General features: G+C 61.8%; 103 protein-coding genes and 1 pseudogene (1 of these 104 cut by a window edge). 44 read left to right on the forward strand and 60 right to left on the reverse strand.

Features of this window, described 5'->3' with window-relative positions:
- From tssI to tssB, 11 genes are all read right to left on the reverse strand, one after another.
- Positions 1–1,020: type VI secretion system tip protein TssI/VgrG (gene tssI, locus ACIPW4_RS18055; protein WP_400660184.1), on the reverse strand; the 1,020-nt coding region annotated here is incomplete at its 3' end.
- 74 nt (positions 1,021–1,094) lie between these two features.
- Positions 1,095–1,610: an Hcp family type VI secretion system effector gene (locus ACIPW4_RS18060; RefSeq protein ID WP_400660187.1), complete on the reverse strand. Its 516-nt coding sequence runs from the start codon at positions 1,608–1,610 to the stop codon at positions 1,095–1,097.
- 130 nt (positions 1,611–1,740) lie between these two features.
- Positions 1,741–2,586 (reverse strand): type IVB secretion system protein IcmH/DotU, encoded by an 846-nt coding sequence (gene icmH, locus ACIPW4_RS18065; RefSeq protein WP_400660190.1) that lies wholly within the window; start codon positions 2,584–2,586, stop codon positions 1,741–1,743.
- A gap of 1 nt (position 2,587) precedes the next feature.
- Positions 2,588–3,925: a type VI secretion system baseplate subunit TssK gene (gene tssK / locus ACIPW4_RS18070; RefSeq protein ID WP_400660193.1), complete on the reverse strand. Its 1,338-nt coding sequence runs from the start codon at positions 3,923–3,925 to the stop codon at positions 2,588–2,590.
- Positions 3,926–3,970: 45 nt separating this feature from the next.
- Positions 3,971–4,726 (reverse strand): type VI secretion system lipoprotein TssJ, encoded by a 756-nt coding sequence (gene tssJ / locus ACIPW4_RS18075; RefSeq protein ID WP_400660196.1) that lies wholly within the window; start codon positions 4,724–4,726, stop codon positions 3,971–3,973.
- A complete protein-coding gene (locus tag ACIPW4_RS18080) occupies positions 4,711–5,298 on the reverse strand; it encodes an FHA domain-containing protein (protein WP_400660199.1) in 588 nt (195 codons plus the stop codon). The genes tssJ and ACIPW4_RS18080 overlap by 16 nt, the downstream gene beginning before the upstream one ends.
- Positions 5,295–6,311 carry a type VI secretion system baseplate subunit TssG gene (tssG, locus tag ACIPW4_RS18085; protein ID WP_400660202.1) on the reverse strand — a complete coding sequence of 339 codons (1,017 nt, stop codon included), beginning with the start codon at positions 6,309–6,311 and terminating at the stop codon, positions 5,295–5,297. Before tssG ends, ACIPW4_RS18080 begins: the two co-directional genes overlap by 4 nt.
- Positions 6,275–8,041 carry a type VI secretion system baseplate subunit TssF gene (gene tssF / locus ACIPW4_RS18090; protein ID WP_400660205.1) on the reverse strand — a complete coding sequence of 589 codons (1,767 nt, stop codon included), beginning with the start codon at positions 8,039–8,041 and terminating at the stop codon, positions 6,275–6,277. Before tssF ends, tssG begins: the two co-directional genes overlap by 37 nt.
- Positions 8,042–8,043: 2 nt before the next feature.
- Positions 8,044–8,454: a type VI secretion system baseplate subunit TssE gene (tssE, locus tag ACIPW4_RS18095; protein ID WP_400660207.1), complete on the reverse strand. Its 411-nt coding sequence runs from the start codon at positions 8,452–8,454 to the stop codon at positions 8,044–8,046.
- Positions 8,451–9,941, reverse strand: a complete 1,491-nt coding sequence (gene tssC / locus ACIPW4_RS18100; RefSeq protein ID WP_400660210.1) for a type VI secretion system contractile sheath large subunit — start codon at positions 9,939–9,941, stop codon at positions 8,451–8,453. The genes tssE and tssC overlap by 4 nt, the downstream gene beginning before the upstream one ends.
- A gap of 18 nt (positions 9,942–9,959) precedes the next feature.
- Positions 9,960–10,463, reverse strand: coding sequence for a type VI secretion system contractile sheath small subunit (tssB, locus tag ACIPW4_RS18105; RefSeq protein WP_400660212.1), 504 nt, complete (start codon positions 10,461–10,463; stop codon positions 9,960–9,962).
- Positions 10,464–10,795: 332 nt separating this feature from the next.
- On the opposite strand from tssB, the gene vasI reads away from it, so the two are divergent.
- From vasI to tssM, 3 genes are read left to right on the forward strand one after another with little or no spacing between them, the layout of a single operon-like run.
- The gene (gene vasI, locus ACIPW4_RS18110) at positions 10,796–11,449 is read left to right on the forward strand and encodes a type VI secretion system-associated protein VasI (RefSeq protein WP_400660215.1); all 654 of its coding nucleotides are present in this window, start codon (positions 10,796–10,798) and stop codon (positions 11,447–11,449) included.
- Positions 11,437–12,903: a type VI secretion system protein TssA gene (tssA, locus tag ACIPW4_RS18115; protein ID WP_400660217.1), complete on the forward strand. Its 1,467-nt coding sequence runs from the start codon at positions 11,437–11,439 to the stop codon at positions 12,901–12,903. Before vasI ends, tssA begins: the two co-directional genes overlap by 13 nt.
- Positions 12,900–16,463, forward strand: a complete 3,564-nt coding sequence (tssM, locus tag ACIPW4_RS18120) for a type VI secretion system membrane subunit TssM (RefSeq protein WP_400660219.1) — start codon at positions 12,900–12,902, stop codon at positions 16,461–16,463. Before tssA ends, tssM begins: the two co-directional genes overlap by 4 nt.
- 336 nt (positions 16,464–16,799) lie before the next feature.
- Here tssM and ACIPW4_RS18125 read toward each other — a convergent pair whose 3' ends face one another.
- From ACIPW4_RS18125 to ACIPW4_RS18140, 4 genes are all read right to left on the reverse strand, one after another.
- The gene (locus ACIPW4_RS18125) at positions 16,800–18,548 is read right to left on the reverse strand and encodes a ShlB/FhaC/HecB family hemolysin secretion/activation protein (protein ID WP_400660221.1); all 1,749 of its coding nucleotides are present in this window, start codon (positions 18,546–18,548) and stop codon (positions 16,800–16,802) included.
- Between the two features lie 2 nt (positions 18,549–18,550).
- Positions 18,551–22,246: an MBG domain-containing protein gene (locus ACIPW4_RS18130; RefSeq protein WP_400660224.1), complete on the reverse strand. Its 3,696-nt coding sequence runs from the start codon at positions 22,244–22,246 to the stop codon at positions 18,551–18,553.
- 99 nt (positions 22,247–22,345) lie between these two features.
- Positions 22,346–24,016 (reverse strand): LuxR C-terminal-related transcriptional regulator, encoded by a 1,671-nt coding sequence (locus ACIPW4_RS18135; RefSeq protein WP_400660226.1) that lies wholly within the window; start codon positions 24,014–24,016, stop codon positions 22,346–22,348.
- A gap of 113 nt (positions 24,017–24,129) precedes the next feature.
- Complete coding sequence (locus tag ACIPW4_RS18140) at positions 24,130–25,956, reverse strand: DUF1302 domain-containing protein (protein WP_400660229.1); 1,827 nt, start codon at positions 25,954–25,956, stop codon at positions 24,130–24,132.
- 217 nt (positions 25,957–26,173) lie between these two features.
- On the opposite strand from ACIPW4_RS18140, the gene ACIPW4_RS18145 reads away from it, so the two are divergent.
- On the forward strand, positions 26,174–27,877 hold the full coding sequence (locus ACIPW4_RS18145) for a GMC family oxidoreductase (RefSeq protein ID WP_400660231.1): 1,704 nt from the start codon (positions 26,174–26,176) through the stop codon (positions 27,875–27,877).
- Between the two features lie 120 nt (positions 27,878–27,997).
- Positions 27,998–29,185, forward strand: a complete 1,188-nt coding sequence (locus ACIPW4_RS18150; RefSeq protein ID WP_400660234.1) for a lipid-transfer protein — start codon at positions 27,998–28,000, stop codon at positions 29,183–29,185.
- 52 nt (positions 29,186–29,237) lie between these two features.
- Here ACIPW4_RS18150 and ACIPW4_RS18155 read toward each other — a convergent pair whose 3' ends face one another.
- Both ACIPW4_RS18155 and ACIPW4_RS18160 read right to left on the reverse strand, forming a co-directional pair.
- Entirely contained in the window at positions 29,238–30,839 is a 1,602-nt protein-coding gene (locus ACIPW4_RS18155) for an arylsulfatase (RefSeq protein ID WP_400660237.1), read from the reverse strand.
- A 61-nt stretch (positions 30,840–30,900) separates the two neighbouring features.
- Entirely contained in the window at positions 30,901–32,253 is a 1,353-nt protein-coding gene (locus ACIPW4_RS18160) for a DUF1329 domain-containing protein (protein WP_400660239.1), read from the reverse strand.
- 362 nt (positions 32,254–32,615) lie between these two features.
- Here ACIPW4_RS18160 and ACIPW4_RS18165 point away from each other — a divergent pair, with 362 nt between their 5' ends.
- On the forward strand, positions 32,616–33,731 hold the full coding sequence (locus tag ACIPW4_RS18165) for a CaiB/BaiF CoA transferase family protein (protein ID WP_400660242.1): 1,116 nt from the start codon (positions 32,616–32,618) through the stop codon (positions 33,729–33,731).
- A gap of 6 nt (positions 33,732–33,737) precedes the next feature.
- Here ACIPW4_RS18165 and ACIPW4_RS18170 read toward each other — a convergent pair whose 3' ends face one another.
- Positions 33,738–36,476: a LuxR C-terminal-related transcriptional regulator gene (locus ACIPW4_RS18170; protein ID WP_400660244.1), complete on the reverse strand. Its 2,739-nt coding sequence runs from the start codon at positions 36,474–36,476 to the stop codon at positions 33,738–33,740.
- A 168-nt stretch (positions 36,477–36,644) separates the two neighbouring features.
- On the opposite strand from ACIPW4_RS18170, the gene ACIPW4_RS18175 reads away from it, so the two are divergent.
- Positions 36,645–37,433: a crotonase/enoyl-CoA hydratase family protein gene (locus ACIPW4_RS18175; RefSeq protein ID WP_400660246.1), complete on the forward strand. Its 789-nt coding sequence runs from the start codon at positions 36,645–36,647 to the stop codon at positions 37,431–37,433.
- 7 nt (positions 37,434–37,440) lie between these two features.
- On the opposite strand, the gene ACIPW4_RS18180 is transcribed toward ACIPW4_RS18175, so the two are convergent.
- On the reverse strand, positions 37,441–38,334 hold the full coding sequence (locus tag ACIPW4_RS18180) for a LysR substrate-binding domain-containing protein (RefSeq protein WP_400660249.1): 894 nt from the start codon (positions 38,332–38,334) through the stop codon (positions 37,441–37,443).
- A 166-nt stretch (positions 38,335–38,500) separates the two neighbouring features.
- Between ACIPW4_RS18180 and ACIPW4_RS18185 the strand changes: the two genes are divergently transcribed.
- Both ACIPW4_RS18185 and ACIPW4_RS18190 read left to right on the forward strand, forming a co-directional pair.
- Positions 38,501–39,664, forward strand: coding sequence for an acyl-CoA dehydrogenase family protein (locus ACIPW4_RS18185; RefSeq protein WP_400660251.1), 1,164 nt, complete (start codon positions 38,501–38,503; stop codon positions 39,662–39,664).
- A gap of 12 nt (positions 39,665–39,676) precedes the next feature.
- A complete protein-coding gene (locus ACIPW4_RS18190) occupies positions 39,677–40,690 on the forward strand; it encodes an acyl-CoA dehydrogenase family protein (RefSeq protein WP_400660253.1) in 1,014 nt (337 codons plus the stop codon).
- A gap of 50 nt (positions 40,691–40,740) precedes the next feature.
- Here the strand turns inward: ACIPW4_RS18190 and ACIPW4_RS18195 are convergent, their stop codons facing one another.
- The 7 genes from ACIPW4_RS18195 to ACIPW4_RS18225 all read right to left on the reverse strand — a co-directional run bounded on the left by ACIPW4_RS18195 (position 40,741) and on the right by ACIPW4_RS18225 (position 48,312).
- Entirely contained in the window at positions 40,741–42,231 is a 1,491-nt protein-coding gene (locus ACIPW4_RS18195) for an AMP-binding protein (RefSeq protein ID WP_400660255.1), read from the reverse strand.
- A gap of 84 nt (positions 42,232–42,315) precedes the next feature.
- Positions 42,316–44,016 carry an AMP-binding protein gene (locus ACIPW4_RS18200; RefSeq protein ID WP_400660257.1) on the reverse strand — a complete coding sequence of 567 codons (1,701 nt, stop codon included), beginning with the start codon at positions 44,014–44,016 and terminating at the stop codon, positions 42,316–42,318.
- A 117-nt stretch (positions 44,017–44,133) separates the two neighbouring features.
- Complete coding sequence (locus ACIPW4_RS18205) at positions 44,134–44,967, reverse strand: SDR family NAD(P)-dependent oxidoreductase (protein WP_400660259.1); 834 nt, start codon at positions 44,965–44,967, stop codon at positions 44,134–44,136.
- An 80-nt stretch (positions 44,968–45,047) separates the two neighbouring features.
- A complete protein-coding gene (locus ACIPW4_RS18210; protein ID WP_400660261.1) occupies positions 45,048–45,464 on the reverse strand; it encodes a MaoC family dehydratase in 417 nt (138 codons plus the stop codon).
- 9 nt (positions 45,465–45,473) lie between these two features.
- Positions 45,474–45,911: a MaoC family dehydratase N-terminal domain-containing protein gene (locus ACIPW4_RS18215; RefSeq protein WP_400660264.1), complete on the reverse strand. Its 438-nt coding sequence runs from the start codon at positions 45,909–45,911 to the stop codon at positions 45,474–45,476.
- A gap of 47 nt (positions 45,912–45,958) precedes the next feature.
- Complete coding sequence (locus ACIPW4_RS18220) at positions 45,959–47,146, reverse strand: lipid-transfer protein (RefSeq protein ID WP_400660267.1); 1,188 nt, start codon at positions 47,144–47,146, stop codon at positions 45,959–45,961.
- Positions 47,147–47,172: 26 nt separating this feature from the next.
- Positions 47,173–48,312 (reverse strand): acyl-CoA dehydrogenase family protein, encoded by a 1,140-nt coding sequence (locus ACIPW4_RS18225; protein ID WP_400660270.1) that lies wholly within the window; start codon positions 48,310–48,312, stop codon positions 47,173–47,175.
- A gap of 260 nt (positions 48,313–48,572) precedes the next feature.
- On the opposite strand from ACIPW4_RS18225, the gene ACIPW4_RS18230 reads away from it, so the two are divergent.
- From ACIPW4_RS18230 to ACIPW4_RS18250, 5 genes are all read left to right on the forward strand, one after another.
- On the forward strand, positions 48,573–49,985 hold the full coding sequence (locus ACIPW4_RS18230; protein WP_400660273.1) for a coniferyl aldehyde dehydrogenase: 1,413 nt from the start codon (positions 48,573–48,575) through the stop codon (positions 49,983–49,985).
- A gap of 45 nt (positions 49,986–50,030) precedes the next feature.
- Positions 50,031–51,221 (forward strand): acyl-CoA dehydrogenase family protein, encoded by a 1,191-nt coding sequence (locus ACIPW4_RS18235; RefSeq protein WP_400660275.1) that lies wholly within the window; start codon positions 50,031–50,033, stop codon positions 51,219–51,221.
- A 12-nt stretch (positions 51,222–51,233) separates the two neighbouring features.
- A complete protein-coding gene (locus ACIPW4_RS18240) occupies positions 51,234–52,367 on the forward strand; it encodes an acyl-CoA dehydrogenase family protein (RefSeq protein WP_400660277.1) in 1,134 nt (377 codons plus the stop codon).
- An 86-nt stretch (positions 52,368–52,453) separates the two neighbouring features.
- Positions 52,454–53,317 carry an MBL fold metallo-hydrolase gene (locus ACIPW4_RS18245; RefSeq protein ID WP_400660280.1) on the forward strand — a complete coding sequence of 288 codons (864 nt, stop codon included), beginning with the start codon at positions 52,454–52,456 and terminating at the stop codon, positions 53,315–53,317.
- Positions 53,318–53,423: 106 nt separating this feature from the next.
- Complete coding sequence (locus tag ACIPW4_RS18250; RefSeq protein ID WP_400660283.1) at positions 53,424–54,254, forward strand: SDR family NAD(P)-dependent oxidoreductase; 831 nt, start codon at positions 53,424–53,426, stop codon at positions 54,252–54,254.
- 125 nt (positions 54,255–54,379) lie between these two features.
- Here the strand turns inward: ACIPW4_RS18250 and ACIPW4_RS18255 are convergent, their stop codons facing one another.
- The 3 genes from ACIPW4_RS18255 to ACIPW4_RS18265 all read right to left on the reverse strand — a co-directional run bounded on the left by ACIPW4_RS18255 (position 54,380) and on the right by ACIPW4_RS18265 (position 55,818).
- Positions 54,380–54,628: a hypothetical protein gene (locus ACIPW4_RS18255; protein WP_400660286.1), complete on the reverse strand. Its 249-nt coding sequence runs from the start codon at positions 54,626–54,628 to the stop codon at positions 54,380–54,382.
- Positions 54,629–54,704: 76 nt separating this feature from the next.
- Positions 54,705–55,169 (reverse strand): hemerythrin domain-containing protein, encoded by a 465-nt coding sequence (locus ACIPW4_RS18260; RefSeq protein WP_400660289.1) that lies wholly within the window; start codon positions 55,167–55,169, stop codon positions 54,705–54,707.
- A 145-nt stretch (positions 55,170–55,314) separates the two neighbouring features.
- On the reverse strand, positions 55,315–55,818 hold the full coding sequence (locus ACIPW4_RS18265; RefSeq protein WP_400660291.1) for a CinA family protein: 504 nt from the start codon (positions 55,816–55,818) through the stop codon (positions 55,315–55,317).
- Between the two features lie 184 nt (positions 55,819–56,002).
- Here ACIPW4_RS18265 and ACIPW4_RS18270 point away from each other — a divergent pair, with 184 nt between their 5' ends.
- Positions 56,003–56,164 (forward strand): hypothetical protein, encoded by a 162-nt coding sequence (locus tag ACIPW4_RS18270; RefSeq protein WP_400660293.1) that lies wholly within the window; start codon positions 56,003–56,005, stop codon positions 56,162–56,164.
- 5 nt (positions 56,165–56,169) lie between these two features.
- Here ACIPW4_RS18270 and ACIPW4_RS18275 read toward each other — a convergent pair whose 3' ends face one another.
- Positions 56,170–57,027, reverse strand: coding sequence for an SDR family oxidoreductase (locus tag ACIPW4_RS18275; RefSeq protein ID WP_400660296.1), 858 nt, complete (start codon positions 57,025–57,027; stop codon positions 56,170–56,172).
- Positions 57,028–57,179: 152 nt separating this feature from the next.
- Complete coding sequence (locus ACIPW4_RS18280; RefSeq protein WP_400660299.1) at positions 57,180–57,719, reverse strand: type 1 glutamine amidotransferase domain-containing protein; 540 nt, start codon at positions 57,717–57,719, stop codon at positions 57,180–57,182.
- Between the two features lie 227 nt (positions 57,720–57,946).
- Here ACIPW4_RS18280 and ACIPW4_RS18285 point away from each other — a divergent pair, with 227 nt between their 5' ends.
- Both ACIPW4_RS18285 and ACIPW4_RS18290 read left to right on the forward strand, forming a co-directional pair.
- Entirely contained in the window at positions 57,947–58,930 is a 984-nt protein-coding gene (locus ACIPW4_RS18285) for a DNA-binding protein (RefSeq protein ID WP_400660301.1), read from the forward strand.
- 56 nt (positions 58,931–58,986) lie between these two features.
- The gene (locus ACIPW4_RS18290) at positions 58,987–59,160 is read left to right on the forward strand and encodes a DUF6021 family protein (RefSeq protein ID WP_400660303.1); all 174 of its coding nucleotides are present in this window, start codon (positions 58,987–58,989) and stop codon (positions 59,158–59,160) included.
- A 47-nt stretch (positions 59,161–59,207) separates the two neighbouring features.
- On the opposite strand, the gene ACIPW4_RS18295 is transcribed toward ACIPW4_RS18290, so the two are convergent.
- The 3 genes from ACIPW4_RS18295 to ACIPW4_RS18305 form a co-directional block, all read right to left on the reverse strand.
- Positions 59,208–59,459 carry a hypothetical protein gene (locus ACIPW4_RS18295; RefSeq protein ID WP_400660306.1) on the reverse strand — a complete coding sequence of 84 codons (252 nt, stop codon included), beginning with the start codon at positions 59,457–59,459 and terminating at the stop codon, positions 59,208–59,210.
- 24 nt (positions 59,460–59,483) lie between these two features.
- Positions 59,484–59,984, reverse strand: coding sequence for a DUF4142 domain-containing protein (locus tag ACIPW4_RS18300; RefSeq protein WP_400660308.1), 501 nt, complete (start codon positions 59,982–59,984; stop codon positions 59,484–59,486).
- Between the two features lie 141 nt (positions 59,985–60,125).
- The gene (locus ACIPW4_RS18305; protein ID WP_400660310.1) at positions 60,126–60,839 is read right to left on the reverse strand and encodes an MgtC/SapB family protein; all 714 of its coding nucleotides are present in this window, start codon (positions 60,837–60,839) and stop codon (positions 60,126–60,128) included.
- Between the two features lie 385 nt (positions 60,840–61,224).
- Between ACIPW4_RS18305 and ACIPW4_RS18310 the strand changes: the two genes are divergently transcribed.
- Positions 61,225–61,698 carry a sterol desaturase family protein gene (locus ACIPW4_RS18310; protein WP_400660312.1) on the forward strand — a complete coding sequence of 158 codons (474 nt, stop codon included), beginning with the start codon at positions 61,225–61,227 and terminating at the stop codon, positions 61,696–61,698.
- On the opposite strand, the gene ACIPW4_RS18315 is transcribed toward ACIPW4_RS18310, so the two are convergent.
- A complete protein-coding gene (locus ACIPW4_RS18315) occupies positions 61,655–62,542 on the reverse strand; it encodes a bile acid:sodium symporter family protein (RefSeq protein ID WP_400660315.1) in 888 nt (295 codons plus the stop codon). The genes ACIPW4_RS18310 and ACIPW4_RS18315 overlap by 44 nt on opposite strands.
- Before the next feature lie 192 nt (positions 62,543–62,734).
- On the opposite strand from ACIPW4_RS18315, the gene ACIPW4_RS18320 reads away from it, so the two are divergent.
- The 9 genes from ACIPW4_RS18320 to ACIPW4_RS18360 all read left to right on the forward strand — a co-directional run bounded on the left by ACIPW4_RS18320 (position 62,735) and on the right by ACIPW4_RS18360 (position 71,309).
- Positions 62,735–63,616 (forward strand): Dyp-type peroxidase, encoded by an 882-nt coding sequence (locus ACIPW4_RS18320; RefSeq protein ID WP_400660317.1) that lies wholly within the window; start codon positions 62,735–62,737, stop codon positions 63,614–63,616.
- An 89-nt stretch (positions 63,617–63,705) separates the two neighbouring features.
- On the forward strand, positions 63,706–64,614 hold the full coding sequence (locus tag ACIPW4_RS18325; RefSeq protein ID WP_400660320.1) for an aldo/keto reductase: 909 nt from the start codon (positions 63,706–63,708) through the stop codon (positions 64,612–64,614).
- 4 nt (positions 64,615–64,618) lie between these two features.
- Positions 64,619–65,914 (forward strand): NTP/NDP exchange transporter, encoded by a 1,296-nt coding sequence (locus ACIPW4_RS18330; protein WP_400660322.1) that lies wholly within the window; start codon positions 64,619–64,621, stop codon positions 65,912–65,914.
- 164 nt (positions 65,915–66,078) lie between these two features.
- Positions 66,079–66,258: a general stress protein gene (locus tag ACIPW4_RS18335; protein WP_400660324.1), complete on the forward strand. Its 180-nt coding sequence runs from the start codon at positions 66,079–66,081 to the stop codon at positions 66,256–66,258.
- Positions 66,259–66,319: 61 nt separating this feature from the next.
- Positions 66,320–67,654: an iron-containing redox enzyme family protein gene (locus ACIPW4_RS18340; protein WP_400660326.1), complete on the forward strand. Its 1,335-nt coding sequence runs from the start codon at positions 66,320–66,322 to the stop codon at positions 67,652–67,654.
- Positions 67,654–68,607: a methyltransferase gene (locus ACIPW4_RS18345; RefSeq protein WP_400660329.1), complete on the forward strand. Its 954-nt coding sequence runs from the start codon at positions 67,654–67,656 to the stop codon at positions 68,605–68,607. The genes ACIPW4_RS18340 and ACIPW4_RS18345 overlap by 1 nt, the downstream gene beginning before the upstream one ends.
- 6 nt (positions 68,608–68,613) lie before the next feature.
- Complete coding sequence (locus tag ACIPW4_RS18350) at positions 68,614–69,735, forward strand: carboxylate-amine ligase (protein ID WP_400660332.1); 1,122 nt, start codon at positions 68,614–68,616, stop codon at positions 69,733–69,735.
- 52 nt (positions 69,736–69,787) lie between these two features.
- Positions 69,788–70,378 (forward strand): nucleosidase, encoded by a 591-nt coding sequence (locus ACIPW4_RS18355; protein ID WP_400660334.1) that lies wholly within the window; start codon positions 69,788–69,790, stop codon positions 70,376–70,378.
- A 91-nt stretch (positions 70,379–70,469) separates the two neighbouring features.
- Complete coding sequence (locus tag ACIPW4_RS18360; RefSeq protein WP_400660337.1) at positions 70,470–71,309, forward strand: Ku protein; 840 nt, start codon at positions 70,470–70,472, stop codon at positions 71,307–71,309.
- Positions 71,310–71,413: 104 nt separating this feature from the next.
- Here the strand turns inward: ACIPW4_RS18360 and ACIPW4_RS18365 are convergent, their stop codons facing one another.
- The 5 genes from ACIPW4_RS18365 to ligD are packed head-to-tail and all read right to left on the reverse strand — an operon-like array spanning position 71,414 to position 76,959.
- Positions 71,414–72,061 (reverse strand): glycosyltransferase, encoded by a 648-nt coding sequence (locus ACIPW4_RS18365; protein WP_400660339.1) that lies wholly within the window; start codon positions 72,059–72,061, stop codon positions 71,414–71,416.
- Positions 72,058–72,657, reverse strand: coding sequence for a class I SAM-dependent methyltransferase (locus ACIPW4_RS18370; RefSeq protein WP_400660341.1), 600 nt, complete (start codon positions 72,655–72,657; stop codon positions 72,058–72,060). The genes ACIPW4_RS18365 and ACIPW4_RS18370 overlap by 4 nt, the downstream gene beginning before the upstream one ends.
- A gap of 11 nt (positions 72,658–72,668) precedes the next feature.
- On the reverse strand, positions 72,669–73,424 hold the full coding sequence (locus tag ACIPW4_RS18375) for a PIG-L deacetylase family protein (RefSeq protein WP_400660343.1): 756 nt from the start codon (positions 73,422–73,424) through the stop codon (positions 72,669–72,671).
- On the reverse strand, positions 73,421–74,464 hold the full coding sequence (locus tag ACIPW4_RS18380; RefSeq protein ID WP_400660346.1) for an acyl-CoA dehydrogenase: 1,044 nt from the start codon (positions 74,462–74,464) through the stop codon (positions 73,421–73,423). Before ACIPW4_RS18380 ends, ACIPW4_RS18375 begins: the two co-directional genes overlap by 4 nt.
- On the reverse strand, positions 74,461–76,959 hold the full coding sequence (ligD, locus tag ACIPW4_RS18385) for a DNA ligase D (RefSeq protein ID WP_400660347.1): 2,499 nt from the start codon (positions 76,957–76,959) through the stop codon (positions 74,461–74,463). The genes ACIPW4_RS18380 and ligD overlap by 4 nt, the downstream gene beginning before the upstream one ends.
- Positions 76,960–77,088: 129 nt before the next feature.
- Between ligD and ACIPW4_RS18390 the strand changes: the two genes are divergently transcribed.
- Positions 77,089–77,553 (forward strand): phosphotransferase system, HPr-related protein, encoded by a 465-nt coding sequence (locus ACIPW4_RS18390; RefSeq protein ID WP_400660349.1) that lies wholly within the window; start codon positions 77,089–77,091, stop codon positions 77,551–77,553.
- 162 nt (positions 77,554–77,715) lie between these two features.
- Here the strand turns inward: ACIPW4_RS18390 and ACIPW4_RS18395 are convergent, their stop codons facing one another.
- Genes ACIPW4_RS18395 through ACIPW4_RS18415 form a run of 5 tightly spaced genes read right to left on the reverse strand, consistent with a single transcriptional unit; the run spans position 77,716 to position 82,008 of the window.
- Complete coding sequence (locus ACIPW4_RS18395; protein ID WP_400660351.1) at positions 77,716–78,144, reverse strand: hypothetical protein; 429 nt, start codon at positions 78,142–78,144, stop codon at positions 77,716–77,718.
- An 18-nt stretch (positions 78,145–78,162) separates the two neighbouring features.
- Positions 78,163–79,110 (reverse strand): lysylphosphatidylglycerol synthase domain-containing protein, encoded by a 948-nt coding sequence (locus ACIPW4_RS18400; RefSeq protein ID WP_400660352.1) that lies wholly within the window; start codon positions 79,108–79,110, stop codon positions 78,163–78,165.
- Positions 79,110–80,312, reverse strand: coding sequence for a cardiolipin synthase ClsB (gene clsB, locus ACIPW4_RS18405; RefSeq protein WP_400660354.1), 1,203 nt, complete (start codon positions 80,310–80,312; stop codon positions 79,110–79,112). Before clsB ends, ACIPW4_RS18400 begins: the two co-directional genes overlap by 1 nt.
- On the reverse strand, positions 80,309–81,094 hold the full coding sequence (locus ACIPW4_RS18410; RefSeq protein WP_400660356.1) for an endonuclease/exonuclease/phosphatase family protein: 786 nt from the start codon (positions 81,092–81,094) through the stop codon (positions 80,309–80,311). The genes clsB and ACIPW4_RS18410 overlap by 4 nt, the downstream gene beginning before the upstream one ends.
- The gene (locus tag ACIPW4_RS18415; RefSeq protein WP_400660358.1) at positions 81,091–82,008 is read right to left on the reverse strand and encodes a DUF72 domain-containing protein; all 918 of its coding nucleotides are present in this window, start codon (positions 82,006–82,008) and stop codon (positions 81,091–81,093) included. The genes ACIPW4_RS18410 and ACIPW4_RS18415 overlap by 4 nt, the downstream gene beginning before the upstream one ends.
- A gap of 197 nt (positions 82,009–82,205) precedes the next feature.
- On the opposite strand from ACIPW4_RS18415, the gene ACIPW4_RS18420 reads away from it, so the two are divergent.
- Together ACIPW4_RS18420 and ACIPW4_RS18425 are read left to right on the forward strand one after the other, a co-directional pair.
- Entirely contained in the window at positions 82,206–82,580 is a 375-nt protein-coding gene (locus ACIPW4_RS18420; protein WP_400660360.1) for a low affinity iron permease family protein, read from the forward strand.
- Positions 82,581–82,602: 22 nt separating this feature from the next.
- Positions 82,603–83,154, forward strand: a complete 552-nt coding sequence (locus tag ACIPW4_RS18425) for an ATP-dependent Clp protease proteolytic subunit (protein ID WP_400660362.1) — start codon at positions 82,603–82,605, stop codon at positions 83,152–83,154.
- A gap of 97 nt (positions 83,155–83,251) precedes the next feature.
- Here ACIPW4_RS18425 and ACIPW4_RS18430 read toward each other — a convergent pair whose 3' ends face one another.
- The 4 genes from ACIPW4_RS18430 to ACIPW4_RS18445 all read right to left on the reverse strand — a co-directional run bounded on the left by ACIPW4_RS18430 (position 83,252) and on the right by ACIPW4_RS18445 (position 88,393).
- On the reverse strand, positions 83,252–84,871 hold the full coding sequence (locus tag ACIPW4_RS18430; protein WP_400660364.1) for a BCCT family transporter: 1,620 nt from the start codon (positions 84,869–84,871) through the stop codon (positions 83,252–83,254).
- Between the two features lie 79 nt (positions 84,872–84,950).
- Positions 84,951–86,087, reverse strand: a complete 1,137-nt coding sequence (locus ACIPW4_RS18435; protein ID WP_400660366.1) for an FAD-binding oxidoreductase — start codon at positions 86,085–86,087, stop codon at positions 84,951–84,953.
- A gap of 4 nt (positions 86,088–86,091) precedes the next feature.
- Positions 86,092–87,348 carry an SRPBCC family protein gene (locus ACIPW4_RS18440; RefSeq protein ID WP_400660368.1) on the reverse strand — a complete coding sequence of 419 codons (1,257 nt, stop codon included), beginning with the start codon at positions 87,346–87,348 and terminating at the stop codon, positions 86,092–86,094.
- Positions 87,349–87,463: 115 nt separating this feature from the next.
- Complete coding sequence (locus ACIPW4_RS18445; protein WP_400660370.1) at positions 87,464–88,393, reverse strand: LysR substrate-binding domain-containing protein; 930 nt, start codon at positions 88,391–88,393, stop codon at positions 87,464–87,466.
- A 315-nt stretch (positions 88,394–88,708) separates the two neighbouring features.
- Between ACIPW4_RS18445 and ACIPW4_RS18450 the strand changes: the two genes are divergently transcribed.
- The 5 genes from ACIPW4_RS18450 to ACIPW4_RS18470 all read left to right on the forward strand — a co-directional run bounded on the left by ACIPW4_RS18450 (position 88,709) and on the right by ACIPW4_RS18470 (position 93,263).
- Positions 88,709–89,587: a glycine betaine/L-proline ABC transporter ATP-binding protein gene (locus tag ACIPW4_RS18450; protein ID WP_400660371.1), complete on the forward strand. Its 879-nt coding sequence runs from the start codon at positions 88,709–88,711 to the stop codon at positions 89,585–89,587.
- Between the two features lie 21 nt (positions 89,588–89,608).
- The gene (gene proW, locus ACIPW4_RS18455; protein WP_400660373.1) at positions 89,609–90,562 is read left to right on the forward strand and encodes a glycine betaine/L-proline ABC transporter permease ProW; all 954 of its coding nucleotides are present in this window, start codon (positions 89,609–89,611) and stop codon (positions 90,560–90,562) included.
- Positions 90,563–90,620: 58 nt separating this feature from the next.
- Positions 90,621–91,649, forward strand: a complete 1,029-nt coding sequence (gene proX / locus ACIPW4_RS18460; protein WP_400660375.1) for a glycine betaine/L-proline ABC transporter substrate-binding protein ProX — start codon at positions 90,621–90,623, stop codon at positions 91,647–91,649.
- A 20-nt stretch (positions 91,650–91,669) separates the two neighbouring features.
- Complete coding sequence (locus ACIPW4_RS18465; protein WP_400660376.1) at positions 91,670–92,704, forward strand: GlxA family transcriptional regulator; 1,035 nt, start codon at positions 91,670–91,672, stop codon at positions 92,702–92,704.
- A 193-nt stretch (positions 92,705–92,897) separates the two neighbouring features.
- Complete coding sequence (locus ACIPW4_RS18470) at positions 92,898–93,263, forward strand: hypothetical protein (RefSeq protein WP_400660377.1); 366 nt, start codon at positions 92,898–92,900, stop codon at positions 93,261–93,263.
- Positions 93,264–93,308: 45 nt separating this feature from the next.
- On the opposite strand, the gene ACIPW4_RS18475 is transcribed toward ACIPW4_RS18470, so the two are convergent.
- Both ACIPW4_RS18475 and ACIPW4_RS18480 read right to left on the reverse strand, forming a co-directional pair.
- Positions 93,309–94,496 carry an MFS transporter gene (locus ACIPW4_RS18475; protein WP_400660379.1) on the reverse strand — a complete coding sequence of 396 codons (1,188 nt, stop codon included), beginning with the start codon at positions 94,494–94,496 and terminating at the stop codon, positions 93,309–93,311.
- A 74-nt stretch (positions 94,497–94,570) separates the two neighbouring features.
- Positions 94,571–95,944: an APC family permease gene (locus tag ACIPW4_RS18480; protein WP_400660381.1), complete on the reverse strand. Its 1,374-nt coding sequence runs from the start codon at positions 95,942–95,944 to the stop codon at positions 94,571–94,573.
- A 266-nt stretch (positions 95,945–96,210) separates the two neighbouring features.
- Between ACIPW4_RS18480 and ACIPW4_RS18485 the strand changes: the two genes are divergently transcribed.
- The 3 genes from ACIPW4_RS18485 to ACIPW4_RS18495 all read left to right on the forward strand — a co-directional run bounded on the left by ACIPW4_RS18485 (position 96,211) and on the right by ACIPW4_RS18495 (position 99,053).
- Complete coding sequence (locus ACIPW4_RS18485; protein ID WP_400660382.1) at positions 96,211–97,704, forward strand: aldehyde dehydrogenase; 1,494 nt, start codon at positions 96,211–96,213, stop codon at positions 97,702–97,704.
- 103 nt (positions 97,705–97,807) lie between these two features.
- Positions 97,808–98,308, forward strand: a complete 501-nt coding sequence (locus ACIPW4_RS18490) for a peroxiredoxin (RefSeq protein ID WP_400660384.1) — start codon at positions 97,808–97,810, stop codon at positions 98,306–98,308.
- A gap of 109 nt (positions 98,309–98,417) precedes the next feature.
- Positions 98,418–99,053, forward strand: coding sequence for a hypothetical protein (locus tag ACIPW4_RS18495; protein ID WP_400660386.1), 636 nt, complete (start codon positions 98,418–98,420; stop codon positions 99,051–99,053).
- Between the two features lie 42 nt (positions 99,054–99,095).
- Here ACIPW4_RS18495 and ACIPW4_RS18500 read toward each other — a convergent pair whose 3' ends face one another.
- Together ACIPW4_RS18500 and ACIPW4_RS18505 are read right to left on the reverse strand one after the other, a co-directional pair.
- The gene (locus ACIPW4_RS18500) at positions 99,096–99,638 is read right to left on the reverse strand and encodes a hypothetical protein (protein WP_400660388.1); all 543 of its coding nucleotides are present in this window, start codon (positions 99,636–99,638) and stop codon (positions 99,096–99,098) included.
- A gap of 172 nt (positions 99,639–99,810) precedes the next feature.
- On the reverse strand, positions 99,811–100,734 hold the full coding sequence (locus ACIPW4_RS18505) for a LysR family transcriptional regulator (RefSeq protein WP_400660389.1): 924 nt from the start codon (positions 100,732–100,734) through the stop codon (positions 99,811–99,813).
- 104 nt (positions 100,735–100,838) lie between these two features.
- Here ACIPW4_RS18505 and ACIPW4_RS18510 point away from each other — a divergent pair, with 104 nt between their 5' ends.
- Positions 100,839–101,591 (forward strand): SDR family NAD(P)-dependent oxidoreductase, encoded by a 753-nt coding sequence (locus tag ACIPW4_RS18510; protein ID WP_400660390.1) that lies wholly within the window; start codon positions 100,839–100,841, stop codon positions 101,589–101,591.
- Between the two features lie 144 nt (positions 101,592–101,735).
- Positions 101,736–102,359 (forward strand): dTMP kinase, encoded by a 624-nt coding sequence (locus tag ACIPW4_RS18515; protein ID WP_400660392.1) that lies wholly within the window; start codon positions 101,736–101,738, stop codon positions 102,357–102,359.
- Between the two features lie 256 nt (positions 102,360–102,615).
- Here the strand turns inward: ACIPW4_RS18515 and ACIPW4_RS18520 are convergent.
- A pseudogene (locus tag ACIPW4_RS18520) lies at positions 102,616–102,891 on the reverse strand (short-chain dehydrogenase); the annotation flags it as partial.
- Between the two features lie 175 nt (positions 102,892–103,066).
- Here ACIPW4_RS18520 and ACIPW4_RS18525 point away from each other — a divergent pair.
- Positions 103,067–103,465, forward strand: a complete 399-nt coding sequence (locus ACIPW4_RS18525) for an NUDIX domain-containing protein (RefSeq protein ID WP_400660393.1) — start codon at positions 103,067–103,069, stop codon at positions 103,463–103,465.
- On the opposite strand, the gene ACIPW4_RS18530 is transcribed toward ACIPW4_RS18525, so the two are convergent.
- Positions 103,462–104,793, reverse strand: a complete 1,332-nt coding sequence (locus tag ACIPW4_RS18530) for a chloride channel protein (RefSeq protein WP_400660394.1) — start codon at positions 104,791–104,793, stop codon at positions 103,462–103,464. The two genes, ACIPW4_RS18525 and ACIPW4_RS18530, sit on opposite strands and share 4 nt — an antisense overlap.
- A 160-nt stretch (positions 104,794–104,953) precedes the next feature.
- On the opposite strand from ACIPW4_RS18530, the gene ACIPW4_RS18535 reads away from it, so the two are divergent.
- Complete coding sequence (locus tag ACIPW4_RS18535) at positions 104,954–106,504, forward strand: sensor histidine kinase (RefSeq protein WP_400660395.1); 1,551 nt, start codon at positions 104,954–104,956, stop codon at positions 106,502–106,504.
- A gap of 1,047 nt (positions 106,505–107,551) precedes the next feature.
- On the opposite strand, the gene ACIPW4_RS18540 is transcribed toward ACIPW4_RS18535, so the two are convergent.
- The 3 genes from ACIPW4_RS18540 to ACIPW4_RS18550 all read right to left on the reverse strand — a co-directional run bounded on the left by ACIPW4_RS18540 (position 107,552) and on the right by ACIPW4_RS18550 (position 108,899).
- Entirely contained in the window at positions 107,552–107,830 is a 279-nt protein-coding gene (locus ACIPW4_RS18540) for a hypothetical protein (protein ID WP_400660399.1), read from the reverse strand.
- Positions 107,827–108,117 carry a hypothetical protein gene (locus tag ACIPW4_RS18545; RefSeq protein ID WP_076384741.1) on the reverse strand — a complete coding sequence of 97 codons (291 nt, stop codon included), beginning with the start codon at positions 108,115–108,117 and terminating at the stop codon, positions 107,827–107,829. Before ACIPW4_RS18545 ends, ACIPW4_RS18540 begins: the two co-directional genes overlap by 4 nt.
- A gap of 293 nt (positions 108,118–108,410) precedes the next feature.
- Positions 108,411–108,899 (reverse strand): UvrD-helicase domain-containing protein, encoded by a 489-nt coding sequence (locus ACIPW4_RS18550; protein WP_400660401.1) that lies wholly within the window; start codon positions 108,897–108,899, stop codon positions 108,411–108,413.
- A 33-nt stretch (positions 108,900–108,932) separates the two neighbouring features.
- On the opposite strand from ACIPW4_RS18550, the gene ACIPW4_RS18555 reads away from it, so the two are divergent.
- Positions 108,933–110,030, forward strand: a complete 1,098-nt coding sequence (locus ACIPW4_RS18555; RefSeq protein WP_400660403.1) for an amidohydrolase — start codon at positions 108,933–108,935, stop codon at positions 110,028–110,030.
- A gap of 116 nt (positions 110,031–110,146) precedes the next feature.
- Here the strand turns inward: ACIPW4_RS18555 and ACIPW4_RS18560 are convergent, their stop codons facing one another.
- Complete coding sequence (locus tag ACIPW4_RS18560; RefSeq protein ID WP_400660588.1) at positions 110,147–111,643, reverse strand: aspartate/glutamate racemase family protein; 1,497 nt, start codon at positions 111,641–111,643, stop codon at positions 110,147–110,149.
- A 10-nt stretch (positions 111,644–111,653) separates the two neighbouring features.
- The gene (locus ACIPW4_RS18565) at positions 111,654–112,952 is read right to left on the reverse strand and encodes a dicarboxylate/amino acid:cation symporter (RefSeq protein WP_400660405.1); all 1,299 of its coding nucleotides are present in this window, start codon (positions 112,950–112,952) and stop codon (positions 111,654–111,656) included.
- A gap of 200 nt (positions 112,953–113,152) precedes the next feature.
- Between ACIPW4_RS18565 and ACIPW4_RS18570 the strand changes: the two genes are divergently transcribed.
- Positions 113,153–113,482 carry the start of a LysR substrate-binding domain-containing protein gene (locus ACIPW4_RS18570; protein WP_400660406.1) on the forward strand. 588 nt of this gene lie beyond the right edge of the window, so 330 of the gene's 918 nt are visible here — the first part of the coding sequence; it begins with the start codon at positions 113,153–113,155; its stop codon lies beyond the right edge, outside the window.

Genomic DNA, 113,482 nt, shown 5'->3' on the forward strand with positions numbered 1-113,482 from the left:
TACCCGCCAGAGCACGTTGAGGTCTTCTCGCGGGTGGCCGGTGAGGGTGAAGGCCCGGCCTGGCTGCAGACGCACGTCGTCACCTGTGACTTCGGCAATGTGGGCGTCGTGGCGCAAGCCGGTCAGACGGGTCTGGGTGAAGGGGATGCCAACCGCTTCACGCTTGTAGCGCCCGGGGTAGTCGAAGCGCTCGTAATCCATGGACTGATGCAGTTCGCCCTTGGCGCGGGCGTGCTGATCCAGGCGATAGGCCGGGTGGGTGAAGGTGTAGTCACGCTGTGCCTGGCGCGCCGTGCGGACGTTCTCGCTGTAGTGGAAGCGCCGCAGGCAAGGCTGCGCCTGGTCGCCGCCGCTGTTGGCGTGGTACAGCACAGGGGCGGGGTGGCTTGCATCCTCAGCTTCGTAGGAGCCAGGGTGCTTGCCCCCGTCCTGAATGGGGCTCTGTCTGATCAGGCCCAGTGACAACAAGCGGTCGGTGATGATCAGTTTGTGCTGCTTGGGGCTGTGCTCGAAGCTGTAGACGAACCCTTCTTCAGCGGCGAGGCGGGTGATGAAGTCGAGGTCGGTTTCGCCGGCCTGGACACAGAACTCGCGCACCTGATGGTCGACGCGGGTGCTCAGTTCGAAGCGCAGGATGCCCTGGCGCTGGAGCATCAATTCGAGAATCTGCGGCACGGTTTTCTGCTGGAAGATGCGCCAGTTCGAGCGCAACCCGGCGCGGGCTAGCTGTGGTTCGACAAGGGCGTGGTAACAGGTGCGGTGGAAGCCGCTGTCGCCCTGGCGGAAGCTGCTGATCAGTCCGTGTACGTAACGCACTGGGCGGTCTGCGTCCCAGAGGGTGAACAAGGCGGGCTTGTCGAGCAGTCGGGCGAAGTCGATGTCGTCGTAGAAGCTGACCAGCTCCAATTGCAACTGGAAGGGGGTGCTCAGGGCCTCTTTGAGCTCGAACGACACGACTTCGAGTTCGATATCAGCCGCCAGGGTCTGGAAGCTGTAACGCAGGTCGGATTGGCTAAGCATGAAATATCTTTGTCCATTGTCGGGTCACACGAAAGCCCGAACAGGGTAATCCTGTCCGGAGCTGTTCAGAGGCTTCAGATCTTTGGATTGCGCCAGTCGTCGGAGCCTTGCGTCCCCGAGATCATGTGAGTCCAGGTGATCTTGCGGTAAGTCATGGCCACCTCGACCAGTTGCGTGAAGTTCGCGTTTTTTGGATTTTGGACATGAGGGAGGATGCAATTGATCTCAACAATCATTGCGTCCTCCAGTTTGGTCATGAAGAAAAGTTCCTCTTTGCCATCCACTGATGTTCGATACCAGCTAACCAGGACGGTGGGAAGTATTTCGCCTGCAGTCAGCGCTTGGTTCAGTAACGGTGTCGCCTTGTTAATCGCACTGGTGAAGATGAATGGGCCGTGTACGCGCCTGCCTGTTGGTTGTCCGCTTTGTGGGTCGCTTGGCACAGTTATCCTGTGCTTGACTTCCTGTACAAGGATTTCGTCTTCGTGGCCCTCGACGAATATGTTTCCCACTGAGTCGGGTGTGAAGGCACCCTCAGTGATGTTGCCTTGTAGGCGGCCTTCAATTGAGATGTAAATGGGTGTTGGCATGGCTGTTTCTCCTTTATGCCTGTAGATAAAACACGTACGCCATTGGCGGCATGGCCATCGGTAGCGATGGGCTTCTCAGCAAGGCAGTCGCCTCGCCAATTCGTTGAATTAAGGTTTACCGATGCTTCGGTCACTGCTGAAGAATGCCGTTAAGCGACTCCAGCACTTCAGTGGTCAGCAAATGCAGGCGATAGCTGTAAACCCCGTACACCACCGCCATGGCCGCGGCGCTGATCAGCAACGGGCTCCACCACGGCCACTGCCGGTGCATGCGGAAGTCGCTCGGAGCGACATTGGCCAGGGGATCGCTGACCTGCTCCGGGACCGGCCCACGCACTTCGCGGATAAGCGTGTGAATCTGCTGGAGCAGGGCGTTCACAGCCTCATCACCCTTGGGTGCCAGGCCGTATTTGCCTTTGAGACCGAGGCACAGGCAGAGGTACACAAATTCCAGCACGTCGATGTAGCGCTGGGGCTCCTGCATCAGGCGCGACAGCACCGTGTAGATCTTTTCTCCACCCCAGGTCTCGTGGTGAAAAATGCTCAGCAGCGACTCCTGGCTCCAGCAAGAATTTCTGCCCCAGGGGCGACTCATCACAGCCTCGTCCAGGTACATGCACAGGGCATAGGAATAAGCCAGCAGTTGCGCGGATTCGTAGCCCCGCTGGCGCATTTCTTCGACGATGTTGTCGACCTGGGTGCGCACCTGATGGTGCACTTCCTGGATGTTGGGCAAGCTATCCAGGGTGCGCAGGCGCATCACCAGACCGAACAGCGGCATTGCCGCATCGATCATGGGGTTCTGGAAGGTGCCGCGCAGCTGGAAATCCGGGTCCGCCGGGTAGCCTGCGCAAGTGGTTTCGGCGTCAGGTGCACGCGCATCTGCAGCCCCGGGTTTCGACGGGTGAAGCGCCGTCTCTAGCGGTTCACGTCTGGTTGGCGGTGTATCAACGGCCTTGCTGCCGGACGCGTCCATTTCATTCACTCCTGATCGCCCAGAATTGCAATTCAAGGCCTGGGATTTTCCCGGCGATGTGGATGCCGAACCCGTGGCTGTCCTTCATGGAAGCCCAGGCCGGGCTGCGCCGGTCCAGCTCGAAGTAGCTGAACCCGGCATGGAAGGGCAGGTCGCGTGGCGCCACGGGCAACGCCACCAGCGGGATGCCCGGCAAGTGATGCAGGACCATCTCGTTCATCGCTTCCAGCGCGCTGACCTTGACCGTGTGCACGAAGGCCTGACGTAACGACTCCACGGTCTGGTTGGCGCGCACCGCGAGGATGAAGTCCGCCTCGTCGATCAGGCGCCGATCCTCCAGCGTCGTGGTCATCACGCCCCACTCGAGGGTTTGCAGCGGCAACGACACCGCCCGCGGCTGCAGCACCGTGCTCAGTGCACGGCGCAGCGTGTCTTCCAGTGGCTTGAAGGAAGTGCGCAGGGCGTTGTGGTGATACGCCGGGTACTCTTGTGGCAGGCGATTCTCGTCGGTGAAGGTCACCAGTTCGCCACAGGCCTGGCTCATGCAGAGATAGAGCTGCTCCGGGTGGGTCTGCGGTTGCCGGGCCAGATGGGCGAAGCAAGGCCACCAGCGATTCAGGGCCTGCAACAGGTTGAAGTCACGGATATCGGCGATGCCGGACTGGCCTGACGAGCCGATACGTGCCGCCAGGTTGCGCGCACGTTCGCGCAAGGTGTTGCTGATTTCTTCAAGGAAGCGCATCAGTGCCGGCACCGCGCGCACCGACAGGCTGGTGGGGTAGAACGATTCGTCCAGCTGCAGGCTGCCATCGGGGCGACGCTCGAGGATTCTTGCCAGGGCGAGCCACGTATAGGCACTGCTGTCTTCACTTTGCCGCCGCAGCTGCAGGTTGGGCACGGCGAGGTCCACCTGCACCAGGTCGCCATCGGCGGTGTGGGTATCCTTGATTTCCTGGGCATGGGCGACATAACGCAGGTTTGCCATGCTGTCCGGCCAGCTCACTTCACGGCCGCCGTCGGTGCGCAGCGGCAGGCACAGGTAGATCTCGCCGTGCTGCGCGCCATCGTCGCTGATCTCCAGCGGTGGCGGTGGGGGCAGGTCGCCAGGGATATCGAAGACGGCCCCGTCGGGCATGATGCCCCTGGCCCGGGTGATGGCGACCTTGCCAAGGCACAGGTATTCATCGTTCAACTGCAGTTCGCTGAATCCGTAGAACGCAGCACTCAGGCTGCTCAGGCGTTGATGCAGCGCCGCCTCGCTGGCCCGGGCCGCCTGCTGGAAGTGCTGCGGTTTGACGAACAGGCCTTCAGGCCATAGCACAGGGTTACGTGAGCTCATGGGCACTCCATGTCAGGGATGAGAGGTAGCAGGCCGGCAGATCGATCATCGGTCCTCTTCCTTGAGCTCGATCTGCGCGTCATGGACTTGCAGCGAGAGCACCACCCGGCGGCCGCGTGGGGCAATGCGCAGTACTTGTTGCCATGTCGAGCTCTCCAGGCTGCTGTAGTCGGCGATCACTGCAATGAAGCGGGTGTCGTCATGGAGGGGTTGGAACGGCACAAACTTGAACTGGCCGGGCGACAGCAGGTAATCGTCATCGCGGATGTAAGTGCTGCGCAGCGCTTTGGCCGGGTCCAGCGCCAGTTGCTGGTAAACGCTGTTGAGCAGCAGTGAGTCGTCCCGCAGTTGCAGGACCTTGACGGCGATGGGGCTGGCGATCTGGGGCCCGTGGCTGTGCGGTGCGTCAAACCGCTCAAGCGCTGTTGTGGGTGCCTCGTAGTCCCCGAGCGCACTCTCATCGGCAGGTACTGATTCGGGATACTGTGCCTGCAGGTAGCTGAACAGGCTGGCGACCTTTTCGGTGAGCGCACGTGGGTCGTCTGCGCTCAGGCTGACCGTGTATGGGCCTGGTTCGAGTTCACCTGGTGCTGCATCAGCGGCTTCGGCGTTATCGGCAACACCATTCAGCGTAGGGCTGACATGGATGCTGATGGCGAACTCGGTCGGCATATCTTCCGGTGCTCCCACGGGGATGGACGGGTCTTTCAGCACCTGGAACATCTTGCCCAGGGCTGTGCAGCCAGCAGTGGCCGTGAGCACAAGCAACAGTGAAGCGCAAAGCATCAGGCGTGGAAGCATGATCGCGGTCCTGTAATAAGATCCTGCAGCGGGTTCTGGTCCACAGGGCAAGGCACTAACCTCGCATCGAGGGCAGCCACGGGGTCGTGCCCCGGGAGCGGGTCGAATGCCGAGCACACATCCGTAGGGGGGAGGGGTGGCAAGGTATTGATGGCGTTGTCTCGCGGGCGGGTCGAAGCGCTTGCCTCCAGGGCCTCGTGCACGTCCAGCCGAGGCATGAAAACTTCCTCCAGAGAGCGCCTGGATGCCTGTTCCGGCTGCAGATCGACCCGTAGCCGGTAGGCGCCGACCCGCAGGATGTCGCCATCCTTGAGGCGCATGGGTGGGCGTTTTCCAAGACAGTGTGTGCTGCCATTCAGGTACGTCTGGCCGCTGCGATCGATGGCGCAGAAGCCGCCTTCCGTCCAGCGAATCTCGCAGTGGATGGGCCGCACCTTCAGGCTCCTGTCGATCAACAGCCAGTCCGCACCCTGGCTGCCGAGAGTGCCGCCACTGCGGCCGAACCGGTGCTGGCGATTCACCCCGTGTGGTAACTGTTCGAGGTTGCTGACGTGCAGGGTCAAAGCGCTCATGCCCGCCCCCTGAACCGCACCACCGGGCTGATCATCCCATGACGGTCATCGATGAAGCTGGTCCAGCCCAGATACGCACCTTGGCTCCGGTGCAGGTTGAATGGCGTCAGCACGTTGCGCTTGAGGCGCAGTTCCAGGTCGTATGCCAGCCCATCCCGCAGCAGCACGTCGATCAGTGCACGCAAACGGCCGAAGTTGATGCCACTGGGCAGCAGGTCGTGAAACTGAGCCTGGTCAAGCTCGCTGATCACGATCGTGAACTTGCTGCTGCGAGTTCGTGTTCGGCTGCCAACCGTGAAGTTGCTGCCAAGTTCGCCGTTGGCCCGGCCGAGTCGCACCCGCTGGCGGGCGGCAGTGGGCACCGAGCGCGTTTCGAACTCGCGGATGTGTACCTGCGCAAGGTCGAAGCAGTGGCCAATGATGCCGGCCACGGTGCCCGGTGAACGGCTGCGGCTGGCAATCACACCGGCAAAACTCAGCAGGCGGCTCCAGGGCAGCGCAGTGTCACCGCGCAATTGCCGATCATTGAGACCGATCAGCGCGAAGACGTATTGGGAAAACTGGTCGTTGGCGCCGGGTTGAAAGCGAATGTAGTAACGGTACTTGCGCCAGGCGCGATGCAGCAGGCCGAGCAGGTAGTGGTTGAAGAAATCGAGAAACGCCGGGCGGACACCGATACCCTGGGCATGTTCATGGGTGATCTGCTCCAGATAATAGGTGGGCAGCGGCGAGTCGCTGCCGTGCAGGCCCATGAAGGTGGTGCAGACTCGATAGCGGGCATCATGGCCAGGCATTCGCTTGGCACTGAGCACATCGCTGGCGGGAAAGCGCAGTCGTGGATCGCAGCCCAGGCATACCCGCAAGCGCGTGGCAGCATCGGGCCAACGCGCTTCAAGATTGTCACCATGCAAGCCATGCAGGTGCTCCAGCAACTGGAAGAAATCGAACCGATGCGCCTGCGCGAGCAGCGAGTCGGCTAGATCAGGGGCTGTTTGCCAATCAGCGGTGGCCATGTGTAGTGCTCGTTGTTGGTGGTGTTGGTCACTTCCAGTTGATGGAAGGAATTGATGCTGGCGTAGAGGGCAAAGAAGCGCGCGAGCACACAACTGAACAGGTACAGGTCGCCCTCGCAGAGGAAGCCCTGCTGGTCGAGTTGCAATCGGGTATGTAGGCCGCGAACCGGTTGCCCGTTGATCAGCCAGTCCAGGGGCGCGGTCTGCACGTCACAGATGGCGTCCAGGCGCTTGCGCGTGGTGCGCGCCTGTTGAATGTCATGCAGGGCCGCGAAGTCATAGGCGCGGATGACCGCCTTCAGCGGGTCAGCCGACAGCAGCGACAAATAGTTGAGCGACAGGTTGGAAATCAGCGCCCATTGCAACTGGCCGTCGAGCACAGGGCGGTATGGACGGGTCGGGCGCCGGAGGTTGCGGTAGGTGGTCAGCGGTGGCGTGAATTCGTTGATGACGCAGATGTCGCCGACATTCAACGCCATTGGCAGGTCGCGGTTGGTGCATGTCAGGTCGATGGAAGCCGTTTCCAGCGCACCGCGGTAGATACTGTTGTCTGCGCGCACGAAAGCGATACGGTGAATCACGCCATCGCCGAGCAATGCTTCTTCGAGCTGGCAACGGTAGTACAGCGTGGCCCGGCCCTGGACGTGCTCGATTTCATGGGCGAACGACTCGAAAGGCAGAAAGGCCCGCAGTGGCTCGCCCATCTCGCCATCGGCCAGGGTACGGGTACTGATCACTCGGTCGACACTGAAGATTTCGTAGCCGCGCGCATTGCTGCAACTTGGCTTCAGCAGTGCGTGGGCGTGCTCGCCAGACAGGTCTATCGGTTCGGCCTCACAGTGCACCAGGTTCACCGCTGGCGTACAGAACAGGCAGAAGTCGTCGACGCCAACCGGCATTGCGCCAGGCAGTGGGCGGCTGAAGTGGAAGTCGAAGCTTATCTGCCCGCTGCTCTGCGCCGGCCAGCAGTCGCCCAGGCCGGTCAGGGTGAAGAAGTGGAAACGCTGAGGAAAAACGAAGTACTCCTGCAGGATCCGGTAGCCGTCGAAGACGTTCTGTGGGTAGGGCAGCAGGGCTTCTTCAGGGCCGAAGCCGGGAAAAGCCAGGCTGCTGGCCGGTAGCCGACGGACCTCGCCGTTGATGGTCACGCTGATGTGCTTCAGGTATTGCGACAGCCACAGGTACAGGGTTTGCGCGCAACAGTCATCGCCACTGAGGTGAACGTCCAGGTTGTCGCAGCCCAAGCTGTTCAGTGGGCGTTGGACGAGCGTCTCAAGTTCGACGCGCACCACGGAATGCTCCGGTGTGTGGGTCGCCTGGACGTCGCTGATGGCAAAAGGATGCAGCTTCACCTCGGTGCAGGTCCGGTACTCGCAGGCGATGCCATCCACCGGTATGGAGAACAACCGTGTACCCTTGTGAATGCTGCGGGACTGGTTGAGCGTCTGTTTTTCTGGTGAGAACTGGATGATCGTTGCGCTCGGCAGGGGGCGCAGGTAATTGGGCCAGAGCAGTTGCAGCATGGGGTGGGTCAGCTCCGGCAGGTCGTCCTCAAGCTTCAATCGCAGCTTGGCAGTCAGGAACGCGAAGCCCTCAAGCAGGCGCTCCACGTCAGGGTCGCCACTGTCCTTGCCGAGAAACCGCACCAGTTGCGGGTTGTCCTTGGCGAAGTCCGCCCCCAACTCGCGCAGGTAGCGAAGTTCCTCCCCGAATCGATCCTTCAATGACATGGCTACCTTACTCGTGTGTATCGGCTAAGGCCGTTGACCAGCAACTCGACCTGCAACAGCTCGGAGTGATCGTTTACCTGCACCAGGCAATCGAGCCGCAAATGCAGCTCGAGCGGGGTGTGGGTATCGGGCATGGCTTTCATTTCACGGATCTGGATACGTGGCTCGAAGCGCTGGAGCGTCTGGCGGATGTCATCACTGACTTGCCGCACCCGGTCACCAGTGCTCAGGTCGTATCCGTTGAAGTCGCGCAGGCCCAGCTCAGGGCTACTTCGGGAGCAACCCTGGCGGGCATTGAGCAACGTTTCGAGGTGGCGTTTGATCACCTCGAACTTGTGCGCGGCCTGTTCCCGCCGGGAAAGCACGCGACTGGCCGGGCGCTCGGCGGCCAGGCGCTCGAACAGGCCGCTCATTGCGTATCGAGCCGCCCAACCAGCGAGATTTCGAAATTGGCGCCCATGTATTTGAAATGCGGGCGCACGGCGATGGAGACCTGATACCAGCCCGGGTCTCCGGCGACATCCGAGACCGTGATTGCTGCGGCGCGCAACGGGCGACGACTACGGACATCGGCCGAAGGATTTTCCTGGTCGGCAACGTATTGCTTGACCCATTTGTTGAGCTCCGACTCCAGGTCGCGGCGCTCCTTCCAACTGCCGATCTGTTCGCGCTGCATGACCTTGATGTAATGCGCCAGGCGGTTGACGATGAACAGGTAGGGCAGTTGGGTGCCGAGCTTGTAGTTGGTCTGGGCCTGCTGGCCTTCGGGGGTCTTGGGGAAGGCCTTGGGTTTCTGCACCGAGTTGGCCGAAAAGAACGCCGCATTGTCGCTGTCCTTGCGCATGGTCAGGGCGATGAAGCCTTCCTCGGCCAGTTCGAATTCCTTGCGGTCAGAGATCAGCACTTCAGTGGGGATCTTGGCCTGCAACTGGCCCAGTGACTGGTAAAGGTGCACCGGCAGGTCATCCACTGCGCCGCCCGACTGCGGGCCTATGATGTTCGGGCACCAGCGGTAGCGCGCAAAGCTGTCGTTGATGCAGCTGGCCAGCAGGAACGCGGCGTTGCCCCACAGGTAATTGGCGTGGCGACCGTCCATGTTCTCCTGGTAACTGAAGCTTTCGGTCGGCAGTTCCTCGGGGTGGTACGGCGAACGCAGCATGAAGCGAGGAGCGACCAGCGCGGTGTGGCGGGCATCTTCGCTGTCGCGGAACGCTCGCCACTTGGCATGACGGGGGCCGGCAAAGATGTCCTTGATCTCTTTCAGGTCAGGTAGGTCTACGAAACTGCTGAGATTGAAGAATTCCGGTGCTGGCGCCGCGAGAAAGGGTGCGTGGGCCATGGCGCCCACGGATGCCATGTAGCTTAGTAGTTTGATATCAGGCGATGACGGCCCGAAATGGTAGTTGCCCAACATGGCGGCAATCGGCTCGCCACCGAACTGGCCATAACCGGCCGTGTAAACATGCTTGTACATACCGCTGCAGGTGATATCGGCTGCGTTTTCGAAATCGTCGAGCAACTCTTCCTTGCTGGTGTGCAGGAACTCAAGCTTTATGTTCTCGCGAAAGTCCGTGCGGTCCACCAGCAGTTTGAGGCTGCGCCAGGCGGACTCCAGTTGTTGGAACTCCGGTTGGTGGAGGATGGCATCCATCTGTTTGCCAAGCACACGGTCGACTTCGGCAATCATCTGATCGACGCGGTGCTTGTTGATCGATTGCTCCGGCTCGTCGCTGCGCAGAATCTGCGTAATGAATGCGGCAACGCCTTGGCGGGCAACCTGATAGCCTTCCTGGGACGGAACCAGCTGGGTTTGCGCCATGATCTGGTCGAGCAGGGTGGCCTCGCCCAATACTTCGGATGAGACTTCGGCCGTGGTGGGCGTGTTGGTCTGGGTCGGCATGCTGACGCTCCGTTGTCTTCAGTCTTGTCGTGGTGCGTCGAGCACCAGGTTCAGTTCTTGTGCCAGTCGCTCGCGAGCCTGATCGTCAGCCAGCAACTGCTGGAGCTGCTTGCGGAACGCCGGGACGTTGCCCAGCGGGCCTTTCAGGGCCACCAGCGCCTCGCGCAGCTCGATCAGCCGGTCCAGTTCTGGCACCTGGCGTGCGATCCGGTCTGGCCCGAAGTCCTTGATCGAGGCGAACTGCAGGTTGACGGCCAGCTCGGCGTCCGAGTCCTGGCCGAGCAGGGAGGGGACCGACAGGTTCAGGCTCACCTGGGCGTCTTCCAGCACACTGTCGAACGAATGCTTGTCGATCCGCAGGACGGGTCGGTCTTCGAGTGCACGGCTGTCCTCCAGCCCGAAATCACCGATAACCAGCATCTTGTGGGGCAACTCGACTTCAGCCTGCTCAGCGCCTGTAGCGGGTACGTAACGGATATTGATGCGCTCTTTTGGCGCCACGGAATTCATATTCTTGGACATACTTAAACTTCCCGCGCTGTTTGTAGGATAATTCGTACAAGTATTTCGAGTGATTTATTTTGTAGGATGTTTTTCGTGGCTGCCTGTTTTTTGTAGGAGCGTCCTACATAAGGGGTATTTGTTGCACCTATTGCCTGGTGGCAAGTTTTCCTCCCTTAAAAACATGCGCCGGTAGTTGTATGTTGGTCGAGGCATTAAGTGTAAGTAAATATTTATTTGAATATCTCGTCCGGCATGAATAGTCTTCGTGAAGTTTGGTTATGCCTAGTGCGAATTACTTGGTTACAGGTTCCAGGTCGAAAGTGATTTTTTAGAAGGAGGGCCAACTTACGATGATTCCCCGCAGTGCATATGCCGCTGGTATTTCGTTGCTGCTCGTCTTGCAACCGGCGTTGGCGGGTGCCGTACGGGACTGTCCAGGCGTGGTATCCAACCTGGAGCGCCTGGCCTGCTTCGACGAGGCCGCCGGTACGCCTGTTCAGGCACCCCGCCGGGCATGGTCGGCTCCGGAGCAGCAGGCTCCAAGTGTGTCACGCGTGATGGCGAACGAGGCCGGCCGCCCCGTCGATGACCTGGCCTTCCGCCTCGGTAATCCGCACGATGAGGCGAGTGCAGCGCAGCCATGGCTGGTGATATCAGCACCGGCGATAGCCTCGGCCGATCCCCGTAGCTACCTGGTGATCAGCTGTATCCAGAACATTTCCAGGCTGCAGCTGATCACTGGGCAGCCGATCGATGCCAATCGCGTCAAGGTGCAGCTGCAGGGGGCGCGTGGAGCCAGCAAGGCAACGGCCTGGCAGGTGATGGAAAATGGCCAGGTGCTCGATGCCGGCCGCGGACTACCGGCCATCGAACAGATCAAGCGCTTGATCGGTGCGCATCGGGTGCAGGTTGTCAGCGATGACCCGGGCATCGATGGGCTGACGTTCGATGCTCAGGGGCTGGATCCACTGATCGATCAGGCGCGAAAGACATGTCGCTGGTAGCGGAGGTGTCGGCGCAGGACATCGAGCGGCTGCTAGCGCCCATAGATCCTGAAGCACCGGCAGGTCTGTTCGACATGGAGGACGATAGCTACCAGGCAGTCGACCAGGAAATGGTCAAGCTCGGCGGCCTGCACGAAGCGACTATCGATTGGCCTTACATCGAGGAGGCTTCCCGCGAGTATCTGAGTCAACGCTGCAAGCACTTCCGTATCGTTGCGCACCTGAGTGCCGCTTGGCTGCGCAGTCGTTGCTGGGCGCGCTGGGGCTTCACCGCCGGGCTGCTGGCCGGCGTACTGGACCGCTATTGGGAGACCGCACACCCCAAGCCCGGGCCCAAGGGCTTGCCGGGCAAACGCAAACTGGTGGCGCTGGTGCTCAACCGCTTGCTTGAGGCGCTGCCACGTCTGGACCGCTTCACTTTCGGTCCCGCCCAGGCATCGGTGGCGCGCCAGGCGATGGAATGCCTGCAACGGCAGACGAACAAGGCGCAACTGGAGCCGAGTTTGCTCGACGCGTTGCAACGGCAGTTGTTCAAGCATCTGGAGTGTGCCGGCGGCAACGCCGAAAGCGCGCCTGCCACGGTCGCTGCACCTCGGCCAACGCCCACACCGCTGGGCGACGCTTTCGCTACGCCCAAGGCCAGCTTGTCTCTGGGCAACGAACGCGAAACCCGGCGGGCGCTATTGAACATGGCCGAATACATCAACCAGCAAGACCATTACGACCCTGCGGGCTATCTGCTGCGCCGCTTTGGCTTGTGGGCGCTGATCAAGGCCGCACCGATGTCCAGGCAGGACCACCGCACCGAGCTGATGGCGGTGCCGACCGATATCGCCGGAGGCTACGAGGACGCCATCGCCAGCCACGCGACGGACCTGGCTCTGCTATTGCGCATTGAAAAGAGCGTGGCGGCCTCGCCGTACTGGATCCGCGGCAGCTTCCTGGCGGCAACGGTGGCAAAGCGCTTGGCGATGGGGGAGGTAGCCGAAGCCATTCGCGCCACCACCGTACGATTTGTCCAGCGCCTTCCTGCTCTGCAGCGGTTGTGCTTCAGCGACGGCACGGCGTTTGTCGACGGGCCGTGCCTGGCATGGCTCAAGGGTGCGCAAGGGCAGGTCGACCGGGGCGCGCCTGCCCATGAGTTTGCGGCGCTTCGTGAAGAGCTGGCCAACCAGCTGGAAGCGGGTGGAATGGAGCCGGTGCTGCTGCGCCTGCAGGCACTGCAAGCGGATTTTGGCGCACCGCGCGAGCGCTGCCACAGCACACTGATTGCAGCCGATCTGCTGGCGGCGCGTGGGGTTTCCTGGCTGGCACAGGACCTGTGCAGCGGTATTGCCCTGACGATGCAACAAACCACGGCGGATGCCTGGGAACCTGATGTGTTCCAGAGGCTTCAGCAGTACGGCGCTCATGCCGAGCTGACCGATCAGAACAAGGACTGGAAACCTTCATGAGTCAATTCTGGAAGCTATTCAAACGTTGGGGCATGCCACTGGCCACACGAATCGGCCTTGCCATGCCGCTGCTGCTCGGGTTGGGCGCATTGTTGATATTGGTCGCCATCTGGTGGCTGGGTCCGCAGTGGAGCTGGCGCGGGCAACACCCCTTGGCCAGTGTCGCGCATCGCAGCCTGGCCAGCCTGCTGCTGGTTCTGGTGCCGCTGTTGAGCTGGATCTTTGTACTGCGCAAGCGATTTCGTAGCCTGCAGGCGGAACGCCGCCAGGACGCAGCGGCCCAGGCAGATCCGTGCTTGCCGTTTGTTCACGCCCAGGAACAGGCGCTGGATCGCCAACTGGCGAACTACCTGCGCAATGCGGGAGGGCGACGGGCGCTGTATCGTTTGCCCTGGTACCTGATGCTGGGCGACAAGTGCGCAGGCAAAAGTGCTTTCATTGATGGCACGAACCAACGGTTTTCCTTGACGCGTATCGGCAATGTCCAGACGCGCGGGCAGCACCTTGAGCAAACGGTTTTCCCGGTAGGCTGGTGGGTCGGCAATGAGGCGGTGATCCTCGACCCGCCAGGCGATCTCATCATCCATGACGCCATCGACACACAACAGCAGGATGCCGACCAGAAACCGCCGACGCCGTTACCTGCGGGCACCCAGGCCAGGCTCTGGAACGACTTGCTGGCCTGGTTGCTGCGTAATCGCAGCCGCCGGGCGCTCAATGGCCTGTTGCTGGTAGTCGACCTGCCCGCATTGCTGCATGGGACGCCCGAGCAACGCACCGCGCTGGCGTATGTACTGCGCACCCGTCTACATGAGGTGAGCAGCCAACTGGGCGCCCGGCTGCCGCTATATGTGGTACTGAGCAAATTCGATTTGATTGACGGTTTCGAGCCGTTCTACAAACGCCTTTCACCGGCCCAGCGCGAACAGTTGCTGGGCTTCACTTTCAGGCTCGATGCGCTTAGCCGCTTCGATGCCTGGCAGGACGAGTTCGTTGAGCAATATGATCGCCTGATCCTCCAGCTGCAAGCACAGACCCTGCAGCAACTGCTGCTTGCGGACGGCCTGCCGCAGCGCACATCCCTTGTATCACTGCTTGCACAGCTGGGCGGGCTGCGGCCGATCCTGACTGGTTTCCTGCGCGAAGTGCTGGCCAGTGATCGCTTCACCACGCCGCCACTGGTGCGCGGTGTGTTCTGGTCCTCGGTGCAGCAGCAGGGAGAGGTCAGCAACGCTTTCGTACGCGAGGCGGCGCAGCCCTACAACATCGTATTGCAACCGCGTCAGAGCACGCGACAGCTCAAAGCACTGAGCTTTTTCGCCCAGCAGGTCTTCCAGCAAATCGTCTACAAGGAATCGGGCCTGGCCGGCGACAACGTACGGGTTGCGCGAAGCAAACGCCAGTTGCTGTGGGTCGGTTCCACCGTGGCCGTGCTGGCACTGGCCGTGGCAACCGCCTCCTGGCATCGCTACTTCGGCCTGAACGGCGCCAAGGCTGCGGGGGTGCTGGAACAGAGCCGGTCGTTCAGCCAACAAGCCGTAGACCCGCGCCTGGACCCCACCGGTCGCAACCTGCTGGAACCACTCGACCAGATCCGCGAAGCTGTTGCGGTGTTTGGTGATTATCGCACCGCATGGCCGCTGGTAGCGGATGTCGGCCTGTACCAAGGGCGAGTCATCGGGCCACGGGTCGATGAAGCCTACCTGAGCCTGCTTTCGCGGCGCTTCCTGCCAGCCTTGGCCAGCGGCGTGGTCGATGCAATGGATGCAGCCCCGGCCGGCAGCGAGCAACAGATGGCCGCGCTCAGGGTCTACCGCATGCTCGAAGACCGCCACAACCGTCGCCCGCAATGGGTCGAGGAATGGATGGCGAGCCAGTGGCAGCAGGCGTTTCCCGGCCAAGGCCAGGTACAGCACGACCTCATGCGACATTTGCAGTATGCCTTGGCCTATGCCGATGCCGACTTGCCGCAATTCCAGGCGCGCGTCGAGAGCGTTCAGCACGCTTTGCGCAAGGTTCCGCTGCCGCAACGGGTGTATGCCACGCTCAAAGAGGAGGCACTGGAGCGGCTGACTTACGGGCTGGACCTGCGGCACCAGGTGGGGCCGGTTTTCGATGTCGTCTATCAGCCAGGCGACCGCGCCACCGAGGATATCTACCTTGCGCCCCTGCTGACGGCGAAAGGGCTGACCGAGTATTTCGAGCCGCAGAGTCGGCACATCACCGACATGGCCTTGATCGACCAGTGGGCGCTGGGCGAGCGCAAGGCCCTCGACTACTCCGATGCCGACCGAGAAGCCCTGACCGAGCGGGTCCGCGCCCTGTACATCGCGGACTACATCGCCAGCTGGCAACGCGCGCTGCAGGCGTTGGCCATCACCGACTTCCGCGACCTCGACCATGCAGTGATGGTCCTCGAGCAACTGACCGGGCCAGCCGCGCCGTTGCAACGGTTGCTGGAGACCGTGCGTGACAACACTGTCATCCCGCCTTTGCCAACATCACCCAGCATGGCCGATAACGTACCGGCCAGCCCGCCGCCATGGCAGGTTACCGGGATCAGCCGGGCATTTTCCGGGCTGAACGCCATGCTCGCAGCGAAAGGTGAGAAGCCTAGCTACTACGATGAAACCCTCGGTGCGATTATTGCCGTCCACGACTATGCGAGGACGGTGCAGGGCAGTCCGGATAGAGGCAATGCGGCGTTGCAGGCGGTGCTGCAGCGCTTCGCGATGCAGGGCGCCGACCCGATCGGAACATTGCAGCGCGTCGCGACCGGCCTGCCCGAGCCAGTCAGGCAGCAGGTCAGGGCGGTCGCCGAGCAGACTACCCGTGTGCTGAACATCGAGGCCCTGCGGGAACTGGAGCGACGCTGGGACAGTGAGGTGTACAGCTTCTTTCAGCAGCGCCTGGCCGGCCGCTACCCCTTCGTGGTGAAAGCGCCCGATGCCTCGCTGGACGACTTCGAGGCGTTCTTCGGGCCGAAGGGTCGGTTGCAGCAGTTTCAGGATCAGTACCTCAAGGTCTTCCTCAAAGACAATATCGAGGCGTTGCGCTCGGACCGTCAGGGCACTTCGCTGATTCGCGAGGATGTCATCGAGCAACTGGACGCCGCCGACCGCATACGCGAGACGTTTTTCGACCCGCGCGGCAACCTCAGCGTGCAGTTCAGCATCGAGCCCTTGGGCCTCAGTGCCAACCAGCGCACCAGCCTGCTCGACCTCGATGGCCAATTGATTTCCTACGCCCACGGGCCGCGTCAGATTGTCGGGGTGATCTGGCCCAATACCCTGGGGCAGCAGGTGCGCAGCAACCTCACCCTGCTCAGGCAAGGTGGCAACAGCAGCAGCCTGGAGTATCGGGGCCCCTGGTCTATGTTCCGCCTGCTCAGCCGCGGTGCGCTTAATGGGCGTACCCAAAGCAGCGTGGACCTGAGCTTCCGTGCCGGCGATGGCGTGATGCGCTATCGGTTGAATGCTGAAAAGGCCTTCAATCCCATTACCCAGCAACCCTTCAAGGACTTCAAGCTGCCGCGCGGATTGTTGCAGGGGGCGCTTTAGATTGAAGCATTGCACAGGAGGCTTCATGTGCGTCGCTCTGGCCTGAGCCGCAGTTGAGCTTCATGATGCTGGCTCACCCAGTCAAGACTTTTGCCAGCTTCCTCTGCCAATGCTGACTCAAGTGAATGGCGGGCCTCGGTCAGGTCCGTTACCTGCAAGTGCCTGTAATTGATTCTCGCCCGGCTCCTGATTGCTGCATTGACAACGTCACGCCTGATTTTCTGTATCACTTTCTGAACGTGCATGATGAACGTCTCCAGAGAAAGTTCTGGTACCGCGAGCTCTTCTCGCAGTACCAGGAATGGATATCGCATGAGCAAAGTCGGGGACCCTCACCTAGAACACTTTGAGGAAATTGATGTACAGGCGGGGCGCCTTGCCGTTGTCGTCGTCGAGCTCTTCGGCCGAAACCGGCCGGGTCAGCGGGAAAGCGACTTCGGGTGAAATGTAAGTGTCCTTGAACACCTGCAGGTGCACCCCGGCACCTGCCGAGGCCAGGCTCTGCCGCCTGGCCCATGCCGGGTCTTCGCTCCACACCTTGCCGACGTCCCAGAACGCGTAGTACTGGCTCGGCACTTCATGCGAGCCGAAGGTATGCAGACGGTTGTATTGCAACTGCGTCTTCAACGCGATGCCGGTGTCGCCAGTGATCTCCGACGGGTCATACCCGCGGCCGAACTCACTGCCCCCTACACCGAATTGCTCGGGCGACAGCAATGGCTGACCGAACGACGTCTGGGCCGTGGCGGCCAGGTAAAGGCTCAAGCCATTGATAATTCCGCCAAGGTCCTGGAGGCGCTGTGCATCCAGCTGCAGCTTGCTGAAGTCGGTGCGGCCACCTTCACGGGAAGGGTTCTGCCGGCTTTCATTGCTAGCGCCCATGATCGACAGGCCTTTGCTGAACTCGGCCTTGAGCAGGTTGGTGCCGCCGTGGCCGTCGACGAAGTCATAGCTCGCGCCCAGACGCAGGGCGCGTATGCGGTCCTCGCTGGAGGGCGGCAGGTCCGGTTCGTCCAGGTACTCGGAGCGCCCGTTGTACCAGGTGAAGGCCGCGGAAGTCTTGAACGTCTCGTCACGCTGGCGAACCCACGGCCGGGTGATGCGCACGGCCAGGGTATCGCCGGAGCTGTTGGCATCGAGGAACGAATAGGTATCGGGTCGACCCTCATTGTGCTGGGCCAAAAGGCTGAGCACATCGCCCTGGCGGCCGACCGGCAGCTCGTACTGACCTTCGACGAAGGTCATCTTGTCGCTCTCGATGGACTTGCCCGCGCGCAGGCCAAGGTGGTCACCACGCCCGGTGAGGTCGTTGACACCCACGCCGCCGTACATCTGCCAAGGGCCAAAGTAGCGACTGTCGCGGTTGTCGGCACCCACGAAGCCCTCATACTTGCGCTGGGTGTTCTCCACCACAAGGTCTGTTCCGGCTTCCAGCGGCGAGGCCTGCAGCACAGCGCGGCTGTCGTTGCCCGACACATCGTTCATCAGCAGCAGATTGCGCTCCAGTTGGGCACTGTCAGGCGGCGTCTGCTGACGTATGTTGTCGGCATAGCGCTCCAGCGCCTGGTTGGACGGGCCACTGAAGGTCACCTGGTTGATCTTGCCCTCGAACACCTGCAGTGTCAGCCGGCCGCCTTCGAGGCGCTGCTCGGGTACATAGGCTTTGGCCAGCAGGAACCCGGCCTGGCGATAGCGCTGGGTGATGGCGTCGGCTACCGCGTTGATCTCGGTCAGGCTCACCTCATGGCCTTGCAGGCGCGCCAGGAGTGGATCGAAGGTGGCCACTGGATAGCTGGCCACGCCAAGCAGACGGACCTGAATCACCTTGAAGCGAGGGCTGTTGGCGGGCAGGCTGCTCATTTCAGCCGGTGGTTCTTCGGTTTGCGGAATGACCTGGGTGGCGGGCAGCTCCAGGCTGCCCGGCATCTCGGTCGCCGAGCTGCGTACACCGCTGCGGTCAGGAACTTCCACCCGGCCCGGATTGAGCTGGCCCAGCGGCGCAGCGGTAGCGGGGAGGCAGAACACCACTAGCGCACAGCACACAGCGGCGGCCAGTCGGTTCAAAGTGAAGACGGGGATGCTCATGATCATTTACCTCCTTTATCCGACGCTTTCAGGTCCCGCGGAATGACGCTGCGGTTCCAGTCCGGGGCGACGAAGCGGCCGTCCTTGAAGTGGCTGTTGGCGTAGTCGAGTACGTCGTGGATGTCTGGCACCGTGCTGACCGTGCCGTCGCCATAGGTGCGCGGCTTGCAGATCAACTGAACGGCATAGGTGCGGGCAACGGCGGGCGATACGGTGTAGTTGGCCGACACCGACGACGGTGATTCCAGGGCGGTGCAGCGGGTATTGCCCGGCGATTGCGCGGCCTGCGCGAGGGCATCGCGCGGAGTGTCCGGTCGCGAGGGCGCCGGTGTTGGCGGTGCGGGCGGTGCCGGTGGCTCTGGTGGTACTGGTGATACTGGTGATACTGGCGGAGCGGGTGGTGCCGGCGGTTCAGGCGGTGCCAACGGGCCGTCGATGGTCAGCACGCCGTCACGGAAGGTCACGGTGTAGTTGCTGCCCGCCTGGAATGTGTCGTCTTGACCGATGCCGTAGGCACCTGGCTCTTCACCCGGTGCGCGCATGAGCGAACCGTTGGCGATATCGGCCTTGTCGCCGTTTTTCAAACCGCTGACCTGGTAGGTCAGTTTCGGGTCGGGAGCACCGGCGTGTTTGGACTTGTCGTCGGCGGCAACGACCAGCGGCGCCGGCGTAATCCGCAAGGTGCCTTGGTCGAAGACCATGGTGTAGTTGCCGCTATTGAGCGTCAGGCTGCCTTGGCCGATGGCATAGCCTTGGGGCCTGACGTTCTCGCCCGGGGCACGCAGAAGCTCGCCGCCAAGCAGTTGCGCCGCATTGTCGTCAAGTTTGAAGCCCTGCGCTGAATAGCTCAGTTGCGGGTCGGCATCGCCGTAGACCTTGGTCTTGTCGTCGGCAATGACGTGTACTTGCGCCGGGGTAATGGTCAACGTGCCCTTTTCGGTCTGCAGGGTGTAGCGCTGCGTAGCGAAAGTATCGCCCTGCAGGCCACCCTCGATGTCATGGCGGCCGACGTTGGAACGTTCGGTTGCTTGAGTGTGCGGGGCCAGCTGGGTGACGCCACTGCGGCCCAGTTGCGCATCCACGTATTGATCGATACCACGCACTTGCGCAGTGGTTTCACCCAGCTGCGAGACTTGCTGAGTCAGCGTCGGGTTGTGCTCGCCGTACTCGCGCCCGGTGCTGTCTGGCGTGGCCACCAGCTGCGCCTTGTGGCCGTTGATGCTGACGTTGCTGGCGGTCTTGTCCTGGGTCGAGAGGAACTGGACCCGTGCGGTTTCCAGCAGGCTCTTCTGGGTCGGCGGCTTGCCGTCGGTGGTGCTGATCCAGGGGCGGTCATCGGCCAGCCAGCCAAGCTGGGCCAACAGCGATTCAGTCTGGCTGTGCAGCTTGAACACCAGTTGCTCGGATGTGTCCGTGGCGGGCTTGTACTGGAGCTCATGCTGGTTGGAGGGGCCCGGCAGGTATTCTCCGTCCACACCCCAGAAACCGTTGCCACTCTGTACACCGACGGCCAGGGTGCCGTTGACCGGGCTGAGCGAGAACCCGACCGGCACGTTCACCGGCACGCCATCGCGGGTGACCACGGGTGAGTTGACGTCTGCAGGATTGGGCTTGAAGTGCCAGAGCGCGCCGTCGCTGTCGCGGAAACTGATGCCGTAGACCAGGTAATCGGAGCTGTCCAGGTAGCGCAGCACGTCTGCTTGCGGGATCTCGTTGCCATGTTCGTCGCGCAGATTCACGGCTTCGAACACGACGTAATCGAATTTTTCACCGTTACCAGGCGAGAGGGTGACCTGGCGATCCATCTCGGCATTGGCCAAAACCAGTTGCGTCCCCACGGCCGTCAGCGCATAGGCCCTGACCCCGCTGAGGGTTTCGCCGGTAAGGGGTGCCGTGATGGTCCTGCTGGTGTCAGGGCCGGTGCCGCTGGCATTGGTCTGGCTGAACGTGAAGATGCCATTGCTGGCCTTGCCGGCCAGATCACCGGCGAAGTTCAGGCCGCTGTCCATGCGCACACTGGCGCCTTCGAGGGCGACTTTGCTGCCGATGAGCGCGGTATTGGCCTGCTGGAAGATCGAGGCGGTGTCGGTGGTCTTGAGCCAGGCGATGCCAGACCCGACGTCGATGATCGCCCGTTTCGCATAGGCGGCGTCGCCAGTGGCGCCTGCCGGTGCGGCGTCGATCAGACGAATATCGCCGGTGGCACTGATGTACAGGTTGCCGTCCTTGAGCAGGATCGGCGCACGAATGTTCACTGCGCCATTGGCGTGGCTCTTGTCGGTACCTTCATAGGTCGTGATCAGGCCGGCGTTGCCGCTGGCGATCAGGGCCAGGGTCGAGGTTGCAGTGCGCCCGTCGTTATTCACGGTGGCCAGGTTGGTGGCGACGATCGGGGCATTGACGTTGATGGTCTCGGTGGCCTGGATCACCACGTTGCCTTGGGCAAGGTTGCTGACAATGGCACTGGCGGCCACCGAGCCTGCTGCGCCGGTTTCATCGATGTTGACGGTTTCCGGGTCCAGCAGCCAGGTGCCGTTGGCCGTACCGCCGCGTGTGTCGACCTTGGCGTCGGCGGTAACCGTGAGCTGCTTGCCGGAGGTTTCCACCACGCCGCCACGGGTCGTGCCGTTGGCCGAAGCGCTGCCGGCGAAATGGGTTGAGCGGTCACCCCATACGACCACCTTGCCGCCTTCGCCCTGGTTGCCGGAGGCATCGATGTTCGCGCCCTTGGCAACCACCACTGCATCACCCTGCACCTTTACCGAGCCACCCTTTTTGCCGGTGGCACTGAGGGTCCCGGTGACATCGGTTCGGCCAGCATTGCCCAGTACGATGGTGCCGCCATCATTGCTGACACCGTCGGCGCTGACCTTACCACCCAGATTGATGACCGAATCCAGATGTTTGGCTGCTTGCGCGGCGCTGATGGCTACGACGCCGTTGCCTACGTCGATCTCGCCGCTGTTGTGCACCCCGCCGGTGACATCGGCGTTGACGCTGCCACGTTCACCGGGTTTGCCACCTACGGCGATGTTCAGCAGCCCATCACCATGGAAGTCCAGGGTGGCCTGGGGGCCGGTGGCCAGCTGCACGCTGCCTTTGCGGGCCTGGATGACACCCGCGTTGGTGACTTGCGCGCCGAGCAACGCCACCATGCCGTTGTCATGCACGGTGATGCGGCCCTGATTGACTGTCTGACCGGTCAGCTGAATGTCCAGCTTGCCGGTGGTGGCGAATTGCCGTGCCTGCTCTTCGCTGAGAAAGCCTGCGCTGGCAACCAGTGCGCTTGAGGATATGTGCGACCTGGGCCCCGTCCAGATGCCGTTCGGGTTGACCAGGATCAGTTGCCCGTTGGAGGTGACAGCGCCATAGATTTTCGACGGGTCGCTGCCAACTACCCGGTTCAGGGTGACGGAGCTGCTGCCTGGTTGGTTGAAGACGATCTTGTGGTCAGGGCCGACGCTGAAGCTGTGCCAATCGATGGCGGTACGGTTACCGACGGTGTTCACCGTCATGCTGTTGTCGCCATGGGTAATGGTGGCCTGCCCACCAATGACTGTGCCACCCTGGGGTAACGCGTCAGCCAATGCATGGATGACCGGGTAGGCCAGGGTGGCAGTGAACAGGGCTATTGAGACGCCGAGTACGCTAAGCGCTAGACGGGGGGGCACCGTCACCGGCTTCGAGAGCTTGTCCATCGTGTTTCTCCTGAAGGTTGTACCTGGGAGAAATGATCGATCTGGCTTCGAAGCGCGGTAAGCGTGCGTTCAGGAAATGGCCTGTAGTGCGTGCCTGATTTATCCGGGGGGCAAGGCGACAGCCAATGGCAGAAGCAGGCTGATGTTGGCACTGAAGTGACGTGGTTGCCGGGGTTCGACCTTCAGTTGGCCACCGAGCAAGGTGCATAGGCGCCTGGCCATGGCCATATGGATCACCGGCACGCCTGAGAGGGTATCTAGTGCGGTGTCGGCGTCGAAGTTCAATGTCCAGGTCAACTGCCCGGCTACCTGTTCCAGCGCATGGGCCTTGATGGTTACTTCATCTGCCTGAAGGTGCCCGAGGTGGGACAACAGGGCTTGTAGCAGGCTGGCATACCGCGCCGCATCGATCCAGCCATGTGCCGTAAGGGGGCTGGGGACGAAGCGGCTGGTCGCCAGGGGTCGCCCTTGGGCGTTGCGCAGGGCCACCTCGGTCAGGGCATTCAGGTCTTCGGCATAAGGCTGCAGATGCAGTTCGCCCAGTTCCAGGCAAATCATCTCGTCGAGACGGCGAACCTGCTCGGCCATCAGCCCAAGCTGCGCAGCGACGGCTGCCCCGGTCTCTGCGCCAGGGCTGGCCAGCAGCGCGCGGGAGCGGTCGATGGCCGCGGTCATTGCCTGACCGTGTTCCAGCACGTACCGGCCGTGCAGGTCGCGCGAGAACCGCAAGTGGGCGAGTTGTTCCTGCAAGGCGTCGATGCGCTCCTGTTCCTCGCTGATGTCTGCGGAGGTGCAGAGCATACCCAGCAGTTCGCCGTCGTCATCGATCACCGGGTAGCCACTGTTCTTCATGACCCGGCGTTCGCCGTGCACCTGTACGACCACCACCATCATGTAGGGGATGCGTTGTTGCACGGCACTGTCAAACGTCTTGCGTGCGTAGTCCAGATGTTCGCTGTCGATCACGCCGACGTCACGCAGGCGCGATTGAAGCACTGCCTCCCGGGGCAGACGCAGGTAGTCGAGAAATGCCTGGTTGGCGGCCAGTATCCGGGCATCAGCTGCCCGCAGGCACACTGGGTAGGGCACTTTGTCGAGCAGGTCACTGAAGTGCAGGGCGTCGGCGTTTTGCTGGGTGTTGCCGGCAGCGTCCGTTTTTGTTTCCAGCAGCCCCTTGCGGCTGGCCACCTGGAGCAGCTCGACAAGCGAATGGGTACCGGTCTTTTCCAGCAGGCGGGATTTGTAAGTGCTCACGGTACGGTCGCTGAGGGCCATCTCGCCGGCGATCTGCTTGACCCGGTACCCTTCCGCCAGGTAATGAAGCACAGTTGTTTCCCGGGCGGTGAGATGATCGGCGGGCACTCCAGGGCTTGCGTCCTCATGCAGCACCTTGGCCCGGAACCAGGTACTGCCGGCCAGCACTGACCGTACGGCGTTCCTGAACACTTCAAGCTCATCGGACTTGGAGACAAAACCACATGCCCCGGCCTCGATGCACAGGAGCTCGTATACCTGAGCTGGCAGTGCCGTAAGCACCAGCAACAGGGCTGCGGGGTTGCGCGCGCGCAAACGCTTGATCAGGTCCAGGCCGCCCAGTCTGGGCACATCCAGATCCAGCACGATCAGTTCAGGCCGGGTGTGCGTCGCTTGATCCAGGCCGTCGAGGCCATTCCCGGTAGAGGCCAGAACACGGTGCCCGGCTTGCTCCAGGCAACACGTCACGCCCAGGCAGTGCAGCGGGTAGCGGTCGATGATCAGGACAGTTGCCATGATAGGCGTGCCTTGCTGTTGACAGACACGCTCAATCATAGACAAGTGGGCTGCGGCGCCGGATAAAATCCGCCAGTGGGTGCTCTCGGCCGCCAGCCGCCTTTGGTAAGCCCTTAGAAGCTTGCCTTGAGGGTCACGGAGGCAAAGTCGCGGTCATCGATAGTGGAGTAGTCGTTGGAGCCGAAAAAGCCGTTGTATGCCAGCTCCAGCGAATAGTCATTGCGGTAGTCGAAGGTTAGCGCTACGCCGGCCGCCTGTTGGCCTTGCTGGAAGTTGGGGCCGTAGCCCTGTACATCATGCCTCCAGTTCAACGCCGGCGTGACGGTCGTGGCCGGCAGCAGGCCCTCGTAGGTAAGGGCCAGACGCGCACGGTATCCCCAGGAGAACGGATCGGTGAGCCCCTGGGTATTACAGTTGCGCTCGTTGAAAGCAACCAGCTCGTCGCGGTTCAGGCCGCCGTTACCGGTGCCGTTCACTGGAGGAATACCCACGCATACGCCCCCATTGACCGGTGGCGTGCGGCCGAATGCACTGGCGCGGCCAAAGCGCTGGTCGCCAATATTTTCAACCCAGTTGGCTCCCGCTTCCACCGCCCAGGCGAAGCGCGCAGCGCCCAGAACATTGGCTACGGTATCTGTGGCGCCGAGGCTCAATTGCCACACTGGCAGGCGTTTGTAGCCTTCCAGCTCCTGTCCAGGCGCCAGACCTGCGGTTTGCGCCGCATCCAGGATCGGCGTGTTGGGCGCGCGGGTGGCGAACAGCGAGATGAAGTCGTTGCTGTTGTAGCCTACCGGCAGGTTGGGGCGGTAACTCATTTCGCCGAACACCGCCGTGGTACCCAGCACCGTGCTCAGGCTCATACCCAGCATGCGGATGTCTTCCGGGTAAACCGTGAAATAGCGAGCGTTGTTAAGCAAGGCTGCGGCACCGCCGGCTCCGGTGGTGACCAGCCCGTTCACCGATGGCGTGCGGCTGTGGTAGTTGGCGTAGTACAGGCCCAGGTCGGTGCTGTTCCAGTCTTCGAACACATGGTGCAGGGCCAATCCGTACTGCCCGGTATCACCAGGCCAACGGGTGTCATTGCGGGGAATGTACAGGTTATTGGCCAGATTCTGGTCAGTGGTGCCTGCGCCGCTGATGATCGCACCGAGCTGGCAACCTTCCTGGGCACTGTCATTGGCACTGAAGAAGGTGCCGCACCCGTCGAACACTGACGGGCGGAAGTTGTACTGCCAGAACGCTTCGAGGCTGGTGGCATCTGTCACATCCAGGTTGACGCTGACCATTTCCACCGGCAGTTGGCCTTCTTTGAGCTCTACGCCGGGGCGGTTGAAGGCCGAGACGTCCAGCGGGTTGATGGTGTTCACGCCATTCTGCATGAACAACGCTTCACCCCAGCTCAGCACCTGCTTACCCACCTTGGCCTTCAATTGGTGGTCGGCGACGGTGAAGTTCTTCCACACATAGGCATCCAGTACTTCGACCCCACTGAATTTGGCCAGGTCCTGCCAGCCTTGGTCATCGAACTTGCGGTAGCGGCCGTTGGTGGTCTCCAGCTCGTGGTCGTACCAATACTTCACGCGCAGGAAAGCGCCCTGGTCACTGTCGTTGAAGTCAAAGTCAGTCAGGCCCTTGAACAGCGTGGAAATGGTGTCGCCGCGCTTGAAGTTGAGCTTGCCGTCGTCAGCGTTGTAGTTGATGCCTTGGCCTGTGCGCCCAATGGAGGCGGCATCGGCCTTGGTCAGCTGCTTCGTGTCTGGATTTTGCAGCGACCAGCTGGTGCCCAGTGACAGCGTCGTGTTGACGCTGAGGCTCCAGTCCTCGTTGACTTCGAAAGCTGCGGCCTGGAGCGAGGGGCTGGCGGCGCTGGTGAGGGCTGCAAGCACGGCCAGCAGGTTGGGGCTGAGCACGCGCTGGACGGTCGGGGAAGCATCTTTCATGCGTGGCTACCTGATTGTTGTTGTTTTGGGTGAACGGTCGAGCCGTATGCCAGGCGTCAGCGAAGTGCGCTCGCACCGGCAGTCGCATCTTTGGCGCCTCGAACAGGTATCTGAACACCCCACTATGGGGAGGGGAGGGATTGGCGTGATTGCTCTAGCGTGGCGATAACGCCAATCCCTTGGGATGCCGTGGCGACAATAAGAAAAGGAGGAGCGAATGCACGAGGTTTATGACTACATCGTCATCGGCGCAGGCTCGGCCGGTTGCACGCTTGCGGCGCGCCTGGCCGACAGTGGGCCGGAAACGATCGCATTGCTGGAAAGCGGTGGCAGCAATCTTTCGGCGAAGGTCGACGTGCCGATGGGGCTGGCCCTTACCGCGACGCGCCAGGGCCAGATGAACTACGGCTTTCGCAGCGTGGCGCAACCTGCCTTGGGAGGGCGGACGATCTTCACGCCGCGTGGCAAAGGCGTAGGCGGCAGCTCGGCGATCAACGGGATGCTGTACTTGCGTGGCGCCCCGGCGGACTACGACGGCTGGGCACAACAGGGCTGCGAAGGCTGGAGCTGGCGCGAGGTATTGCCTTATTTTCGTCGCGCCGAGTGCAACGAGCGGGTGGCCGGTAGTGATGACGATCCCTGGCACGGCGGCAGCGGTCCACTGCAGGTAGTCGACCAGCGCTCCCCTGGGGCTTTCGCTCGCTACTTCGTCGAAGCTGCGGCGGCGGCCGGGCATTGCTTCAACCCCGACTTCAATGGCGAAAAACTCGAAGGTGCGGGTTTCTATCAGGTGACCCAACGCGACGGCGAGCGCTGGGGTGTGGCGCGTGCCTACTTGCATGGCGGCAAGGCTGCGCAAAGAGGGCTCAACGGGGGGCGCAGCAACCTTAGCGTGCAGCCCGGTACACGGACGCTGCGCATCCTCTTCGACGGCACTCGCGCAACTGGCGTTCTGGTGTGGCGAGAGGGAAAGGCGGTGGTGCTTCGCGCCCGACGTGAAGTGATCCTGAGCGCAGGAGTGATCGGCTCACCGCAATTGCTGATGCTGTCCGGCATTGGGCCGGCGGCGCACCTGATCGAACAAGGCATTACGCCTCTGGTCGACGCTCCACAGGTGGGGCAGAACCTGCAGGAGCATGTCGATATCTTGCTGCATCGCCGGTTGTTCAGTACCGATCTGGTGGGCACATCGCTGCCGGGGATCGTGCGCCTGCTATGGGAAATGCGCCGTTATCGCCGTCATCGTACCGGCATGCTGACCCGGGTTTTCACCGAATCCGGAGCCTTCCTCAAGACCGAATCAGGCCTTGCCGACCCAGACGTGCAGTTGCACTTCGTCATGGCCTCGGCAGAGCCCACCGGCAAGCCCTTGCTGTATCTGCCGCACGGCTACGCCATTCATGTCTGCGTGCTGCGCCCGCACAGCCGCGGCTCCGTACGCTTGGCCTCAAAGGATGCGCACGATGCGCCGTTGATCGACCTTGGCCTGTTGTCGGACGAGCGTGACCTGCAAACCCTGGAGAAAGGCGTGCACCTGGTCAAGCGGATTCTTGACCAGCCTGCCCTGAGCCGGTTCGGCGGCAAACTTCTGCATTTCGACCACCTCAAGTTCGACCACAGCGCTGCCGATCAACAGGCCCTGCGCGAGGTGATCCGCAACAAGGCCAACACGATCTTCCATTCTGTCGGCACCTGCCGAATGGGGGCAGACCTGCTTTCGGTGGTCGATCCGCAACTGCGGGTGCGCGGGGTGACCGGCCTTCGGGTGGTGGACGCGTCCATCATGCCGACGATCGTGCGCGGCAATACCAACGCGCCCGCCATCATGATCGGCGAAAAGGCCGCCGACCTGATCCGTGCTGCCCAAGGCCCTGACGTCGGCCCCGCCTTCCAGGCGATGCACGAAAAAACCCTCGGCTAGACGTCGCATCGTACGTGTCCCTTGCCCCCCCATAGCGGGCAGGGACACGCCGGCCAGCCATTCGCAATCATCGCTCCCAGTCCGTGCCATCAAGGTCGCGGCATTTTCCTGGAGAGCGGTATGTCCCAAAACACCTGCGTTGCCGGCGTCGGCATGATTCCCTTTACCAAACCGGGCACCAGCGCCAGTTACATCGACATGGGTGCCCATGCCGTACGGTTGGCGCTACAGGATGCTGGTCTGGATTACCGGCTGGTCCAGCAGGCCTATGTGGGCTACGTATACGGCGACTCCACTTCGGGCCAGTCGGCGCTGTACGAGGTCGGCCTTTCCGGTATTCCCGTGGTGAATGTCAACAACAACTGTTCGACCGGCTCAACTGCTTTGTGGCTGGCCCGCCAGGCCGTGGCCAGCGGTGCGACCGAATGCGCCCTGGCGTTGGGGTTCGAGCAGATGCAGCCGGGCGCGCTGGGTAACATGTTCAATGATCGGCCCTCGGTCATGGGCAAGTGCTGGGAAGTCACTCACCAGTTGTGCGCCGATGCCGAAGAAGTGCCAATGGCGCTGAAAATGTTTGGCGGGGCAGGCCGTGAGCATATGCAAAAATACGGTACCGGCCTCGAAACCTTTGCCGCGATTCGGGCCAAGGCCAGCCGCCATGCTGCGAACAACCCACTGGCGTTGTTTCGCAACGTGGTGAGTACCGAGCAGGTGCTGAACGACAAGGTGGTCTGGCCGGGTGTGATGACTCGCTTGATGGCCTGTCCACCCACGTGCGGGGCCGCCGCCGCAATCATCTGCAGCGAAGCCTTCGCCAAAAGGCATGGCCTGGACCGCAGCGTGGTGATCCTGGCGCAAGCGCTTACCACCGACGCCGCTGTGGCCTATGAGCCGCAGTCGATGATCCAGGCGGTCGGTTTCGATATGACCCAGCGTGCTGCCAAGGCGGTCTATGAGGCGGCGGGGGTCGACCCGCGGGAAATCCCGGTGGTAGAACTTCATGACTGCTTTGCCCATAACGAATTGCTGACCTACGAGTCGCTGGGGCTGTGTGCGGTCGGCGACGCGGCGCAATTTGTACAGGATGCAGACAACACCTACGGCGGCAGGGTCGTCACCAATCCGTCGGGCGGTCTGTTGTCCAAAGGGCACCCCTTGGGCGCGACCGGCCTGGCGCAATGCTTTGAACTGACCCAGCAACTGCGTGGCACTGCGGACAAACGCCAGGTGGAGGGTGCGCAACTGGCCCTGCAACACAACCTCGGGTTGGGGGGGGCCTGTGTGGTTACCCTGTACGGGCGCGCCTGACGGGCACTAAAAAACCTCCCGGCAATGCCGGGAGGTTTGACGGAAAGCGCATTCAGGGCGCTGCGGAGGCCTGTTTCATTTTCTCGGCAATTCGCCCGTTCAGGGCTTTCTGCATGTCGTCCATCGAGTAACTGGTCGGCCGCTGACTAGGCGGCCACTCGACGAAAGTCTGCAGGAATTGCGCAGCTTTGGTCAGCCCCAGGGCCAACATGTGGGCATTGTTCGAGGACCAGTCATCGTACTGGTTTGAGGACACGTCGGCGGTTTCGTAAGGGTCCATGCGCAAGTTGAAGAGCTTGGGGATACGCAGGCAGGTGAAGGGCTCGCGCCACACTTCGAACCCGCCAGGTTTGCGCTGCTCGCAGAACACCACTTTCCAGTCATTCTGGCGCATGCTCACCAACTGGCCGTCATCATTGAAATAGTAGAACTCGTTGCGCGCGCCCTTGGCCGCCTTGCCCGTCAGGTAGTCAAGCTGGTTGTAGCCATCCAGGTGCACCTTGAAGGTCGCACCACTGTTATCAGGGGCCCAGCCTTTGAGCAGCCGTTCCTTCGCGTCAGGCACGCCGGCGGCGGCGAGCAGGGTAGGGAACCAGTCCAGGCCCGCGAAGATTTCATTGGAAATGCGGCCCGCCTTTATCTGACCCGGCCAGCGGATCAGGGCCGGCACGCGGAAGGCGCCCTCCCAGTTGGAGTTCTTCTCGTTGCGGAACGGCGCAGTGGCTGCGTCGGGCCATGACCAGCGGTTAGGGCCGTTGTCAGTGGTGTAAATGACGATGGTGTTATCGGCCACCTTGAGTTCGTCCAGTTGGCGCAGCAACTTGCCGACGTCGCCGTCGTGCTCGACCATGCCGTCGGCGTAGGTGTTGCCTGGCATGCCACTGAGGCCGCGATGTGATTCGCGCACATGGGTATGCATGTGCATGCGCGTAGTGTTCATCCACACGAAGAAGGGCTTGTCGGCCTTGACCTGCCTGGCAATGAAACCTTCTGCAGCCCCGACGGTTTCATCGTCGATGGTTTCCATGCGCTTGCGGGTGAGGGCGCCAGTGTCTTCGACACGGCCATCGGCATAGCTGTGGATCACCCCTCGCGGCATGTATATCTTCTTCAGCAAGGCCAGGTTCGGATCGTCGGCTTGCCTGGGCCAGGTGTCCTGCTCGGGTGCTTCTTCCACGTTGAGGTGGTAGAGGCTGCCGAAGAACTCGTCGAAGCCGTGGCGGGTAGGCAGGTACTCGTCGCGGTCGCCGAGGTGGTTCTTGCCGAACTGCCCGGTTGCGTAGCCTTGGCCCTTGAGCGCTTGGGCCAGCGTTATATCGCGATCCTGCAGGCCGACCGCAGCACCGGGTACACCTACCTTGGTCAGGCCCGTACGCAGTGCCGATTGGCCGGTAATGAAGGTGGAGCGGCCGGCGGTGCAGCTGTTTTCGCCGTAGTAATCGGTGAACATCGTGCCCTCACTGGCGAGGCGGTCGATGTTCGGGGTCTGGTAGCCGACGATGCCATGCGCGTAGGCACTGATGTTCGACTGGCCGATGTCGTCGCCATAAATGACCAGAATGTTCGGCTTTTGCGACGCCCAGTTCAGGCCACTGAGCAGCGCCAGGCAGGCGCCCAGGCCGAATTGCCGCAAACGCGGTCGGTAAGCTGTCATGAACCCTGTTCCTTGTAGAAGTAGTCGAGCGCGGATGCACCGAGGCACCCGCGCTGCGGGGTCAATTGCCCAGGCGCTTGAGTTGGGCGGGGGTGAACTCGGACTTGGTCAACATCTGGCCCCAGGTCCACTTGTGGTTCACACCGTTGGTGATGTTGTTGACCGCATAGCGACCGGCGATCAGGTCGTACGTCATCTCGCCGGCGTAGTACGGCACTTCCACGTCGTGGAACTGCGCCATGTGGTTTTCCTGCACGCGCCACAGTTCGCCGCGGCTGTCATAGAGTTCTGCGCCCAGGATCTGCCAGCTGTCTTCGTCGATGTAATAGCGACGCTTGCTGTAGACATGGCGCTGGCTGGGTTTGAGGGTGGCTTCGACCACCCACACACGGTGTTTCTCGTAGCGGGTCATGTCGGCGTTGACTACACCAGCCTTGAGCAGATCGTCATAGCTGTGGTGTTTGTCCATCAGCCGGTAGGCGTTGTAGGGAACCAGACGCTCCTGCTTGCCTAGTAGATTCCATTCATAGCGGTCAGGCGCTCCGTTGTAACCATCGAGGCTGTCCGACACCACCTGGCCGAAGGTGTAGCGCGCGCTGCTGTCATAGGCCACCGTTGGCGCGCGTCGCACGCGGCGCTGGCCGGGAATGTACTGCCACGCATTGCGGGGTTCAGCCACCTGGTCGATGGGCTCATGGGCGAGGACCACTTCGCCTGCGTAGCGAGCGGGGCTGGTGGTTCGCGAGTAGGTATAGAACAGCAGATTGGCATCGGGCTGCAGGTCTTTCACGTTTTCCCGAAAGGCGCTCAGGCTGTCGTAGGTCACCAGCGTATAAGCACCATCTTCCTGAACCGTTGCGGAGGCGAACTCACGCTGTACGGCGCCGCCACGATAGCGGGTAAGGTGATTCCAGATCACTTCCAGGCCTTTGGTCGGAAGCGGGAAGGGTACGCCGAAGCCATAGTTTTTCAGCCCGTTGCCACCTTCGAGCAGTTCAACCTTGGTGACATTGGCGCGGCTTTCATCCTGATATTTCTGCGGGATGCGCGCTGTGCGGTGACTCGGGTAGACGTTGATCCGGTAATTGGCGAAGCGGGTCAGCAACGCGTGTTGTCCCGCAGTCAGCAGGGCCTTGTACTCCTCGGCATTGGCCTTGGTGATGACATACAGGGGTTTCTCGGCGGCGAACGGGTCGATGTAGTTTCCGTTGGCTTCGATCGCGGCGGCACCGGGTTTCAAACCGCCGTTCCAGGCAGGAATGCTGCCGTCGGCATTACCGGACTGTTCGGCGCCAACAGGTGTCAACGGCCCGCCAAGTTTGCTGGCATCGGTGTCCTTGGCCTGGGCCTGGGCCAGGCTCATCGCTACCAGCAGTAGCGCGGCCAAGGGGAGAGTCTTCATTGTGCTTGTCATAATCAGAAGCTCGCGTTGATGTGGGAAGGGACCACTGTGCATTCCTGCTGCTCCGCATTCCGGCCGATGTCCCGTCTTGCCGGTCGATCGCGCCACTGCACAGCAAAAGGATCAGCAGCGCTATCGCCAGGCGTTGGCGTTGGCTGCAGTGCACTGGCGAAGGCCTGGGCAGGTAACCGCGCATGGGGAAGGCTCGGAAGGTGGAGTCCAGAGCACCATAATCAGCAACCCGCTGCAGCGGACCTACCCGGTGTTGGGAGGGGCCACCAGCTTTGGGGGGCAGGACGATACATGGCCGTTTGCTAGCCTGAGCGGACTTACGCAAACGCCGCCCTGGCGGCCAGCTGACAAGGGGAAAACAGATGTTGTCAGGTATCAGAATCGTGGAAATTTGCGGCATCGGCCCCGGTCCATTCTGTGCAATGCACCTGGCCGACCTGGGTGCCGAAGTAATTGCCGTGGAGCGTGGTGCCTCGCAGTCGATTACTGGAGAAGAAAACGCTGCGTATAACCCCATGAACCGCGGCAAACGCTCTGTAGTGGCCGACCTGAAGACCCCGCAAGGCCGTGAAACGGTGCTCAAGTTGCTGGAGCATGCCGATGGCCTGATCGAAGGTATGCGCCCTGGGGTGATGGAGCGCCTGGGGCTAGGCCCGGACGTGTGCCACGCCCGCAACCCACGGCTGGTGTACGGGCGCATGACGGGCTGGGGGCAGGAAGGCCCGTTGGCGCGGGCAGCGGGGCACGATAACAATTACATCGCCCTGTCGGGGGCTCTGCACTACACCGGAACGGCAGGCGAGGCACCCTCTGCACCGATCACGGTAATCGGCGACATCGGCGGAGGCGCGCTGTACCTGGCCGTCGGTATGCTCGCCGGCATCCTCAACGCCCGCGCCACGGGCAAGGGCACGGTGGTGGATGCGGCGATCGTCGACGGTTCTGCGCACATGCTGCAATTGCTGCACTACCTGACCGATCGAGGCGTGATGCAAGAGGAACGCGGCAAAAGCGTGCATGACGGGTCGCACTTTTACGCCACCTATCAATGCGCTGATGGCCAGTATGTGGCGCTGGGAGCAATGGAGCCGCAGTTCTATTCGTTGCTGTTGAACAAGCTAGGCCTGGAGAATGACCCGCGCTTCATGTCGCAGTGGGATCAGCAGCGTTGGCCCGATCAGCGCGCGCACCTGGCAAGCGTCTTTGCTACCCGCACCCGTGAGCAGTGGTGCGAGCTGCTTGAGGGCACCGATGCCTGCTTCGCGCCTGTGCTGAGCCCGCGCGAGGCTGCGCACCATCCCCACCTGCTGGAACGGGGCGTGTACAGCCAACGCGATGGCGTACTGCATGCAGCACCCGCGCCGCGTTTCGATGGCCGGCGCGTCGAGCCTGGACCGGTGCCATGTCGTGGTCAGGACACCGGGGCAGTGACGGCAGCATTGAACGGTGAAAACCCGTCGAGCGCCTGGCTGCGCTGAGCGATTTCAGCGGGCCATGGTCTGGTCACGCCATCTGGCGATGGCCTCGTCACGGCCGCTGACTTCCAGTTTGGCGAAAACGTTCTTCAGGTGCCATTTGACCGTCTCCGGTGACACATTGAGGATGCGCGCTATCTTCTTGTTGGTCATTGCCTGCGCCATCAGTTGCAGCACTTCGGTTTCTCGCTCGCTGAGCACTGTAAGTACCGTTGCGAGCTTGGCGGGGGCTGTTGCAGGCGGTGTTGCGGCCGATAACAGCCGTTGGGTGTAGAACGCCGTCACCGGATCGAGCACGTTGCGCTCCTGCAATTCCAGCAGCATCCGCAGAAGCTGAGGAGACACGTCCAGCAGGCTGCGCACCAGGCCCAGGCGGTGGCCTTGGCGCAGGGCTTCGAGCAGCTGACGCTGGGCCAGCTCGCCATGCCCGCAGCCTTGCTCCGCGATGGCCAACTGCACCCGCAGGAACGCCACCAGCGGCCAGCGCCGCTCTGTTTCCATCCGCGTGATCAACGGCAGCAAGAGGCTGACCGCGCTTGTGTGATTCTGGTGATAGAGATGCAGTTCGATGGCGGCGCGGATGGCCAGTACGCGGATCCCCAGTGCGACCCCACGATCAGTCCCGGCATGTTTGGCACTCAGTGCCTCCAGTTGCGCAAGCAACTGCTCGGCCTGAGCCGAGTGATTAGTCTGCACGGCCCAGCGTAGGCGGGTGAACAGGCTCCAGGCCATCAGTCGGTCCAGGCCATAGCGCAGGGCATGGTCTTCGAGGCGATCCAGGCTGGCCTGCGCCTCCAACTGTCGGCCCAGCAGCCAGTGGCTATCGGCCAGTAGCAGCAAGCTGATCATGACGACACTGGGCAGCGAGACACTTTCCAGTACGTCAAGGCGAGGCTCTATCAAGGCGCAGGCATCGACCGGATTATTTTGCTCATACAAGGTTTGGCCCAAAAGGCATGCGGCGGTGTTGGCGGCAGAAAGGGTTGAGTCGCCATGCGATTCAGCTTCGAAAAGGGTGTTGCGCAGCAGGTGTTCCGCTTCGCTGATCTGCCCCTCACGTACCAGGCTGAAGCCATGGATACAGCGCCCGATCAGGGTGCGCCGGGGCGCGGTGCCTGGGCGGTCGCTGTCTTCCAGAAGGCGCCGGGCCTGGTCGTAGTTGCCATTGAACATGTGCAGCCAGCCCAGCACGGTTGCGCGCCCTGTCAGCACCAGGTCGTCGGCGTCTTTGCTGATCGCCTCCAGTTCGCCGGCCAGGCTCCAGAGGGTTTCCGTATCGTCCTGCTGCATCGCCAGGGCGCCCCGGGCCACCGCGAGCATTTCACGCTCGCGCAGGCTCAACCGATCCAGCCGGGTCATCAGGTAATCGATGATCTGTTGAGCGTGGGCGAAGTTGTGGGCAAACAGTTGCAACTGAATCATTGCCAGTTGCAGGCCATGGCGCTCGCGCATCTGATCCAGCGGCAGGCTCCTGAGCAGGTTTGGCAGATGGCTCAGGTCGCCCCGGGCCATCAGGTCGTGGGCGCAGGCTTCGACCAGATCTGCCGCCGCCTGTACGTCGCCAGCGCGCACGGCGTGGCGCACGGCCTCGTCCATCAGCCCATGCTCGAAGAACCAGTCGCGGGCAGTGCCATGCAAGGACTGCAAAGTCAATGCCGGCTGGTTGCCCAACCGCGTGCGCAGCACTTCGCGCAACAGCGGGTGCAGGCGGTACCAGTTTTCCCGATCGTGGCTGTGGACCTGGACAATGAAAAGGTTTTCGGCCATCAGCCGCGCCAGCTGGTTCATCGTTGCGGGGATGGCACCGGGTGTGCCCAGCAGGCGTGCGCACAGCCCAGCGCAAAAACGGTTGCAGATGGCGGCGCGTGTGAGCATTTCCCGGTCTTGAGGCGCCAGGCGCACCAATACTTCCTGTTCGAAATAATGGGCGAACGTGCCGGCATCGCGTACCTGGGTGCGATTGAACGGTTTACCACGGCGTGACTTCAAGTCAATGGCAAACAGTTGCAGCCCTGCTACCCACCCGTCGGTCAGCTCGTGCAGTGTCTGGGCATCGCGCGGGCTGATCTCGCCCAACTGCTCGCGCAGGAATCGCTCGCTTTCTTCAGCGCTGAAACGCAAGGCACGCAGGTCCAGTTCGGTCAACTGATGCTGAGCCCGCAGGCGAACCAGCGGGAGCGACGGCGATAGCGGCAGGCGAGAACCCAGCACCAGGTGCAGATTGGCCGGTGCGTAGTCAAGCAGCCAGCCGAGCACCTTGAGAATCGCTGGGTGCTCCAGGTGATGGACATCATCGACCATCAGCACCAGGTCGCGCTGGCGCTGGGCGACAGCCTGCACCAGCACGATGACCCAATGTTCAAGGGCTAGTTCATCATCCGCGCGCCCCAGCAGTCGGGCCGCTTCGCAGGTAACTTCAGGGTCAAGTTCGGCCAGTGCGGCGAGCAGGCAGTGGGACAGGCGGTTAGGTTCGTTGTCTTCCTGAATTACCGACAGCCAGCATACGTCGAAGTTGATCGCCAGCAGCTCGCGCCGCCAGGCCAACAGCGTGCTGGTCTTGCCGCTCCCGGCCGGGCCCTGGATTGTCACGCAGCGCTTGCGGCGAGCCTCCATCAGCTGCGCCATCAAAGCCTTGCGCTCGATGAGGTGGCGTGCGCCCCGTGGGGGGATCACCTTGGTATCGGGTATGGCTTGCTGTGCGCGGTTCGCTGGCAGCTGCAAGCCAGTTTGGGAAAACGGGTTGGGCATCTGAAATCCGGGTCCGGTCGATCTTGTTATGCCTTCAGTCTAAAGCGTCTATCCCTGTCGTGCCGATTCGCTTTTCGTATCAGGCGAGTCGTACAAACAATTATCTTTTGCAGATGGCTGTTTCTAGCATGCCCCAGGTCTCCATGACCTGAATGAAGAGCCCGCCAGATGAGTGATTACTTGAAGATGGAACGTGACGGCGCCGTTGCGATCGTCACCTTGAACCGACCTCAAACCCGTAACGCAATCAGTGACAACAACGCTATCGAAGCGTTGGTCGCGATGTCCGAGGCGGTCAATCGCGACCGCTCGATCCATGCGCTGGTGCTCACCGGTGCTGGCTCGGCCTTCTGCGCGGGTGGGGATCTGGTGCAGTTGGGCCAGATCGGCGAGGGCAGCCTGGGCGAGCCGGCCCAGATCCGCCATTTCTACCGCGAAGGCATCCAGCGCGTGCCACTGGCCCTGTGTCATATCGAGGTACCGACCATTGCCGCGGTCAACGGCCCGGCGATGGGGGCGGGCAACGACCTGGCGTGCATGTGCGATATCCGAATAGCTGCCGACACCGCCAGTTTCGCCGAAAGCTTCGTCAAGCTCGGCCTGATCCCCGGTGACGGCGGTGCCTGGTTGCTGCAACGTGCGCTGGGTGCTTCACGGGCCTGCGAAATGGCCTTTACCGGCGAGGCAATCAGTGCCGCGCAGGCCCTGGAGTGGGGCCTGGTTTCCCAGGTCGTACCGGGCGAGGCGCTGATGCCAACCGCCCTGGAACTTGCCCAGCGCATTGCCAGCAACCCGGGCGATGCCTTGCGCATGACCAAGCGCCTGATGCTGGAGTCACGTCACGGGCGGCTGGCAGATGTGCTGGAACTGTCTGCCGCCTTGCAGTCACTGGCACACAACACCAAGGCACACCGTGACGCACTCGATGTAATGCTGACACGCTTGCGCGCCCGTTGAGCCCGGCTCAAGCCTGCGCCGCTTGCACCGCATGGCGGCGGAAGTTGTCCAGTACGGACGTGCTTGCCTGAGCCAGGCTTGCCAAGGCTATGCCCGAGCGTAGAGGCTGCGGTTGATCAGACAGAGCCAACACCCGGATGTTCGGCCCCACATAACGCGCGGCCGACTCCGGGATCAGCGACACGCCCAGGCCGCTTTCCACCAGGCCCAGGGCGGTGGTCAGTTGGGCGGCCTGCTGCACGATCGGTGGCTGGATGCCAGCTTCCTGAAATGCCATCAGTACTTGCGCGTGCAGTGACGGCGAGCGGCTTTGCGAACTGATGATGAAGGGGAGGTCGGACAGGTCAGCGAAACGCACCGACGTTTCGGCCGCCAAGGGTGAGTCGCTACTGACTGCCAAGGCCATGCATTCCTCCTTGAGCAGGGTCAACTGGGCAGCCCCACTGCGCAGTTGCGGATGGCGCACCAGCGCCACATCCAGCTCGTGCGCTTCGATCCGTTCAAGTAGCACATGACCGACTCCTTCCTCGAGCTCCAGCTCTACCTGGGGGTACTGTTCGCGGAAGCTGCGGATGATTTTCGGCAGCAAGCCATACGCAGCCGACCCGACGAACCCGACCCGTAACCGGCCGCGTTCGCCGACTTCGGCCTCGTGGGCTGCCCGGCGCATTTCTTCTGCAAAAAAAAGTGCACTGCGGGCGTTGCGCAGCACCGCGTCACCGGCCTGGGTCAGACGCAGGCCGCTGGGCAGACGCTCGAACAGCAATACTCCCAGTTCTTCCTCCAGTTTCTTGATCGAGGTCGAGAGTGGGGGCTGGGTCATGTTCAGCTGCTCGGCAGCACGGTGGAAGTTGAGGGTCTCGGCGAGGACGAGCACTTGTTTGAGCTGGCGAAATTCCATGACTGACCCTGTTCGACATTGTTCGAGTGAAACCAGGTGCGTTCCATGTATCGGTCGATCCGAAAGCGGAATTGGACGCTCCTGTGCATGCGTCGAATTATGTCATGCAGCTGGCCGGGCGCTGTAGCCGTTCGGTGAGCATTTCTGAAGACGCATCGAGCACATCATGACTTCGATCCTTTCTCCTTTGTACCTTACTGGCGTGCCAGCACAGGATGAGGCGTTACGCGCGCCGATCCGTACTCTGCTCAAGAACACGCTCGGCGAACGGCCCCTGGTCCGTCGTGTCCGCGGTGTCACTGAGGCCGACCCAGCATTCAGCCGCAGTCTGGCCGAGCACAAGCTGATTGGGCTGGCGTTGCCCGCTGAAGTGGGCGGCGGCGGGCGTGGTTACTTTGCCCGCTTCGTGCTGGTGGAAGAGCTACTGACTCAAGGGGCCCCGGCAGCCGCTCATTGGGTCAACGACCGGCAGACGGCGCCGCTGCTGCTGCGTTTTGGCAGCACCGCCCAGCGTGAGGCCTACATGCCACGCATGTTGGCCGGTGAAATCTTTTTCTGCATCGGCATGAGCGAGCCGGATACCGGCTCCGACCTTGCCAGCGTTCGGACCCGTGCGGTGCGAACCGAAGACGGGCGCTGGCGCCTGAACGGGCGCAAGATCTGGACTTCGAATGCCCACCATTCACACTTCATGTGTGCCTTGGTGCGCACTTCCGGAAGCGCTGAAGATCGCCACAAGGGCCTGTCGCAGATGATTGTCGACCTCTCGCTGCCGGGGGTAAGCGTGCGCCCGATCAGCGACCTGGTCGATGATCGACATTTCTGCGAAGTGTTGTTCGACGATGTACTGCTGCCTGCCGATGCGTTGATCGGTGAAGAAGGCTCTGGGTTCAGCCAGGTTACCTCTGAGCTGGCCTATGAGCGCAGCGGCCCGGACCGCATCTATTCGGCCATGGTACTGATCGAGGCCTGGCTCGAAGAGTTGCGGCATATAGCCAACCCCGGCCAGGCGGTAACGGCTCTGCTGGGGCGCATGGTAGGACGACTGGCGGTGCTGCGCAGCATGTCCCTGGCAGTAGCCGGCAAGCTTGACCAGGGCCTGCAGGTCGACCTGGAGGCAGCACTGGTCAAGGACCTGGGAACCGAGTTCGAGCAGGCCGTGCCAGGCTGGATTGCCGAGGCGCTGGAGCTGACCCGCGATCATCCGCCGTCCGTGGCGCTGCGTGAGTCGCTCGCCTTCATCACGCAAATCTGTCCGAGTTTCTCCCTGCGCGGTGGGACCCGGCAGATCCTGCGCAGCATCATCGCCCGTGGATTAGGCCTACGTTGAGTGAGAATGACCATGACCGACGCAATTTTTGATGGCTTTGAGCGCGCGCTGCTCGACCTTTGCACCCTGGAGCGCCTGCGTGCTCAGGAGACTCCGCACGTTGCTGCTCGACTGTGGGAGCAGATTGACGCATTGGGTTACACCGATGCGCTGGTCAGCGAGGCTCGAGGTGGCGCCGGGTTACCCCTGAGTCAGGTGTTCGAACTGCTGTTCGTTGCCGCCAAGGCGGGTTTGAGCCTGCCGTTTGGTGAAACCGCAGTTGCCCGTGCCTTGCTCGCGGATGCTGGTTATTTCAATGATGGCGCCTGCATCGTGCTGGCCAAGGCACAACCGCTGGAGGGGGACGAGATTTACTGTGTCGACGTCCCCGGGGCAGCGCTGGCCACCAGGGCCCTGGTGGAGTGGCGGGGCGAGTGGCTGCTGCTGGACTGTAGCAGTGCCGTCCTGACGCCTGGCAGCTACCGCAATCAGGCCTCAGCATCATTGAGCTGGGCATCGCCAGCGGTGGCATTGTTGCGTTTCCTTCATCCGCGGGCCGATGCTGAAGTGCTCTGCAATGCCGTGCATGCGGCCGCAATGGCCGGGGCGATGGAGCGAGTGCTGGAGCTGAGCGTGGAGTACGCCAATGATCGTCGACAGTTCGGCAAGGCAATCGGCCAGTTCCAGGCGCTACAGCAGGAGCTGGCGGTCCTCGCCGAGCAGGCCAGTACTGCGTCCCTCAGCGCCCGCATGGGTTGCGCGGCCGACGGTTATCTACCTGACCCGCTCTTGGCCGCCACTGCCAAGCTGCGTGCCTGCGAGGCCGCTGCTCGGGTAACCGCCATAGGTCATGCGGTGCTTGGGGCCATTGGCATTACCGAAGAGCACCCGTTGGGGCTGTTCACGGCGCGCTTGCATGAATGGCGCATGACCGCAGGCAGCGAGTTGCGGTGTGCTGAATTGCTGGGGCAGGCCTTGCTGGACGAACCCACCAGCAGCCTGTTCGACTTTGTCCGGACGCGACTCTCACCTGGCCAACCCGCTTGAAAAAAGGGGCATCGCTGAGTAAGCGGTGCCCTTTGGCTGTTACGCAGCAATCAGTGGCGGGCTTCGTACCAGGCCAACAAGCGGCGCTTGCATAACTTGCCCGTGGGCAGGCGAGGCAGATGCTTGATGAACAGCAGTGCTTGAGGCCTTAGGTGGGCTGACAGCTTGCCGGCGAGAAACGCCTCGAGTTCGCGGCACAGCAAGTCGGAAACCACCACACCGGGGGCCGGCTCCACCACAGCCACCCATCCCTTGCCATGGCTGTTCATGGCCGTACCAATGACCGCAGCGTCGACGACGCTGTCGTGAAGCACCAAGGCATGTTCGATTTCCAGCGAATACATCCGCCTTCCTGCTTCAACCAAGGTGAAAGCTGCCCGATCATTTACGTACAAATAACCCTCCTGGTCGAGATAACCGATGTCCTCCACCGTTTGCCAGGCCTGTCGAGGGTCGCGCCGGGCCTGAATAATGCCCGGAATGCCGGCGGGCAGTGCCCACCCGTCCTCATCGCAGATGCGTAGGCTTATCCCTGGCAACGCAACCCCCACCGACCCCGGGTGTGCCAGCCATTGCGCGCTGTCCAGCGCTGTCAGCGCGCCGGTTTCGCAGGCGCCGTAGTACTCCAGCAGAATGGGGCCCCACCAGTCGATCATCTGGCGCTTGACATCGATAGAGCACGGCGCGGCGGTGTGGTTCGCCAGGCGCAGGCTCGAAAGGTCATGGCGGCGACGTTCGCTATCGGTCAGTTTCAGCAGGCGAACGAACATGCTCGGCACCCATTGGCTGTGGGTGATGCGATAGCGCTCGATCAACTTCAGCGCATGCAGGGCATCGAAAGCAGGCATGAACACTACGGTGCCGCCGTTGCTCTGTACCCTCAGGGCATTCAGCAGCGAAGCTGGGTGGTAGAGCGGTGACGTGCTCAGGTGTATGGCGTCGGCGTCGTACCCGCACAGATTGAACAGTGGGTGCGGTTCGCTCATTGCGATGCCCGTCAGGCGTCGCGCAGTAGGCGTTGCACGTTTCGGGCGCCCGGTGGTGCCGGCACTGTAGAGCAAGATCGAGCCCAGGCAGTGTGCTGTCAGAGCGGCGGCGGGGCAATCGGCTGTAACCGGGTTAAAGGATGTCCATCCCGGCAGGCTGCCGTCCAGCATCAGCCGAAGCGGGCAACTCGGGACGAGCGGCGCCAAGTCATCGGCGGTGCCCCGTAGCGCCCAGGCGGCCAGCAACGCTTTAGCCCCACTGTCCTCAACGACGAAGGCCATTTCCGCAGTGTTCCAGTGGAGATTGAGCGGTACCAGGCACAACCCCGCGTGCAAGGCTGCCCAACACGCTACGAAGCACTGAAGCTGGCTGTCCATCAGCATGGCCAGGCGGTCGCCTGGCTTCAAGCCCAAGCCATGGAGATAGTGAGCCAGGCAGTTTGAACGAAGGTCCAGTTCGCGAAAACTCAGGTGCTCACCCGTATCGCCGTCGATCACTGCAAGTCTTTCGGGTGTCAGCGCAGCGGCGTCACTCAGGGAACGGGGCATGTACATGCGGGTTGTACTCTACGTCAGGGGCCGGCAGGGCCTGCACAGCGGGGTAAGACGGTCGGTGCACAGGCACCGCCCGTCTGTCATTCAGTGCATGGCGACTCGCGCAGCGCGGTCGCGCTCATCCTGCTCGCGCTGTAGTTCCCTCCACAGGGTCTTGCCTGCGGCGTTCTTGGGCAGGCTGTCGACGAACTCCACCAAGCGTGGGACCTTATAATTGGCCATGCGCTCGCGCGCCCATTCGGTCAGCTGATTTTCCAGCACTTGCCCTTTGGCCGTGGGCCGCAGGATGACGAAGGCCTTGACGGTCTCGCCACGCTTGGGGTCGCATGCGCCGATTACGCAGGCTTCCTGGACCGCTGGGTGGGCGTAGAGCATCGACTCGATCTCTGCAGGCCATACCTTGAAACCCGATGCATTGATCATGCGCTTGAGCCGATCAGTGATGTAGAAATAGCCGTCTTCATCGTAATAACCGATGTCCCCGGTACGCAGGAACTGTTTACCGTCCAGGGTGATGAACGCTTTGTTCGTGGCCTCTGGCTGGTTCCAGTAACCTCGAAACACGATTGGAGAATGGGTGACGATTTCGCCGGTCTGGTTCGGGCCCAGCTCACCGCCACTTTCAGGGTCGATGATCCGTGAGTCGACGTTGATGGAGGGAATACCCCCGCATTGTCGACGTGGCGCATTCGGGGGGTTGATGTGGGTGCTGCCGCTGGACTCGGTCATGCCGTAGCCTTCGATGAAGGCTACGCCCAGCCGCCGCTCGATTTCTGCCGCCAAGGCTTCAGGCATGGCTGTAGCACCGCCATAGATGCGTTCGACCGATGACAGGTCGCGCTGGTCGATGTCCGGCCGGGCGAACATTTCGGCCACCATGGGGGTGATGACCGCCAGGCTGCTGATGCCCAACCGCTCGATCAGTTCCAACGCTGCAGCGCAGTCCCAGCGCGAGAGCATGGCGAGAGTGCCTGCCTTGAGGATGGCCTGGTTCATCAGCCCCATCCCGGCCAGGTGGTTGATCGGCAGTACTCCCAGTACCGTGGGGTGCGCACGTTCCGGCAACCAGGCAGCGCGCTGTACCGAGGCCAGCAGCAGGTTGTCATGGCTTAGCATTGCACCCTTGGGCTGGCCGGTGGTGCCGGAGGTGTATCCAAGCACGGCCAGGTCGTCGCCTTTGCCCTGCATTGGCAGCGGCGACAGCCCCAGGCTCACGGCAAAGCCGAAGTCATGCAGCCTGCGGTGGGAGTAGCCACGGCGCGGCGCCAGGACGAAATCAGGGAATTCCAGGAAAGGTACGCGCTCGGGTTCCCCAGCCATCTCGTTGGCTACACCGACCATCCCGGCTTCCAGGCGCCCGTCGTCGAGCAGGGGCAGGGCGCTACCCAACAGCTCCTGGGTGGTGAGCAGTGTACGTGCACCGGCATCGGCGCGGTAATGGTCGATCTCTTGGGTGCTGCTCATGGGACTGATCGCGACGACCACCGCATCGCAACGCAGGATGGCGTAGTAGGCGATTACGAACTGAGGGCAGTTCTGCATCAGCAGCATCACCCGATCGCCACGCTTGATCATGATGCGTTGTTGCAGATACCCGGCCAGATTCAGGCTGGCCTTGTGCAATTCGCGGTAGCTGATGCGGCGACCGTAATAATAGAGCGCGGTTTGCGTGGGAAATTGACGGGCACTGTCTTCGAGCAGGCTGAACAAGTGCTTGCCCGGCACCGGCATTGTATGCGGTACCCCGGCAGGCCAGTGGGGATAGTGACGTGTGAATGAAGGCATGGGGACGCATCTCACTGGGGCTTGACCGGTCCTGCGACAAGGCAGGCCGGTTCGTTCTTGTAGGGTCTAGCGGTTGCCGGCGGACTGGCGCCCGGCCTGGCAGTGGTCAGTCGCGACCTAGAAACCGCCGCGACCGCCACCACAGATCAAGGTTTGGCCGGTGACATAGTTCGACTCGGGAATGCAGAACAGATAGATCGAACCCGCAGCTTCTTCGATGGTGCCCATGCGGCCCATGGGGATCTGTGCGGCGGCGGCAGCCGCCTTGTCCGCCGGGACGCCGACACGAATCTCACGGCCTTCGACATTCACGGTCTTCACTTCACCCGGAGCGACCAATTGGGTCAGTCGGGTTTCGATGGCGGCGAACGCCACGCAGTTGACATTGACCTTCATGCGCCCCCACTCCTTGGCCAGGGTCTTGGTCAAACCGACCACACCGGCCTTGGCTGCGGAGTAGTTGACCTGGCCGACATTGCCCTGTGTGCCGCCGATGGAGGAAATGTTGATGACCTTGCGGAAAACTTCCTCACCGCTCTGCGCTTCGGCCTGGCTGGCCTCGCGGAAATAAGGAAAGGCGGCGCGCAGCAACAGAAACGGGGCCTTGAGGTGGCAGTCGATGATCGCATCCCACTGCTCGTCGGACATCTTCTGGATCACGTTGTCCCAGGTGAACCCGGCATTGTTGACGATGATATCGATGCGACCGAAGGTATCCAGTGCGGTTTTCACGCAGCGGTTACCGAAGTCGGCATCGGCAACGTTGCCGCAGCAGGCGATAGCGTCGCTGCCCAGTTGCCGAATTTCGGCGATGACTTCATCGGCCGGTGCAGGGTCAAGGTCATTGACCACGACCTTCGCGCCTTGGCTGGCAAGTTTGAGGGCTACGGCGCGGCCAATGCCGCGGCCGGAACCGGTGACGATGGCAACCTTGCCGTCGAGCGTACCCATGGAATGTCTCCTCAATCGATCAAATGAATGGGCCGGCGCCAGCGGCGCCGGATACAGCGATAAGGCCCCTGGAACAGGGATCAGGGCAGGGCGACTACGGCTTCGCCCGCCAGTTTTTCTTCACCATGCTGATTGGTGCAGCGCAGTTGCAGGCGAACACGCGATTCACCCTTGGTTTCGAATTTTTCAATTACCTCGCCAGTGCAACGTGGGGCGTGGCCGAGCTGGGTGATCCCGGTAAAACGCAACGACAGGCTGCGCACCTGCTGTTGCGGTACCCAGTGGGTCAGCAGTCGGCCGAGGTAGGCGGCCGACAACATGCCGTGGGCGAACACGTCCGGCAGCTGTGCCTTGCGAGCGAAGTCGATGTCGATGTGGATCGGGTTATGGTCGCCCGAGGCTCCGCAATAGAGGGCCAAGGTCGTGCGGTTGACAGGTGGTACGTCGAGCAGGGGGATCTGGTCGCCTACCTGGATGGATGAGAACGTCGGATGCATGGCGACTCCTTAGCGCTGGACGAGCGAGGTACGGACATCGGCAATATGCTCGCCGTGCTGGTTGGTCACACGGGCAACAATCACCGCGAACTGCAGGGCGCCGCCTTTCTTCTCATAGATGTCTGCCACATGGCTCTCGTAGGTCAGCACGTCGCCTGCGTAGGCCATGTTGTGGTAGTCGAAGCCCTGCTCGGCATGGAGCAGGCGCCTAAGGTCGAAGTCGAACAGCTCCAGCAGCTGCTGCAGGTCGCGGCCTTCGCTTTCGAGGCACTTGAAGAACGTCGGTGGCACCGGCAGGTTGCGGTGGCCGGCGGCGCGGGCAGCGTCTTCGTCGGTGTAGATCGGGTCAGTTTCACCGATGGCCTTGGCGAAGAAGCGCAGGCGACCTTTCTCGACCTCAATGCTGAATGCGTCGAGACGGTGCCCGATCAGGTGTTTGTCTGCCATGTCTGTCTCTCTTGTTGTCATGGTTGCAGTTGGGCGCGCTGGATCGTTCAGCGCTTGCCGTACATCGTGATGACGCACGCGCCCCCGAGGCCCAGGTTGTGCTGCAGGGCAACCTGAACGCCCTCGACCTGGCGTTTGTCGGCATTGCCACGCAATTGCTGGGTCAACTCGTAACATTGCGCCAGGCCCGTGGCTCCAAGCGGATGGCCCTTCGACAGCAAGCCCCCGGACGGGTTGGTAACCACACGCCCGCCATAGGTGTTGTCGCCGTCGAGAATGAACTTTTCTGCGCCACCAATCGGGCAGAAGCCCAAGGCTTCGTAGCTCAGCAACTCGTTGTGGGCGAAGCAGTCGTGAAGCTCGCAGACGCGGATGTCCTGGGGGCCGATCCCGGCTTCTTCGTAGACCATGCGTGCGCCGGCCTGGGCCATGTGAAAGCCCACATAGCTGATCATCGACGGTGGGTCGAACGACTCGACCGGGTCGGTGGTCATCGATTGGGCAAGAATCTGCACGTCGGTACGCAGGCCATGCTTCCTGGCGAAGGTTTCCGAGCAGATGATCGCCGCGGCGGCGCCGCAGGTCGGCGGGCAGGCCATCAGGCGGGTCATTACACCCGGCCAGACCACCTTGTCGTTCATCACGTCTTCGGTGCTGACCACATTCTTGAACAGTGCCAGGGGGTTGTTGGCCGCGTGGCGGCTGGCCTTGGCGCGGACAGCGGCGAAAGTGTCCAGACGCGTGCCGTAGCGTTCCATGTGCTCGCGGCCGGCCCCGCCGAAGCCGCGTAGCGCCTGGGGCACGTCATGGGCATCGGCAGTCAGGCGTTCGAGGATTGGCATAAAGCGCGCACGGGGCCGCGGACGGTCATCCCAGGCCGACTTGAGGGCGCCGGCCTGCATCTGCTCGAAGCCCACGGCCAGCGCACATTCGACCTGGCCGCACCGCACGGCCTCGCGGGCCAGGTACAAGGCGGTGGAACCGGTCGAGCAGTTGTTGTTGACGTTGATCACCGGAATGCCGCTACGGCCGATCTCGTAGAGCACGGTCTGGCCGCAGGTGGAGTCGCCGTAGACATAGCCGGTGAAGGCCATCTGTACCTTGTCATAGTCCAGGCCGGCATCCTTGAGAGCCAGGCGCACAGCCTCGGCGCCCATGTCGGTGTAGCTCGGGCTGGCGCCAGGCTTGCTGAAGGGGATCATGCCGACGCCGGCAACCAGTACTGTCTGAGTCATTGTTCTTTCTCACATCAGGGAAGGGTTTACAGCGAGCGGGCGATCAGGTCGCGCTGGACCTCGTTGCTGCCGCCCACGACACGAGACACGCGCAAGTCGACGAAGGCCCGTGCGATCGGGTATTCGAGCATGTAGCCGTAGCCGCCATGCAGCTGGACCATGTCGTCCAGGTGTTTCCACACGGTTTCGGTGGTGAAGAGCTTGGCGATGGCCGCCTCTTCAACGGTCAACTTGCGACGCATGTGTTCGCCGATGTAGTGATCGACCATGGTGCGCAGCGCCACCGACGCGGCCTTGGCATCGGCCAGCTTGAAGCGGGTGTTCTGGAAGTCCCAGACCGACCCGCCGAAAGCCTTGCGCTCTTTGACATAGGCCACAGTCAGTTCGAGCAGGCGTTCCAGTTGCACGGCCTGGGCGATGGCAATCAGCAGGCGTTCCTGAGGCAGTTCCTGCATGAGGTAGGCAAAGCCGCGGCCTTCGTCGCCCAGCCGGTGGCTGACCGGCACGCGCACATTGTCGAAAAACAGCTCGCCAGTGTCCGATGCGGGTTGCCCGACCTTTTCCAACTTGCGGCCGCGGCTCACACCCGGCCTTGCGGCCTCTACCACGATCAGACTGACGCCTTTGGCGCCGGCGGACGGGTCGGTTTTGCAGGCCAGGACGATCAGGTCGCAGTTCATGCCGTTGCTGATGAATGTCTTGCTGCCGTTGATGACGTAGTCATCGCCGTCGCGCACGGCCGTTGTGCGCATGGCCTTGAGGTCGGAACCACCACCTGGCTCGGTCATGGCGATGGACAGAATGGATTCCCCGCGGCAGATACCGGGCAGCCACTGCTGCTTTTGCGCCTCGGTACCCAGACGCACGATGTAAGGGGCGATGATGTCGGAATGCAGTGAAAAGCCCACGCCTGACACGCCGGCGCGGGCCATCTCTTCGCCTATCACGACCGCGTGGCCGAAATCGCCACCGCCGCCACCATATTCTTCGGGCACGCCCGTGCACAGGAGCCCCTCACGGCCGGCCTTGAGCCAGGTCTGGCGGTCGACCGAGCCTTGTTCGTCCCACATTGCCTGATGGGGAACGCATTCCCGTTCGAAGAATCGGCGTGCCGTTACGCGCAGCATTTCATGGTCATCGCGGAAAACGGGGCGGGGTGAATGCATGTACGGGAATCCTCGTGTCTGGGCTGCAACGGCCTGCGGCGCCTGACCGGCAGCAGGGTGTGGATGCATCCTGAAGCGACGCGCAGGCGCTGTAACTCCCCAAAGCGGGGAGGCGACGGAGGCCGTGGTACCTACCCACTACGGGGTGGGTATCGAAAGGACATGCCTGATTAACGTGGAGCGCTCCCCGGTAGCGGGGCCTGGAAACCAACAAGAGCCGCCTGCAGGTTGGCGCGTTCCATGACAGGAAACCCTTTCCAATGAGCACCTTCGAACAGCCAGACGCGGCCCAACTGCAATCGCTACTGAACAGACAGCGCCGCGCCTTCCAGGCCGACGCGCCATGGTCGGCCGCGCAGCGTTGCGCGTTGATCGATCGCGCGATCGGACTTTTGGTTGATCATCATGAGGCTATCGTCGAGGCGATCAGCGCTGACTTTGGCCACCGCAGCCCCGACTTCACCCGGCTCGCCGAGATAGTGCTGCCCATACAGGTGATGAAAGAGGCCCGCGACCAGATCGCTCGCTGGATGCAGCCCGAGCCTCGCACCGTGGCCCACGGTCAGGCCTGGATCGAATATCAACCCCTCGGCGTGGTGGGTATCGTTACGCCGTGGAACTTCCCGGTGAACATGCTCTTCAACTGCCTCGTCGGCGTGCTGGCCGCAGGCAATAGGGCGATGATCAAACCATCGGAATTCACGCCGCGCACTTCAGCGTTGCTTGCCCGCCTGATCGCGACCACGTTCGCCGAGGATGAAGTGGTGGTGGTCAATGGCGACGCCCGGCTTGGCCAATTGTTCTGCAGCTTGCCGTTCGATCACCTGTTGTTCACCGGCTCCACTTGTGTGGGGCGCCAGGTGATGAAGGCGGCGGCGGAAAACCTGGTGCCTGTCACCTTGGAACTGGGAGGCAAGAATCCGGTTATCGTGTCCCACGGCGCCGATCTTGCCAAGGCCGCACAGAAGATCATGACCGGCAAAGTGCTTAATGCAGGGCAAATCTGCCTGGCGCCCGACGTCGTCTGGGTGCCGCAGGAATCACTGGATGCCTTCGTCGATGCGGCCGAAATCGCGCTCAGCGAAATATGCCCGACACTCAACGATAACCCAGACTATTGCAGCATCATCAATCCCCAGCATGTGCAGCGTCTCAAAGGCTATGTACTGGAGGCCAGAGCGGCGGGCGTCAGGGTCATCGAGTTGAACCCGGCCGGCGAAACGTTAGATCACTCGCCACAGTGCAAGCTGGCGCCGACGTTGCTGATCAATCCAGGTGACGACCTGCAAGTGATGCAGGATGAAATTTTCGGCCCTCTGTTGGTGATCAAGCCCTATCAGGATATTGGGGAAATCATTGCCCATATCAATGCCCGGCCCCGACCTCTTGCCCTCTATTACTTCGGCGAAGATCGGCATGAAGAACAGCAGCTGCTGCGCCATACCCACAGCGGCGGTGTAACCATCAACGATGTCATCCGCCACGCCGGTGTCGAGGACTTGCCGTTTGGCGGTGTAGGGGCCAGTGGCATGGGGGCCTACCACGGCATCCATGGTTTCCGCACTTTCAGCCATGCAAAGGCGGTTTATCGCACCGTCGACCTGCCAGACCCGGCCCGCCCGCCTTACAGCGATGCGCTGCGCCAGAACATCAGCCTGATGATCAGACGCTGACACCCAACCGGGGAGGGCTGCTCCCCGATACAGAGGAATTGAACAGTGGATATCCATTTCAGCCCTCAGGAACAGGCATTGCGCGAAGAAGTGCGTGCCTTTCTGCGAGATCAGGTGCCGGCGCACATCACTGCCCGGGGCCGCCAGGGCAAGCGCTTCGACAAACAGGACCAGGTGGCCTGGATGCAACTGCTGAACGAGCGTGGCTGGCTCGGAGTGGGGTGGCCGGCCGAACATGGCGGACCGGGCTGGAGCGAGGTTCAGAAGCATATCTTCGATGAAGAATGCGCAATTGCCGGCGCCCCCTGGATCGTGCCATTCGGCGTGTTCATGGTGGCGCCGGTAATCATCAAGTTCGGTACCCCCGAGCAGCAGGCGCGCTTCCTGCCGAAGATTCTGTCGTGCGAGCACTGGTGGTGTCAGGGGTACTCCGAGCCGGGGGCGGGCTCCGACCTGGCATCGCTCAAGACCCGCGCCGTGCGTGACGGCGATCACTATGTCGTGAATGGACAGAAAGCCTGGACCACTACCGGGCACTGGGCCGACTGGATGTTCTGCCTGGTTCGCACCGATGCACAGGCACAACCGCAGCGTGGCATTTCCTTCCTGCTGATCGATATGAAATCACCTGGCGTGACGGTGCGTCCTGTCATCACGCTGGATGGCGAACACGAAGTCAACGAAGTGTTCCTCGACAACGTGCGGGTGCCGGTCGAGAACCTCGTGGGCGAGGAAAATGGTGGCTGGACCTGCGCCAAGTACCTGCTTTCCCATGAGCGCACCGGCATCGCCCGGGTGGGCACCGCCAAGGCCATGCTGACCCGTTTGAAGCAGGTGGCCAGCCAGGAACTGCGCGACGGCGTGCCGCTGATTGATGACCCATTGTTCCGTGCACAGATTGCAGAGGTGGAAATGCAACTGATGGCGGTCGAAATGAGCGGTCTGCGTATCCTCGACGGTGCCGAGCATGGGGCACCTGGGGCGCAGAGCTCGTTCCTCAAGATCCGTGGCACGGAGATACGCCAGTCCATTTCCTACCTCCTGACCAAGGCGGTCGGCCCTTATGCCATGCCCTTCATCGAAGAAGAGCTGGGCTACTCCGACGAACCGCCCCTGTACGCCGACTACAGCAGTGCCCTGTGCAGCGAATATCTGAATACGCGCAAGGCTTCGGTTTATGGAGGCTCCAACGAGATCCAGAAGAACATCATCGCCAAGATGATCCTCGATTTGTAAGGAGCGACGCCGGTGAATTTTACCTATTCCCAAGAGCAGCAGATGTTGCAAGACAGCCTGGCCAGGCTGGTACGTGATCACTATGGCTTCGAACAGCGTGAGCAGGCCCGCGAAAGTGCCACGGGCTTCAGCCGCAGCTTCTGGACACAACTCGGCGAACTGGGCATGACTGCGGTACCGTTCACTGAAGCCTACGGTGGCATGGCCGGTGGCGGTGTGGAAAACATGCTGGTGATGACTGAACTCGGGCGCAACCTCTGCCTGGAACCCTACCTGCATTCGGTGATCTTCGCCGGAGGCTTGCTTGAACAACTGGGCAGCGAGCAGCAGAAAGCCGAGCTGATCCCTGAGGTAGCCGCGGGAACCTTGCAGCTGGCCGTCGCGTTGGATGAGCCCGGCAGCCATTACCAGTTGCACGACGTTCAGACCCAGGCCGTCCAGCATGAAGGCGCCTGGCTATTGAGCGGCCGCAAATCGGTTGTCGTGGGCGGACAGAGTGCGGGGTTGCTGCTGGTGTCTGCCCGGACCGCAGGCGCGAGCCGCGATGAACACGGCATTGGCGTGTTCCTGCTCGACCCGCAGGCCCAAGGCGTGGTTCGTCATGAATACGCCACTATCGACGGCCGTCGTGCCTGCGACCTGATCCTGAGCAATGCGAAAGCGATTGCCCTGGGTGAACCGGGTCAGGCACTGGCCGCGTTGCGCTATCAGCAAGGCCGAGCGCTGGCGGCGCAATGCGCCGAAGCGGTCGGGAGCATGGAGAGCGTCTGCCAGTTGACGCTCGACTATCTGAAAACCCGCCAGCAGTTCGGCCAGGTTCTCGGCAAGTTCCAGGCACTCCAGCATCGCATGGTCGACCTGCGCATAGAACTGGATCAAGCCACGTCGATGACGATCCTGGCCGCCAGCATGGCGGATCAGCCCGACAGTGATGAACGTACGCGTTCACTGGCGGCCGCCAAGTTCATCGTCAGCCGCGCAGCGCGCGTGATAGCCGACCAGGGCATTCAGCTGCATGGCGGCATCGGCCTCACCTGGGAATATGTACTTTCCCATCATGCCAAGCATCTGTTGATGGTCGCGCGCCAGTTCGGTGACGACGATCACCACCTGCGTACGTTCAGCCGCCTCATGCAGGTTGCCTGAACCCCAAAGTCACCCTCTTTGGCCGGTGCCTGCATGGACCGGCCGTTTTTTTTCGCTGAGCAGACTGGATTTTGAGGAGCAAAGGCATGCAGCGCAAAGTGTCGATCCTGGCTTGCGCAGGGGGGCAAATGGATGGTGGCGTCCTGTTTGGCAATGTGCCGCAAGGGCAATGGCGCACCTGGGCCGAGCCGGATCACCTTAATCGTGTTGCCCTGGCATCACGCGCGCTGCTGGTGCAGCAGGGAGGGCGCAACATTCTGGTACTGGCGGGTAGTGGGGCATTACTGGCGCCGCTGGCGCGCACGTGCAGTTGCCAGCCACGCGCGAGAGGTTTGCTTGAGGAACTTGCATCTTGCGGGGTCGGTGAAGCGGATGTGCACCTGGTGCTGCTCTGCCATTTGCAAGCACGGCTTGCCGCCGATGTTCGCCAGGCAATCGACGAGGGCGACCAGCCACGCCTGCTGTTTCCGAACGCACGTTATCTGGTAGGTAGCCAGCATTGGGGACGAGCGCGTCGCCCACATCCCCGCGACCGAGCGCTGTTCGTGGCGCAACTGGTCAATTCGCTGGAGGCCAGCAGGCGCTTGGAGCTGATCCAGGGCGGTGCCTGCGAATGGCTCGGGCCGGGGTGGTACCTGCATGTCAGTGACGGCTACACCCCTGGGCAACTCATTCCACAGATCGCGCTGACCGGTGGGCCGCTGGTTTTTGCCGGTGACCTGGTACCCGGTGTGCACTGGCTCCAGCTCGATGTCACTAGCGGTCACGACCGCAACGCTGAATCCATCGTCGAGGAAAAAGAGCTGTTGCTGGACCAACTGGTGGCCAGCAAAGGGCGACTGGTGTTCGCCCGTGATCCCGACGTGGCCATGGTACGAGTGGCGCGTGACCGTCAGGCTCGCTACCTGGCTTACGACTCGCATATCCGGCTCAGAGGGCTGGAGGCCTAGTGCTCGCCAATGAGATACCCCCCCCATTCAAGGCGGGGACGCATCACTAGGTATACGTCGAACATTGGGCGGCGACACCCCTTCAAACGACCTCAAGGAACGTGCAATGAAGAAGCTCGAAGACAAAGTCGCCCTGGTGACGGGCGCCGGACGCGGCATCGGCCGTGAAGTCGCCCTGCAACTGGCGGCCTACGGTGCCAAGGTGGTGGTGAACGATCTGGATGCAGCACCTGCTGAAGAAGTGGTGGCTGAGATCGTCGCGGCGGGTGGCCAGGCCGTTGCCTGTACCGGCAGCGTCACGGCTGCGGACTTCGCCGAACGCTTCATCAAGACGGCGCTGCAGAGCTACGGTGGTATCGACATCATCATCAACAACGCCGGTTATACCTGGGACAACGTGATCCAGAAGCTGACCGATGAGCAATGGTACGCCATCCTGGACTGCCACCTGACCGCACCATTCCGCATTCTGCGCGCGGCCCAGCCCGTCATCAGTGCTGCGGCCAAGGCGGAGGCGGCGCAGGGTAGGGAAGTGCTGAGGAAGGTAGTCAACATCTCCTCAATCGCCGCTGGCGGTAACCCCGGTCAGGTGAATTACGCAGCAGCCAAATCCGGCATTCTTGGCCTGACCAAGACCCTTGCCAAGGAATGGGGGCGTTTGAAGGTCAACGTCAACGCGCTGGCTTTCGGGCATATCGAGACACGCCTGACCGTGCCGTTCGCTGGCAAGGACAGTGCAACCGTCGAGATCGAAGGGCGCCAGATCAAAGTGGGGATCAGTGAGGCGCTGGCCGAGCAGTCGAAGTCGATGATCCCGCTGGGACGCCCAGGCACACCAAGGGAGGCAGCTGGTGCGGTAGTGATGCTGTGCCTGCCGGAAGCCGACTATGTGTCCGGGCAGACACTGATCTGCGGCGGGGCGTTTGGCTCGATTTGATTTTTTCCGACTAGTTCGCTGATAACCCAAGGAAGGCGAAGAGTGCCAACATTTCGATGTGCGTGATGATGGCGGGCCCCACTGCTTCCAGGGACGGAAGCTCGATGAGGCGTCCGATTGCATTTTCATCCACACACCTCAAGTTGCGTGTTCTTTTTCCACCCACGCAAATTCATGGCGCAGAGACAGACCTGAAGAATGATCAGCGCCCAAGCCTGTGCTTGCCAGCCCCATACGGCCCACAACACATTGCTCGCGATGAAGCAGCAAAAGCCTGCCTTCCTTCTGCCGGGCCGGCGCGAGCCAATGCACCATGCCGCCAGCACGGTCATTACCATGGCTGGCCATTCGAGTAACTCGATCCAATGATTCATGAAGCCTTTCCCGACTGCTTGTTCGATATCCGAAGGGGGATCCCTGCCAGCCTGGCGCTGGCAGGGAATGGCCTCATCAGGCGGCCCGCTGCTCGCCCTTGAGCATCTTTTTCTGGGTTTCCATGGTTTGCCCGAGTTGTTCCAGCACGTCTTTGCCAAGGAGCTTCTTGGCAGTCGGGAAGAGCTCGTCTTCCTCCTCCTCGATGTGGTGCTCCAGCAGCTCTTTCATGACTTTGACCCGCCCGGCAAACTCGACAGTACCGGTTTCGGTGTGGAGGAGGTCAGGGATGACAAGGGAGTCGACAGTGCGATGCTCTTCCTTGGCCTCGTAGTACATCTTCGCCTCTTCCTTGCCACCGGCTTCCTTGATGGCCGGGTACAGGATTTCTTCCTCAAGCTTTGTGTGAATCTGCAATTCCTGTTCGATTCTCTGCAGTAGCTCGGCACGTTTTTTCACAGCTCGTTCTGTAGTGGCAGACAGTTCTTCAAGGAGTTTCTTCACCAGCTTGTGATCCTGAACCAGCAAGTCGATAGCGTTCATGGCCGTTACCTCATCACGAATTGAGAATTCAAAACTTGCCAGTGGTTGAGTCACAGCGAAGTGGCAGGGTTCAACGCTCACGATGGCTGGCATCATCAATTCGGCTGCAAACCACCGATGGCCAGGGAGGGCAGACAACATGAAATCAGGCGCGCTCGCCGCGAAGCCAGCGCTGGTGATAGTGGGTAAGCCGCGTCAGCCCGAACAACGCCCCTTGGCGCATGACATCAGCCCGCTCACCGAAGAACCGTTGGGTACGGGTAAAGACGGCTACTGGCTCACCGGCAAAAGCCCAGGCGAAGCACATTGTGCCTGGCGGTACACCCGATTCGGGCGTGGGCCCAGCGACGCCAGTGGTAGCGATCACGACATTGGCATCGCTGTCTCTCAACGCTCCCAGGGCCATTTCCCACGCCACTGCTTCGCTGGTCAAACCGTAACGTTCGATGGTTTCGGCGCTGACGCCAAGCAAGCGTTTCTTGGCGCTGGGGGAGTAGACCACATAGCCACTTTCCAGCACCTCTCCGGTACCGGGCACCGCCGCCAGGAGGGCCACCATGCAACCTGCCGTGCATGACTCCGCAGTCGTCAGGATCAGCTGGTTGTCTTTGAGATAGCCGAGCGCGGCCAATACCGGTTCGCTTGCCATAGGGGAATCGACTCGCTTGCTGTTGTGTGGTGGACGCAACCAAGTGGAGATTGGTTCAGCGCATCTTTGTCCACCCGTCCCACGCAACAAACCTAGCCTGAACTTTGCTCATGATTCTGGCTTCCCTTGTGTACAGGGGGCGCGACCGACCTCACCGGAACACAGAAAAGGGTAGGAGAGCAGCATGACGAAAGAAATCCAACAGAAGACGCCAAGCTCAAAATCGGAACCAGATGGCGAAGAGGAGCGGGATAACGACGCTCACCGTCCGGATGGTTCATCTGGTACATCTCATGACTCTACAGCGCAAAAAACAGCACGCGAGCACGGGCAACAAAAACGCTGAGTTCCTTATAGGATCGGCTTACCGCCGGTGACGGCGTACCGAGAGCCACTGATGTAACTGGCCTCATCGGAGCCCAGCAGCACATAGATTGGAGCGACCTCCACTGGCTGCCCTGGTCGCCCCATCGGGTAGCTGGAGCCAAAATTTTTCACGGCCTCATCGGGCATGGTGGCCGGGATCAAAGGCGTCCAGATTGGGCCAGGCGCGACACTATTGACCCGAATTCCCTTCTTCCCTAGCAGCTGAGCCAAACCAGCCGTGAAGTTGGCAATGGCTCCCTTGGTCGCTGCATAGGCCAGCAGGCTTGGAGAAGGATCGTCGGAGTTGACCGAGCTCGTGTTGATGATCGAGCTGCCTTTTGGCATGGAAGGTAGTGCTGCCTTGCAGATCCTGAAAATAGCGGTGATGTTGGTATCGAAGGTTTTCACCCATTCGTCATCGTCAATTTCCTCCAGGGTTTCATGGGCCATCTGGAACGCGGCATTGTTGACCAGGATGTCGATGCGCCCAAACTGCTCGACGGTCCTATTCACGATGTCATGGCAGTGTTGCTTCTGCGCCAGGTCGCCGGGCAGCAGAAGGCATTGTCGGCCTGCCGCTTCGACCCAGCGCGCAGTTTCCTGCGCGTCTTCATGTTCGTTGAGATAGCCGATGGCGACGTCAGCACCCTCGCGCGCATAGGCGATGGCAACCGCCCGCCCGATACCACTGTCAGCGCCAGTGATCAACGCGATCTTGCCCTGCAGTCGGTTGTGGCCGGTATATGACTGCTCACCGCAGTCTGGGTAGGGCTCCATCTTGCGCTGTGAGCCGGGAACGCTTTGCGGCTGGGACGGAAAGGGCGGAGTAGGGAAGTCGCGCATGGTAGAAGCTCCTGCAGTTGAGAACGTTCATACCGTTTCGAAGCATCGGATTGCTGTGGGTTGGGTTGAATGTGCACCTGGTGCGACGAGCGGTGCACTACCCGGCGAACCTATGGCCCTCTGGAAAGAGGGCCGATGTGCAGAGAAAAGGGTCAGCCAGCCAGCGCCTTGATCAACTGCTCATTGAAGGCCGGAATATCGTCCGGCTTGCGGCTGGTGATCAGGTTGCCATCCACCACCACCTCTTCATCAACCCAGTTACCGCCCGCGTTGCGAATATCGTCCTGCAACGTCTTGTAGCTGGTCATTCGCTTGCCCTTGGCCAGGCCAGTCGACACCAGCAGCCAGCCACCATGGCAGATGACCGCTAATGGCTTGCCTGCCGAGTCGTGGCTTTTCACCAGCGTCTGAGCGCCAGGTATCAGCCGGATGGTATCGGAGTTCTGCACGCCGCCCGGCAGCACAAGGGCGTCATAGAGATCAAGGTGGGCACTGTCGAACGTTGTATCCACGGCGAATTCGTCGGCGGGCTTGTCATGGTTCCAGCCGCGTACGGTCCCTTCCTTGTCACTCAGGATGTCCACCACGGCGCCATTTTTTTCCAGGGCTTCACGCGGGCCGGTCAGTTCGATCTGTTCAAAACCATCGGTGACCAGAAAGGCCACACGCTTGCCGCTCAATTGTGCACTCATCAACGGATCTCCGTTTTTCGATAGATATGAAAGAGGAGGACAGTGTCAGGCGCAAAGTTCAAAAGATGACGCGTGAACGGGGAGGATAAACCCTGCTTTTGCCGCTTAACATGCGATAAGCCGTGATTATTAAGCCATAGATTTCACTTGAAATTGGTTTGCGGAAATAACAAAATCACCACGTATTTACATGGTACGTACCATGTTACGAAATCGTAGGAGCAGACATGGCCCGGGGTGGTATCAACAAGGCGGTAGTGCAGCAGGCGCGGCAGGTGCTGATCGCCCGGGGCGAATACCCCAGCATCGATGCGGTACGTATCGAAATGGGCAATACGGGCTCGAAGACCACTATTCATCGCTATCTCAAAGAGCTTGAAGGACCCAAGACTGTGGCGCTGCAAGGCCAGGCCGCACTCAGCGAATCGCTGACCCGGCTGGTATCGCAATTGGCCGCACAAGTGCAAGAAGAAGGGGACGCCCGCGTCGAGCAGGCCGAAGCCGCCTTCAACGAGCAGCGCGAACAGCTAGAGGCGCAGTTGCAGCTGGCGCAGCAGGCGCTGACCGCTGCTCACCAGCAACAGCAGATTCAGGCTGCTGCACTGGCTGGCGAATCGGAACGCCTTGTAACCGCGCAAAACTCGCTGCAGGCCGAGCAGTTGCGCAGCGCCAGCCTCAACCAGTCACTGGGCGAAATGCAGTTGCGCCTGGCCGACAAGGAAGAACAGGTGCGTTCGCTGGAAGATAAACACCGTCATGCCCGTGAAGCGCTCGAGCACTACCGCAGCGCCAGCCGCGAACAGCGCGAGCAGGAACAGCGCCGCCATGAAGCGCAGACCCAGCAACTGCAGATGGAGCTGCGTCAATTGCAGCAAGGCATGATCGTCAAGCAGGACGAGCTGACCCGCTTGCACCGCGACAACGAGCGGATGCTCGGTGAGCACCGCCAGGCCAGCAGCGAATGCAAGCTCAAGGACGAGTTGCTCGAACAGCGTGACGCGCAGATCCAGGGCCTGCGCACGATCCTCGCGCAAGCCCAGGGCGCCAGCGATGAAATGCGTCGGCAACTGCAGGTTCAAACCCAGAGCCTGGAAGACAATCGCGCCATCAGCACAGAGCAGGGCAGGCAGTTGCAGTATCTGGAGGGTGAACTGCGCAAGCGCGATGAAGCGCTCTCTGCCTGCCGCGCGCAGCTTGCGCCGGGCAATTGAATCAAACTTCCTGATGCCACTGCGTTCTTCCGTAGACCTACATGGGAGAGCGCAACATGAGCAAGCCTGAGCAAGAACACCAACAAGGTCCGCATTCTTCAGAGCATGCAAACAAGAAAGACGATCTGGGGTTCGACCCGGACTCGCCGGATCTGAACGACCCTCAAGTCGACCCGCAGGGGCCAGCCAAACCGCCAAAGGATGATGAAAAGGCAAGCACAAGCCATTGAGCCGACCCACCCCATCGCCGGGCATCTGGCGATGGGGCGCCGGCGCTTCAATTTTCTGCTTGCTTGGCCGCTTCGACCCCCGCCGAAGACAGCTTGATCGGATAGCTCATGCTGAGCTGGTGATCGTCATTCACCGTCACGCTGCCATCCTGGATCAATCCATGCTCCTGAAGCGTCTTGAGCATGCCGGCCACCGCCTTTTCGCCGCGATAGTTGTCCAGTAGCTCCTTGCCCAGCCCTTGCGGGTGGGCGTGCAGCAGGCGGGTGAGGATTTCGCTTCGCAATGCATCGTTAGTCATGTCTAACCTCGCGTAGTGGGCCGTTCACTTGCCGTGGGTGGCCTGTAGTGCCTTGGCCTTTTCCAGGTGGTGCTCGAGAGTTGGCAGCGTCTCGCTGGCGAAGGCCTTCAGTTCAGGCTTGTCGGAGGAGGCCGCTTCCTTCTTGAACAGCTCCACGGCCTTTTCGTGTGCGTCGACCTGATTGTTGACGTACGACTTGTCGAACGACTCGTCGCGCCATTCGAGGATCATCTTCTTGACTTTATCGGTTAGCGCCGCTTCGTCCGGCACACTGATATCGAGCGTGCGTGCGATGTCGCCAAGCTTTTGGTTGGCCTTGGTGTGGTCGGTGACCATTTGCTGGGCAAAGGCCTTGATGTCGCTGTTCTGGCTTTTTTCCATGGCCAGGTTGCCAGTAACCGTCTCGGCGATACCCGCCTCGGTGGCGGCCTCGACGAAATCATCGGAAGTGGCGGCCATTGCCTGCAGAGATGCCATGCCCAGGGCCAGCGACAACCCAGCGCATTTGATGAACAGATTGTTCATGCCTGACTCCTTGTAACCGGTGGCGCGACCTCAGTGTCGCGTACGGTTGAGCCAGTCCCGCCGGCAAAGGTTTAGTTTTTCTTCGCGCAGGACGACAGCCGAAAGGCCAGGGCGCTGAACCTTGGACATGGCGGCGAGGCGTCAGTCCGCCGCCATTGCTTGTGGCTGCAACTGCCAGCGCACCGAGCTTACGCCTTTCTCCAGGCTGACCCGGCCGACCAGGCGCTCCAGCTGCGCCGGAGCCTGCGGGTTGCCGAGCAATTCGGCGCGTACCTCCAGGCGTGCCGGATTGGCCAAGTCCTCACTGTGCAACGATTGCAGTCGCAGTTGCGGGTCGCCCAGGCTGTGCAGCATCAAGCTGCGTACCTGGATTTCATCCTCGGCACGGCAAATGATGCGCACTTCGTAATGGTGTTCGACCTCACTGGCTGGCAACACTTCCTGACGATCAAGGCGCTGGGCGATGTCACGCAGCAGGATGTTGGCACATAGCACCATCAGGCTGCCCAGGGCAGCCTCAAGCAAAAGCCCGAGGCTGCACAGCACGCCGACGGCCGCGGTGCACCAGAGTGTGGCGGCCGTGTTCAGGCCACGCACGTTGAAGCCGTCGCGCATGATCACGCCGCCACCCAGAAAACCGATACCCGACACCACGTAGGCGGCCACCCGGGACGCGTCGCCAGGCGCCATGCCCGGTACTGCCTGGGTCATCAGCACGAACAGGCAGGCGCCGGTGCTGACCAGCGCGTTGGTGCGCAGCCCGGTCAGGCGCTGACGCAGTTGGCGCTCGGCACCGATCAGGGCGCCGAGTAGCAGAGCAACGCCGACGCGCAGCAGAAAGACTTTCCAATCCATAGCAGACCTCTTCCACGGGCACACGCCCGCACGGTTGAATAACCAGAAAATGCGCAGGACCACGAAAGGAAAGAGGAGGAGAAAGCCTTCAAAGGCTGGAGAATTCCACCGCCTGGCCAATGGCGAGACAGTGGCAGGATGCTGCCGGACTAGCTCGCCGTGTGGGCCTGTCGCAAGCGACTGGGGCTACTGTCCAAAGCAGGACTCCTGTTCAGGGATGCGAAATTGCGCCGCGGACCTTACGCCGCCAGCCACGCAGGGTCAAGGGCAAAAACATGACAAGGGATTCATGAGGAAATGCCCTACATCCAGTTACGCCTGCATGGAAATAAACCTGGGTAATCGGTACCCTTGCGCCATTCTCCGCCATCCCCCGGACCGTTACATGCTGTTCAATCTCGCCGTGCTGCTCGGCACCCTGGTGGCCATGGAAGGTGTCGGCACGCTTGCCCACAAGTACATCATGCATGGCTGGGGCTGGTGGCTGCACCGTTCGCACCATGAGCCGCAGCTGGGCATGCTGGAAACCAACGACCTGTACCTGGTGGCGCTGGGCCTGATCGCCACGGCGCTGGTCGCCCTGGGCAAGGCCGGCCATGCGCCATTGCAGTGGGTGGGCGCTGGCGTGGCCGGGTATGGCGTGCTGTACGTACTCGCCCACGACGGCTTCTTTCACCGGCACTGGCCGCACAAGCCGCGGCCGGTCAACCGCTACCTCAAGCGCCTGCACCGTGCCCACCAGCTGCACCACGCAGTGAAGGGTCGCACGGGCAGCGTGTCGTTCGGCTTTTTCTACGCGCCACCGCTGAAGGTGCTCAAGCGCCAGTTGCAGGCGCGGTCGCCACGTGACCTCGGCTGACCCACCAGCCAAAACCCGCGGCCGTGAAGAACATGATCAGGCTGTACAGCGCAGCGGGCACGGCCATGGTGGCGTTGTTCAGCAAGGATGGGCTCAGCGCCAGGGCAATGGCCAGGGTGCCGTTGTGGATGCCGATTTCCATGCCGATGGCGATGGCCTGACGCTTGGGGATGCTCAGCAAACGTGGCACCCAATAGCCGAGCGCCAGGCTGATCAGGTTGAACAGCAGGGCGGCCAGGCCCACCAGCGGGGCGTATTCGACGACGGTCTGCCAATCCTTGGTCAATGCCAGGATGATGGTGAATGCCAGGAACAGCGCTGCCACCAGCTTCATCGGTTTTTCCATGCGTGCGGCAAAGCGCGGTGCCCAGTGGCGTATCAGCATGCCCAGGGCCACAGGCAGCAGAACGATGGCGAACACCTGCAAGACCTTGGCGAATTGCAGCGGGATGGCCTGGTCCGACGCCATGAACCAGGCCAGAGACAGGTTCACCAGCAGCGGCATGGTCAGGATCGCGATCAACGAATTGACCGCAGTGAGGGTGATATTAAGCGCCACATCACCGTGGGCCAGGTGGCTGAACAGGTTGGCGGTAGTGCCGCCCGGGGACGCCGCCAGCAGCATCAGGCCAACCGCCAGTGCCGATTCCAGGCCGAAGCCATTGGCGATCAGGAAGCACACCAGCGGCAGAAGGATGATCTGGCAGCACAGGCCGATCACCACGGGTTTCGGGTATTTCACCACCCGGGCGAAATCGGCCAGGGTCAGTGACAGCCCCAAGCCGAGCATGATGATGCCCAGGGCCAGGGGCAGGAATGCGGTCAACAACGGTGAGGCAGTCATGGGTGGGCTCTCGGGAAAGGGATGCAGCCAGTCTAGGTCGGCCTTGCGGGCCAGATGGACGCACGGTGCCAGCACTTGGTAACTATTTGTTACCGTCTTGCCCCAACCGCGCCATCACAGCGCCACCGCGCTGCATTGCGAGAGCCGCTCTGGCGCAGTAGCATCCCCGCTTTTGCCGAGGATTCGCCCGTCATGCCGTTCCAGCAAGGTCTGCTTGCCACCCCAGTGCCGGCCCACGCCCGTCATCTGTTCTTCGCTTTGCACTCGCCCCAGGCGCTGCCTGCCGTGCTGGATGCGTTGCTGCCGCACGTGGATGGGCAAAACCTGATCCTCGGCATTGGCGCTCCATTGGCCAAAACACTGGGTCGCGACATCCCCGGCCTGCGTGCCTTCCCGCAGCTCGATGCCGCAGTGGAAAACCCGAGCACCCAGCACGCCCTGTGGCTGTGGCTGCGCGGCAACGAACGTGGCGACCTGCTGCTGCAGGCCCAGGCGCTGGAGCAGACACTGGCGCCGGCATTGCGCCTGGCTGACAGCGTCGAGGGCTTCCTGCACCGTGGTGGCCATGACCTGACTGGCTACGAAGACGGCACCGAGAACCCGGTGGACCAGGACGCTGTGGAGGCCGCTATCGTCACCGGCGAGCAGCCGGGCCTGGCAGGGTCCAGCTTCGCCGCCATCCAGCTGTGGAAACACGACCTGGCGTACTTCAAGTCGCTGCCCCAGGCCGATCAGGACAACATCATCGGCCGTCGCCTGAGCGACAACGAAGAACTCGACGACGCGCCGGAGTCGGCACACGTCAAGCGCACCGCCCAGGAAAGCTTCGAACCGGAAGCCTTCATGGTGCGCCGTTCGGTGGCCTGGGCCGATGGCCGTGGCGCAGGCCTGGCGTTCGTCGCCCTGGGCCACAGTTTCGATGCCTTCGAGGTGCAGCTGCGGCGCATGAGCGGCCTGGAGGACGGCATCATCGATGGCTTGTACCGCTTCAGCCGGCCGCTGACCGGCGGCTACTACTGGTGCCCACCGATTACCCAAGCGGGTCTGGACCTGAGCGCACTGCTGAGCGTCTGATCACTAAACATCCTGATACAGAATCACCTGCCAGCGCGGGGTTGAGCGGCTAGCCTTGGAAGTTTCCGACTTATGACGGGAGCATTGCCATGTACAAGCGTCGCGATGTCCTACGCGCTGGTGCGGCTTTAGGCCTTGTCGCCGCCAGCCCCTGGCTGCATGCCGCCGGCTCCGGCGGGTTGTTGACACGCAAGGTGCCAAGCACGGGCGAGGCCTTGCCGGTGATCGGTGCCGGCACTTCCGGCAGTTTCGAGGTCGAGGTCGGCTCCGCCGCGTACCAGCAGCTCAAGGTGGTGCTCAAGGCGTTCTTCGAGGGCGGCGGCAAGGTCATCGACACCTCGCCCAACTATGGCGGGGCAGACAGCGTTCTCGGGCAGTTGCTGGAGGAGGGCGGCTGGCACCGGCAATGCTTCATCGCCACCAAGATCGCCGCCGACAGCCGAGCCGATGCCGAGGCGCAATGGGCCGGCACGCTCGAAAGCCTGCGTACCGACAAGGTCGACCTGCTGCAGATCCACAACCTGCGCGACTGGCAGACGCAATTGCCCTATGCCCGTGAGCTCAAGCAGCAGGGCAAGACCCGTTACGTCGGTATCACCCATTACCTGAACAGCGGCCACGACGACGTGGCGCGGATCGTGCGTAGCGAGCCGCTGGACTTCATCCAGGTCAACTACTCGGTGAATGCCCCGCAAGCGGCACGCGAACTGCTGCCCCTGTGCCAGGACAAGGGCGTCGCGGTGCTGATCAACCGCGCCTTCGACGACGGCCGGCTGTTTGCCAGGGTCAAGGACCAGCCCTTGCCGGCCTGGGCCGCCGAGGCCGGTATCAGCAGCTGGGCGCAGCTGTTTCTGAAGTTCGCCATCAGCCATCCGGCGGTAACCACCGTCATACCCGCGACCGGGCGGCCGGAGCGTCAGGTCGACCAGCTCAAGGCGGGGCATGAACCGTTGCTCAGCCAGGCGCAACAGCAAGCGCTGATCGGGCAGTTCGCCTGAGGCCATGAACGACTGGCGCAGGCGACTGGATCACGGGCTGAATATCCAGCCCGGCGAAGGCCCGGCAGTGATTGCGGGGCTGTTGCTGTTCTATCTGCTGTTCACGGGCTATTTCATGCTGCGCCCGGTGCGCGAAACCATGGGTGTGGCGGGCGGCGTGGACAACCTGCAATGGCTGTTCACCGGCACGTTCATTGCCACCCTGGCTTGCCTGCCGCTGTTCGGCTGGCTGGCCTCCAAGGTGCGCCGCCGGTACATCCTGCCGTGGACCTATGGCTTCTTCGCCAGCAACCTGCTGCTGTTCGCCGTGCTGTTTGCCCGCGATTCGCAGAACCTGTGGAGTGCGCGGGCCTTCTACATCTGGCTGTCGGTGTTCAACCTGCTGACCATCTCCCTGGCCTGGAGCGTGCTGACCGATCTGTTTTCCACCGAACAGGGCAAGCGACTGTTCGGCCTGCTGGCGGCTGGCGCAAGCCTCGGCGGCTTGAGCGGGCCGGTGCTGGGCACGCTGCTGGTAGCGCCGCTGGGCCATGCAGGCTTGGTCATGCTGGCCGGTCTGCTGCTGCTGGGTAGCGTCGCCGCCTGTGCGTATCTGCAACGCTGGCGTGATCACAGGCCACTGGTGGCGGCCAATGAGCAGCCGGTGTCGCGGCCATTGGGCGGCAATCCGTTCGCAGGGGCGACGGCCGTGTTGCGCTCGCCGTACCTGCTGGCGATTGCGCTCTTTGTCGTGCTGCTGGCCAGCGTCAGTACCTTCCTGTATTTCGAACAGGCGCGCATCGTCAGTGAAACGTTCCCCGACCGCACGCGCCAGACCCAGGTGTTCGGCCTGATCGACAGCGTCGTGCAGGCGCTGGCCATCCTTACCCAAGTGTTCCTCACCGGCCGCCTGGCCAGGCGCATGGGCGTCGGCGTGTTGCTGGTGGCGGTGCCGCTGGTGATGGCAGCGGGCTTCGTCTGGTTGGCCCTGGCTCCGGCATTCGCCGCTTTCGTGGTGGTGATGGTGGTCCGCCGCGCAGGTGAATATGCGCTGGTACGGCCGGGCCGCGAGATGCTGTTCACCGTCTTGCCGGCCGAGGACAAGTACAAGGCGAAGAACTTCATCGATACGGTGGTCTATCGCGGCGGCGACGCACTCAGCGGCTGGTTCAAGCGTGTACTGGATCTATTGGGTGAGCACCCGCAACTGGCGATGATGATCGGCGTCATCATGGCGCTCGCCTGGGGTGCTACCGGTTTCTGGCTTGGCAAGCGCCATGAAGGAAAGGCGCTGGCGGATGATGGTCTGCCTCGAACCTGACTCGCTTCAAGCCTACAACTGGCGCACCAAATACATCTCGGTCACTTATTTAACGCCACCTGTCCGAACCCATCGCAATAAAACGAATCCTCCGATATCGCCGAACTCCGAACCTATGTACGGCGCTTTGCCGTGCATTCCGAAGTCACATGAGGTTAGAGACCATGGCCAACAAAGAGAACAGCCGTACCGGCAGCCAAGGCAGCCAGGGTGGCAGCAAGAACCCAGGCAACTTCGCCAATGACCGGCAAAAGGCGTCCGATGCCGGCCGTAAGGGCGGCCAGTCCTCGGGGGGCACCACGCACCAGGATCGCGAATCGGGCCGCAAGGGCGGCCGCTCGTAAGTGACGGCAACGCAGTGCTGGGGCTTCCCGGCACTGCCAACTCTTCATCGAGGGCACCCGCATGACGGTCATGACTGGCAAGACCGCCGCACTCGCGCCGCTCCCGGCGCTCCGTGACAGCCTGGCCAGGCGTTATCACGCACTGCTGTCAGGCAAGGAGCGGGGTACCCGCCAGTGGTTGGCCGCGCAGTTGGCCCATGTCAGTGTCGAGCCCGATGACCTGCCAGAAACGCCCGATCAACTGGGTACCTGGAGTGCAGGGCACGCAGCTGCAGTGGCGCAGGCCCATGCCCAGTACCTGGAGCAACGCCGCCAGGGCGCGCCACGGCGCTATTTTGCCAATCGCTCCCATGCCCTCTGGTTCCTGCAACAGGTAGCGCCAACCAAGGCCGTTGACGGTGCCTGGCTATACGCGACCTTGCGCCATTGGCACGACCCGCGCTACCACGGCCTGATCCGAACCTACCTGGAAGAGCTCGGCGAAGGTGATCCGCGCTGCAACCATGTGCTGATCTACCAACGGCTACTCAGCCGCCTGGGTTGCCTCGAAGCGCCCCCACTGGACGATCAGCGTTATTTGCAGGGCGCCCTGCAACTGGCGCTGGGGCATTGCGGCGACGACTTCCTGCCCGAAGTGATCGGCTACAACCTGGGCTACGAACAACCCCCCCTGCATCTGCTGATCACCACCCATGAACTGGCTGAACTGGGCATCGACGGCCACTACTTCCAGCTGCACGTGACCATCGACAATGCCGCCAGCGGGCACGCCAGCAAAGCCATCCGCGCCGTGCAGCAACTTTGCCCGGAGCAAGACCCTGAAGGGTTCTACCGGCGGGTGCGCCACGGCTATCGCCTGAACGAACTGGGTACCGATACACCGAGCCTGATCGGCCGCTTCGACCTCGAAGCCGAGCTGCTGGCCGCGTTGGAGCGCAAGCGGGCCTTTGCGCAGTTCATGCATGCCGACCGTTGCCGCGTGCAGGGCCGCACGGTCAATCAATGGCTGGCAGAGACCGACGCTCTGGGCGAGTTCCTGCAGGCGATGCAGGCCCAAGGCTGGATCAAACGTGGGCAGGACCCGACCGAGAGCCGCTGGTGGTCACTGATCGATGGCGCCAATGCCCCCATGTTCGGCGTGTTCAATGCCTATGAAAAACAGTTGTGGCACGACTGGATCGCCGCTGATTGGCAGGTACCGATACGCCGGGTGCTGCCCGGTAGCTGGCAAACGGCGCAACCGCCAGTTGCCGCCCACGCGGATGACGATGGCGCGCTGTCCATCGATGCCCTGATCACAAGCATGGCCGGCAATCGCCATGCGCTGCCGGCAGGTTTGCAGGCCACCCGTGCCTATTTGCGTGCCACTGGCCTGAACCAGGAGGGCGTGACCTGATGATGCTCACCCCGCAACAGGTTCAGACCGATCAGGCACTGCTGCAGCTCGGCAGGCGCCTGCGCGCCGACGGTTATCGCTTCACCTGCGTGACCCCGGCCACCCACGCACGTATCAATGCAAGGCAGGGCACCGAGCGGGCCACCAACTTGCGCGATGTATTTGGCTGGAGCCGGCCGTTCAGCGACGGCGTCATTCCAGCCGACCCGCTGCAGCAGCTGCTTGTCGCACAGGTGTTGCACGAACAGGAGGGGCTGCTGCGCAGCCGGGTCCGCTGGTCGAGCCTGGACGACCTGTTGTTCGTGCACTCGGCCTATCCGACCGAGGCCAGCGACGCTGTATTCTTCGGACCCGACAGTTATCGCTTCGCCCAGGTCATCCATGACCATCTGCAGCGTAGCCCGACCCGTGTCGAACATGCGGTCGACATCGGCTGCGGCAGCGGCGTCGGTGCCGTGTTGATCGCCCGTGCGGCTCAGCATGCGCAAGTCAGTGCAGTCGACATCAACCCATTGGCGTTGCGCTTTACCGCGATCAACGCGGCCCTGGCCGGGGTCGGCAATGTGTCGGTCGAACCCAGCGACCTGCTTGACGGCATCAGCGGCAATTTCGACCTGATCGTCGCCAATCCGCCGTACATGCTGGATGCCAGCCAACGCACCTATCGCCACGGTGGCGGTGAACTGGGCGCGGACCTGTCGCTGCGGATCGTCGAGCAGGCCCGTGAACGCCTCAGCCCAGGTGGCTCGCTGCTGTTGTATACCGGCGTGGCCATTGTCGAAGGGCGTGATGCCTTGCTCGAAGCCATCCGCCTGCGCCTGGCCGGCCCGGAGTGGGCCTGGGTCTACCGGGAGATCGACCCGGACGTGTTTGGCGAGCAATTGCTGGAACCGGGTTACGAGCAGGTCGAGCGCATCGCCGCAGTGGCCCTGACCGTCAACCGCTGCGCCTGAGCCGGCATGTACCGGCCTTGCACGTTCGGCATCGAGGAAGAGTACCTGTTGCTGGACCTCGCCAGTGGCCGCCTGCTGACCTCGCCGTCACAACGTGTGGCCAGGCGTTGTCGCGAAGTGGCAGGCGAGTACTTTGCCGAAGAGATGTTCCGCAGCCAGATAGAAATCGCGTCGCCGGTGTTCAGCACCCTGCACCAGGCGCGCAGCTTCTTCCAGGATCAGCGTCAGCGCCTGGGCGCCAGCCTGGCCCAAGAGGGCGTCGGCCTGTATGGGGCTGCCAGCCACCCCAATGCGCCCTGGCTGCGGCAGCGGCCCAGGGCCAGCGCGCATTATCGGCAGGTGTTCGAAGACTACCAGCACGTGGCCAGACGCAGCCTGCTCAACGGCCTGCATGTGCACGTCGGCGTGCCTGTGCAGTGCGATCGCATGCAGTTGATCAATCGCGTGTCGTATTGGTTGCCCTTGCTGCTGGTGCTGAGCGCCTCGTCACCCATGTGGGCCGGGCAGGTGACCGGCTACATGAGCTACCGTCGGGTCATTTGCGCTGAATGGCCGCACATGGGCTTGCCCGAGGCGCTGCCTGACTGGAACGCCTATGAGCGCTATCGGGCGTTGCTGCAACGCACCGGGGTACTGGCCGCAGAAGGCGATTTCTGGTGGGCGATCCGGCCGTCGAGGCGCTTTCCCACTGTTGAGTTGCGCATTTGCGATGCCTGCCCCGACCTGGAGGATGCACTGTGCCTGGCGGGATTGTTCCGCCACCTGGTAGAGCAAAACCTGACAGCGCGCCACGCTGTATCCCCGCTCAGCCGTGAACTGCGCTGGATCACCCAGGAAAATTATTGGCGAGCGATGCGTCATGGCCGTTTTGCCGAATTCATTGGCACCCATGAGCAGCAACCCGTCACCGCGCTGGCCTGGCTGAGCCAGTTGCAGGCTGAATTCGCCCCAGATACGGTGGACGCAGAGCGCGCCTATCAGCATGCCCGGCACATTCTGCAGCAGGGCACCAGCGCCGATCGTCAGCTGTTGACCCTGCAATGCGCCCTTGCCAATGGCGCCACTTCTGCACAGGCATGCCGCGCCGTGGTCGAGCAGGTTGTGGCGGCAGGGCTTGCAATCGGTTAGCGATGGCCGACAATGGCGGCGCCCTTCGCAAACCACCCGGACTCCCTGCTCCATGATGCTGATCAAGCAATTCCCCGACATATCCCTGGCCGACACCTTGTTCGTCTTCGCTCTGGAGGCCGAAGCCGGCGATGTGTTCACCGAGTTGAATGCCGTGTTCACCGGTATCGGCAAGGTCAACGCCGCCATCGGCCTGACCCGGGCGATCCAGCAGCAGCGCCCCAGGCTCATCGTCAACCTCGGTTCGGCCGGCAGCCAGCGCCACGGCAAGGGCGAGGTGGTGTGCTGCACGCGCTTCGTGCAGCGTGACATGGACGTGACCCCGCTGGGCTTCGCCCGCTACGAAACACCGCTGTCGAACATCCCGGTGCTGCTGGAGCATGGCCAGGCCATCGCCGGCTTGCCAGAAGAAACCTGCGGCAGCGGTGACAGCTTCGAGGTCAACCATGGCGATGCGCCTTATGACGTGGTCGACATGGAAGCCTACGTGTTCGCACTGATTGCCCGCGAAGAGGGCATTCCGTTCGTGTGCCTGAAGTACATTTCCGATGATGCCGGCAGCGATGCCGCGGGGGACTGGGCAGTGCAGGTGCACCTGGCGGCCGAGGCGTTCAGGCGGGTGCTGTTCACACAGGTGAGTTGAGCAACCCACCAGGCAATTCGAGTAAACCTTCCCCGCGCCACGCAGTCATTTCAGGTATGAGGCCCATCATCGGGCCGGGGAGGTGCCAGCAATGGCCAGGGCTATCTGGAAAGGCGCGATCAGTTTCGGGCTGGTGCATATCCCGGTGTCGCTCAATACCGCGGTGCGCACCGAGCGGGTCGATTTCGACTGGCTCGACAAGCGCAGCATGGACCCGGTGGGCTACAAACGGGTGAACAAGGTCACCGGCAAGGACATCGACAAGGACAATATCGTCAAGGGCGTCGAGTACGAAAAAGGACGCTACGTGGTGATCAGCGAGGAAGAGATCCGCAAGGCCCGCCCTGAAGCCACCCAGACCATCGATATCTTCTCGTTCGTCGAAGCCCGGGACATTCCCCTGCAGCACTTTGACACGCCGTATTACCTCAGCCCCGACAAGCGCGGCGGCAAGGTCTATGCACTGCTGCGCGAAACGCTGGAAAGCACCGGCAAGGTAGCCCTGGCCACGGTGGTGCTGCATACCCGCCAGCACCTGGCGCTGCTGCGACCGCTGGACGATGCGCTGGTGATGATCACCTTGCGCTGGCCGGAAGAAGTCCGCGGGCTGGACAGCCTGGAGCTGGACAAGAGCGTGACCGACAGCAAGCCCGACAAGCGCGAGCTGGACATGGCCAAGCGCCTGGTCGAAGACATGAGCGGGCCGTGGGCGCCCGACGAGTACCATGACGCGTTCCGCCAGACCATCATGGACCTGGTGGAGGAAAAGGCCAGTAAAGGCAAGATCGCCGTGGTGGAGAAGGGCGAGGGAGGCGCTGCCGAGAAGGGCGCCGACATCATCGACCTCACCGAACTGCTCAAACGCAGCCTCGGGGGCAAGAAGCCCGCTTCCGAGAAAAAGCCGACCAAGCGTAGCCGCAAGGCTTCCTGAGTCCTGCACTGGCCTCTTCGCGGGTAAACCCGCTCCTACAGGTACCCCGCAGATCTCGAGTTCTGTGCAGTACTTGTGGCCCGCGAAGAGGCCGGAACAGGCAATCAGAGGTTCGCAAGGTAATCCCCGAACCCTTCCCGGGCCCGGCTGTCGATCCGACTGCTGGTCGCCACACTGTGCCTGGCTGTCCACACGATCTGCGCCCCATCAGCCTCAAGGTCGCGCACCAGTTGTACATCTTCATGGGCCGCCAACGGCTGGAACCCGCCGACCCGCTCATAGGCTCGCGCGCACACACCGAGGTTGGCCCCGTGAATATGCCGATGGCCTTCCCGTGCCTCATAGCGGCTGAGGTACAACCTGCGTAGCGCCGCACGTTGCCAGGGCTGCCAGTGGGCAATATGCACCGTGCCGCACACCACCTCGGCGGTGCAGGCCAGTTGCGACAGTAGCCAGTGCGCAGGCACCTGGCTATCGGCATCGGTGCAGGCCAGCCAGCTCGCGCCCTGCTCAAGCATCCACTCGGCCCCCAGGCGGCGTGCCATGCCAACACTTCCGGCCTCGACCGCCAGTACATCGACCGCATATCGAGCGGCCACTTGGGCACTGCCATCGACACAGCGGTCAAGTACCACCAGCACACGCACAGGATGGCCTGCCTGTTCAGCGCTGGCCACCGCGACAGCCATGGCCTTGAGGCAGCGCCCCAGGCGCCTGGCTTCATTGTGCGCAGGAATGACCACGCCGATCATGGGCAGGTCTCGTCCAGGTCGACCACGCTGGGCTGGCACGACCAGTATTCGAGCAGGAAGTCGGCCTCTTCATGGCGGTAGACCGGAAATAGCGGCAAGTGCTTGGCCAGTAGCTGATGCACCTCATGGCCCTCCTGTGGGCAACCTGCGATGGGATGCTTCCAATGGCAGGCAAGCAGGCCACCGTCATAAGTCAGGCTGGCCACTGATTGTTCAATGACCTGCAACCAGTCAGTCGGGTCCAGGTAATAGCCCACTTCGCTGAGCACGATCAGGTCGAATTGGCCGCCCGGCCAGTCGCCTGGCAGCCTGGCAAGTTCCACCGAGGCATTTGGCATTTGGTTCAGGCGCTCGCGGGCCAGGCCCACCGCCGTGGGGTCGAGGTCCTGGCAAAGCAGCTCGGCGCAGCGCTCGGCCAGCAAGACACTCAGCTCGCCATTGGCACAGGCGGGTTCGAATATCCGCTGATAGCACTGGCGCGGCAGGCTGGCGGCGACCAGCTCGCGTTTGCGTTTCTCGTACCAGCGGGTGCGGAACGCCCACGGGTCTTCATTGCGGGCATACAGGTCGGCGAAATACTGCGCATCGAGGCTCATGACCACTCCGTTTACAGAAACACCAGTTCGAAAGGTTGCAGCAGGCAATCCAGTAGCCTGGCCGGCAGCACGGGTGGGCGCGCACCGTCCGCCTGCAGCTGGCTGACATGCGCGGCCAGGGCCTTGCGCTTGCGTGCCAGGGCTGTTTCGTCCAGCTGGATGCGGTGGGCGCGTGGCCAGGGCAGACGCGGGTCGTCCGGCTGTGCCCAGTGCCAGGCCCATACCGGCACTTCGATCAACTGGGCCTTGCGTGCCTGCGCAGCCTGCGCAGCGGCTCTGCCCACCGCCTCGTGGTCGCCGTGACCGTCGTTGCGCCAGGTCGCCATCAGCACATCATCGGGCCGTAGCACCTGGGTCAGGTGATTGACCAGAAAGGCCTCTTCACGGGGCAAGGCGCCATCCTTGAGGTTCAGGCGGCGCCAGTCCAGGCGGTTCAGGTCAAGATCGAGCTGCTGCAAGGCCTGGCGGCTTTCAAGCGGGCGCTGCCGGCGCAGGCGGTGCTCGGTCCAATGTTCGGAGCCTGAGTGGCTGCCCTCGCCATCGGTGGCGGATATCAGCAGCAGCTCGTCTTCACGCCCGTGAAAATGCGTCAGCAAGCCGCCGGCCATCAGAATCTCGTCGTCCGGGTGCGGGGCAATCAACACCAGGCGGCGCCCGGGCGGGCACAGTTGCCGGGGCGTTATCCAGGTAGCACGCGCCAGGTGTGCGGCCTGCTGCCAATCGGCCCAGGGGGTACCGTCACTGGACTGGATCAGGTTCGTGCTCATAGTTTCCAGGCTCCTGCCGGCATTTGTGTCAGTTGCGCGCCCAATGCCGCCAGGTCTCGTTCGGCATGGCTCTGGCGAAGAAACACCGGCAGGTCGGCACTGAGCCTGGCGAAGTGGCCATTGCAGCAGAATGGCGTCGCCCCCAGCGCACGGCCGACGTGGCTGATCACCTGTTCGACGGCCTGCTCGACCTGGGCGCGGGTGCGGCGCACCTCGAAGCTGGCGTCGGCATCGGGTTGACGGTCGATCCACGCTGCGCATTCGCGCAGCGCTGCCCGGGCGCCGAACAAAGCGGCATCCACTGCGCCCAGGTGGGCATCGGCATGGGCGTCACGACGGGGGTTGTGGCAATGCGCCCGCAGATAGTCTGCAAGTGCTTCGGCGGCGCCGTACCAGCAGGCGGCGATACCGGCACCGCCATGCCAGAAGCCCGGGCGCGACAGGTACTGCCCCGGGCGGCCGATGGCGATGCCTGCGGTGTTGTCGAACACCACTTCGATACTCGCCGTGTTGGCCATGCCCACGGCCTGCCAGCGGTCGATGCTCAGGCCCTGGCTCGGGTCCGCCAGTTCGATCGCCACCAGTTGCGGCTGGTCTTCATCGGCCCAGGCAGTAATCAGCGCCCGGTCGATCTGCAGCGCGCCGGAGCACCAGGCTTTGCGCCCGGCCAGGCGCACCTGGTCGCCATCACGGGCCACGATGCGGGCGCGGGCATCTGGCGGCTCTGCGGCCCATACGCCCCAGGTGCCTTCGTCGACGTGGTGCGCTGCGCCACATTCAGCCAGGATGGCCAAGGCATCGGTATGGCCTTCGTACAGCTTGGCCAAGGCCAGGTCGCAACCGGCTACCCGCGCCAGGGTCTGCCAGCGGCGCAAGGTATTGCCTTGGCCAGGTAACGGCAGCAGGTCGAGGTGGTCGGCCTGCAGTGCCTGGATCAGTTGCGGCAGCTGGGTGTCGAGGTTCAAGGGCTGCGGCCGCTCGCCAAAGGTGCGCAACAGACGGTCGAGGTTGTTGAGGTCGAAATCCTGGACGATGCTCATGCCATCCCCATTTGCTTGCGCATGCGCGCAGTGATCGATTGGCGGGTCTTGGCCATATCGGCCCAAGGGTCGTCGGTTTCGGCCAGTCGCTCGCGCAGGTTGCCGATATGCCATTGGTTGGCGCCCTTGAGCTGGGCCAGTTCCTCGCGCCAGATCGGCACCGATACCGGCAGGCCTTCGCGGGCGCGCAGGGAATAGGCGCACGCCGTGGTGGCACCTTTACCGTTGCGCAGGTAGTCGATGAATATCTTGCCGACCCGATTCTTCGGCCCGGAAATGGCACTGAGCCGATCGGGGAACAGGTTGGCCAGATACTCGACGATGGCGTGGCTGAAATCCTTGACCTCTTCCCAACCGACACGGCGGGTGAGGGGGACCACAAGGTGCATGCCCTTGCCGCCGCTGGTCTTGAGAAACACCTTCAGGCCCAGCTCGTCGAGCAGGGTGAGGGCCAGCTGCGTAGCCTCAAGCATGGCTTTCCACGGCAGTGCCGGGTCCGGGTCGAGGTCGAGGACGAAGCGGTCGGGCTTGTCGAAATCCTTGTCGGTTGCGTTCCAGGTGTGCAGTTCCAGCATGTTCATCTGCACGGCGCCCAGCAGCGTATCGACGCGGTTGATGACCATCGCCGCCTGGCCGGCCTCGGCCTTGTCGTAGCTGAGCACGTTGGCAATGTGCAACTGGCCGGCGTTCTTCTGGAAAAACAGTTCGCCTGCCAGGCCATCCGGCGCCCGCACCAGCGCCACCGGGCGATCCTTGAGCTGGGGCAGTAGCCACGGGCTGACCTGGGCGTAGTACTCGGCGACCTGCCGCTTGGTAGCGCCGGTAGTGGCGTCGATCACCCGGTCAGGGTGGGTCAGGCGCAGCTCGCCTAGGCCGTCCGGCAGCTCGGATTGCTTGCGTTTGGGCAGGGTCTTGCCGGGCATGGCGCGCTCCAGGTCGATGTCGGTGGCAGGCTTGTCGTCGCGTAGGCCATGGAACACTGCGTGGCGCACCACGCCATCGCGGGTCATCTGGGCATAGGCAACCTCGGCCAGCAACTGTGGCTTGAGCCAGTGCACGCCCCGTGCCTCGACGCCGGTCGGCGGCCTGCGCAGCGCGGGTTTGGCGATCTCCAGCGGTTTGAGGCGGGCATGGATGCTGTCCAGGGTGGTGGCGCTGAAGCCGGTGCCGACCTTGCCGGCATAAAGCAGTTCGCCACTCTCTTTATCGTGCAGGGCCAGCAGTAGGGCGCCAAAGCCGCTGCGGCTGCCTTTGGGGTCGGTGAAACCGACGATCACGAACTCCTGGCGCTGCTTGCACTTGAGTTTCACCCAGTCGGCGCTGCGCCGGCCGACATAAGGGCTGTCTGCGCGCTTGCCGATCAGGCCCTCGAGCTCCAGGCGGCAGGCGCTGTCCAGTAGCGATTCGACGGGCTGGTCGAAGTCTTCGGAATACCTGAGCTTGTCCGACTCGCTGTGTTCGAGCAGGCGACGCAAGGCCTCGCGGCGTTCTTGCAGCGGCAGCTGGCGCAAGTCCTGGCTGCCCAGATAGGGCAGGTCGAACAGGTAATAGCAGAGCTGTTCGTCGTGATCGGTGTCGAAAGCGTTCTGCAGGGCCTGGAAGTCAGCCTTGCCGTGCTCGTCATTGACCACCATTTCGCCATCAAGCCATGCCGAATCGACGCCCAGCGCTCGCAGTGCGGCAACCTGCCCAGGCATCCTGGCGCTCCAGTCGTGGCCATTGCGGGTGAACAGGCGAATATCGTCGCCTTCGATCCTGGCAAGGATGCGGTACCCGTCGAATTTCACTTCGTAACGCCAATCGCCTTCGGGCGGCGAATCGACCAGCGTGGCGAGCTGTGGTTGCAACTGCTCAGGCAGCGCGGCCTTTACCGCTTTGCCGGTGCGTTTGCGGCTGGCTCGGGTTGGCGGGCGCTTGGCCTTGGCCGGGGGCCGGGGCGGCAGCACGCGGTCACTGAGCACGCTGTCCGGCTGGGCCTCGACGATACTGTATTCGGCTTCGCTGCGCGCTTGGCCGTCGTGGGACTTGACCAGCATCCATTGTTCTTTCTTGCCGGCCATGTGAGTGCGAAACAGGTTCCACACGCCGCTGAGCTTCTCGCCCTGCAGGCGAAAGCGCAACTTGCCCTTGGCATAGGCCTGGCGGGCATCGCCTTCGGGCTCCCAGACACCCCTGTCCCAGACGATCACATCACCGGCACCATAGTGGCCCTCAGGGATATTCCCTTCGAAATCGGCGTAGTCCAGCGGGTGGTCTTCGACATGGACCGCCAGACGCCGCACTTTCGGATCCAGCGACGGGCCCTTGGGGATGGCCCAGCTCTTGAGCGTGCCATCCAGCTCCAGGCGGAAGTCGTAGTGCAGGTGGCTGGCATCGTGTTTCTGGATGCAGAACTGCAGGGCGTGCGCCTGCTTGCCCCGGTTACGTTTGCCGCTGGGCTCGGGCGTGGCGTTGAAATCGCGCTTGCGTTCGTATTCTGCAAGGGGCTTGGCCATGGCGGGCTCCGGGGTCATTCCCTGTCTCTAGTTTGGGAGGTGGCCGTCCGCGCGGTAGTTCAAAAAAACTCTGAATCATCCACAACTTGGCAGAGTCGACCGTGTGTACCGAACCGATGGAGAACACAAATGACCCGCCCTGATGATCCCAAGCCCTATACCCCGACTGAAATCGACGACACCGAAGACCGCATGGGCAGTGTCCATGAGCTGGACTTCAACGAGCGGCAGGATGAGCGCGAAGGCCGCGTCGGCGATGAGCGGCCGGCCGCAGAGGTTGCTCAGGAGTTTCCTGCGCGCCGGGTTGCCGAAAGCGGCATGACCGGCGGCGAAACGCTGAGCGACAGCCTGCATGAAGACAACGTGACCTACGATGACCTCAGCCCCGACACGCTGCTGGACGAAACTGGCGCCCGCGACCCGCATGAACCGGGTGGCAGTGGCGGGCCGGCGGACAAGACCCTGCGCGAAGTCGATGCCGACGAAATCGGTGGCGGCTTTGGCCTGGACGAGGCAGAGCTTGCCCGTTCCGCACCGCTGGATGGTGAGCCTTGGACGGATGATGTGATTGAGGATGAAGGTAATAAAACCTGAAAGGAGATTCGATGCGAATCACCTGTAGGAGCGGCCTTGTGTCGCGATCGGGCTGCGGAGCAGCCCCAGTATTTCAGCGATAATGCTGCAATTGCAGGGGCCGCTTGGCGGCCCAATCGCGACACAAGGCCGCTCCCTCAGAGAGACGGTCCAGGCTTACGGTCAGTGGGTTTGCCAGATGCCTTCGTTGCGGTCACAGTCGGTGCGGGCCTGCCCGAGGCTGGGGGTATCGTAGTAGTAAGTGATCACCCTGGCATTCTTGGGCAGGGCCGGCTTCGTCGAGGGCTGGTCGCGCCCACCGGCTTTGGGATTGGCCAAGGTTTCCTGGGTCAGCGGCGCAATGCAGCTGCCTACGCTGCCGTCGGCACAGCGCGCCACCTTGCGTTTCTCGGTACTGAGCATGTCTTTGCTCTCGTTACTGCACGACCAGTTGATCGCTTCAGCGGGCATGTTGCTGAAGCTGTAACAGGTGTGATGCTCGACCGGCTTGACGGCTTCGCTGGATGAACGCGTCAGTACATCGCAGGCTTCGGCCAGCGCTTCGCCGCTGGCCAGGCTGCCAATCAGTATCATCATTGCAGGAACGCGCATGATTACCTCCCGGGCCTTCTAGGCCGGCTTGTCGCGTCGGCGCATGGCCTTGGCGCGCTTTTCCAGGACCAGGTACGTGACGATGGCCGCCAACAGCGGTACCAGGTAGTACAACGTCCGGTAGCCGAGCAGTGCCGCCACCAGCGTGCCTTGGCCGAGCTGTCCGTGTAGCAGTGCGAGGAATACCGTCTCCAGCACGCCGAGGCCTGCGGGGATGTGCGCGACCACACCCGCTACGCAGCTGATCAGCAGGATGCCGAGAATGGATGGGTAGAACACCTCGCCAGGCAGCAGCCAGAAAATCAGCAAGGCCATCATCGCCCAGTTGCTGGCCCCCAACGCCACCTGGCACAGGGCAAGGCGCAGCGAGGGCAGGGTGACTTCGTGCTCGCGCCAGCGCCATGTGCGTTTCCTGGCCAGCCCACAGGCCAGCAAATAGCCCACCGCGATGGCCAGCAACAGCACACCGATCAGCCGCAGGCCGGTGGCGCCGACGGCCCAGTTGGTGGGCAATTCGACCAGGCCCAGGGCGAATACGCTGCCGGCCAACAGCATGTAGCCCATCCAGTTGGTCAGCAGGCCGAGGGTGAGGATGCGGGTGATGGTCGGCGTGTCCAGGCCCAATCGGCTGTACAGGCGGTAGCGCAAGGCCACGCCGCCGACCCAGGTGGTGAAGTTGAGGTTGAAGGCGTAACACACGAAGGCCACAGGCAACACCTGGCGGGCAGGCAGTTCATGCCCCGTGTAGGCACGGGCCAGCAGGTCGTAGCTGGCGAAGATCAAGTAGCTGCACAGCGCCAGGGCAAGGCCCATGGCCAGCGTGCCCGGTTTATACGCCAGCAGCGACTGGCGAACTTCGTTCCAGTCCAGGTTGCGCGCCAGCGTGTACAGCAACACCGGTATCAGGATCACGAAGGCCACGGTGAACAGCCGCTTGCCCCATGTTTGCCAAGGTTTCTGCGCCATCAGGTGTTGCCCTCATGCAGATCGGCCTGGGCCTCGACCTCAGGCTGCACCGAACGCAGGCGCTGGCGGTGCGCGGGAAACCAGCCGGCGATTCGCGGAAAGTGCCGGATGACGTGGAAACACACGAAGATCAGCGGTGCTCGCCACCAGTAGCCGCGGACCATCCGTTCCAGCGTCACCGGCTTGCATTGCTCCGCAGCCAGCACCTGCAGATGTTCGTACAAGCGCTGGTTGAAGGCTGGGTCGCGGATGAACAGGTTGGCTTCCAGGTTGAACGACAGGCTCAGGGGGTCGAGGTTGCTGGAGCCCACGGTGGCCCATTCATCGTCGACCAGCGCGACTTTACCGTGCAATGGCCGTTGGCAGTATTCGCGGATGTGCACGCCGTCGCGCAGCAGGTAGTTGTAGAGCAGGCGTGACAGGGCGCGCACCCATCGCATATCCGGTTGGCCCTGAAGGATCAGCGTGACTTCGACGCCGCGCCGCGCCGCGTTGCGTAGTTCGCGCAGCAGCCGGTAACCGGGGAAGAAGTAGGCATTGGCCACGACCACGCGCTGCCGAGCGGCGCGCAGGGCCTGCAGGTAATGGGCTTCGATGTCGGTGCTGCGCATCCGGTTGTCACGCTCGACCAGCACCGCCGAGCTGTTGCCTGTCGGCTGCGTCACCGGGCGTACATCACTGGGCGGCTCCAGCACCGGGGCCATCAGCCTGCGGCTGGCTGCGTGCACCTGCGCCACCACCGGCCCAGTTACCTCCACGGCGTAATCCTGCTTGGCCATGGGGCCGAAATCCTCCAGGTGGTCGGCGCTGTAGTTGATGCCGCCGATGAACGCCTGCTCACCATCGATGACCACGATCTTGCGGTGCAGGCGGCGGAACAGGTTGGTGCGCATGCCGGCCAGCCTGGGTTGCGGGTCAAAGGCATGAAAGCTGACACCGGCATCGGTCAGTGCTGCAACGAAGCTGTCAGGCAGGTCGGCAGTGCCGTAGCCATCCGCTGCGACTTCCACTCGCACCCCGCGCCGGGCAGCATCGATCAGCACCTGTTGCAACTGCTGGCCGACTTTGTCGTCGAAGATGATGAAGGTTTCCAGCAGGATTTCTTCCCGCGCCCGGGCCATCGCTTCGAATACCCGCGGGTAATAAGCCTCGCCATTGATCAACAGCTGGACGCTGTTGCCGTCTACCCACGGTCTGTTCACAGGTTGATCTCCGCTGCCAGTGGCGCATGGTCGGACAGGTGCGACCAGGGGTACATGGACAGCACCTGGACCTTGGCCGGCATGGCATTGCGCAAGTAGATGCGGTCCAGGCGCAGCAGCGGCATGCGTGCCGGAAAGCTGCGAGCGGGGCTGCCGCAGTGTTCGCCGAAGGCCTCGACCAGGCGCTGTGAGAGCACCGCATCGGCCTTCAGGCGCCAGTCGTTGAAGTCGCCGGCGATGATCACCGGTGCTTGCGCCGGCAACCGGTCGAGCAGTTCGAGCAGCAGTTGCACCTGGCGTTGCCGGTGCGCCTCGCGCAGCCCCAGGTGCACACAGATGGCATGCACCTGCTCATGGCCAGGCACCTCCAGGCGGCAATGCAACAGACCCCGCTGTTCATTGCCCTGAATCGACACATCGAGGTTCTCGTAATGCGCGATCGGGAATTTCGACAACAGGGCGTTACCGTGATCCCCGTGGGGATACACCGCGTTACGCCCGTAGGCAAACTGTGGCCACATGCTGTCGGCGAGGAATTCGTACTGTGGAGTTTGCGGCCAGGCAGGGTGGCGCACGGCGTGATGCTGGTGGCTGCCGTGCACTTCCTGGAGGAACACCAGGTCGGCGTTGGTGGCGCGCACCGCATCGCGCAGTTCGGGCAGGATGAAGCGCCGGTTGAAAAAGGTGAAGCCCTTGTGCACGTTGATCGTCAGCACGTTCAGGCGGTGCACCGCGGTCACATTGTCGATGATGCAGCGCGGCGCTGGCAGGGTCTTGTTCATAGCTGCACCTGCGGCGTCACGCCCGGCTCGGTGAGCAGGTGGTAATCGAGCTTGAGCTTTTCCAGCAGGCGCCGCGCATCGTAGGGGGCATGCACCTTCTGATCGTTGTCGAAGTAGCAGTAGATATCGCGCGACGCCCGCCGCGGCGGCGCACCGTCTATGATCAGTTGTGCATCCTGCGCCTGGCTGCCTTCGGCCCAAGCCTGGATGCGCTGCTTCCAACGGCGCAAAGCGCGCGCCGTGTAGCCGCTGCTGTACAGCTCGATGTCACCGTGCAGGCGCAGGTAGACGAAATCGGCCGTCACATCCTCGATATACGGCCACTTGCCTGCGCTGTCTGCCACCACCAACGCGACGCGGTACTTGCGCAGCAGCTTGATGAAGGTCTCGCAGAGAAAACTCTCGTGGCGTATCTCCACCGCATGCCGCAGCCTGGCATTGCCTTTGATCGCGGTGCCGCCGTTATCCTTGAGGCTCTGCATGCAGCCTTGGGCACAGTCGCGCGCCGCCTTGCGGTCCTTGGGCAGCAACTGGAAGAAGTGCTTGAACCGATCTTCGTCGAATTTCATGTTCGGCGGAAACTGCCACAGGAATGGCCCCAGCTTGTCACCGAGCAGCAACGGCCCGGAGGCAAAGAAATTGGCGATGGGCTCCTCGATCTCCTTGAGCCTGCGCACATGGGTGATGTAGCGCGGGCCTTTGACCGCGAAGATGAAGTCATCTGGCGTTTCGTCTCGCCAGTTCACATAGCGTTCGGGAGTCTGCAAGCTGTAGAACGAGCCATTGATCTCGATGCTGTTCACCGCCCGCGAGGCAAACGCCAGTTCGCTGTCCTGCCGCAGGCCTTTGGGGTAGAAGTCCTTGCGCCAGGGGCCATAGCGCCATCCGGAAATGCCGATGCGGATATCGCTCACGCTGTCGTCCTCATAGCCTGCTCCATTGCTCGTCACTGCTCGCGTCACATGTGGATTGCGACCGGCGCAGGGCGGCGAGGGTTCAGCGCAGATGATCGAAGGTCATATTGCAGGCCAGCGTTGAACCCAGAGTTGAACTTTGCCGACGCCAGCGATTCCACCGCATAGCGGATTGGTATCACAGGAGACCTGTGGGCATGAAATTCGATCGCTTCTGTCAGTGGCTTGCGAACTGGAGCGGGCGGCCGCTGACGTTCTGCGTGGCCTTCGTGTTGATCCTGGTCTGGGGGATCACCGGACCGTTGTTCGACTTCAACGACACCTGGCAACTGGTGATCAACACCTCGACCACCATCATCACGTTCCTGATGGTGTTCCTGATCCAGAACACCCAGAACCGCGACAACGACGAATTGCATATCAAGATCGACGAACTGCTGCGCACCACGCACAAGGCGCACAAGGCGTTGCTGGACCTGGAGGACATGGACCCGGCCGAGTTGCATGCCTTGCGCAAGCAGTACCGGCAGATGGCCGAGCGCGGCGACGAAGAGCAAACATCGAAGGAATGATCCGCCAAGACGGGAGGCAAGCATGGCCAGACATATCATCCATTTCACCGGGCCGATCAATTCATCCACCTGCGGTAACCTGATCAACACCTGCTCGCGCGCCCTGCAGCAAGGTGCTGACGTGCTGCAGTTGAACATCGCCACCATGGGCGGTGAGTGCAGCTACGGCTTTACTCTGTACAACTTTCTGCGTGCGCTGCCAGTCACCGTCCACACCCATAACCTGGGGACTGTCGAGTCCATGGGCAATATCCTGTTTCTGGCAGGTGAGCACCGCACGGCGTGCAGCTACAGCAAGTTTCTGTTCCACCCGTTCCACTGGACGCTGCATGGCTCGGTGGACCATGCGCGCATGGCGGAATACGCCATGAGCCTGGATTATGACTTGCGCCTGTATGCGCAGATCGTCGCCGAACGTACGGAGGGTGGGCGTGAAATACTGGATGTGCCGCGCTACCTGATGGCCTATCCGCGAATCCTCGGCCCCAGCGAGGCATTGGACAGCGGGATGATTCACGCCATCGATGAACTGCCGATCGCGCCTGAAACCACCCAGTGGAGCGTACACGCCTGAATGCCGATTGCTGAAGGCTGGCGCTTGCCGACGATGAAGCTGCTGTGCAGCCCATCGCAGGCAAGCGCGGCTCCCACATGATGATGCAGTGGCCCGATTATCCGGTGGTCAGTTCATTGGCCAAGGGCTTGGGCACGGCAACGGCGGCAAATACTGGGTCGTTGCTGCGCAAGCTTCGCACCAGGCTGTAGCCGGTCAGCAGCATGTAGAGGGCAATCGGCAAGCCGACCACGATGCTGGCCATCTGGATGGCCAGCAAGCCGCCGGCAATCACCAGGCTGGCCGCAATCGCGCCTTCCAGCACGCACCACAGCACCCGTATCCAGTTGGGCGGGTCGATGCTGCCCAGCGAGTTGAGCATGCACAGCACCTGGGTACCGGCATCGGCTGCAGTCACGAAGTGCACCGCCAGCAGCAGGCAGATGATCACACTCAATACGGCGCCCAGGGTTGGGCCGTCGAGGCGGTCGAGCAGGGTGAACATTGCGGTGGTAGTTTCCTTGCGCGTGGCTTCGAGAATCGGGCCGCCCTGGAAGGCACCGGCAGCGGCCTGTTCGGCGACCGGCAGTTTTTCATAGGCGTGGCGCACCTGTTGTTCATCCTTCAGCGCAGTGCCGCCGAACACCGCCATCCACAGGATGGTCACCACGGTCGGCACCAGCAGCGCGCCGAACACCAGTTCGCGAATGGTCCGGCCCCGGGAAATACGGGCAATGAACAGGCCCACGAACGGCCCCCAGGTCATCCACCACGGCCAGTAGAAGGCGGTCCAGCTCTTCTGCCAGGCACTGTCGGCCTGGGCATCGGTCCAGAAGCTCATGCCGATGATGTTCTGCGCGTAATCGCCGGCCGATTCGAACAGCAGGTTCATGATGTAGTTGGTTGGGCCCAGGGCCAGCACCACCAGCATCAGCCCGAGGGAAATCCACATGTTCAGGGTCGACAGGCGCTTCATGCCCTTGGACACCCCAGCCACCAGCGAGATCGAGGCGATCACCGTGACCACAGCGATGATGCTCAGCTTGAACGACAGGCTGACCGGGGTGCCGAACACCTGGTGCATGCCCATGTTGATCTGCTCGACCCCAAGCCCGAGCGACTGCGAAACCCCGAACGCGGTCACGGCGCCACCGATGATGTCGACGGCATGGCCGATGGGGCCGTAGATACGGTTGCCGATGATCGGATAGAGGATCGAGCGCAGCGCCAGTGGCAGGCCTTCACGGTAGGCGAAGTAGGCCAGGCCCAGGCCGATCACGGTAAAGATCGCCCACGGGTGCAAGCCCCAGTGCAGCAGGGTGATGCGCATGGCCATGGACGCTGCCTGGTCGGTGAGGCCCGGGGTGAACGGATTGCTGGCATAGTGCAGGACGGGTTCTGCCACCGACCAGAAGATCAGCCCTACGCCCATGCCGGCACTGAACAGCATGGCGATCCAGGCGGCAAAGCTGAATTCCGGTTTTTCGTCGGGGCGCCCGAGCTTCAAAGTGCCATGGCGACTGAAGGCAATGTACACCAGCACCCCGAGGATGCCGCTGACCAGCGCCAGGTAGAACCATTTGAGGTGGTCGAGAATGGCGTCGGAAGCGCCTTTGAACACCCCCGCAGCCTGGTCGCCGTGGGCGGCGCAGAGCACCACGAAGGCCACGACAATTGAAATCGACCCTACGGTCACGACAGGGTTGAGGCCTTTGAAAAGGCCCTGTTTTGCACGCATCGGCTCTATCCTTTTTATTGTTGCAGGCGGGCTCGAACGGCCCGCCTGGCTGCGTCGCGGGTGCTACGGGGAATGCGCTTCACAGGTCGATGACAAGATCCGAAGTGGGGCGGCTGCAGCACAGCAGGCGCAGGCCCTTGTCGATCTCGCGCTGGCGGATGCCGCCGTTGTGATTCATGTTCACGCTGCCTTCGAGCACAGCCGTCTTGCAGGTGCCGCACACGCCCTGGCTGCAGGAGGAGGGGACAACTGCACCGGCTTTCTTGGCTGCGGCCAGTACCGTCTGGTCGGCGCCCATGGTGAAGGTCTTGCCGGAACGGGCCAGGCGCACGGTGAAGGTGCCCAGGGCCTGGTCGGGTGCGGCGGGTTCGGGCTCAGGTTGCACTTCGGCACTGATGTCGAAGCTTTCCTGGTGATAGCGCGCCAGGTCGAAGCCGGCACCGGCCAGCAGGCCCCTGGCGGCCTCCATGTAACCTTTGGGCCCGCAGGTGAACACCGCGCGTTCCATGAAGTCGGGAATCTGCTGCTGCAGCACGTCGAGCGACAGGCGCCCGAGCGGCCCGTCCCAGTCCGGCTCGTCACCCAGGCTTTCACAGAAGAACAGCGTACGCAGGCGCGGCATGCTGCGCGCCAGGCGGGCCAGTTCGTCGCGGAAGATGATGTCCTTGGGTGTGCGCGCACTGTGCACGAAGACGATGTCGAGGTCCGCGTGCAGGTCGGCGGCGGCGCGGGTCATGGCCATCAGCGGGGTGATGCCGGAGCCGGCAGACAAATACAGCAGCTTGCGCGCCGGGCCGGCCACCGGGGTGAAGATGCCCGCCGGGCCGGAGGCCGCAATGGCGCTGCCCGGCTGCAGGTTGTCGTGCAGCCAGTTGGACACTACACCGCCCGGCACCCGCTTGACCGTGATCGAAAAGGTGAACGGTCGGGTCGGCGTGGACGACAAGGTGTAGCAGCGCGATACGCCGCTGCCGTCGATCACCGGCGACACGGTGAGGAACTGGCCGGGTTCGTAGGCCAGGGCGTGGTAGCTCGGGCTGTGGAAGGTGAAGGTCTTGACGTCGTGGGTCTCGTTGACGACGCTCAGGCATTCGATGCGCTGGCTTTCGCCGCTGGGCCACTGGGCGCCGTGGGCGGCCCAGTGGTCGGTGTCGGCGAAGCGCTGGTCGGCGCGCAGGCTGGCGATGTTCGTGGCGATGTTCTGGAGCATGCTCATGGCCTCACACTCCGTGCGCGGCGAGGCGCGAGGTGTACCAGCGGGCAAACTGGTCGACGTAGGGCTCGGTGAAGGTGGAGTAGGGGCCGGGGACGAACGCCGGGTCCTGGGTGCCACTGTGGGTGATGGCTACCAGCGCCGCGTCCTGCTGCGTGGTGGCGACCCAGACTTCAGTCAGGCGCTGCAGGTCGTAGTCGACCCCTTCCACGGCGTCACGGTGCACCAGCCACTTGGTACGCACCAGGGTGCTGTCCGGCGACAACGGGATGATCCAGCTGATCATGGCGTGGTCGCTCATCACGTGGGCCCAGGCGTTGTTGCCCCACAGGTGGGTATCACCGAGGTCGCGACGGGTCAGGTTGCCCAGCAGCTTGCTGCAGGCGACCTTGGTGTCGAGGGTCTGCGATTCGCCGCTGCCGGCAATGATCATGCGCTGGGTGCGGAACTGCGTGGGCGAGCTGTCCTGCAGGTGCTCGACAGTTTCATACAGCAGGCCGTCGCTGGCCCAGTCGGCCTCGATGCCGGCCTTGCGGATCTGGTAGGCATCGTAGGAGGCGCGGGCTTCTTCGCTCATTTCTTCCAGGCTGACGCCGAGGTCTTCGGACTGGTACGAGACGATCAGCTCCGGGTGGGTACCGGCGCAGTGGTAGCACTCGCGGTTGTTTTCCATCACCAGCTTCCAGTTGCCGTTCTCGATGTAGTCGAGCTCAAAGGCGATGCGGGTGTTGGTCAGGTCGAAGGGAGCCAAGCGCGGGCCCATGACCTCTTCGAGGTCGTTGATGTCCTCCGGCGGGTTGTCGGCCAGGCAGATCAGCACGTGGCTGCCGATCACCTTGCAGTGCACCGGGATCAGGCTGCGGCACTTGGGGTCGAAGCCCTTGCCCATATGGCTGGCGTGCTTGAGGCTGCCATCCAGGTCGTAGGTCCATTGGTGGTAGGGGCAGACCAGCATGCCGACGGTGGACTTGCCGGGTTCTTTCAGGCGTGCACCACGGTGGCGGCAGACGTTGCGGTAGGCGCGGATCTGTTCGTCATCGTCGCGCAGAATCAGCACCGAGGCCTTGCCGATGTCCACGGTGAAGACATCGCCCGGCTCGTCGACATCCGCAGTAACGGCAACCTGGATCCAGTGTTTGTTGAAGAAGATATCCATATCCGTTTCGAAGATATCCTGGCGGCTGTACAACTCGCCATTCATGCCGAAACCGGGTTGACGTGATTCAACAAGTTCGCGGTGGGATTTGATTATCGGGCGGCTCATAGTTGACCTCGGGCACTCTTATTCTTGAAATACCAAACGACTGGCGGCGATTATCAAAGTGCCCCGCTAGAGCGTCAATGCGCTTAATTTTCCGCTTTGCATTACTTCAGGTTATTCAAATACTGCCGCGTTGAAGCCATTGCACCAGCGCCGCCATGTGCGGGCTTTTTGGCCGTCCATAGGGTGCTACCAGGTAGTAGGCCTGTTCCGTGCGCACCGAGAAGGGTTGCAGGCGAACCAGTGCGCCACTGGCCAGCAAGTGCTCGACCAGCCGGCCCCAACCCAGGGCGATGCCATAACCCTGCAGTGCCGCGTTGATGGCATCGGTGTACAGGCTGCAGCGCAGGTTGTATTGCAGTGCGCCAGGGGCGCCGCCTTTCTCGCGGAACCAGCTCGGCCAGGCGACCCAGCCCTCGGAGGTGGAGTCCGCATCCAGCAACCCGGCCCCAGCCAGTTCTTCCAGGCTGGTGGGCATTGGGTTGCGCGCCAGCCAGGCGGGCGAGCACACCGGGAAGACTTCTTCGTCGAACAGCAAGGTGGCCTCACCATCGTCCCATTGGCCATCGCCAAAACGCACGTCGAGGTCGCAGTTGCGGGTGCGCAGGTCGCCGGTGAACATCTGCGTGGCCAGGCGCAACTGCACTTGCGGCAGGGTGCTGGCAAGCTGATTCAGCCGCGGCATGATGCGCAACTGCGAAAAGGGCGCGGTCGAGCCCAACACGATTTCCTGGCGGTTGCAGCCCTGATTGATCTGGTCAAATGCACTGGCCACCCGTTGCAATGACTCGGAAATGCTGGCGAACAGGATGTCGCCGGCATCGGTCAGGCTGATGTTGCGGTGCGCACGGTGGAACAACAGTGCGCCAAGGTTTTCTTCGAGCACCTTGACCTGTTTGCTGACCGCCGCCTGGGTCACGCCCAGCTCGATGGCGGCCAGGGTGAAGCTGTTGAGCCGGGCCACGGCCTCGAACTGCAGCAAGGCAGTCATCGACGGAATGATCCGTCGGTAGCCCTTGTGTTTCTGGGCGCCTGATAGGTTGTTCATGATCGTCCGAATCTTGTTGTTGTATGGAGCGCACGGGCAGGGCGCCCCTGAGCCAGATGATGAGCAGGGCCAAGGGCTGCGGATATTACAGCCATGACAATAAATAGGATGCCGGGGCGTGACGGGGCGGCAACGGCGGGGCTTTATAATACAAATTGACACAGATATACAATGCGCCCGCCCGGTGTCGCGTTACATTGCAAAAAAGAAGTTTGCCTCGCTCGCCGTTGCGGGCCGCCTGCCAATCCAGGTGCGTATCGAAGTATCGCTGCGCTGCCACCCGTAATTGGTCATAAATATAATAATGAGGGTCATATGTACCAAGGCGATGAAATACTCTCGGTAAACCATATCTTCAAAGTGTTCGGCAATAACCCGGACATGGCCATGGAGATGCTGCGCAACGGTGCCGACAAGCACGAAATCTTCAGCAAGACCGGCCATGTCGTCGGTGTGTTCGATGCAAGCTTTTCCGTCAAGCGTGGCGAGATCTTCGTCATCATGGGGCTGTCCGGTTCGGGCAAGTCGACCATGGTGCGGCTGTTCAACCGCCTGATCGAACCCACCTCCGGCAGCATCCACCTCAACGGCAAGGAAATCACCGGGCTCTCCGACAAGGCCCTGCTCGACGTGCGCCGCAAGGAAATGGGCATGGTGTTCCAGTCCTTCGCCCTGATGCCGCACATGAGCGTGCTGGCAAACACCGCGTTCGGCCTGGAGATTGCCGGCGTGCCCGAGGCCGAGCGCCACAGCCGTGCCCGTGAAGCGCTGAGCCAGGTGGGCCTGGCCGGCCACGAGAACAGCTACCCCCACCAGCTTTCCGGCGGTATGCAGCAGCGCGTGGGCCTGGCCCGGGCGTTGGCCAACGACCCGACGATCCTGCTGATGGACGAGGCGTTCTCCGCCCTCGACCCGCTGATCCGCAGCGAGATGCAGGGCGAGCTGATGCGCCTGCAGGCCGAGCAGCAGCGCACCATCATCTTCATTTCCCACGACATCGAAGAAGCCATCCGCATCGGCCACCGCATCGCGATCATGGAAGGCGGGCGGGTGGTGCAGATCGGCACCCCGCAAGAGCTGATCAACCAACCGGCGAACGATTACGTGCGCAGCTTCTTCAAGAGCTTCAACAGCCGCTGCCAGTGTTCGGTGCTGGCGAAAAACGCGCCGTTGCAGTCCGTGAGCCGCCACTAAAAGAACAAGAGGTAAGGCCCCGTGTCCGAATTCAGTCTGCTCGACCCGTTCCAGGCGGCCGTCATCCCCCTGGGGGATTGGGTCACCGCAACCCTCAACTTCCTCGTACAGCATTTTCGCGAGGTGTTCCGCGCCATTCGCTGGCCGATCGACCAGGTGCTCAACGGCATCGAGTTCACCTTGCAGAGCATCCCGCCCACCATCGGCATCATTCTCTCGTCGCTGCTCGGTTGGCAGCTGGCGGGCAAGCGCATGGCGCTGTTGTGCTTCATCACCTTGACCTTGCTCGGCCTGATCGGGGTCTGGTCCGAGTCGATGACCACCTTGGCGCTGGTGCTGACGTCGGTGTTCTTCTGCGCGGTGATCGGCATTCCGCTGGGCATTGTCTGCGCCCGCAGCAACCGCCTGGAAAGCGTCATCCGGCCATTGCTCGACGCCATGCAGACCCTGCCGGCGTTCGTTTACCTGGTGCCGGTGGTGATGCTGTTCGGTATCGGTAACGTACCGGGTGTACTGGTGACCATCGTCTTCGCCTTGCCGCCGCTGGTGCGTCTGACCAACCTCGGCATCCGCCAGGTCCCGGAAGACAAGATCGAAGCCGCCCGCGCCTTTGGCTGCACGCCACGGCAGATGTTGACCCGCGTGCAATTGCCGCTGGCCACCTCGACCATCATGGCCGGCCTCAACCAGACCCTGATGCTGTCGCTGTCGATGGTGGTGATCGCCTCGATGATCTCGGTGGGCGGCCTGGGCCAGATGGTGTTGCGCGGCATCGGCCGCCTGGACATGGGCCTGGCGACCGTCGGTGGCGTCGGCCTGGTGCTGCTGGCGATCTTCCTCGACCGCCTGACCCAGGCCATGGGCGCGCGCAGCAGCGCCGACCCGAGCCTGCGCTGGTACCACACCGGGCCAGTGGGCGTGGTCATGCGCCTGTTCGGTGCGGCGCAACCCCAGGGGCGGCGCAAGACCGCCTGACTTAACCCCGTTCTATCTGCCGCATCCCCAAACAACAACCAGAAAAAGGTACGCGACGATGTCCGAGTTCAAGTTCCCCCGCCGTTTCCTGCACGCCACCTGCGCGGTAGCGCTGGGCCTGGCCTGCCTGCATGCCAGCGCCTCGGCCGACAAACCGGGCGAAGGGGTGAAGATCACCCCGGCATTCCCCACTGTGGATGAAGAGCGCTTCCGCGGCGAAGTCGCCCTGGAGGGCCTGCGCGAGCTGGGCTACAACGTGCAGAAACCCAAGGAAACCGAATACGCCACGATGATCCTGGCGGTCGGCTACGGCGATGCTGATTTCAGCGTCAACCTGTGGGACAAGCTGCACGCCAGCTTCTATCAGAAGGCCGGCGGCGACCAGAACATGATCAAGGTTGGCGACATCCTGCCCGGCGTGCTGCAGGGCTACCTGATAGACAAAAAGACCGCCGACCAGCACCACATCAAGTACATCACCGACCTGAAGAAGCCGGAGATCGCCAAGCTGTTCGATACCGACGGCGACGGCAAGGCCGACATGACCGGCTGCAACCCGGGCTGGGGCTGCGAGCTGGTGATCGCCCACCAGATGAAGGCCTACGACCTGGAGAACAGCATCCACGTCAACCAGGGTTCGTACTTTGCCTTGATGGCCGACACCATCACCCGCTTCAAGGAAGGCAAGCCGGTGTTCTATTACACCTGGATGCCGCAGTGGGTAGCCGGCGTGCTGGTAGAGGGGCGCGATGTGGTCTGGCTGGAGGTGCCGAAAACCGACCTGCCGGGCGGCGACAACAGTGTCGACACCCTGTACCAGGGCAAGAACCTCGGTTTCGCCCTGGACAAGATCGAGGCCGTGATCAACCGCGACTTCGCCGAAAAGAACCCGGCAGCCGTGAAGTTCCTGTCGCTGATGCAGATCCCGGCGGCCGACGAGAGCGCGCAGAACCTGAAGATGCAGCACGGCGAGAAGTCATATGCCGACGTTCAGCGCCATACCAAGCAATGGATCGCCGCGCACCGCCAAGCCTTCGATGGCTGGTTGCAGGCGGCGCGTGCCGCCGCGATGCAGGCCAGCAACTAACCCCCACGCAGAGCATAACGATGAGCCAGTCAGCCGCCAGTCACCTGAGAAACCGCAATTTCGCCCATCTGGCGCCTGACCATCGCTTCGCCACCGGCGCGGCGTTGCGCCGGGTGGGGTTCGTATTGCTGGAGCAATTCTCGATGATGACGCTGACCAGTGCCATGGACACCCTGGCCGCCGCCAACCAGGTCAGTGCCAAGCCGCTGTTCGAGTTCGTGATGGTCGGGGACGGCGCGCAGGTGCGCAGCGATTCGGGCATCGTCATCGCCGTCGACCAGACCCTTGCCGAACTCGAGGCGCGCAGCCTGGACTTTCTGTTCGTCTGTGGCGGTTTCAGGGTGCCGCTCAAGCGCAATCCGCGCCTGCGCGGCAAACTGCGCGAGGCCGACCGGCATGGCTGCCTGCTCGGCGGTTTGTGGAATGGCGCGTATTTCCTCGCCGAGGCGGGCTTGCTCGACGATCATGACTGCGCCTTCCATGTCGAAGGGCGAGCGCTGATGAGCGAGCTGTTCCCGGCTGTGCGGGTCAGCCGCGTCGGCCACGTACTGGACCGCCAGCGCCTGAGCTGCGCGGGTGCCAGCAGTGCGCTGGAGATGATGCTGGAGCTGCTTGCCGGCCGTTACGGCAAGCGCCTGCTCGACGGCGTGGAGCAGATCGTTGCCGCCGACAAGCCCGTGGCGGCGCTGCCCAAGGTGGCGCCGCCGTTCCGGGTCGGCTTGCCGCATAACCTGAACGAAGCGATCGAGTTGATGAGCAGCAACATCGAAGAGCCGATCGCCATCGACGAGATCGCCAGGCATGTGAAATTGTCGCGCCGCCAGCTGGAGCGCTCATTCCGCCAGCATGTGCAGTCGACGCCGCTGACTTTTTACCTGGAGCTGCGCCTGGGGCATGCGCGCCAGTTGCTTCAGCACACCGACAAGCCGATGTCGGAGATTGCCATCGCCAGCGGGTTCACCAGCTTCTCGTACTTCTACCGACGCTTTCACAATTTCTTCGCCATGCCACCGCGCAAGTACCGGGCGATGAGCCGTGGCTGGGCGGTGCACTGACCGGGCGCCAAGTCGGTAAGCGCATGGAGCCGTCCGCGGGGACGGCGCTTGATCTATGACTTCAAGGCAGGCTCTGGGCACCCAACACAAAACCCCTGGGAAAATTTATTTTCCCGGAGGTGCCACTTTTTCGACATCACGACACTCCCACCCTAACGAACTATCTCTTTCGGACGGTGGGAGTGCCAGAAAAATGCCGCTGACGTTTACGCCACAACAGCAGTTGAGGACCTGCGCCATGCAGGTGCTGTGCCCGCAGGCGGGCGAACTGTTCGCCCGGATAAATAAAGCGCTGTCGGAAAACCCGGCAGCTTGCGAGCGTGATGATCTTTCGGAGACGCTATTGGCGCGCATCGAAGACATGGTGGCCAACAAACCCCAGGCGACGGCCTTCTTTGCCTATCAGCTGCATGCGTGGAGCAACGAGGGGTATCTGCCGCCGCACAGCATCACGGCGTTGTATATGGTGGGCAAGGCATTGCACGGCAGTGCGAGGGAGGAGCTGACGCCATCGACCAGGGTCTCGCTGGAGCGCTTGCTGGGCGTTGCCCAGCGCTAGCACCGACCTCGTCGTGGCAAGCCCGCGACGAGGTCGGTCAGAGGATCAGTGCCCGCCTTTCATGCGGCGGGCCACCAGGTAGATCAGCAACCCCGCCAGTGCCGTTGCAGCACCGATATAGCCGGTACTGGTCCAGCCCAAGCCGGCGCTGATGGCCATTCCACCAAACCACGGCCCCAAGGCGTTGGCCAGGTTGAAGGCGGCATGGTTCGACGCCGCCGCCAGGCTCGGCGCCTCATGGGCGATGTCCATCAGGCGGATCTGCAACGGCGCGGCCAGGGCGATCATGGTACCGACCAGGCCGATCCCCAGCAGCACCGACCACAGCGCGTGGGCGGCGAAGCTGAAGAACAGCAGCACGGCCGCCGACCACACCAGAACGATGCCTACAGCGCGGAACTGCAGGCGGTCGAACAGCTTGCCGCCGGCGATGTTGCCGATGATGCCGCCAGCGCCGAATGCGGCCAGGCCGAAGGGGATCCACTCGGGTGCCACCTGGGTCACTTGCAGCATGGTCGGTGCCAGGTAGCTGAACACGCAGAACATGCCGGCAAAGCCGATCGCTGCAATGCCCAGCGCCATCCACACCTGCGGCAAGGTAAAGGCCTGCAGCTCCTTGCGCGGGTCGCTGCGCGGCTCATCATGGCGCTGCGGTACGTAACGCCAGACCAGCGCGATGGTGCACAGGGCGATGGCGCCGACCAGGAGGAATGCCGAACGCCAGCCGAAGAACTGGCCGAGGAAGGTCGCCACCGGGTTGCCTAGCAGCATCGCCAGGGTCAGGCCCATCATCACCCTGGCCACGGCACCTGCGCGCTGGTTGGCGGGCACCATGCTCGACGCCACCACGGCGGCGATACCGAAATAGGCGCCATGGGGCAAACCGCTGATGAAGCGGAAGGCAACCATGCTGGTAAAAGACGGTGCGAAGGCGGTGGCCAGGTTACCGATGGCATACAGCGCCATGAGCAACAGCAGCATGTGCTTGCGCAGCAGCCTGGCACCCAGGATGGCCAAGGTCGGGGCGCCGACCACCACACCCAGCGCGTAGGCGCTGATGGCGTGGCCGACTTGCGGCTCGCTCAAGTGCAGGTTGCTGGCGATGTCGGGCATCAGGCCCATGATGGCGAATTCGCCGGTGCCGATGGCGAAGCTGCCCAGCGCCATGGCAGCTTCCATCTTGCCGACGTCACCTTTTGAAACGGCGAGCGGCGGTAATTCCTGAACAGACATTACGGTCCCTTTTCAAACTCATTGAAACATACTGAAACGTTTAATGAGGGATCATAACATTTGGGAGGGTGGATCTACTCGGCCATCTGCAACTCCGGCAGCTTCACCCGGAACGCCCTGGTCAACCCCAGCAGGCAGATGAAGCCCACGCCCATCCAGCTCAGACCAATGGTGAAAGACATGCTAGACAGGCTGGTCCACAGCCAGATCGTGCTGAGGAAGCCGAGCGCTGGAATGACGCCATACAGCAAGCGGTTGCGCATCCCTCGCAACTGCTGGTCCACCAGGTAGTGCTTGACCACCGCAAGGTTCACTGCCGAGAAGGCGAACAGGGCGCCGAAGCTGATCATGTTGGCGACGGTGTCCAGGGTGATGAACAGCGCCACCAGCGACAGCAGGCTGACCAGCATGATCGCTGTCGCCGGCACGCGTTTCTTCGTCACCAGCTGGCCAAACACCCTGGGCAGCGCGCCATCGCGGCCCATGGCGAACAGCACCCGCGACACGCTGGCCTGGGACACCATTGCCGATGCGAAGCAACCGGCCACATAGGTGGCCGTGAATGCCGTCACCAGCATTTCCCCGCCGACGCGGCGCATGACATCCACCGAGGCCGAGTCCGGGTCGGCAAAGCTGGCCCAGTCGGGGAAGACCAGCTGCGCGCAGTACGACACCACCAGGAACAGCAGGCCACCGATCACCGATACCGCCATGATCGCCTGCGGAATCCGCCTGGTCGGGTTGCTGGTTTCCTCGGCCATGGTCGACACCGCGTCGAAGCCGAGGAACGACAGGCACAGCACCGCCGCCCCGGTCATGATCAGCGGCACGCTGAAGCCTTCGTGGTGGAACGGTGACAGCAGCGACACCGGCGCGGCCTGGCCATTCACATGGCGTACCGACAGGGCGACGAACACCACGATGAACACCAGCTGAGCCACCACCAGGATCCAGTTGACCCGAGTGATCGACTCGATGCCGATCAGATTGAGGAAGGTCACCAGAGCGATCGACCCGGCGACCCACACCCAGGCATGGATGGCCGGGAAGTACTCGGACATGTAGATGCCGATCAGCAGGTAGCTGAGCAGCGGCAGGAAGATGTAGTCGAGCAGCAGGGTCCAGCCGGCGATGAAACCGAAGTGGCTGCCGAAGGCCTTGCGCGTGTAGGTATAGACAGAGCCGGAGTAGGGATGGGCCTGGACCATGCGCCCGTAGCTGTAAGCGGTCAGCAGCATGGCGGCGAGGGTGAGGAGGTAGGCGATGGGCAGGTGGCCCTTGGTCATCTGGGTGACCAGCCCGTAGGTGGTGAAGACGGCGAGCGGGACCATGTAGGCGAGGCCGAACAGTACCAGGGCGGTCATGCCCATGGACTTGCGAAAACGGCCGGTGGTATTGGCTGGCGACGCAGGATGCTGGGGTTGGGCTGTAGTTGTTGTTGTATGCATTGCTAACTCCTGAAATGGGATGCAGGAAGCCGCAGCAGGCGAGCGGGCTCGCTACTGGTGAGGAAGTCTGATCAGAGGAATGTCTCAGGTGGGGCGGCTCGAATGCTCCCACACTCCGGCAGGCGCCGGAATCACCCTTTGGGGGGAGCAGTTTTTTCCTCTGCAAGGGGCAGCAAAAAGCTGGTTTCGCCAGGTATGCGGCTGGGCCAAGAATGTTCGCCAGCCCCATAACAAGCGGACCGCACGGACGGTCGTCAGGAGTGTGTATGTACGATCTCGGATACTGGCAACAGCGCGCGGCAGGCCTGTACTTGCCAGACATGGCCCGGATAGGCGCCCGCCAGGTCGGTGCCGCCAGCGGTGCGACGTTCGATGCCATCAACCCCGCCACCAACCAGGTGCTCGCCCGGGTCGCTGCGTGTGGCCAGGCTGAAGTCGACCTCGCCGTCAGTACGGCGCGCAAGGCGTTCGAGCAAGGGCCGTGGCCACGCATGGCGCCCGGTGAGCGCAAGAAGGTGCTGCTGCGCCTGGCCGAACTGGTCATGGCTCACCGTGAAGAACTGGCGCTGCTGGACTCGCTGAACATGGGCAAGCCGGTCATGGATGCCTACAACATCGACGTTCCGGGCTCGGCCCACGTGTTCGCCTGGTATGGCGAGGCGCTCGACAAGCTCTACGACCAGGTCGCACCGACGGCAGCCAATGCCTTGGCCACCATCACCCGCGAAGCGCTGGGTGTGGTCGCCGCGGTGGTGCCGTGGAATTTCCCGCTCGACATGGCCGCCTGGAAACTCGCTCCGGCGCTGGCGGCGGGCAACAGCGTGGTGCTCAAGCCCGCCGAGCAATCGCCGTTCTCGGCCTTGCGCCTGGCCGAGCTGGCACTGGAGGCCGGCCTGCCTGAAGGCGTGCTCAATGTAGTACCAGGCCTTGGCGAAACCGCGGGCCGGGCGCTGGGTCTGCACCCTGACGTCGACTGCCTGGTGTTCACAGGTTCCACCCAGGTCGGCAAGTACTTCATGCAATACTCGGCGCAGTCCAACCTCAAGCAGGTGTGGCTGGAGTGTGGCGGCAAAAGCCCGAACCTGGTGTTCGCCGACTGCCAGGACCTGGACCTGGCGGCCGAGAAGGCTGCCTTTGGCATCTTCTTCAACCAGGGTGAAGTGTGTTCAGCCAACTCGCGGCTGTATGTGCAGCGTTCGATCCATGACGAGTTCCTCGAACGCCTGCAGGCCAAGGCGCGTCAGTGGCTGCCAGGCAACCCGCTGGACCCGGCCAGCCGTGCCGGCGCCATCGTCGATGCCGAACAGGCCACGCGCATTGCCCGGGCCATCGGCCAGGCCAGCGAGGAGGGCGCCCGGCTGGTCTGTGGCGGGCAACGCCTGACCATCGGTGGCTCGGACAATTTCATCGAACCGACCATTTTCGCTGGCGTCGACAACCGCATGAGCCTGGCGCGTGACGAGGTCTTCGGGCCGGTGCTGGCGGTCAGTGCGTTCGATACCGAGGCAGAGGCCATCCACCTGGCCAATGACAGCATCTTCGGCCTGGCGGCATCGGTGTGGAGCGATGACCTGAACCGTGCGCACCGGGTGGCGCGTGCGCTCAAGGCGGGTACGGTATCGGTCAACACGGTCGATGCGCTGGATGTGACCGTGCCGTTTGGCGGTGGCAAGCAGTCCGGGTTCGGTCGCGACCTGTCGCTGCATTCGTTCGACAAGTACTCGCAGTTGAAGACTACCTGGTATCAGTTGCGCGGCTGACTTCGGGGGCGTGGGGTTTTGTGGGCGTGGCGCAATAAATCACAACTCTGATGGAATGCTGCATCATGGCAAGCTCAGCCATCGACTTACCCAGGAGACAGCGATGATCAAGACCGGCGACCAACTACCCGATGTCACGCTCTACGAATACAGCAACGGTGAGGGCGCATGTGCAATCGGGCCGAATGCATTTTCCATCGTTGAGCGCTGCAGGCAAAAGAAAGTGGTGATCTTCGGTTTGCCCGGCGCCTTCACGCCCACCTGCTCGGAGCGCCATGTCCCAGGTTATGTCGAAGCGGCACCGGCGCTGTTCGCGGCAGGTGTCGACAAGATACTCTGCGTTTCGGTCAATGATGCCTTCGTCATGAATGCCTGGGGCAATAGCCTGCAGGTCGGCGATACGGTGAATATGATCGGTGACGGCAATGGCGAGTTCAGCGAAGCGCTGGGCCTGATCCAGGACCTCTCGGCGCGGGGCCTGGGCCGGCGTTCGCAGCGCTATGCGATGCTGGTCGACGACGGTGTGGTCAAGCACATAGCGGTCGAAGCGCCAGGCAAGTTCGAGGTCAGCGATGCGGCGAGCCTGCTGGCAGTGGTGCGCTAGCAGGGCCCGGATTTTTCCCGATAAAGGCCTTTTGATATCACTGAAGATTCCTTAAGATTCCGGTCGCCTTTCGATCGAAGGGCGCCCTGCAATTTTCAAGGACGTCGAAATGCGATTTGCAAGAATTATAGGTTTGGCCTTTGTCGTGAGCCTCGGTGGTTGCGCCAGTTTCACCAAGGACGAGGTGGCACAGGTCGAGCTGCCATCGATGACAGGCTATTCCAACAAACCCAATGTCTATGTGGACTTCGACTTCTATCAGGGTGACCCTGGAAGTACCAGGGCCAATGAAATGCCACAGGCCCGGGACATGCTCAAGCCGGAACTCAAGCGTGCTTTCAACGAGTCAGGATTGTTCGGCCGCGTCACTTTCGATGAATTCGAAAAGCAGCCAGGCGACTACAGCCTGCGTCTCAAGGTCTACAACCATGCCCCGAGTGGCGGGCAACTGGTACTGGCCTTCATCAGTGGCCTGACCTTCACCGTCATTCCCGCCCTTGCCACCGACCAGTACACCATGAGTCTGGAGACTCTTGATGAGCACGGCGTATCGCTGGCCGCCAATCAGAACCACGACGCAATCAATACCTGGATGGGCATCTGGTTCCTGCCGCTGGTGGGCAATACACCGAAAGCGGCCGTCACCGATACCTTCAACCGCCAGGTCAACGCTTTGTTGAAGAACTGGGTGGATAACAACCGTTTGAAATATTCGGCTAACGCAACACCCTTCCCACGCGCTTGAACCAGAACAGGAAGAGCCGCAATCGCGGCTCTTTTTTCTTGCTTACTTCAGCGCCTGTACAAAAAGTGGATCGCTGTACAGCGACTGCAGCAATGCCTGCAGCATGGGATTGTAATTGTTGGCCGCTGTTGGGATGGCAATCGGCCCGAAGAAGCTGCTGTCCCAGTCACGTGTAACGTCCTTGGTCGACTCGTAGAGCACCTCGTCGCCCTGGCGCAGGGTGAAACGCGCCGCAAGCTCGCCATGGCCGTTGGCCACGCCGGAGTTGAGCTGGCTCTTCACCAATTGCACCTGCAGCTGCCGGTCAGCGCGAGGGTCGAGCAGGCCTGCATGGCGAAGTTCATCGTTGATGGCGGCCTGAATATGCAGCGGAATAGTGCCTGCAGGCGACGAGATCGGGTTCAGGCGCACCATCAGCGAACCTTGTCCGGCATCGGCCTGCACCTGCGTTTCGCGCACCGCTTGCAGGGGAGCGTTGTGCTTCAACTGCTGGACGTTTTGGTAGTTGGCTTCGTAGCGGGCCATTGTCACACCACAGCCTTGCAGCAACAGGACGAGTGGGGCGACCAGGTAAAGCTTGTTCACGGCGAATCCTTGCGTGTCTTGAAAGAAGCGCAATTATCGTCAAGTGGCACTATGCCATCAAGCGTTCGCTGGATACCTGTGCTGCTGGGTCGGTAGGGGCGGCTTGCCGGGTGACGTCCCGCAATAGGCCATCAATGCAATGCTGGCGCCGACGGGTTCGAAGCCTGGGACGCTAGCCTGGTACCTGCACTTGCCACAGCGGGTTCGACAACCGCTCGACGAAGAAGTCGGCCAATGCCTGGACCTTGCGCGGCCGGGTGCGCGCGGACGGGGTCACGAAGTACAGCCCACCCTGGGTCATCCGCCATTCGGGCAGCAGCTGTTCGAGACGGCCGTCGGCGAGGTACTCGGCGGCGATGAATTCCGGCAGCTCGGCAATCGCCATGCCCGCCAGCAAGGGTGGGATCAGGGCATCCGAGTTGGTCACGCGCAGCGGCCCGCGTGGCGCCACGTCGTGCTCGCCGCCGTCGTCCTGGCTGAAGCGCCAGACCTGGCTGCGGGCGCGATAGGCGTAGCTCATGCAGGCGTGGCCAGTCAGCTCGCGCGGGTGTGTGGGGCGGCCGTGGCGGGCAAGGTAGGACGGCGCGGCCACCAGAAACTGACTGACCGAACAGATACGCCGCGCCACCAGCGATGAGTCGGGCAGGGCCGCGATACGCAAGGCCGCATCGAAGCCCTCGCCGACCAGGTCGACGCTCGAGTCGGATAAGTGCAGGTCCAGCTCCAACGCCGGGTATTGTGCCAATAGTTCGGGCAACAGCGGAGCAAGCCAACGCAAGCCAAAGGACATCGGCGCGGCCAGCCGCACCAGCCCGCGTGGCTGCACCGACAACTCCTGGGCCTCGCTTTCCATCTGTTCGGCCTGGCGATACAGCGCGCTGGCCTGCTCGACCATCCGCTGGCCAAACTCGGTCAGCGAGAGCTGGCGCGAGGTGCGGTTGAACAGGCGCGCACCCAGGCGCTCTTCGAGACGCGCTACCGCGCGCGACACCGTAGGCACTGAAACGCCCATGGCCCGGGAGGCTGCGGCGTAAGAACCTTCTTCGGCCACTTTGGCGAACATGGCCAGGCCTTCGAAATCCGGAATTCTTGGCATTTCATTTCTGCAATGATGGCTTTCAAATGATTCTATTTTGAAATGATTCGCCAGTCGATACGCTTCTCCCCACAGCCACTCACTACCTCGACGGGAGAAACACCATGAGCAAGAAACTCGAAGGCAAGATCGCACTGGTCACTGGCGGCACCACTGGTATCGGCCTGGCCACGGCAAAGCGCTTTGCAGAGGAGGGCGCCCATGTCTACATCACCGGGCGCCGCCAGGCGGAGCTGGACAAGGCGGTGGCGCTGGTGGGCAATGCCACCGGTGTTGCGGTCGACTCCACCCGGCTGGACCAACTGGACGCACTGTATGCCCGCATCGCTCGGGAGCAGGGCCGCCTGGATGTGCTGTTCGCCAACGCGGGCGGTGGTTCGATGCTGCCATTGGGCGACATCACCGAAGCCCACTATGACGATACCTTCGACCGCAACGTCAAAGCCGTGCTGTTCACCGTGCAAAAAGCACTGCCGCTGCTGGCGCGCAACGCATCGGTCATTCTCACGGGCTCCACGGCCGGTAGCTCCGGCACCGCAGCGTTCAGCGTGTACTCAGCGTCCAAGGCAGCGGTGCGGGCCTTCGCCCGTAGCTGGATTCTGGATTTGAAGGACCGCGGAGTCAGGGTCAATACCCTCAGCCCAGGCGCCACGCGTACCCCGGGGCTGGTCGACCTCGCGGGGCCGGATGCCGGGCAACAGCAGGGCCTCCTGGATTACCTGGCAGCTCAGGTGCCGCTGGGGCGGGTAGGGGAGCCGGTCGAGATCGCCAACGCGGCAGTCTTCCTGGCCAGCGAGGATGCCAGCTTCGTCAACGGTGCCGAGTTGTTCGTGGACGGTGGCCAGGCGCAAATCTGAGCATCAGCACGGCGAAATGCGGCCGGAGTACAAATGTACTCCAGCCTGCAGGCTACCACCAAGCCGACAAACGAGACCGTGGCCAGCTTTCGGTGCATCATGTTGGCCTCGCTATCCAGAGCACCTGCCAAGCAGTACTGAAAAATGAATCGTCCGCTATTTGTTGCGCTAGACGGCCCAAAGGGCACCGGCAAGACCACGCTGCTTGAGGCTGTTACCAAAGCCTTGAGAGCAGACAACCGAAAGGTGATCCGGCTGTGCGAGAAGAAAAGCGATCCCTTCCGGGGGGAAACCATGGCGCTCGTCAACCAGCTGGCGAGAAAACCTTGCCGGGAGCTGGAGCTGAAGGTCTGTGCGCGCCTGGCCGATAGCCGCGCCTGGATTTCCCGCAACGTGCTGCCCAGGCAACCTGCGGACAGCATCATCCTGATCGATCGCTGGTACCCATCCGATGCGGCGTTTCGCCGGACAGTGCCGTTTGCCGAGATTCTGCGGATGAACCACGAGCGTGACGTGCAAGTGCCGGACCTGCATGTCGGGGTGATCACGACGCCTGATACCTCGTGGGCGAGGGCGGCGGCACGCTCGCGTGGGCTGGGCAGTACGGTGATGCACAAGCTGGATGAGCAGGAAGCTTGCACCGAAGCATTCGAACGGGCGGTGGCCGAGCAGGGGTGGGTGCTGTGCCGCAATGAGGGAACGGTTGCGGACGCCACCCGCCAGGTGGTTACCGAGATCCAGCGCGTGCTTCGGTCTCTGCAGGGTTGACGCAGCCAACGCTCATGAACGCTCAGCGGCGCCTGCGTTGTGCCTGGGTGAGGACTAGGCCGGCAAGAAACCCGATGACTGCGGCACTGAACAGTAACGGTATTCTGTCTTCACGGGTCAGGCCTGCACCCGCCATCAAGCGCCGTGCCGGGGCTGGCGCGAGCAGAGGTTCGGCGGATTTCTCCGCGCTGGGGCTGCGCGTTGCATCGACATCCGGTTGGTCGGCTGCTTCGACGTCCTCAGGCGCGGCGCTGACTTGCAGCCTGGACAGCTTCAATGCAGTGCCATCCACCAAGGTCAATGTCAGGTCTGCTATGTCACCTGCTGCGCGGTCAGGGAAAACGGGTTCGCCAGCAGCATCCAGGTTGTCGTAGATGAAGCGCTTGCCCTCCATCCACCCTACGGCTGTGAGCAGCTCGGGGCCTAGGTAGTATTTGCCATCGAGAAAAAAGCCTGGGAACTGGTGTGCGCGTTCGACGTTTTCTACGCCATAGCGCTCACCTGCCTTCATACCTGTAGCTGGATCGATCATGACCATGACCTCCGTAGGCTGGTATACCCATGGAGACCGAACCAGGCAGCGCTGTTCCGCAGGGCTGACCAGCGGGCGTCGATCTGGAACTCGCCTTCGGTCAAACGAGTCTTCAACTATAGGGAAGCCCACACCAGCGTTCAGGATGTCGCCCATCTTTCAGGTGCGGTCCCTCATGAGCGTCACCAAGCATCGCCCAGCCAAGGTCAAAGCCACGGTCCTCTGCTCGCGCAACGACAAAGTACTGCTTGTTCGGAGAAAGGGCGCCAAATGGCGGTTTCCAGGCGGCCAGATTGCGTCAGGTGAAGCGCCCGTCGTTGCTGCTGCCCGGGAACTGTGGAATGAGTTGTCACTGCACTGTCCAGGCTTGAACGCCGTTGGCACCCTCGAGGTGGGTAATGTTTTTCACCACATCTATATGACTGTTCTGCCTGACAACTGTTGTTTTGCGCTTGGTAAAGGCATCATTGCCTGCAAATGGGTCTGTTGGGACGAGTTGTCTGCAACCATGCTCAAACCCACGGCGGCTGCCCTGTTTGCACGTGATCTCCCGGGGCTGGTTCACAACGCTTAGCGGGCCAGATGCCTGGTCAGATTCTGTGCCAGGGCGTGGTAGAGCGACACTGGCGCGATCCATCCGGAAACGGAGGATGCAATGAGCGCTGATGCCAGCAATGGAATGGCTATGTCAGGGCTATGGGACAGTTCGAGCACAATCACCGAACCGGTCAGTGGCGACCGCGTTACGCCGCCCAGGTAGGCCCCCATGCCCAATAGTGCGCCTGTCTGAACATCGAAACCGGGAATGAACGTCAGCAACGGCGACAACGCTGCACCCACGCTCAACGATGGCGAGAACAACCCCCCGGGAATGCCCGCCAGGTAGGAGACGACGTTGGCCATGAATTTCCAGACAAGGAAGGCCGGGTCCGTTACCGGATGCCCTTCGAGCAAGCTGCGTGTTTCCTCATACCCCGTGCCGAATACATGGTTGCCTGATAACAAGCCGAGCAACGCCAGGGTCATGCCGCAGCCTGCAGCAAACCGTACTGGCCACCGCGAACGTACTGCGCACAACTTGCCAATCCAACCTCTATCGGAGGGTAGAACCAGCCTTACGTACACCCCCCCCAGCAGCCCGCCGAGCACGCCGAAGATGGGCACGGCAGCCCACTGCCAGCCTTGGGGGAGCTGGGCGCCTATTTCGCCAAAGTAGGAGTAATGGCCCATCAGCCCAAGCGTCACCATTCCCCCAATGACGACGGCGGTAAGCAAAAGCCCGCTGAACCGTTGTTCAAAGGTTCGGCTGAGCTCTTCAATCGCAAATACGATCCCCGCCAACGGCGTGTTGAACGCCGCCGCGATGCCTGCCGCTCCGCCGGCAAGGATAAGCCCGGATACCGTGCGTCGACCATGTAGACCGAGGCGGGTGCCAAGGGCGTAGATGACTGCAGCACCCACATGCACAGTGGGCCCCTCGCGGCCCACCGAACCACCCACCAACAGCGCACCGACAGTCAGTACCATCCTTGCTGCGGCGACGGGCACGGACAGCACCTGACGACGAAAGCTGCGCGAGGGAAATTCCAAGGCGGCAATGACCTGCGGAATACCGCTGCCCTTGGCCTGGCTGAACCAACGATTGCTGAGCCAGGCGAGTACCGCGAAGCCTGCCGGCGTGATGAGCAAGGGGGCCCAGTGGTAATGCCCGCTAATGGATGAGAACAGGGCATACGCATGGTCTGCTACCCATGCAAACGCGAGTGCCGCCAAACCGACGAGCAGTGCCCCGACCCAGAACGCCACGCGCTGGCGCCACCTTCGCCATCCACCGTAAGGGCTGCGATTCGTTACGCGATGGGCGGGCAGGGCAGGCGCAAGTTCGGGGTCGGTGGGCTGCAATGTGGACACTCCGCAAATGTGTAGCCATGGATTATGCGGTGCAATCCGATTGGAAGACACTCCCGCCACGAATAGCGTCTATGGTTTCAGAGCGATAAGCGAAACGCTGGCATTACCGTGGTAATACCGCACTTCCACCAAGTATCTGGATGAAATGGTCATGCAACAGCTACCGCCGGATGAAACCATCCGGGCAGCCTTGAAAAAGTCCCATGCCAGGCTGCAGCGCCAGCATGAGCTGGTGGTCGAGTTCGGTGTCATGTCCCTGAAGGTCGACGACCTTGAAGTGTTGCTCACGCAAGCGTGCAGTGTTGCCGCGCAGGGGATGAAGACCCGGTTTTCCAAGGTGCTGCAGCCGCTTGCCGACAGTGCAGACTATGTCCTTACGCATGGCGTGGGTTGGGACGAGTCAGACATCGGCCACGCTACCGTGGGCGGCGACATCGCCAGCCCGGCAGGGTACGCGCTCTCCACTTACCGCCCCGTGCTGTCCAATCACCTGGGCATGGAGGAGCGCTTTCGTACCCCGGATCTGCTGAAAAAATACGGTATCGAACGTGCCATCAACGTTCCGATACGCGGCCCGCTCGGCCCCTTTGGCGTGCTTGAGGCGGACAGCAGCGACGGGGATGATTTTGTCGAAAGCGATCTGGTCTTCCTGGAGGGGATTGCCAACATCATCTCCCTGGCAGTCGAACGCATCACGGCAGGCGATGAGCCACCTTACCCCGATCCCTATTCGGAAAGTTTCCTGAATGCCAGCCCGGACTGCGTAAAGATTCTTTCGCCCAGTGGCGTGATCGAGTTCATGAACGAGAGAGGTCTGGAGCTGATGCACCTGACTGCAGTGACCGACGTCAAGGGGCAGCGCTGGGTGGGTCTGTGGCCCGAAGAGTCGCGGCCACTCGTTGCGCAAGCTCTGGACAAGGTGGTCGCCGGCGAAACAGCGCGGTTCGAAGGTTTTTTTCGGACCGCTTCGGATGAGCCCATGTGGTGGGATGTGACGGTGGCACCCATCCTGGGCGCAGACGGTCAGCTGGAACGAATCATCGCTGTGTCCAGGGACATTACCGAGCGTCATCAATATGAGGCTCGGTTGCTATCGCTGATCGAGGCTCAGAACTCCCGGCAGAGCGCGAGCGACCTGCACCTGGAAGAAATTCACCATCGGGTGAAGAACAGCCTGCATCTGGTCAATACCTTGCTGCTCCTGCAGGCCAACCTCACGCCGGATACGGCGGTGAAGCAGCAGCTGGAGACCGCGGCAGGCCGTGTCGTGACCATCGCCAGCGTGCATGAGCGGCTTTATCACGCCACGCAAGACAACGGCGTCATGGCTGTGGATTACCTGAACGCACTGTTGGGCGATCTGGGCAAGGCGCTGACCGATCGGGCAATAGTGCTGGAGGCCGACGACTTCCTCCTGCCGCCCGAGCGGATGGCGCCGTTGGGCCTGGTGCTGTCCGAACTCGTGACCAATGCGTTGAAGTACGGCAAAGGTACCGTTGAAGTCTTGGTCAAGCATGCCGGGGATCATGTGCGGCTGACGGTGAAGGACGAGGGCCTGGGATTTCCGGATACCTATCCGAAACCCACAGGCACGGGCCTGGGCATGCGTCTGGTGAGAAGTTATTCAGGATATGGAAGCGCAGCGGTGAGCATCGAGCGGCAGCAAGGCAAGAGCTGCATCCATGTGCGTTTCAAACTCTAGCTTCCAACGCGGTGCGTGCCGTAACGCTGGGCAAGCTGGTTACTGGACAAACGGTCGAACAGCGCTTGGCGGCTGGTTTGGTAGTGGGTGGAAGTGTCCAGATCATGCAGGGACGGGCTGGACAGCAAGCCCGTGTAATACTTCATTTAACATAATATGCATTATGCGCACATACGTATGGAGCTACCGGGGCCGTGGGTGGGCAGATTTGAAGCCAGGCCCTGGCCTCGATCACTGTGCTGCAGATCGAGCCTGGAGTACGCCGAACCAACCTTGACCCCAAACCTGGAAGTAATCGCGTTTTCTTGAGGTCTAGACTCCATAGGGTTCACTTTACTTCTCGCTTCATACGTTTTTCTCGGGATCACTTCGGCACGTTTGTCAACCGTTCAATCCCTCTGCGTCACCATCCTAGATTTGAATCATCCTGTGAAAGCGCTTGGAGACGTTGAGAAAGTCATTCAGAAATCGACGTTTGTAAGTTTGCTTTTATGTTCCATGAAACCACGCTTCTCTAAACATGCCGAAGAAATCGGACAAGTGGTTCTAAAAGTTTGCTGGAAGCGAACATGGATGCTTGGCATCAAGGAAGTAATCTGAGATGCATGGCATCACATCTGAGGTGCGGCACCTTTAATGTTTAATGCGTCAAACTCCAATATACCCCTTAACTACCGCATATCGAGTTCAGGTGGATGATCAGGTCATCGAGGATACATTTTTGCCATCCCACCAAGCGAATCGACGCCATTGGGTAGGCTGGACACCCCTCGTACCTTTCGATTTAGCTTGCCGATATCGCCGCCACTGCGGTCTAGCCGTCCTGCGTCCTAGATTCTGAGTAGAGCCCATGCCAACATCGATTACAGCAGCCATTTGGAGATTTCTACCGCTATTAAAGGGCTCCTTACAGAATTCATCGTCTAGATTTCCGTTATCCTTCGCCGCTGCATCGTACTAACATGGGGTTCAAAGCATGGTCTCCATATAACTCGACTAAATATTCATTTAGTTGAGTTGGGCGATAATGCTTCATTGAAATAGATCTCAAGATTTCATCTGAGGCTCAGACCCCACCGGCTTTGATCTTACTATCACGCCCTCTTTGTCCTCCGCATTCAGCAGCGCAATGATTTCGCTCGGACTAAACCCGTACTGAAGGGCTAAGTGATCGAGCTCCCCAAGAAACCTTAAGCAATCCGCCACTCCCGGATCCTCCATCAGCTCGCAGGACAAACGATAACGCAGCCCGATGTCCTGATTCAGCTCGATCAGCCGGCCCAGCTTCTGATGGATCGTTTTGCCTTGGCTCTCACCCATCTTCATGCCCCCCTCTCAACCCGGGCCTCACCCTCGATCAGGCTGAAGATGTGCCTCAAACGCGATACGGTTAGGTTCGGTGCAAGCTCTAGATCTCCCCTCAACATCAGCAGCTCCACCACATCCTGAGAGGTAAACCCGAATTTTTGCATCAGCCCCTGAAGCTTTCCGTAGAATTCCACGTCCTGCGCATAGCCTGGATCCTGCTGGAGCGTATCAATCCGTTGCTTGAGCGTTTCGATCTGCTTCTCTGCAAGGCGGATGCCGACTAAACCGTGTGGTGAGGGGCTCATAAGGACTCCGATGCTTGACCTTCGTGATCCGATAGGGAGAGTGTACTGCGCCACCCTCCCCCCTAGTACCGCCCGTCCGATTCAAAATCCAGATTGTTGCAACCTTGGTAACTCAGACTTGGCGTTAAAACGGGGCTCAATAGATTTTTACAGATCTCGGTACAATGCGGAAAATCCGTATGCGCACTGCAATGTTCGTGGCTCCAACCAAGGACTGCTTTAAGCATATATTGAAAGAGAAAAACTGCTCAGAAATTGGCCCCAGGTGCCGTCGGGCCGAAAATTCAGTTCCCTCAGCGATGACACCCCGCCAGACCTGAGCGGCATGTCTTGACCGCTCGCAGACCCGTGGGGTTGCGATTCTCGTTGAGGACGTACTCCTCGAAGCCAAGCTCCTCCATGCGCCGACGCACGCTTGCTGGATTCGATTTCCTGAAACCATAAATTGACTGGTTAAGGTCACCTACAAAATGGAATTTTACGCCTAGTAGGCTCAGCCTTTTGACGATCAAAAGCTGCTCAGCCGACAAGTCTTGGCACTCATCGACGATCACCAACGGGAATCGGCGTGCAATACGCGAGAAGTAATCTTTGAATTTTTCTTCTTGCATGCCGACCAAAGCGAGAATATCGATGTCACCGTAGGTCGCAAAGCCAGCGGCCCAAAACCGTTTTTTGTTCGTCAACAGTGCCTTTTGGTCGGCCTCGTCCTGTTGGGCGAGGTTGGCTTCGTTGTTAAGGGGTGGGGCGTCATCTCGGCGAGGAAGAAGGTGAAGAAGCATGTGCAATGATCGTTTGGATGCGAGGAAAATCCCATGCCCCTGAAATCGTCATTCGCCACCGTACTGCGGGCATTACGCAGCAAGCGAAACATCACGCAACGTGGATTCGCCGACACGACGAGCAGGACATACCTGTCAAAGCTAGAAAGCGGTAAGTCCAGTATCACCTTGGACAAGTTGGAGCAATTGAGCGACAGACTTGAGCTCTCGCCTTTGGCTCTGCTTAGCCCTGACTACAAATCAACGAATGCCGGCTGTATGCATGCCTGCGGTCACGACGGTCACACTGCAATCCTGCTCGCTACTGCGAAATACCTCTGCGGTGACACGAGCTTCAAGGGCAATGTCCACTTCATTTTCCAGCCGGCGGAAGAAACGGGCGCCGGAGCGAGAAAAATGATCGAGGATGGTCTTTTCGAGAAATTCCCAATGGTTGCCGTCTACGGCCTTCATAACTGGCCCAGCCTGAAGGAAGGGCTAATCGCGGTTAATCCCGGCGCGATGATGGCTTCCCAAGACACGTTTGAAATTTGCATTAGCGGATCTGGAGCTCATGCCGCCATGCCGGAAAAAGGCATCGATCCGGTCATGATTGCGGCACAGCTTATCTCTGCTCTGCAGACCATCACCTCCCGGCGCATCTCACCGCTGGACTCAGTGGTGTTGAGTGTCACGATGGTTGAGGCTGGGAGTGCTTACAACGTCATCCCTCAGACCGCTACGATAAAAGGTACCGTACGCTGCCTCGATCAGTCGGTTCGTAAGCAAGTGGAAAACATGATCCGCTCCATGGCCACCTCCTTTCCTGTGTCCTTTGGGGGCACCGGCAGCGTGATCTACCGCGAAGGCTACCCTGTGACGAAGAACGATCCTGACTGCGCCGCACGAGTACGGGACATCGGTATTGCGCTGAGTGGCGCTGAGCGTGTCGAATGGAATGGGCCTGCCTCTATGGCCTCGGAGGATTTTGCTTTCATGTTGCAGGCGTGCCCAGGCGCCTATTTTTGGCTTGGGGCAAATCGTGACGGTAATGCCATGCCGTTGCACCACCCGCATTACGACTTCAACGACCAGGTGATTGCTTCGGGTATTCAGATGTTTGAACGCCTCGCGAAGAGCTACCAGTCCTAAGCGCTGAACCCATTTGTGAAGCCAGAGAGCGACAGCCTGAAGATCCGTTTGAATCAATGCCGTCGACTGTGCCGGTACCAACAGCACAGTCGACGTAAAACGCTCCCTTCCCAGTACTACAGCTCCGACTCTACCAGGTCTGCTGGTCGCTCCGATGAGAGTGCTACACAGCGCTGAGCCAGGATGGTGGTGGGGTCTATCAATGCGACAGTTCTTCCACCCACCTCGAACGCTTCGTTATGAGCCTCAAGCAGCGGCAATTCAGTACACCCGAGGATCAAGACTTCAGCACCCAGCTCTACCAGATGTTCTGCAGCCACCAGCAACTGCGTCCTGCAAATCCCTTGGGTGTGTCCCGCCTTGACCCCTCGCTCACCATAAATCGACTCCATGACCATGCTCTGGTACTCCACTCCTGGAGTAATGATCGTTAGCCCCGCCTGATGCGCCGCATCGTGGTACACACGGCTTTGTACCGTGCCGGAGGTTGCCAGCAAACCGACCACCTTATTCCTACCGTAGCGCTGAGAAATCCATCTGGCGGTCTCCGCCAGCATGTTCACGATCGGAATTCTCAGGTGCGGCTGGATGCGCTCAACGAAAGCATGCGCGGTGTTGCAGGGTATGGCGATCGCATGGGCACCTGCACTCTCAAGTCGCTTGCAGGTGGAATACATGGCCATCGTCGGATCCGTTTCCTCTCGCAGAAGATTGGCCGTGCGGTCGGGGATTTGCGGATTCTGTTCGACCACCATCTTGATGTGATCCTGATCGCGGCCAGCGGGTGTCGCTGCCACAACCTTCCCCATGAAATCCACCGTGGCCGCAGGGCCCACGCCGCCAACTATTCCCAACTTGAACGCCGGCGTAGGCGATGAACCTGGTTCTGCGGTAGCGAAGCTCGCGTAGATCTCGTTGATATCCAGTACCGGCAGGCCACGACGCTGCAGATCCTGAGCGACCAGTGATAGCTCCGTCATGCCCGGAGCAATCAGGCTCACCCCCTGCTCTTGAAGTGACAAACATGCCCGGTAGACACCCTCCAGAGCTACCCCGTCCAGATGTCCATCCTTGATGCCGGCAGTTCCATACATGGACGTCATCAGCTCAACCTGGGCTTCATCGGTGGGGTAAACCACCTCGTACTGCCCGCCGAGGCGTGACTCAAACAGGCCGGAATTACGAACGAAGTCTGAAGCAATCACCCCTACTTTGCCGCCAGGCTTGAGTACGTGCTCGATGGATTGCACCAATGCGTCCATCATGTCGATGATCGGCAAGCTCAGTTCTTCCTGTACCTCTGCCAGGAAGGTATGGCTCGCGAAACACGGCAGCACGATCGCATCCACCCTGCTCTCTTCAAATGATTTGCACACCTGGAACACGTAGAACTTCCGGGACGTCATGCTGGCCTTCGCATCGAGCGGCAACAGCACATCCTTGAAGGGCTGTTGTTCGAACAGGAAGTGGAAGCGTGACTGGTTCTCCATGACAGCTCGGGACTTGACCAGTTTGTAGAAAAGGTCGCCACCCGCGAGCGAACCAAGCCCTCCAACGATACCGAGCTTACGCGGTGAAATTGGTGTAGGGGCTGACTTATTCCGACTCGTCACTTCTTGATCCTCAGGCGATGGACGCCGGTTGGCCAGCGGGATGCGGTTGATCGCTTCGTGCAACAGGCGCGTCGTCTTCCTCATCCTCAAGAGGCTCGGATTTCGCCACCACTGCAGTCGCAATGCTGTTTCCGATTACGTTCGTACCGGTGCGAGCCATGTCCAGGAACTGGTCAATACCGATGATGAGCAGCAGGCCGGCTTCAGGTAGGTTGAACATGGGGAGTGTGGCGGCCACGACGACAATAGACGCACGCGCAACGCCCGCCATGCCTTTGCTGGTGACCATCAGCGTGAGGAGGATCAACAGCTGTTGGGTGAAGCTCAGGTCAATGTTGTAGGCCTGAGCAATGAACATGATGGCGAACGCCTGATACATCATCGAGCCATCAAGGTTGAACGAGTAGCCCAACGGCAGGACGAAGCTGGAGACCCGCTTGGGCGCACCAAATTTCTCCAGCGCCTCCATGGTTTTAGGGTAGGCCGACTCGCTGCTGGCAGTGGAAAAGGCAAGCAGCACTGGCTCGCGGATCAATTTCCCAAGCGTAAAGACCGAGCGGCCGAGGAACATGAACCCAGCGGCAAACAGAACCACCCACAGCACAGCAATCCCGATATAGAACTCAGCGATGAGACGGCCGTAGTCCCACAGCAGACCCAGACCCTGGGTAGTAATGGCGGAAGCGATGGCTGCAAATACGCCGATCGGTGCAAAAGCCATTACGTAGTCGGTGATCTTGAACATCACCTTGGCCAGCTCGTCGATGCTGTCGACGATGTTCGTGTGCCCCGCACGCTTCACTGCAGCTAGGCCAAAGCCAAAGAAGAGCGAGAACACCACAATCTGGAGAATCTCGTTGTTGGTCATTGCTTCAGCAATGCTTCTTGGGAAGACATGGCCAATGAAGGCCTTCAGGCTGAAGTCACCCGTGCCTACCGCAGTTACCGCAGCCGGGTGGGAAGCATCGAGGTTCAGCCCTACGCCCGGCTCAAAGATATTGACGAGTGCCATCCCGATGAACAGAGAAACCACCGAAGCAGTGACAAACCACGCCATTGCGCGCAGACCGATCCTGCCAATCGACCGGGAGCTACCCATGCTGGCGATGCCGCCAACCAATGTGGCGAAAACTAGGGGCGCGATGATCATCTTGATCATGCGAAGGAAGATATCGGTCACCAGGGAGAAGTAACCTGCCAGCTGCTTGGCATGCTCTGCATCAGCAGACAGGTCATGACAGGCCCAACCGACCAGAACGCCTAAAATAATGCCGGCCGCGATACGGCGCGGAAGCTTGTTGTTCTTCACGGAAGTAATCCTCAAGCAATGTTGTTGGTGTTGTGACTTGGCAGAAACGCGGCAGCAAATGGCTGCAGCCAGGCTTCGATCTTATGGCAGCACCGGGTGGGAGTTGATGAGGATTCAGGATCAAACTATGCGCTTTCGGAATACATCGGAGTGGTCTGCTCAGCTAGAGTAAGAAGACGTTCTCCCAGCAGAAACTCACCATGCAAATCAAATGGTTATATGACCTATTGGCGTTAGACGAATGGAAAAATTTCTCCAGGGCTGCTGAGGTTCGCAGCGTGACTCAGTCCGCGCTGTCACGCCGGATAAGGTCACTGGAGGATTGGGTGGGGGTCGAGTTGGTTGACCGAAGCACGTATCCAGTTCAACTAACCACAGCCGGGGTTGCCTTCTGCAAGGAAGGTCGAGAAGCGATGGCGGGATTGATGAAACTGAGGTCTGCTCTGAGGGACGCAGAACGGATGCCTGGGAGATCGATTCAGATCACCGCTGGCCACAGCCTCTCAATGACGTTCCTTCCAAAATGGCTC

The organism is Pseudomonas sp. NPDC089996 (assembly GCF_044748405.1).
GTDB lineage: Bacteria > Pseudomonadota > Gammaproteobacteria > Pseudomonadales > Pseudomonadaceae > Aquipseudomonas.

Coding starts and splice junctions, on each gene's coding strand:
- ACIPW4_RS18060 (WP_400660187.1), bottom strand. CDS start 1,610: ATGCCAACACCCATTTACATCTCAATTGAAGGCCGCCTACAAGGCAAC.
- icmH (WP_400660190.1), bottom strand. CDS start 2,586: ATGGACGCGTCCGGCAGCAAGGCCGTTGATACACCGCCAACCAGACGT.
- tssK (WP_400660193.1), bottom strand. CDS start 3,925: ATGAGCTCACGTAACCCTGTGCTATGGCCTGAAGGCCTGTTCGTCAAA.
- tssJ (WP_400660196.1), bottom strand. CDS start 4,726: ATGCTTCCACGCCTGATGCTTTGCGCTTCACTGTTGCTTGTGCTCACG.
- ACIPW4_RS18080 (WP_400660199.1), bottom strand. CDS start 5,298: ATGAGCGCTTTGACCCTGCACGTCAGCAACCTCGAACAGTTACCACAC.
- tssG (WP_400660202.1), bottom strand. CDS start 6,311: ATGGCCACCGCTGATTGGCAAACAGCCCCTGATCTAGCCGACTCGCTG.
- tssF (WP_400660205.1), bottom strand. CDS start 8,041: ATGTCATTGAAGGATCGATTCGGGGAGGAACTTCGCTACCTGCGCGAG.
- tssE (WP_400660207.1), bottom strand. CDS start 8,454: ATGAGCGGCCTGTTCGAGCGCCTGGCCGCCGAGCGCCCGGCCAGTCGC.
- tssC (WP_400660210.1), bottom strand. CDS start 9,941: ATGCCGACCCAGACCAACACGCCCACCACGGCCGAAGTCTCATCCGAA.
- tssB (WP_400660212.1), bottom strand. CDS start 10,463: ATGTCCAAGAATATGAATTCCGTGGCGCCAAAAGAGCGCATCAATATC.
- vasI (WP_400660215.1), top strand. CDS start 10,796: ATGATTCCCCGCAGTGCATATGCCGCTGGTATTTCGTTGCTGCTCGTC.
- tssA (WP_400660217.1), top strand. CDS start 11,437: ATGTCGCTGGTAGCGGAGGTGTCGGCGCAGGACATCGAGCGGCTGCTA.
- tssM (WP_400660219.1), top strand. CDS start 12,900: ATGAGTCAATTCTGGAAGCTATTCAAACGTTGGGGCATGCCACTGGCC.
- ACIPW4_RS18125 (WP_400660221.1), bottom strand. CDS start 18,548: ATGAGCATCCCCGTCTTCACTTTGAACCGACTGGCCGCCGCTGTGTGC.
- ACIPW4_RS18130 (WP_400660224.1), bottom strand. CDS start 22,246: ATGGACAAGCTCTCGAAGCCGGTGACGGTGCCCCCCCGTCTAGCGCTT.
- ACIPW4_RS18135 (WP_400660226.1), bottom strand. CDS start 24,016: ATGGCAACTGTCCTGATCATCGACCGCTACCCGCTGCACTGCCTGGGC.
- ACIPW4_RS18140 (WP_400660229.1), bottom strand. CDS start 25,956: ATGAAAGATGCTTCCCCGACCGTCCAGCGCGTGCTCAGCCCCAACCTG.
- ACIPW4_RS18145 (WP_400660231.1), top strand. CDS start 26,174: ATGCACGAGGTTTATGACTACATCGTCATCGGCGCAGGCTCGGCCGGT.
- ACIPW4_RS18150 (WP_400660234.1), top strand. CDS start 27,998: ATGTCCCAAAACACCTGCGTTGCCGGCGTCGGCATGATTCCCTTTACC.
- ACIPW4_RS18155 (WP_400660237.1), bottom strand. CDS start 30,839: ATGACAGCTTACCGACCGCGTTTGCGGCAATTCGGCCTGGGCGCCTGC.
- ACIPW4_RS18160 (WP_400660239.1), bottom strand. CDS start 32,253: ATGACAAGCACAATGAAGACTCTCCCCTTGGCCGCGCTACTGCTGGTA.
- ACIPW4_RS18165 (WP_400660242.1), top strand. CDS start 32,616: ATGTTGTCAGGTATCAGAATCGTGGAAATTTGCGGCATCGGCCCCGGT.
- ACIPW4_RS18170 (WP_400660244.1), bottom strand. CDS start 36,476: ATGCCCAACCCGTTTTCCCAAACTGGCTTGCAGCTGCCAGCGAACCGC.
- ACIPW4_RS18175 (WP_400660246.1), top strand. CDS start 36,645: ATGAGTGATTACTTGAAGATGGAACGTGACGGCGCCGTTGCGATCGTC.
- ACIPW4_RS18180 (WP_400660249.1), bottom strand. CDS start 38,334: ATGGAATTTCGCCAGCTCAAACAAGTGCTCGTCCTCGCCGAGACCCTC.
- ACIPW4_RS18185 (WP_400660251.1), top strand. CDS start 38,501: ATGACTTCGATCCTTTCTCCTTTGTACCTTACTGGCGTGCCAGCACAG.
- ACIPW4_RS18190 (WP_400660253.1), top strand. CDS start 39,677: ATGACCGACGCAATTTTTGATGGCTTTGAGCGCGCGCTGCTCGACCTT.
- ACIPW4_RS18195 (WP_400660255.1), bottom strand. CDS start 42,231: ATGTACATGCCCCGTTCCCTGAGTGACGCCGCTGCGCTGACACCCGAA.
- ACIPW4_RS18200 (WP_400660257.1), bottom strand. CDS start 44,016: ATGCCTTCATTCACACGTCACTATCCCCACTGGCCTGCCGGGGTACCG.
- ACIPW4_RS18205 (WP_400660259.1), bottom strand. CDS start 44,967: ATGGGTACGCTCGACGGCAAGGTTGCCATCGTCACCGGTTCCGGCCGC.
- ACIPW4_RS18210 (WP_400660261.1), bottom strand. CDS start 45,464: ATGCATCCGACGTTCTCATCCATCCAGGTAGGCGACCAGATCCCCCTG.
- ACIPW4_RS18215 (WP_400660264.1), bottom strand. CDS start 45,911: ATGGCAGACAAACACCTGATCGGGCACCGTCTCGACGCATTCAGCATT.
- ACIPW4_RS18220 (WP_400660267.1), bottom strand. CDS start 47,146: ATGACTCAGACAGTACTGGTTGCCGGCGTCGGCATGATCCCCTTCAGC.
- ACIPW4_RS18225 (WP_400660270.1), bottom strand. CDS start 48,312: ATGCATTCACCCCGCCCCGTTTTCCGCGATGACCATGAAATGCTGCGC.
- ACIPW4_RS18230 (WP_400660273.1), top strand. CDS start 48,573: ATGAGCACCTTCGAACAGCCAGACGCGGCCCAACTGCAATCGCTACTG.
- ACIPW4_RS18245 (WP_400660280.1), top strand. CDS start 52,454: ATGCAGCGCAAAGTGTCGATCCTGGCTTGCGCAGGGGGGCAAATGGAT.
- ACIPW4_RS18250 (WP_400660283.1), top strand. CDS start 53,424: ATGAAGAAGCTCGAAGACAAAGTCGCCCTGGTGACGGGCGCCGGACGC.
- ACIPW4_RS18255 (WP_400660286.1), bottom strand. CDS start 54,628: ATGAATCATTGGATCGAGTTACTCGAATGGCCAGCCATGGTAATGACC.
- ACIPW4_RS18260 (WP_400660289.1), bottom strand. CDS start 55,169: ATGAACGCTATCGACTTGCTGGTTCAGGATCACAAGCTGGTGAAGAAA.
- ACIPW4_RS18265 (WP_400660291.1), bottom strand. CDS start 55,818: ATGGCAAGCGAACCGGTATTGGCCGCGCTCGGCTATCTCAAAGACAAC.
- ACIPW4_RS18270 (WP_400660293.1), top strand. CDS start 56,003: ATGACGAAAGAAATCCAACAGAAGACGCCAAGCTCAAAATCGGAACCA.
- ACIPW4_RS18275 (WP_400660296.1), bottom strand. CDS start 57,027: ATGCGCGACTTCCCTACTCCGCCCTTTCCGTCCCAGCCGCAAAGCGTT.
- ACIPW4_RS18280 (WP_400660299.1), bottom strand. CDS start 57,719: ATGAGTGCACAATTGAGCGGCAAGCGTGTGGCCTTTCTGGTCACCGAT.
- ACIPW4_RS18285 (WP_400660301.1), top strand. CDS start 57,947: ATGGCCCGGGGTGGTATCAACAAGGCGGTAGTGCAGCAGGCGCGGCAG.
- ACIPW4_RS18290 (WP_400660303.1), top strand. CDS start 58,987: ATGAGCAAGCCTGAGCAAGAACACCAACAAGGTCCGCATTCTTCAGAG.
- ACIPW4_RS18295 (WP_400660306.1), bottom strand. CDS start 59,459: ATGACTAACGATGCATTGCGAAGCGAAATCCTCACCCGCCTGCTGCAC.
- ACIPW4_RS18300 (WP_400660308.1), bottom strand. CDS start 59,984: ATGAACAATCTGTTCATCAAATGCGCTGGGTTGTCGCTGGCCCTGGGC.
- ACIPW4_RS18305 (WP_400660310.1), bottom strand. CDS start 60,839: ATGGATTGGAAAGTCTTTCTGCTGCGCGTCGGCGTTGCTCTGCTACTC.
- ACIPW4_RS18310 (WP_400660312.1), top strand. CDS start 61,225: ATGCTGTTCAATCTCGCCGTGCTGCTCGGCACCCTGGTGGCCATGGAA.
- ACIPW4_RS18315 (WP_400660315.1), bottom strand. CDS start 62,542: ATGACTGCCTCACCGTTGTTGACCGCATTCCTGCCCCTGGCCCTGGGC.
- ACIPW4_RS18320 (WP_400660317.1), top strand. CDS start 62,735: ATGCCGTTCCAGCAAGGTCTGCTTGCCACCCCAGTGCCGGCCCACGCC.
- ACIPW4_RS18325 (WP_400660320.1), top strand. CDS start 63,706: ATGTACAAGCGTCGCGATGTCCTACGCGCTGGTGCGGCTTTAGGCCTT.
- ACIPW4_RS18330 (WP_400660322.1), top strand. CDS start 64,619: ATGAACGACTGGCGCAGGCGACTGGATCACGGGCTGAATATCCAGCCC.
- ACIPW4_RS18335 (WP_400660324.1), top strand. CDS start 66,079: ATGGCCAACAAAGAGAACAGCCGTACCGGCAGCCAAGGCAGCCAGGGT.
- ACIPW4_RS18340 (WP_400660326.1), top strand. CDS start 66,320: ATGACGGTCATGACTGGCAAGACCGCCGCACTCGCGCCGCTCCCGGCG.
- ACIPW4_RS18345 (WP_400660329.1), top strand. CDS start 67,654: ATGATGCTCACCCCGCAACAGGTTCAGACCGATCAGGCACTGCTGCAG.
- ACIPW4_RS18350 (WP_400660332.1), top strand. CDS start 68,614: ATGTACCGGCCTTGCACGTTCGGCATCGAGGAAGAGTACCTGTTGCTG.
- ACIPW4_RS18355 (WP_400660334.1), top strand. CDS start 69,788: ATGATGCTGATCAAGCAATTCCCCGACATATCCCTGGCCGACACCTTG.
- ACIPW4_RS18360 (WP_400660337.1), top strand. CDS start 70,470: ATGGCCAGGGCTATCTGGAAAGGCGCGATCAGTTTCGGGCTGGTGCAT.
- ACIPW4_RS18365 (WP_400660339.1), bottom strand. CDS start 72,061: ATGATCGGCGTGGTCATTCCTGCGCACAATGAAGCCAGGCGCCTGGGG.
- ACIPW4_RS18370 (WP_400660341.1), bottom strand. CDS start 72,657: ATGAGCCTCGATGCGCAGTATTTCGCCGACCTGTATGCCCGCAATGAA.
- ACIPW4_RS18375 (WP_400660343.1), bottom strand. CDS start 73,424: ATGAGCACGAACCTGATCCAGTCCAGTGACGGTACCCCCTGGGCCGAT.
- ACIPW4_RS18380 (WP_400660346.1), bottom strand. CDS start 74,464: ATGAGCATCGTCCAGGATTTCGACCTCAACAACCTCGACCGTCTGTTG.
- ligD (WP_400660347.1), bottom strand. CDS start 76,959: ATGGCCAAGCCCCTTGCAGAATACGAACGCAAGCGCGATTTCAACGCC.
- ACIPW4_RS18390 (WP_400660349.1), top strand. CDS start 77,089: ATGACCCGCCCTGATGATCCCAAGCCCTATACCCCGACTGAAATCGAC.
- ACIPW4_RS18395 (WP_400660351.1), bottom strand. CDS start 78,144: ATGCGCGTTCCTGCAATGATGATACTGATTGGCAGCCTGGCCAGCGGC.
- ACIPW4_RS18400 (WP_400660352.1), bottom strand. CDS start 79,110: ATGGCGCAGAAACCTTGGCAAACATGGGGCAAGCGGCTGTTCACCGTG.
- ACIPW4_RS18410 (WP_400660356.1), bottom strand. CDS start 81,094: ATGAACAAGACCCTGCCAGCGCCGCGCTGCATCATCGACAATGTGACC.
- ACIPW4_RS18420 (WP_400660360.1), top strand. CDS start 82,206: ATGAAATTCGATCGCTTCTGTCAGTGGCTTGCGAACTGGAGCGGGCGG.
- ACIPW4_RS18425 (WP_400660362.1), top strand. CDS start 82,603: ATGGCCAGACATATCATCCATTTCACCGGGCCGATCAATTCATCCACC.
- ACIPW4_RS18430 (WP_400660364.1), bottom strand. CDS start 84,871: ATGCGTGCAAAACAGGGCCTTTTCAAAGGCCTCAACCCTGTCGTGACC.
- ACIPW4_RS18435 (WP_400660366.1), bottom strand. CDS start 86,087: ATGAGCATGCTCCAGAACATCGCCACGAACATCGCCAGCCTGCGCGCC.
- ACIPW4_RS18440 (WP_400660368.1), bottom strand. CDS start 87,348: ATGAGCCGCCCGATAATCAAATCCCACCGCGAACTTGTTGAATCACGT.
- ACIPW4_RS18445 (WP_400660370.1), bottom strand. CDS start 88,393: ATGAACAACCTATCAGGCGCCCAGAAACACAAGGGCTACCGACGGATC.
- ACIPW4_RS18450 (WP_400660371.1), top strand. CDS start 88,709: ATGTACCAAGGCGATGAAATACTCTCGGTAAACCATATCTTCAAAGTG.
- proX (WP_400660375.1), top strand. CDS start 90,621: ATGTCCGAGTTCAAGTTCCCCCGCCGTTTCCTGCACGCCACCTGCGCG.
- ACIPW4_RS18465 (WP_400660376.1), top strand. CDS start 91,670: ATGAGCCAGTCAGCCGCCAGTCACCTGAGAAACCGCAATTTCGCCCAT.
- ACIPW4_RS18470 (WP_400660377.1), top strand. CDS start 92,898: ATGCCGCTGACGTTTACGCCACAACAGCAGTTGAGGACCTGCGCCATG.
- ACIPW4_RS18475 (WP_400660379.1), bottom strand. CDS start 94,496: ATGTCTGTTCAGGAATTACCGCCGCTCGCCGTTTCAAAAGGTGACGTC.
- ACIPW4_RS18480 (WP_400660381.1), bottom strand. CDS start 95,944: ATGCATACAACAACAACTACAGCCCAACCCCAGCATCCTGCGTCGCCA.
- ACIPW4_RS18485 (WP_400660382.1), top strand. CDS start 96,211: ATGTACGATCTCGGATACTGGCAACAGCGCGCGGCAGGCCTGTACTTG.
- ACIPW4_RS18490 (WP_400660384.1), top strand. CDS start 97,808: ATGATCAAGACCGGCGACCAACTACCCGATGTCACGCTCTACGAATAC.
- ACIPW4_RS18495 (WP_400660386.1), top strand. CDS start 98,418: ATGCGATTTGCAAGAATTATAGGTTTGGCCTTTGTCGTGAGCCTCGGT.
- ACIPW4_RS18505 (WP_400660389.1), bottom strand. CDS start 100,734: ATGCCAAGAATTCCGGATTTCGAAGGCCTGGCCATGTTCGCCAAAGTG.
- ACIPW4_RS18510 (WP_400660390.1), top strand. CDS start 100,839: ATGAGCAAGAAACTCGAAGGCAAGATCGCACTGGTCACTGGCGGCACC.
- ACIPW4_RS18515 (WP_400660392.1), top strand. CDS start 101,736: ATGAATCGTCCGCTATTTGTTGCGCTAGACGGCCCAAAGGGCACCGGC.
- ACIPW4_RS18525 (WP_400660393.1), top strand. CDS start 103,067: ATGAGCGTCACCAAGCATCGCCCAGCCAAGGTCAAAGCCACGGTCCTC.
- ACIPW4_RS18535 (WP_400660395.1), top strand. CDS start 104,954: ATGCAACAGCTACCGCCGGATGAAACCATCCGGGCAGCCTTGAAAAAG.
- ACIPW4_RS18540 (WP_400660399.1), bottom strand. CDS start 107,830: ATGAAGATGGGTGAGAGCCAAGGCAAAACGATCCATCAGAAGCTGGGC.
- ACIPW4_RS18545 (WP_076384741.1), bottom strand. CDS start 108,117: ATGAGCCCCTCACCACACGGTTTAGTCGGCATCCGCCTTGCAGAGAAG.
- ACIPW4_RS18550 (WP_400660401.1), bottom strand. CDS start 108,899: ATGCTTCTTCACCTTCTTCCTCGCCGAGATGACGCCCCACCCCTTAAC.
- ACIPW4_RS18555 (WP_400660403.1), top strand. CDS start 108,933: ATGCCCCTGAAATCGTCATTCGCCACCGTACTGCGGGCATTACGCAGC.